We start from the raw sequence: 113,628 nt of genomic DNA, 5'->3' as shown, positions 1-113,628 counted from the left end.
CAGCTCACCGGGCGCAAAGTAGTGTTCCTGCCGATGACCGCGCCACAGACAGTTTCCGCGTAGCAGCACTTGCAAGTGATAGATGGTTTCCAGCGCCGGCGAAGTCACCCGCACGCTACCGCCATAGCTGATACGGCACAGGTCGAGGCTGGCGAATTTGCTGTGATTGAGACTGGCCTGAGGGCTGCCGCTTCTGGGTAAACGGATGCAATGGTTGCCCACGTGCTGATTGACGTAGCCCGACACCGCATAGGGGTCGGCCTGCTCAAACACTCTGCTGCGCTCACTTAATAGATGCGCTTGCATAACCGCTCACTCTCATTGTTTTTATCGGCTGCGATGGCGGTGCTTCTGAGCACTCCACCTCAGGCAAATCAGGCCCGGCCATTCTATGCGCGTCACCGCAAAGCGAAAAACCACGAGATAAACGGTCAGTTATCTCGTGGCCTGGACCAGCGTTGATCAGTTCTCCAGTGCACGCACCCGCTCGTGACGATGTTGTTCTTCTGGTTGCGCCGACGACTGCAGGGTGAAATCGAATTCGATTTCGGCAAATCGTCCGCTGATGCCGTGCTCGCGTGCACGCTGCTGATCATCACTGAAGGTGATTTTGGCGATCAGTTCGTCACGGGTGGCGTAGGCGAAATCGTCGTGCAGGTACTTGTCGCCATCCAGGTTGATCTGGGTGGTCAGGTGGCGATGGTCATCCGCCGAGATGAAGAAATGAATGTGCGCCGGACGCTGGCCATGACGACCCAGTTGATCAAGCAGTTGCTGGGTCGGACCGTCCGGTGGGCAACCGTAGCCCGACGGCACGATGCTGCGAAAACGATAGCGACCTTCGGCGTCGGTGACGATCCGCCGACGCAGGTTGAACTCTGACTGGCTGCCATCGAAGTACGAATAAGTGCCGCCCGTATTGGCGTGCCAGACATCCACCACGGCGCCGGCCAGCGGCTTGCCTTCGGTGTTCTTGACCTGTCCCTGCATGAACAGCACCACGCCCGGATCAACGCCGTCGTCCAGCCGCGCTTCGCCGTTGGACAACGGTGCGCCGGCGACATACAGCGGGCCTTCGATGGTGCGTGGGGTGCCACCGGTTTTACCGGCCTGCGCGTCTTCGGCATCCATCAGCAGGTCCAGATAGTGTTCCAGCCCCAAGCCGGCAACCAGCAGGCCCGCCTCTTGGCGCGCGCCCAGTTCGTTCAGGTAGTTGACGGCTTTCCAGAACTCTTCCGGGGTCACTTCAAGGTCTTCGATGATATTCACCGAATCACGCAGGATGCGGTAGATCAGCGCTTTGGCACGCGGGTTGCCACCGTCGTTGAGCAGACCGCTGGCCTCTTCGAGAAACTTTTGTGCGCTGGCAGTGTGGGAAATCTTGGCGTTCATGATTAATCCTCATCTTGTATTTATTAGAGTACAGAACTGGCAAACAACGGCTCAGCGATCATCCTCATGAATAGAGGAAGGATGCCTGCACATCGCGTTCACTTCGATAGCCATGTAGGGATAAAGCGGTAATTGCATCAGCAGGTCGTGCAGTTCCTGCACGCTCTCGACGTCGAACACGCTGTAGTTGGCGTAGAGCCCGGCGATGCGCCACAGATGGCGCCACTTGCCTTGCTGTTGCAGGCGCTGGGCCAGGTTTTTTTCGTCGAACTTGAGCTGAGCGGCGCGCTCTGGATCCATGTCGACCGGCAGGTTCACGGTCATCTTTACGTGGAACAACATGCTGTTCTCCTCAGACGGAATGAATGGCGGTGGAGGTTTTGTCGCGGCGGAAAAAAGCCAGGCGCTCTTCGTCCAGGCTCAGGCCGAGGCCGGGTGCCTGCGAAACGTGCAAATGGAAGTCGCGGTAAACCGGCGGCTCGCTGAGGATGTCTTCGGTCAGCAACAGCGGGCCGAACAGCTCGGTGTCCCAACTCAGCTCGTTCAACGTGAGGAACGCATGGGCCGAGGCCAGCGTGCCGATCCCGCCTTCAAGCATGGTGCCGCCGTACAGGCCGATGCCTGCCGCTTCGGCAATCGCCGCGGTCCGTAACACAGCGCGGGGGCCGCCATTTTTGGCGATCTTCAGCGCAAACACCGAAGCCGCGCCTTCACGCGCCAGGTTGAATGCATCTTCCACGCACTCGATCGACTCGTCCGCCATGATCGGTGCCGGGCTCATCGCATTGAGACGCACCATGCCGGCACGGTTGTTGCGCGAGATCGGCTGTTCGATCAGGTCGATACCATTGCCACCGAGAATCCTGCAGGCCCGCAATGCCACCGCTTCGTCCCAGGCCTGATTGACGTCGACGCGCACGCTGGCGCGGTCGCCCAAGGCTTTTTTGATCGCAATGACGTGAGCCAGGTCGCGGTCGACTTCGCCGGCACCGATCTTCAACTTGAAGATCCGGTGACGGCGCAGGTCGAGCATCTGCTCGGCTTCGGCGATGTCCTTGGCGGTATCGCCGCTGGCCAGCGTCCAGGCCACTGGCAACGAGTCACGTACGCGGCCACCGAGCAATTCGCTGACCGGCAGCCCGAGGCGCTTGCCGTGGGCGTCGAGCAAGGCCGTTTCGATACCGGATTTGGCGAAGGTGTTGCCGCGAATGCTGCGCTCCAGGCGCAACATCACCGCGTTGATGTTGCAAGCATCCTGCCCCAGCAACACTGGTGCGAAGTGCTTGTCGATGTTGGTCTTGATGCTGTCCGGGCTTTCATTGCCGTAGGCCAGGCCACCGATGGTGGTCGATTCACCGATGCCTTCGATGCCGTCTTTGCTGCGCACCCGGATGATGACCAGCGTCTGATTCTGCATGGTGTGCATTGCCAGCTTGTGCGGGCGGATGGTCGGTAGATCGACGATGATCGTCTCGATCGATTCAATGGCAGAAGAAAGCATGTCGATACCCGTCAGGTTCTTGAAGTTCTGTGACGGATTCTCGTACGGCTTTTTTCAGGGTTCCAATATAGAATTGGTCTGGATCAATACCTTAAAGGTATTCACCATCCTCGACTGTGGAGGGCTCATGGAGCTGCGTCATCTGCGTTACTTTCAGGTGCTGGGTCAAACCCTGAATTTCACCCGCGCCGCCGAACGCCTGCACATCGCTCAGCCACCGTTGAGCCGGCAGATTCAGCAACTGGAAGATGAACTCGGGGTGGTGTTGCTGGAGCGCGGCAGGCCCTTGCGCCTGACCGAAGCCGGGCGGTTTTTCCTTGAGCACTCCAGTGCCCTGCTCGAACAGTTGAACAAAGTCTGCGACAACACCCGACGCATCGGCCTGGGCGAAAAGACCTGGCTGGGTATCGGTTTCGCCCCTTCGACCCTGTATGGCGTGTTGCCGGAACTGATTCGCCGCCTGCGCAGCAATGAGCCGCTGGAACTGGAATTGGGTCTCTCGGAAATGACCACGCTGCAACAGGTGCAAGCGCTCAAGGCCGGACGTATCGACGTCGGCTTCGGGCGAATCCGCATCGACGACCCGGCGATCATCCAGACCGTATTGAACGAGGACAGACTGGTCGCGGCCCTGCCCGCTGGCCATCCACTGTTGGCCGGCCCCATCAGCCTCACCGAGTTGGCCGATGAACCGTTTGTGCTCTACCCCGGCAATCCCCGCCCCAGCTACGCCGACCATGTGATCGCGCTGTTCGAGTCCTACGGTGTGAGCATCAAAGTCGCGCAATGGACCAACGAGCTGCAAACCGCCATCGGCCTGGTGGGCGCCGGTATCGGCGTCACGCTGGTGCCGGCCTCGGTGCAGTTGCTGCACCGCGATGACATCGGTTTTACCCCGGTACTGGAAACCAATGCGACTTCGCCGATCATCCTGAGTCGACGTGTCGGCGATGTGTCACCGGGGTTGAGTCATTGCTTGAAGATGATCGAGGAGTTGCGATTGCGCGATCCGAAATGACCGCCTTTGAATCAAAAGATCGCAGCCTTCGGCAGCTCCTACGTTGGAATGCGTCCCCTGTAGGAGCTGCCGCAGGCTGCGATCTTTTAAGGCGCGTCAGTCCTGCTTGTAACCGCGGACGTCGTCGACGCCACGGTTGGCCAACTGGTCGGCGCGTTCGTTGCCGGGATGCCCGATGTGGCCGCGCACCCACTTCCAGGTGACATTGTGGCGATTGACCTGTTCGTCGAGCAGTTTCCACAGATCAGCGTTTTTCACCGGCTCTTTCGCCGCTGTTTTCCAGCCGCGTTTCTTCCAGTTGTCCATCCACTCATTGATGCCTTTCATCACGTATTGCGAGTCGGTGACCAGCAATACATCGCAGGAACGCTTGAGTTCTTCGAGGCCGCGAATCGCGCCCATCAGTTCCATGCGGTTGTTGGTGGTATTGGCTTCGCCGCCCCAGAGTTCCTTTTCAACGCCCTTGCACACCAGCAGTGCGCCCCAGCCGCCTGGGCCGGGGTTGCCCTTGCAGGCGCCATCGGTGAAGAGTTCTACGCTATCGCTCATGCCAACCTATCCAGAAAATGTCTGTGGCCTGCCGATCAATGACCGACAACGCCCGAGGCCGGGCTAGCCCGGCCGGGAAAATAAATAGTTTATTACGGCTTGCTGTCGCGTCGATTGACCTTGGCCATCGGCAACGGAATCAACTTGCCCATCGGCTCGCGGCGCACCTGGCGGACCGGCCGCAAGCCAACGACGATCTTGCGCGCCACCAATAAATAGAAGCCGCCACCGGACAACTGCCAGTCACCGGCCTTGCGCTCCCAACCCGCCAGGCGGGCTTGCCATGCCGGGGATGCAAGCGGCGGACGATAGCACCCGAAGCGGCGTTTCTCCAGCGCAAACCCCAGCAGGTTGAGCCAGTCGGCGACCCGCGACGGCGAAATGCAGCGCGCCTTGCGCATGGCGTCATTGGCAAACACATGGCGCAGCCCCCAACTGCTCCAGGGGTTGATACCGACGATCAACAGGTGCCCGCCGGGACGCACCGCGCTGGCGGCTTCACGCAGCAGGCCATGAGGCGACAGGCAGAAATCCAGCCCGTGCTGCATCACCACCACGTCGGCAGCGTGCTCACTGATCGGCCAGGCCTGTTCTTCGCAAACAATCTCGACGCCCGGCAACGGTGCCCCGAGGCGTACGTTACGTTGTACTTGCGGTGCCGAGGGTGGCGTTTCGGCCGAAGGACCGTAATGCACCAGGTAACCGCCAAAGAAGCGCCCCAACTCGTCTTCGAGCATCCGGCGCTCTTCATCCAGCAAAAATTGCCCGACAGGACCTGACAGCCACTCGCGGGCGGCGCCGATCAATGCCAGCCAGTCAGGATCAGCCTGAGCGAACGCTTTATCGGTCATTGCATTCTCCAACTCGCCTAGAAGCTCTAAGATGCACCAATGTTTTCCGCTTGGCGAATCCCGCGATGATACAGATCAGTGCCCTTCCCGCCTTCACCGACAACTACATCTGGTTGTTACAGGACCACCGCAGCCAGCGTTGCGCCGTGGTCGATCCGGGTGACGCCGCGCCCGTGCAGGCCTGGCTGTCCATGCATCCGGAATGGCAGCTCAGCGATATTCTGGTGACTCATCACCACCATGATCACGTCGGTGGCGTCGAGCAGCTAAAAAAAGCGACAGGCGCCACGGTCTACGGCCCGGCAAACGAAAACATCCCCGGGCGGGACGTCGCCCTGAACGATAACGACCGCGTTACCGTGCTCGGTTGGGAGTTCGACGTGTTTGCGGTGCCAGGCCACACCCTGGGTCATATCGCTTACTACCATCATGGCCTGCTGTTCTGTGGCGACACCCTGTTCGCCGCCGGTTGCGGTCGCTTGTTCGAAGGCACGCCCGCGCAAATGCACCACTCCCTCAGCCGCCTGGCCGCACTGCCCGAAGACACGCTGGTGTACTGCACCCACGAGTACACCCTGAGCAATCTGCGCTTTGCCGCCGCGGTCGAGCCGAATAATCCGGACATTGCCGAACGTCTCGAGAAAGTCTCCCAATTACGCGAGGCCGGACGCACGTCGCTGCCGTCGACCCTGGCGCTGGAGAAGCTCACCAACCCTTTTCTGCGTACTGGCGAAACATCTGTTAAAGAAAAAATAGACGAACGGAATGGCCCTAATAACCGGGACCAAAGTGAGGTTTTTGCGGCTCTTCGGGCTTGGAAAGATAAGTTCTAAGCGGGGCCACTATTGGTCCAAAAATTCTGAATGGTTGACCGCACCCCGTGCGCTTTCTAGAATCGCCCGACATTTTTGCCCGGAACTAACTTCCAGCCAATGTCGTCATCTATACGTAAATCCATCAATTCAGACGCATTGACCCGCCTGGCTCAAGCCATCGCGGTGGCTGTGTCCGCCACTCTGGCGGGCTGCCAAAGCACCAGTCATGTGCCGCAAACCGACGCGACACATACGCTTTCCGCCCGGACCAAGCAAAAACCCATCTGGCTCAGCGAAAAGCCATCGCCGCTAGCCGCGCAGGACGTCTGGGAGCGTATGCGCCAAGGCTTCCAGTTGCAGGACGGGCTGGGCGTCAACCCGCGTATCGAGCAACAACGCCTGTGGTTTGCCAGCAACCCATCGTTTCTTCAAGGCGCCAGCGAACGCGGCAGCCTGTACATTCATTACATCGTCGAACGCCTTGAAGAACGCAACATGCCGCTGGAGCTGGCACTGCTGCCAGTGATCGAAAGCGCCTACAACCCGATGGCCTACTCGCGCTCCGATGCGGTCGGCCTGTGGCAGTTCATCCCGTCCACCGGGCGTTACTTCAACCTGCGTCAAACCCGCTTCTACGACGGTCGTCGCGACATTACCGCGTCGACCATCGCGGCGATGGACTACCTGACCCGCCTGCACGACATGTTCAACGGTGACTGGCTGCTGGCCCTGGCGGCCTACAACGCCGGTGAAGGCACGGTCAGCCGGGCCATCGAGCGTAACGAAAAGCTCGGTCTGCCCACCGACTACTGGAACCTGCCGCTGCCGGCGGAAACCCAGGCGTATGTGCCCAAGCTGCTGGCCTTGTCGCAAGTGGTGCTGTCGCCGGAAGCCTATGGCGTAAACCTCAATCCAATCGCCAACCGCCCCTACTTCGAAGTCGTCGAAATCAACCAGCGCATGGACCTGTCCAAGGTTGCCGAAGTGGCCAACATCGACGAAGACGAGCTGTTCCAGCTCAACCCGGCCTTCAAGCAACGCACCACCATCGACGGTCCCCAGCATTTGCTGGTGCCAACCTCCAAGGCACAATTGCTGACCGCCAGCCTGTCGACCATGAAGCCCGAAGACCTGATCAGCAAGCGTGAGCTCAAGCCGGTTTTCGAAGGTGCCGACGACACAGAGCTGGCAAAGCTCAAGCGCAGCTATCGGGTCAAGCGCGGCGATAACCTGACGCAGATCGCCAAGGCCAACAAAGTCGACGTCAAGGACCTGCAACACTGGAACAAGCTGACCGGCAAGGACCTCAAGGTCGGCCAGACCCTGGTGATGCGAGATACCAGCAAGCGCAGCACACGCACCAGTACGGTGGTTGCGGCCAACAACAAGAAACAGACCCAGTACAAGGTCAAGCAAGGCGACTCGCTGTACATGGTCGCCAAGCGCTTCAACGTTGAGATGCAACACCTCAAGCGCTGGAATCCACGTGTTGGCCAGGCCCTCAAACCAGGGCAGATGCTGACGGTTTCTTCCCCGCATTAAGTCGCGCCCTAGGCATTAGGGCTTTTGTGGCGAGGGAGCTTGCTCCCGCTCGCCTGCGCAGCAGGCGTGAACCCCGTGTATGCGATGTGCCTGAAAGAACCGGATGACATGTTTTGGGGCTGCTTCGCAGCCCAGCGGGAGCAAGCTCCCTCGCCACACCCCCCCCTACCTTTTTCCTGTCGATACAAGCTGTTACTGTACGGTCCACAAAGCCCAAGCCGCCTGGATCGGATCTCTGCCTCGATGCGTCCCCTCCTCCTGCTCCTAATCAGTCTGGCCTTGAGCTTCCCCGTAAGCGCAACGATCAGCGAAAGCCATGGTTATGCGCAGTTCGGCACACTCAAGTACCCCACCAGATTCACCCACTTCGACTGGGTAAACCCGCAAGCGCCCAAGGGCGGCACCTTGCGGGTCATGGCGTTTGGCACCTTCGATACGCTCAACCCCTACACGTTCAAGGGCACTAGCCCGGTCGCGACCCCGAACTTCCTGCAGTACGGCATCAACGAGCTGAATGAACCGCTGATGGTCGGCACCGGCCAATATGCGCCGTCCGGCGATGAGCCCGCGTCCAGTTACGGGTTGATTGCCCAATCTGTCGAATACAGCGAAGACCGTAGCTGGGTGGTGTTCAACCTGCGCCCGGAAGCGCGCTTCCACGACGGCACGCCGATCACTGCCGATGACGTCGCGTTCTCCTATCGACTGCTGCTCAAGGAAGGTCATCCGCAATACCGTACCAACCTTCAGGAAGTGCAGCGGGTCGACATCCTCAACCCGCAGCGCATCCGTTTCGTGCTCAAGCGGGCCGGCAACCCGTTGCTGATCCTCCGTCTGGGCGAGTTGCCGGTATTGCCGCAACACTACTGGGAAGGTCGCGATTTCAAGGCCACCACCTTCGAACCACCGCTGGGCAGCGGCCCTTATCGCATCACCCAGGTTCAGCCGGGGCGACAGCTGGTGTTCGAGCGGGTCAAGGACTACTGGGGCAAGGACCTGCCGGTCAATCGCGGCAAGTACAACTATGATCGCGTCGAGGTCGAGTTCTATCGTGACAGCGACGTGGCTTTCGAGGCGTTCAAGGCCGGCGAATTCGACATCTACATCGAGCACCAGGCAAAAAACTGGGCCAATGGCTACAACTTCCCCGCCGTGCGGCGTGGCGAGGTGATCAAGGCGCAGATCGACCACCAGATTCCGACCCAGACCCAAGGCCTGTTCATGAACACCCGGCGCGGCACGTTTGCCGACGACAAGGTGCGAGAGGCCCTGGGTTTGATGTTCGACTTTGAGTGGACCAACCGCACGCTGTTCAGCGGCGCCTACAAACGGGCCACGAGCTATTACCCCAACAGCGCATTTTCCGCCGCTGGGCTGCCGGTCGGCCATGAATGGCTGATGCTCTCGCCTTACCGCGATCAGCTCCCTGCCAAACTGTTTACCGAACCCTTCAGCCTGCCGCAGACCGACGGCCGCGGCATCCCCCGGGAAACCCTGCGCCGGGCGCTGGGTTTGCTCGCCGAGGCCGGCTGGAAGCTCAATGGCCAGCGCCTGCAAAACGCCGCCGGACAACCGCTGCGTTTCGAAATCCTGCTGGTCAATCCGAACCTGGAGCGCATCCTCCAGCCTTACGCCGAGAATCTCGCCAGCATTGGTATTGACGCTCATCTGCGCACGGTCGACCGTGCCCAGTACAAGCAACGTCTCGACCAGTTCGATTTCGATATGATCCTGATGACCCTCGATCAAACCCTCAGCCCCGGTCTTGAGCAGTGGCAGTACTTCCACTCGAGCCAGGCCTCGGTCAAGGGCAGCAAGAATTACGCGGGCGTTGCCAGCCCGGTGATCGATCATCTGCTGGAACAGCTGCTCGCGGCAAAATCCCGTGACGAGCAACTGGCGGCAGGCTTTGCGCTGGACCGGGTGCTCTTGTGGCAGCACTACAGCATTCCCAACTGGTATATCAATTATCATCGCCTGGCGTACCGCAACCGGTTCGCCTTCGTCACCACGCCGCCCTACACCCTGGGGCTGAATGCGTGGTGGCTGAAGACTTCGGAGAAAACCCAATGATGCGTTTGCGTACCCTGCTGGGTCTGGTCTTTGCGGGGCTTGCCTGCACAGCCCACGCCGCCCCGCAGCACGCCTTGACCCTGTACAACGAACCGCCGAAGTACCCGGCCGATTTCAAACACTTCGACTACGTGAACCCGGACGCGCCCAAAGGCGGAATCTTCCGTCAGGCCGGCTTCGGTGGCTTCGACAGCCTCAACCCGTTCATCAGCAAGGGTGTGGCTGCCGAGGATATCGGCCTGATCTACGACACCCTGGCCAAACACGGGCTGGATGAGCCGTTTACCGAATACGGCTTGATCGCCGGTAAAATCGAAAAGGCTCCAGACAATAGCTGGGTGCGCTTCTACCTGCGTCCCGAAGCGCGTTTCCATGACGGCCATCCGGTGCGTGCCGAAGACGTGGTGTTCAGCTTCCAGACCCTGATGAAAAGCGGTGCGCCGCTGTATCGCGGTTACTACAGTGACGTCGACGAAGTGATCGCCGAGGACCCGTTGCGAGTGCTGTTCAAGTTCAAGCACACCAGCAACCGCGAGCTGCCGCTGATCCTCGGACAGCTTGCGGTATTGCCCAAGCACTGGTGGGAAAACCGCGACTTCAGCAAAGGCAATCTGGAAATCCCGCTGGGCAGTGGCCCCTACAAGGTCAGTGAGGTCAAGGCCGGGCGCTCGATTCGCTATGAGCGGGTCAAGGATTACTGGGGCAAGGACCTGCCGGTCAATCGAGGCTTCTACAACTTCGACACCATGACCACCGATTACTACCGCGACAACACCGTCGCGCTGGAAGCACTGAAGGCCGGGCAGTTCGATTACTGGCAGGAGATGAGCGCGAAAAACTGGGCCAACGCCTACAACACTCCGGCCGTTACCGAGGGTCGCCTGATCAAGGAGCAGATCCCGAACGGCAACTCCACCGGCATGCAGGGCTTCGTCTTCAACCTGCGGCGCCCGGTGTTTCAGGACGTGCGCGTGCGCCAGGCCCTGAGCCTGTTGCTGGACTTCGAATGGACCAACAAGCAGTTGTTCAACGGTGCCTACGCGCGCACCCGAAGTTACTTCGAAAACTCGGAAATGGCCGCCACCGGCCTGCCGGATCAGGATCAACTGGCGATCCTCGATCCGTTCCGAGGCAAAATTCCCGAGCAGGTTTTCAGCGAAGCATTCCAGAACTCCGTCTGTGACGGCAGCGGGATGATCCGCGCCCAACAGCGCAAGGCCTATCAGCTGTTGCAGGAAGCCGGCTGGCGGATCGTCGACGACAAGATGGTCGACGCCACTGGCAAACCGGTGAGCATCGAGTTCCTGCTGGCGCAGACCGAGTTCGAGCGGGTGTTGCTGCCGTTCAAGCGCAACATGAGCGACCTGGGGATTGATCTGGTGATTCGCCGGGTCGACGTGTCGCAGTACATCAACCGGGTACGCTCGCGCGACTTCGACATGGTGGTTGGCAGCTTCCCGCAGTCCAGTTCACCGGGTAACGAGCAGCGCGAATTCTGGAAGTCCGAAAGCGCCGACAAACCCGGCAGCCGCAATTACATGGGCCTGAAAGACCCGGTAGTCGATCAACTGGTCGAAGAGCTGATCAACGCCGATTCGCGCAAAAGCCTGGTAGCCCACGCCCGGGCGCTCGACCGGGTGTTGCAATGGGGTTATTACGTGATCCCCAACTGGCACATCAAGACCTGGCGCGTGGCTTACTGGAATCACATTGGCCACCCGAAAGTCTCACCGACCAATGACGTGGGCATTTCCACCTGGTGGATCAAACCCGACGCAAAACCTGCGATCGAAGTGCTGACCAAAGAGCAAACCGATCCTGCGGGCGTGGAGCAATAAGATGCTGGCGTATATTTTTCGGCGACTGTTGCTGATCATTCCAACCCTGTTCGGCATTCTGCTGATCAACTTCGTGATCATCCAGGCCGCGCCCGGCGGCCCGGTGGAACAGATGATCGCCAAACTCGAAGGCTTCGAAGGCGCTACCAGCCGCATTGCCGGCGGCGGTGCCGAAGTCTCGGTAGCCGGTTCCAGCTATCGCGGCGCGCAGGGGCTGGACCCGGCGCTGGTCAAGGAAATCGAGCACATGTACGGCTTCGACAAATCGGCGCCGGAACGCTTGTGGATCATGATCAAGAACTACGCCACCCTGGATTTCGGCGATAGCTTCTTCCGCGACGCCAAGGTCATCGACCTGATCAAGGAAAAGATGCCGGTGTCGATCTCCCTCGGGCTCTGGAGCACGCTGATCATGTACCTGGTGTCGATCCCGCTGGGGATCGCCAAGGCCACCCGACACGGCAGCCATTTCGACGTGTGGACCAGTTCGGCGATCATCGTCGGTTATGCAATCCCGGCCTTCCTGTTCGCGATTCTGCTGATCGTGGTGTTTGCCGGCGGCAGCTACCTGGACTGGTTTCCCCTGCGCGGCCTGACCTCGAACAACTTCGGCGAACTGAGCTGGGCCGGCAAGATCCGCGATTACTTCTGGCACATAGCGCTACCGGTGACAGCGTTGGTGATCGGTAACTTTGCGACCATGACCCTGTTGACCAAAAACAGCTTCCTCGACGAGATCAACAAACAGTATGTCGTCACCGCGAAAGCCAAGGGCCTGACCCGGCATCGCGTGCTCTACGGCCATGTGTTTCGCAACGCCATGCTGCTGGTGATCGCGGGTTTCCCTTCGGCCTTCATCGGGATCTTCTTCACCGGTTCATTGCTGGTGGAGGTGATCTTCTCGCTCGACGGCATGGGCCTGATGAGTTTCGAAGCGGCGATCAACCGCGACTACCCGGTGGTGTTCGGCACCCTGTTCATCTTCACCCTGCTGGGGCTGGTGGTGAAACTGATTGGCGACCTCACCTACACCCTGGTCGATCCACGCATCGACTTCGAACACCGGGAGCATTGAGATGAACCTGTCCCCTCTCAATCGCCGACGTTTCGAACGGTTCAAGGCCAACAAGCGCGGCTGGTGGTCGCTGTGGCTGTTTTTGATCCTGTTTGGCGCCAGCCTCGGCGCCGAGCTGATCGCCAACGACAAGCCGCTGGCGGTGCATTACGACGGCCAATGGTATTTCCCGGCGCTCAAGCGTTACCCGGAAACCACCTTCGGCGGCGAATTCCCGCTGGAAGCCAACTACAAGAGCCCGTACATCCGCGAACTGCTCAAGGCCAAGGACGCCTGGACCTTGTGGGCACCGATCCCATTCAGCTACCAAAGCATCAACTACGACCTGAAAGTCCCGGCCCCGGCGCCGCCCTCGGCAGACAACCTGCTGGGTACCGACGATCAGGGCCGTGACGTGTTGGCGCGGGTGATTTACGGCTTCCGGGTGTCGGTACTGTTTGCGCTGACACTGACCATTCTCAGTTCAATCGTCGGCGTGATCGCCGGGGCCTTGCAGGGTTTCTATGGTGGCTGGGTTGATTTGGCCGGGCAACGCTTCCTCGAGATCTGGTCGGGTTTGCCGGTGTTGTACCTGCTGATCATCCTCGCCAGTTTCGTGCAGCCGAACTTCTGGTGGTTGCTGGGGATCATGCTGCTGTTTTCCTGGATGAGCCTGGTCGACGTGGTCCGCGCCGAGTTCCTCCGTGGGCGCAACCTGGAATACGTACGCGCCGCCCGGGCGCTGGGCATGCAGAACGGCGCAATCATGTTTCGCCATATCCTGCCCAACGCCATGGTCTCGACCATGACCTTCATGCCATTCATCCTGACCGGCGCCATCGGCACCCTGACCGCGCTGGACTTCCTCGGCTTCGGCCTGCCGGCAGGCAGCGCATCGCTGGGTGAACTGGTGGCTCAGGGCAAATCCAACCTGCAAGCGCCGTGGCTGGGCATGAGCGCCTTTGCGGTGCTGGCGGTGATGTTGAGTTTGCTGGTGTTTATCGGCGAGTCCGCTCGCGATGCCTTCGACCCGAGGAAGTGAAATGAATCAGGATAATCTGATCGAAGTGCGCAACCTCTCTGTCGAGTTTGTGGTCGGCGAGCACGTGCAACGGGTGGTTGAAGGCGTCAGTTTCGACATCAAGCGTGGTGAAACCCTGGCGCTGGTCGGTGAAAGCGGTTCGGGCAAATCGGTGACGGCGCACTCGATCCTGCGCCTGCTGCCCTACCCTTTGGCGCGGCACCCCACCGGCACCATCAACTATTCAGGGCATGACCTGCTGTCACTGAAAGAGAAAACCATCCGGCACATTCGTGGCAACCGGATCGCGATGATCTTTCAGGAGCCGATGACCTCGCTCAACCCGCTGCACTCGATCGAGAAACAGATCAACGAAGTGCTGGGCATCCACAAAGGCCTGACCGGCAAGGTCGCGACCAAACGCACCCTGGAGCTGCTGGAGCTGGTGGGCATTCCCGAACCGCACAAACGGCTCAAGGCCCTGCCTCATGAATTGTCCGGCGGCCAGCGCCAGCGTGTGATGATCGCCATGGCCCTGGCCAACGAGCCGGAATTGCTGATCGCCGACGAGCCGACCACCGCACTGGACGTGACCGTTCAGTTGAAAATCCTTGAACTGCTCAAGGAGCTACAGGCCCGCCTGGGCATGGCCTTGCTGCTGATCAGCCACGACTTGAACCTGGTCCAGAGAATCGCGCATCGTGTATGTGTCATGCAACGCGGATGCATCGTCGAACAGGCGTCGTGCGAAGAACTGTTCCGCGCGCCGCAGCATCCCTACACCCGGGAGCTGCTGGCAGCGGAGCCTCGCGGTAACCCGGCGACCAATGTAATCGGCCCGCCGTTGCTGCAAGTCGAGGACCTGAAAGTCTGGTTCCCGATCAAAAAAGGCTTTTTGCGCAACACCGTCGATTACGTCAAAGCCGTAGACGGAATCAACTTCAGCCTGCCTCAGGGTCAGACCTTGGGCATCGTCGGCGAGAGTGGTTCGGGCAAGTCCACACTGGGCCTGGCGATTTTGCGGTTGATTGCCAGCAAAGGCGCGATTCGTTTTGAAGGCCAGCAGCTAGACCGCCTGTCGCAGCAACAGGTAAGGCCGCTACGGCGGGAAATGCAGGTGGTTTTCCAGGATCCTTACGGCAGCTTGAGCCCGCGAATGTGCGTGAGCGAGATCGTCGGCGAAGGCCTGCGGATACACAAGATCGGCACGGCGGCTGAACAGGAGCTGGCGATTATCGCGGCACTCAAGGAAGTCGGTCTGGACCCGGGAACCCGGCACCGCTACCCCCATGAGTTTTCCGGCGGACAACGGCAGAGAATCGCCATTGCCCGAGCCCTGGTGCTGAAGCCGGCGTTGATTTTGCTGGACGAGCCGACCTCGGCCCTCGACCGCACCGTGCAACGCCAAGTGGTTGAACTGCTGCGCTCACTGCAAAGCAAGTACAACCTGACGTATCTGTTTATCAGCCATGACCTGGCTGTGGTTAAAGCGCTGAGCCACCAGTTGATGGTGATCAAGCATGGACAAGTGGTCGAACAAGGTGATGCGCAAGGTATCTTTGCCGCACCGCAACATCCCTATACACAGCAGTTGCTGGAGGCCGCTTTCCTGGCCCCGGCAACAGCCGAATAACCTGAAAGAGGAGCAACACATGGGTTTTCTCGCCGGTAAGCGCGTACTGATCGTCGGTGTCGCCAGCAAGCTGTCCATCGCATCCGGTATCGCTGCCGCCATGCATCGCGAGGGCGCTGAGCTTGCCTTCACTTATCAGAACGACAAACTCAAGGGGCGTGTCGAAGAGTTCGCACAAGGCTGGGGTTCGAGCCCTGAGCTGTGCTTCCCGTGCGACGTGGCCAGCGATGAAGAAATCGCCAAGGTATTCGAAGAGCTGAGCAAGAAGTGGGACGGCCTGGATTGCATCGTGCATTCCGTTGGCTTCGCACCGGGCGACCAACTGGACGGCGACTTCACCGAAGCCACCACCCGTGAAGGCTTCCGCATCGCTCACGACATCAGCGCCTACAGCTTCGTGGCCCTGGCCAAAGCCGGCCGCGACATGATGAAAGGCCGCAATGGCAGCCTGCTGACCCTGTCGTACCTGGGCGCCGAGCGCACCATGCCGAACTACAACGTGATGGGCATGGCCAAGGCTTCCCTGGAAGCAGGCGTGCGTTACCTGGCTGGCTCCCTGGGCCCGGAAGGTACCCGCGTCAACGCGGTATCGGCTGGCCCGATCCGCACGTTGGCCGCATCCGGCATCAAGAACTTCCGTAAAATGCTGGCCGCCAACGAAGCGCAAACTCCGCTGCGTCGCAACGTCACCATTGACGAAGTCGGCAACGCCGGCGCCTTCCTGTGCTCGGACCTGGCGTCCGGCATCAGCGGCGAAATCATGTACGTGGACGGCGGCTTCAACACCACCGCCATGGGCAACATCGAAGAGTGATCTTCACGCCTTGACAAGAAACCCGCCGATTGGCGGGTTTTTTGTGGGCGCAGTTTCAGACCCGCCACGAACCATTGTGGGAGCGAGCTTGCTCGCGATAGCGTACGGACAGGCGACATTAATGTTGAATGTTACGGCCTCATCGCGAGCAGGCTCGCTCCCACAGGGTTATAGGGTCAGCCGTCGAGCTGCGTCAGACATCGGGCAAACAACTGCTGGATCGGTTGTGTGCGCTGGCTGTAACGCTGTAGCAGCACGATCTCCCGATAGAACGTCAGTTCGCCTAGCGGGATGATCCTGACGTTCGCCCCATGCTCAAGCCAGAGCCCGGCCTTGGGAAGTAGAGAGACACCCAGCCCGCACTCGACCATTTTCACAATCGCCTCCAGCTCATCGAGCTCCAGCGCGACCCGCACCTCAAGCTGCTGCTCGCGCAGAAATCGTGTCACCAGACGCCCACCGAACGAATTGCGGTCATAACGCACATGCGGGTGGGTGCCGAGCACCTGCAATGGATCCTCGCCTTCAAGGTCCGGCAGCACGATCAACACAAAGGGCTCCTGCCGAAGCACTTGGGCCGACAGCTCCTTGGGCAACTCAAAGGGTGGTTTGATCAGGATCGCCAGGTCGAGCTCTCCGGCGTCGACCTGGCTTAACAGGTTGAGTGACACGCCGGGTACCAGTTTGGGCTCGAGCAACGGCGCCTGCTGGCGCAAACGCAGCAATGCCTGAGGCAGCAGACCGGTCTGGGCGGTGGCTACAGCGCCGATTCTCAATTCACCGCGAAACTCACTGACATCGTCGCTGACCGCCATGCGCTGGAAGGTTTCAAGGATTTCCCGGGCCATCGGCAACGCCCGCTGGCCTGCGGCATTGAGGATCGCCTGACGTCCGGTGCGGTCGAACAGGCGAATACCCAGCGCCTGCTCCAGATTGCGCATTTGCGCGCTGACGGCCGACTGCGTCAGGCCAATGTGCATGCCGGCTGCGGCGAACGTGCCATAGCGAGTCACTGCGATGAAGGTTTTCAGTTCACGCAGCATGAGCGCCTCGATTGATCGATTTTATTTGAGCTGGAGGCAAAAATTATCGTCTTTTAATCAAAAATCACAAGACTAGAATCAGCTCAACGTCCCTGTCATCGAGGCTTGATCATCATGCGTCTTTCCCCGTTTCATCTGGCCATTCCGGTTTATGACCTCGCCGCCGCGCGGCTTTTCTATGGCCAGGTGTTCGGCCTGGAGGAAGGACGCTCAAGCGAACATTGGGTGGATTTCAACTTTTTCGGCCACCAATTGGTCATCCACGAACACCCGAAAACCGCCACTCAGGAGTCCGCCCACACCAATGCCGTGGACGGCCATGACGTGCCGGTTCCACATTTCGGCGTGGTCCTGTCGATGGATGAATGGGAATCCCTGGCTGACCGACTCACATCGCTGGGCACACGCTTCGTGATCGAGCCAGGTATTCGTTTCAAGGGGCTGGTGGGCGAGCAGGCGACGATGTTTCTGTTCGACCCGTGCGGCAACGCCCTGGAATTCAAGGCGTTCAAGGACATCGAACAGTTGTTCGCCAAGTAACCCTCAGCCTCATACCAGCCTGCGAGCGGATCCCGTCTAGCTCCCCGCCACCGGGCACGGGCCGCCCGCTGCTGCCCACAGCTTGAACTGGGTGACAAAAATATCGTGAGGCACGGGTACCGGCGTCCTGTTACCACCGGGATTCCAGCCCCAGAGCACCAGTTTGTCGTCACTGACATGGGTGATCAGCGCGGCAAAATCACGGTCGCCGTTGCTCGAACGGTCCTTGATCATCTGGCACAGCCGATCGGCCGGCAGACCGATCCAGGCCATTTTATGTGCAGTTGAAGGCAAGCCCCAGTGCGGTGCACCCGGTGGCGCGTGGGGGCCGTAGCTGGCGGGCGGGTTAGTGTCGGCGTGGCAGGTTGCACACGGCAGCCCCGCCGAACCCTTACCGTCCGTACCGCGAACCACGTTCATGGCATGCGGTTTCCCGGCGTCGAACTGCAAGGGCGAATCACCGGGAATATGGCAGTTCTGGCAGCGCGGGCTCTGGAACACCTTCTGCACCGTGGCAAACGCCGCCAGTGCGGCTTGATCGTCGGCGAACAGGTCGGATGTGTAACCGCCACCCCCGAGCAACAGCAGCGCGCCCAAAAACAGGCGTCGTCTCATCTCACACCCCCGCCAATTGCAAAGGCAGTTCGCGCAACCGTTGCCCGGTCAGGGCAAACACCGCATTGGCCACCGCCGGCGCCGTCGGTGGCACCCCGGTCTCGCCGATGCCGCCCGGTTTATCGGTACTGGGGACGATGTGCACCTCGACCACCGGCATTTCATTCAGACGCAACACCTGAAAGTCATGGTAGTTGGACTGCACCACCTGCCCGTCCTTGAAGGTCAGCTTGCTGTGCAAGGTGAACCCCAGGCCAAAGGTGATGCCCGATTCCATCTGCGCGGCAATGCTCGCCGGGTTCACCGCAATCCCGCAATCGACCGCACAGACCACCCGGTGCACGCGGATCTTCAAGTTGTCCTGGGACACCTCGGCGACCTGCGCAACGTAACTGCCAAACGACTCATGCACCGCCACGCCCAACGCGTGCCCCGCCGGCAACGGCGCTTTCCAGTTGGCCTTCTCCACTGCCAGGTTCAGCACGCCCAGATGTCGCGGATGCTCCTTGAGCAAGGTCCGTCGGTATTCCACCGGGTCCTTGCCGGCCGCCGTGGCCAGCTCATCGATCAATGACTCAATGACAAATGCCGTGTGGGTGTGCCCCACAGAACGCATCCAGAGCACGCTGATGCCGGTTTTCGGCGAATGCAGATCGACCAGATGATTGGCCAGCCCCTTGATATACGGGCTATCGGCCACACCTTCGACCGAGGTGGCATCGACGCCGTTCTTGACCATCGTCGCTTCGAATGAGGTGCCGTCCATGATCGACTGCCCGACCAGTACGTGCTGCCAGGCCTGAGGCATGCCCTTGGCGTCCAGGCCAATGCGCGCGTGATGGAGGAACGCCGAGCGATAGTAACCACCGCGTATGTCGTCCTCCCGCGACCAGACAGTTTTCACTGGCGCACCGGCCGCTTTGGCAACTTGCACCGCTTCGCTGACAAAGTCCGAGGTCGGATTGGCTCGACGACCAAAACCACCCCCAAGAAACTCGGTATGAATCTCGACCTGCTCGGGTTTGAGCCCGGTGATTTTCGCCGCGACCATTTGATCCAGCGTCTGGAACTGGGTGCCGGTCCAGATTTCGCATTTGTCCGGGGTGATTTTTACCGTGCAGTTGAGCGGCTCCATCGGTGCATGGGCCAGGTAGGGAACGTTGTATTCAACATCAATCGTCTTCACCGCCTTGCTCAACGCGGCACTGATATCGCCCGCCTGGCTGGCCGGAGCCCCGGGGACTGCGGCAAGTTTTCGGAAATTTTGCAGCAAGGCGTCACTGTCGAGCCCGGCGTTGGGGCCCAGGTCCCAGTCGATTTTCAGCGCATCGCGACCGAGTTTCGCCGCCCAATAATGATCGGCCACCACCGCGACGCCCGTCGGCACCTGCACGACTTTATGCACGCCCGGCAGTGCCAGCGCCGCCGCACCGTCGAATGATTTGACGCTGCCACCGAACACCGGTGAGCGTGCGACCATCGCCGTCAGCAACCCATCGAACTGCACGTCCATGCCAAATTTCGCCTGGCCGGTGATTTTTTCCGGGGTATCCAGCCGTTTGGTCGGTTTGCCGATAATCTTCCAGTCCTTGGCCTCCTTGAGTTTGATCGACACCGGATCCGGCGCCGGCAGCTTGCCGGCTTCATTAGCCAACTCACCGTAAGTGGCGCGCTGATCACCGGCGATCACCACGCCCGGCTCGGTTCGTATTTTCGAGGGCGCGATGTTGAACCGCTTGGCGGCGGCCTCGATCAGCATCAAGCGCGCGGCCGCGCCGGCCTGACGATAGCGGTCGAACTCCATCCAGGTCGAGGTCGAGCCGCCGGTAATCTGCATGTTACCGAAGGCTGGCAGACCATAATCGGCCGCCGATGCCGGTGCATGCTCGACGCGAATCTTCGTCCAGTCGGCATCCAGCTCTTCGGCAATCAACATGGTCAGGCCGGTCCAGATCCCCTGCCCCATCTCGGAGTGGCCCAAGAGAATGGTCACGCTGCCATCGGGTGCGATGCGCAAAAAAGCGTTGGGGGCGAACACCGCGTCCGGCGTCGACGCGGCCTGCGCGAAGCGATTGCCTACCGGAATCACAAACGCCACCACCAGGCCTGCGCCGAGCACGGCGCTGCTTTTCAGAAAGTCACGGCGAGAAGTATCGATCTCCGCGCTCATTGTCATGCCTCCCCGATTTGCGCAGCACGTTTGACCGCTGCGCGAATGCGCGGATAGGTCCCGCACCGACAGATGTTGCCCGACAGTGCCTGATCGATATCGCTGTCGCTCGGCGACGGGATTTTCGCCAACAAAGCCGCTGCCGACATGATCTGCCCCGACTGACAGTAACCGCATTGCACCACGTCGATCTCGGCCCAGGCGCGCTGCACCGGGTGCGAACCGTCGTTCGACAGGCCTTCGATGGTGAGGATTTTTTGCCCGTTGGCGACAGCCGCCGCCGGGGTGATGCAGGAACGCAACGGTGCACCGTCGACGTGCACAGTGCAGGCGCCACACTGGGCCATTCCGCAGCCAAATTTGGTGCCGGTCAAATGCGCGACATCACGCAATACCCACAACAGCGGCATGTCGCCGGGCACTTCAAGGGGTTGGTCTTTGCCATTGATATTGAACGTCAGCACGGCGATTTCCTCAGTCACTCACGGTGTCCTTTCACGGCGTCACTGTGGCAACGAGTGCCTACGCGCGCCTCGGTTTATCCATTGAGCTAAGCGCAATTTTCCCGAGACCTTGATTTGCGCGACCACCGGTCACAAAAAAGGGCTTCGCCGACCAGGAAGTACGCTCGAAAACGCAGACTCCACATACAAATACTCTTGCCTTGTCGATTGACGGCGACTCCGGACGACCATCGGCTGACTACGCTAATAGTCCAGCCTGATCATTCATAGGGAGAACCTTCATGTCGCGCATTCAGAAACTCACGCCCTGCCTGTGGTTCGACGATCAGGCCGAAGCCGCCGCACAGTTCTACTGTTCGGTGTTCGAACATTCGACCATTACCGCCATCACCCACTATGGCAAGGCCGGTTTCGAGCTCCACGGCCGGCCCGAAGGTTCAGTCATGACCGTCAGTTTCGTACTGGATGGCCAGACCTTTACCGCGCTGAATGGCGGCCCGGTGTTTCGCTTCAACGAGGCCATCTCGTTTCAGGTCAACTGCCACACCCAGTATGAAGTCGACCACTTCTGGAACGCGCTGTCGGCTGACGGCGACAAACAGGCCCAGCAATGTGGCTGGCTCAAGGACAAATTCGGCTTGTCCTGGCAAATCGTGCCCGTCGCGCTGATGGAAATGATGACCGACAGGGACACCACGAAATCCCAGCGCGCCATGCAGGCGATGTTGCAGATGAAGAAAATCGACATCGCCACACTCCAGCGAGCCTTTAATGGCGAGAGCTAATGCACGCCCGGCCATGGAGTTGGCTGTCCGAAAAGATCGCAGGCTGCGATCCTGGCATTACCCCGTGCAGCCCTCGACATTTCAGATCGAACGCGGCGGTCACACCGGTGTCATTAATAGTAATGGGATCGCGGCCTCTGACCATCCTCACACCGTTGAACGGGGAGCGAGTCCAGACAGTGCAGAGTCACCGATATGGAGGTGTCAAGTGACCCTTGCGCTATGCCGAAATCATTGCGAAGGAGATCCACCGATGGTCACTCACTATAAGACTGCCGGGCACCTGGCCTGCGGCCGCCATGGCAGCAACCTCACGTCCACGACCGAATTTGCCCGCGTCAAATGCCGTAGCTGCCGTAATACCGACGCGTTCAAGGACGCCCGAAAAGACGCTCGCAACGCAGCACGCCGAGCGGCCCGTAGAGCCAAAGTCCCACATGCCGCGATTGACTGGCGCGCGTCCTGGATCAAAAGACTCAGCGAGATGCCGGGCAAGCAACGGCTCCCACGGGGATTCAGTGGCCAGCCCTACGTTTAGGGTTGTGAAGGCAACTGGATCAGTACGCCGATGATTGCCATCGGCGTATCTGGTTTGCAAATTGCCTAATCAGTCGTGCTGCAGCAGCCCCGAACTGTATTGATTAAAGTTGTTGCCGATCGCACTACCGCCAAAGCTCATCTTGTTGGCGCTATGGCCGTCGAATTGATGGCAGTCCTCTGAAAAACAGCTGCTGGTTGTCACGCCAGAGCACGCGCTCAACAACAACGTGCCGGTGATCAAAAAGGCTTTGACGAGGTTCAACTTCATTTTTCAGTTCCCCTTGGCTGGAAACGAGGCGATGCACGATCCGAGATAACCATCCTACGCCGCCAGACCACCCGAAACATAATGAAACATTACGCTCGGACAGCATGGGTTCAGTTTCTGAAGAAGCGCCGTCATTTGAGAACTCACCTCCAGCTGGGTATATCGGTTCACTCTCCCGACTTCAAGAGCTCGCCATGGATATAGCAGCCATCCCGTTCGGCACAACCGACTGGTCGACCATCGAACCCAGCGTCCACGCCGGCGAACGCGGCAGCGCCTATTGGCGCACCCGCCAGTTCGGCGCAATTCGCACCCGAATGGTCGAATACACCGCCGGTTACCTGGCAGACCTCGCTGCGCTGAAAACAAAAGGGGCGGACTTATTTGAAAAATAAATCCGCCCCCTTCTTTCCTACTCTTGAGACTTAAGCCTGAACCAGATTGGAGATCTTGACGTCCGGATCGACATCAGCCTCGTAGTCCACCCCTTCGATCCCGAAGCCGAACAGGCGCAGGAACTCCGCCTTGTAACCGGCAAAGTCGGTGAGTTCGTAAAGGTTGTCATTGCTGACCTGATCCCAGAGTTGCTTGACGCGGTCCTGAACTTCAGGCGCCAACTCCTTATAATCCGCGCGCAGACGCCCTTCTTCATCCATGACAGGAGGATGGCCGAACAAGCTGTCTTTGTAGAGCGCGTAGACCTGCTCGATGCACCCTTCGTGTGTGCCCTGCTCTTTCATGACCTTGAACAACAAGGACAGATACAGCGGCATGATCGGGATCGCCGAACTGGCCTGGGTCACTACCGCTTTCAATACCGAGACCCGCGCATCGCCGCCCAGATCTGCCAATCGCTCACGAATACTCAGGACTTTCTGATCCAGGTCCTTCTTGGCCGCGCCAATGGAGCCATTCCAGTAAATGTCGTGCGTCAGCTTTTCGCCCAGATAAGTGAACGCAGTGGTTTTCGCCCCCTCGGCCAGAACGCCCGCTTCGTGCAGGGCGTCGATCCACATCTGCCAGTCTTCGCCACCCATGACCTTGACGGTACCGTCGATTTCTTCCTGGGTCGCTTCGGCCAAGGTGGTCACGTTGACCTCTTCCTTGTCGGTGTTCAGGCCACGCTGGGTAACCGACTTGCCGATCGGCTTGAGCGTCGAGCTGTAGACTTCACCGGTTTTCGGATCGGTACGACGCGGTGCGGCGAGGCTGTAGACCACCAGGTCGATCTTACCCATGTCGCGCTTGATGGTCTCGATGGTCAGGCGCTTGACTTCATCGGAGAACGCATCACCGTTGATGCTCTTGGCGTAGAGGCCTTCCGATTCGGCAAACGTATGGAAGGCCGCGGTGTTGTACCAGCCGGCGGTACCGAGTTTGCCCTCAACACTTTCACGCTCGAAGAACACACCCAGTGTCTTGGCACCGCAACCAAAAGCCGCCGTGATGCGTGCAGCAAGTCCGTAGCCGGTCGATGCACCAAGCACCAGGACATTCTTTGGCCCATCGGTGATCTGTCCTTGTGCACGGACGTAGTCGATCTGATTCTTGACGTTGGCTTTGCAGCCAGTGGGGTGGGTAGTCACACAAACAAAACCACGAACGCGCGGTTTAACGATCATAAATATCTCCCTCTTCCAAGATGCCGAGAGCCAATACTGGCTATAAAAGTCATAGACGCTGGGAAAACCAAAGCGTCACGGTGGCGGGCCTATTCATCGACCTCACTGTCCGGGCCTATCGCGGATCGAGAGCATACCCTCGATGATTTGAGCCGCTGTTTCCAGTCGGAAATTGGCGTTATTCAAAAACAACCTAACATGGGGCGGTGACATTCTGGACGAACCTGTTTCCATTGCTAGCGTTATCCGTAGAAATACATCAGGTCGTCAGGAGAAGTCCGGTGAGTAAGCCCATGGAAGAGCCTTACGGTGGTAGGCAAAGGACTTATCTGTTCAAAGAGTCGCACCTGAGACCACGGCAACGGGCCCTGCTCCTTGCGCTGATTCTGTTGTTCATCAATGGTGTCGGTCGGTTGTTCATGGTGGAAGTGGTCGGACTTGATGGCGCAATCCTGCATCTGGTGGTGGTACTCACTGCCTTCGCCACGGTGATCTGTGGCGCCCCACTCATCATGTTTCTGAGCCTGGGCTGGTTTACCCGCTACAGCGAATTCCAGAACAGCTTGAAGGGCGGTGCCCTGGCGGCCTATCTGCAACGTTTCTGGTCGACCAGTCTCATTCATTCACTCCAGGACGAAGGCAAGCTGAGTCAGAACGGCTCGGTGGACGATTGGAGAGCCTGCTCCGACAACAACCCGGAACTGTGCGAGCGTTTGTTTGCGCGGATCTACCATGAGCAATATGGATTGGTGCCGTTTATTGTGCCTTTCATCATTCTCTTGTTGGTGGCTTATGCCGCGGCAGCCTTGGTCGCCTCCAACTATGTCATCCCGAACTGCGACCACACGCTTCAAGTGGCGTGCGTGTATAAGCTCGGGATTCCACTGCTGGTTAGCTCGCTGGCGGGGGCTTTCATGTTTGTCGTGAGCGACTCGGTCCTCAGTATCCGACGCAAATCACTGAACATTTCCGATGTGTATTGGTACTCCCTGCGCCTGTTTCTGGCCATTCCTCTTGCTTTGGTGATCATGAATGCCGGCGCTGGAGATGGCCTGCACATCGTCACCGCCTTTGCTTTGGGTACCTTGCCGATAGATCCGCTGATGAAGGTCGTGCGAAGACTGGGCTTTCCCCAACTCACCGACCAGGACAAGAGGGACGGCAGTTCAGACAAGTTGCTTGTCCTTGAAGGCGTGACACTGCCTGTGGTTGCGACGCTGGAGTCAGAGGGCATCAACTCGATCGAGCAGGTTGCCGCGGCTGATCCGGTATTGCTTTCAATCCGCAGCGGATTCCCCTTCAGGTTCACCTTGCGCTTGGGCTCCCAGGCTATCGTGCGGCGCCATCTGGGGGAAAACGCGGCCAGGCTACTTCCGGTGGGGCTTGCAGATGTCGTCCCGGTTTTCCTGCTGGTGCGGGCACTCGATATCCCAGCGCTGCCAACCGAGTACTCCCCCGAAAAGTACGACGGACCGTTTCCGCGGATCGAGGCACCCGATGCGATCGTCCAGAACGCGGCCATCCGCCTTTTCCCCGATGACAATGACCTACAACGTCAGGCCATCACCCGAATGAAATTTCGTCAAATTGCAGCGGAAGAATATACGGTGATGCTGGCACGGATAACGCCACCCGATACCGGGTTGTAATGGCAAGGGGGAGCCTTTCAGCCGTGGCAGCTGTCACCAGGACTTACGGTCCACGAGGGGGCACGAAACCCTATGGATAGAGGGTTCATTCCTGCATTCGATCAAGTGCTGAGCGGCACGGCGGCCCATTTCGTAATACGGGAGTTGCACGGTGCTCAGCGGTGGATAGAACAACTCGGCAACGCCGATCATGTTGTCGTAACCAAGTACCGCCACCTCGGCGGGAATGCGCAGACCGCGACTGAGCAGATATTGATAAGCGACCAACGCAATGCGGTCGTTGCCACAAATAAGCAGGTCGAAGGCCGGCTTTCCATCCGCCCCCCGCAATTGCTGCTCCAGCGCTACAACCGTTTCCTCATAGGCGTCATCGGTCGACAGGTTGTATTGGGGAACACTGTTCAGGGACACACCGGACTCTGCGAGGGCGCGAACCAATCCCTGCTGACGCAACTCCCAGGCGAGACTGCTTTGCGGCAGATTGATGCACAACGGATGCCGGTAGCCACGCTTCAGCGCCTGCCGTACGGCCTGGTACTGACCGTCTTCGTCATCGGGTACGTAACAGGCCACGCCTGGCTCTGAACTCATGCAGTTGCTGAGTACCAGCGGCAGGCTGCGGAGCACCTGGGGAATCTCGACGGTACGAAGCTGCATGGCACTGAAGATGATCCCGTCGGGCTGATGCGAGAGCATCAGGTCGATGGTTTGCTGACTCGGCGGAGCCTCGAACACGTTGAGAATAAAGACGTTCCAGCCGTTTTCTCGTGCCGTGCGCTCCATTGAAAGCAGCATTTCTACGGCGAACGGGGTTGTCGCGGTATCAAGCGCGAAGACTCCAATGGTCTTGCCACTGGAGTGACCGCCACGGATCTTGCGCGCAGAAAGGCTGGGGACGTATCCCAGGGCCTCGACCGCTTGACGAACTTTCGTCAGGGTTTCCTGGTTGAGTTTTTCCGGGGTGTTGAGTGCCCTGGAAACGGTCATGAAGGAAACCCCCGCCAGCCGTGCGACATCTTTAACTGAAGCCATTCGCGGGTGCCGTTGTTTGTCTGGCCGGGCATCATGTCATGCTTGGCAAAAGCATGACAACACGATGCCCGGCAGCAAGCTGCACGAATGGTATGCCTGGGGTGCTCAGAGCTTTAGATCGGCCAGGCTCCAGACAGAAATCTCCCCGAACACCCCCACCCCATTGACCGCGAAAACGCTGACAACAAGGCTGTCGGGCCGAGGGTAAATCCGGCTGCTCAGACTATGGGCGCCGTCGTCGACGAAAACCTCGATGGACGAGCGATCGAGGAAAATCCGCAGAGCGATCCGCGTTTGCTCCGACGTCACAGGTACGCTACGAACACCGCTCACGCCAGCTCCCGAGTGTTGCCTGTCGAGTACCAGGCGGCGGGCCATGGCATCGAAATACAGCAATGTCCGTTCCTGCTGGTCTTCGCTACAGCGCAGCGCCAAACCAAAGCGCTCGGCTGTGCTGCCGGCCAGGTCCAGTTCGAGCTCAAACTCCAGCAGAGCACCACGAACGTCAAGAGTACGGTGCTGCGACTCGAGCTTCCCTATGTCCAGCGTTTGTCGTGACTGGCGTAGCGCTGTCAGCTCACGTGCCGGACGCATGCGTAGCCGGTCGCCGTCGCGGCTGACTTCACGCGGCAACGACAGCGCCCCACACCAGTGCTGTTCCTGACTCGGCATAGGACTGTCCCACATGTCCATCCATGCCCAGAGCAAGCGGCGTCCGTCCGGAGCCAGCAGGGTTTGTGCGGCATAAAAATCGTGACCGTGGTCGAGCTCGCGCAGCCGGCTGCTCTCGATGAAGCAGCCGGAGTTGTCCAGTCGGCCCAATCGATAGCTGTTCTGGAATTTGTTCCAGTTGTCGTACCCACTAGGCTTCAGACCTTGCGGCGAGTACAGAAAAACGTCGCATCCATCCAGTTCGAATACGTCCGGACACTCCCACATGTAACCGTCAGACTCGCGTTGGCCGTCCAGGGCACAGCCGAGGTAATCCCAATGATGCAGGTCCTCGGAGCGATAGAGCAAAAGCTGCGGGTCGTCCCCTTGACGAGCGCCAAGCGCCATCCACCATTGGTCTGCGCGCTTCCAGACCTTCGGGTCGCGGAAATGCATGATATCCGGATGCGGTGGCGTTTCGATCACAGGCCCATGCTTGGTGAACGTGAGGCCATTCGTGCTGCTGGCCAGACATTGGACCTGGTGAATTTTTTGGTCATCACCCGGCTCCCCTAACCAGGTGTGCCCGGTGTAGATCAGATAAAGCGTATCGCCGGCAACGACAGCCGATCCGGAAAAACAACCGTCTCGATCGTAAGTGTCGCTGGGGGCCAGCGCTATCGGCAGATGCTCCCAATGCACCAGATCGTGGCTTTTGGCGTGGCCCCAGTACATCGGCCCCCACTGCGCCGAGTAAGGATGATGCTGGTAGAACACGTGGTATTCGCCTTGAAAATAGACCAGCCCATTTGGGTCATTCATCCATCCGGCCGGGGGCGACAGGTGATAGCCGAGGCGATAGTCGTTGCCGCGTTCGGGGAGTGTTTTTTCGATGGCGCGATGCGCTTCGTCCAGCAATGCAGCGTGCATGGCTTGATCCTTACTAGGGTTCGTAACGGTTGGCTGATTGAGCCATGGCAGGAAGTTCTATCGAATCAAGAGCTCTTGCCTGGGATGATTGGCGGGCAGGGTCCGCGCGTAACAACGACCACGACAGCAGCAGGCAACTGCCTACCAGGCCAGCCATCGCTACGTAAACGCTTGAGAAACCAACATGGTCGTAGCCGTATCCCACAAGTGGCGACAGCAGCATCGCGGTCAATTGCTGGGCGAACTGGAATCCCACCAGATAGATCGAGGCCGACAGCCGCGAATCAAAGTTGAACGAAATGTATTTGAATACCGAGACCAGCAGGATGGGGACTTCAAGGGCGTGCAACATCTTGCAGGCGGCGATGGTCCAGGCATCCGTTGCCAATCCGGAGCCAAGAATACGGACGAACATAATGCTGCCAGCCAGGATCAATCCATACTTGGCGCCTGTACGGCCGACCACCCATGGCGCGAACAACATCAAGACGGCTTCGAGCAAAACCTGGGATGAATTCAGGTAGCCATAGGCCCGGGTGCCCTCCTCCGGGGTTGGAAAAAACGAGGAGAAATACACGGGAAACTGCTGTTCGTAGATCATGTAGATTCCACAAACCCCGGTCAGGTACAAGCTGAACGCCCAGAAGCGCGGCAGTGTCAGCAACTTCCAGAGATCGTTAAGCCGCACGGGTTTGCTGGCTTCGCCACCCGCTTGCGCTTCTGGTTTGTTGAAGCGCTTCAGATCCAGGCGGAACAGGATCAGCAAGAACACGACCCCGGCGGCACTGCTCATGTAAAACGCAATGTTCGGGTCAATGTTGAAGACCACACCAACGACGCCTGTCGCACTCGCCCAACCCAGCGAACCCCACATTCTGGTGGTGCCAAACTCGAAACCCGCGTGACGCGACAGTCGCTCCGTATAGGACTCGATGACACCCACGCCCGCGAGCATGGCAAACGCCAGGAAAGCCGCGCCGACCATGGCCCCCAACACCACGTTCTGGGCCAAAAGGTTGGCGTATACGTAGATCGCAAAGGGGGCCGCGGCGCAGAGCAGTACACCAATCCATACCAGCAGTTTTTTCGACAGACCAAGCCGATCCTGAAGAGCGCCATAGAACGGCTGAATCAGCAGTGCCGCAATAGCGTTGGCGGCAAAAATAAACCCGGTTTCCGTTCCATTCAGACCGATGACTCGATGAAGCCATATCGAGAACAGCGAGTAGCTGGATGACCACGAAAAAAAGAAGAAAAACAGTAAACCACTGATGAGCCAGTACTCACGTTTGACTGATAGCTGCATGTGACGACCCTCTTGTTTTTATTTAAGTTAACGTTAACATCGCGATGCATTACGCGTCCTCTCCCTGCTCGTTGTCAAGTGGATCCGAGTACCAGGGGTGGGGATAAGGATCTGTTCAACAGGTCTTTGCAGTACCCGAATACAAAAACAAGAGGGTTACCTATGAGTGCTGTGGTCTGTCGGCCTTTGGCTGGCATTTCTTTGCTTTTTCTCTCCACTCAACTGCTCGCCGCACCGGTGCAAAGCATTGAGGAACGTCTTGCCAGGCTTGAAGCCAGAACCTCCGTCGCCGAGGCCCGAGCCTTGCTGGCAGAAGCTGACGCAGCTCGATTGCGCAAGGAAGTCGAGCAACTCAATCAGCAAATCGCGATTCCCCCGCCGGCGACCGCTCAAGCTTCCCTCAATGAGCGCGTTGCCCGGATAGAGGCGAACCAGCAGGTCCTTGAAACCCCTCCCCCAACGGCCGCGTCTTCAGCCAGTTCGACCAAGCCTCTGAGCGATGGCTTCACCTTCGGTGGATATGCCCGCTCCGGGATAATGACCAACGGATCAGGTGCCGGTCATGGCGGCCCCTACGTGACCCCCGCCGGCTCCGTAGGTGGGGCCGTTGGCAGGCTTGGCAATGAAGTCGATACCTACGTGGAGGCGAAGTTTTCAAAGACTGACCAGGACAGCAACGGTACGCGTTCCAAATACACGCTGATGCTCGCTGATGGGGTGGAAACGCCTAACGACTGGACGGCGGCTGAAAGCTCGCTCAATGTGCGGCAGGTCTACGCCGAACTGGACCATCTGGCTTCCTTTCGAGATAGCCCGCTGTTGCGCGATGCAACGCTGTGGGCTGGCAAGCGCTTTGATCGGGATAATTACGACATTCATTGGCTCGACAGGGGGATCGTGTTCCTTGCCGGGACCGGCGGTGGTATCTACGACGTGCGCCTGACCGATGACTGGCGCATCAATGCATCGCTGATGAGCCGCTCCTACGGCGACTTCGGTACCGAGGAAAACAAGGACATCAGGAGCTATGTCGCCACCCTCAATCAATTTTTTGATGAGGGGCGCTGGCAAATCATGCTCAATGGCATTTCCTCGGGCCAGAACGACGCCAGCCTGAACGAAAAGAGCAAACAGGCATTCGCCACAGATTCCCGGGTGAACAAGGCAGGGTTCAGCCCCGCCGCAAGCGGTGCGCATGGCATGCTCGCCTACCATCGGCCAGATTTTTTCGGCCGTGAGGGCTACTTCAAAGCTGCGCTGCTGTATGGCAAGGGGTTGGGGGCGGAGGTCAACAACATCGGTGCCGACGGTGACCTGCTGGACGAGGCTCAGACAGTGCGACTGGCGCTCTATGGCCATACTCGCCTGAATCAGGATTGGCGCATCGCACCGACGATGATTGCCGAGCACAGCAAGGATCGCTATGTCCCCGGCGACGACTATCGCTATGTGACGCTCAACATGCGCTTGGCCAACGAACTGACCAGCAACTTCGAAATGCAATATGAGCTGAGCTGGCAGACGATGGACCTGAATGCGCTTGGCTACAAGGGTCGACAAACAGCCAATGGCGACTACTGGAAACTCACGTTCGCGCCCACGTTCAAGATGCAAACCGGAGACTTCTTCGCTCGTCCTGAATTGCGCCTGTTCGCCACTTACATGAACTGGTCCAGGGACCTCGATAACTTCAGCGCAACAGACGATTTTGGTCAGAAGGGTTTCAAGTCTGGCGGGAACTGGCAATTTGGAGCGCAGATGGAGACCTGGTTTTAGGAGCCTATTGGCGATAGCATTTTTCCATCCTGCCGCTCTCCCCCATGAATAAAAACGGTCTAAAAAGTCCGGCTTGCGCTTCGAACTTTTTGCTATTCTGAACATGTAGGTGAAGACGCAGACTGATGCGCAAGAGGATAGCGAGGAAACGTGGGGCGCGTTCCGAAGGGTACACGGTTAGAAAGATCTCCGCGCTGAGATCCAGCCCTTATGCCGTGTGAAGCAGAGCAGCACAAAACTGTTCTGTCAGAGTCCTGATAAACCTTGTAAGCCGGAGACCAGCACCGGTCACCTACTCAATTTCCCAAGCCCGCCCTGTGCGGGCTTTTTCGTGTCGACAGGCGTCAGGTAAAACCTGGATCAACCGCCCGGTACGCAAACGCTCGCGCAAGATCGCAACTTCATTGAGATCCGGCACCGTATTACTTCCAAAAATGGACGAGTTCAAGCCAATTATACCCGCTTATCAACGTATAACCGGCGGGATACGCTTGCCCTAATTTCGTAACGCTATCCAGCAAGGGTGCGACATGACACTTTCAACAGCGACATTGAATCCCCTTACCACTCTTCAAAACGATACCTCGCGCGACATCAGCCTGCGCACCCGTGGTCATGGGCACGGCCCCATTGTTCGGCTCATGAGTCCCTCGGACCTGGGTCAGTTGCTCAAGCCGTTTGTGTTTCTCGATCTGTTCGCAGCGGATACCTCGTTTATTGGCAACATGCCGCTGCATCCCCATTCAGGGATCGCGACCATTACCGTGATCACTGAAGGCAATCTGCGTTTTGACGATCCGGACGCAGGTACCGGACTGATTGGCTACGGCGGAGTCGAATGGATGCGTGCAGGCGCGGGTGTCTGGCATGGTAAAGAAATGTCTGCCGGCACCTCGAAGCGGATTCAGGGGTTTCAGCTTTGGATCGCGCTGCCCGCCGACCTGGAAAACGCACCTGTCGACAGCCAGTATCTGGAAGCATCTGCCATCCCACAAGTTGGGCCGGCGCGCGTCATCGTCGGTGACTATCAGGGCATTCGCAGTCCTGTACGTGCGCCCTCAGGTGTGAATTATCTACTGGTCACACTGGCTGCTGGCCAACGCTGGGAGTACCAGCCACCGTCTGGACACGAAGTGCTTTGGCTCAGTGTCAGTCGGGGTACGGTTCATTCGCCGGAGCTTATCCAGGCCGGAGAACTCGTCGTCTTCGAGCCAGGTAATGGTGCGTTGAAACTTGAGGCCGGGGATCAGCAAGACGCGGTGTTTGTGCTGGGCTCGGCCATTCCTCACCCGCACGACCTGAAGATGGGTAATTACTCCGTGCACACCAGCCTGGAAGCGTTGAAAGCCGGGGAAGCAAAAATTGCAGAGTTGGGCAAACGTCTGCAAGCAGAGGCCCGACAGCGGTCCGGGTCGGGTTCAGTACCGATCTACAAATGACGCCACCTGGAGCGTGAGACACCCGCTATGCAGGCTGTCGCGAAAACAGGTCAGTCGTATTCCGCTTCCTGATGCTCTCCCAACAGGCGCCGTTGACGTGGCGTCGCGGCAGCCAGCACGCTGGGGTTGAAGTGCCAGTGCAGGTAGGGCGAAAACTTCTGCGCCACCATGCGCCGGCCGTAGTGCACCTGCAACAGGTAGCGCGTGCGGTCGAGGGTTCGGTTGTCGCTACCGGCGTGCCACAACTCACTGCGTAACATCAGAACGTCGCCGGCCCGACACAGCACCGGCTTCGCCGTACAGCCATGCCACTGGTTTTCGCCACGAGCAGGCGGCCGCCCGGCTCGGTGGCTACCGGGAATCACCCGAGTGGGACTGAGATCGGCGTCGATATCGTCGAGGTAGAAATGCGCGGTGCAGATCTGCATCGGTACTTCGAAGGCAGGGTCGGCCAGCAGGCTTTGCGGCAACTCCATCACCAGGTAATCCAGATGCAGTTCGGCCCCGACGAAACCGGGATGGCAGCGCCAGGCGGTCTGGCCAATGATGTGACAATCGTCTCCCAGCGCAGCCTCGGCCAGTTCGATGATCCCGCTCAGGTCGAGGAACGGTAGCCAAAACGGGTCGCGGTTGAACACACACTTGTAATGATCGAGCAGGCCACTGTAGTCCCAGTGCTCGGGTTTCAGGCCATCGATAGCATTGCGCAGCGTGGTAATTTGGGCGCTATCCAGCACACCAGGCAACACCACGAAACCTTCTCGGTGCAAGGCCCGAAGACGGTTGGCGGTCAGTGATGACAAGCGCTCGGAGGTGTCCATGTTGCGCACCCGAAAAATGCCGATAACTGCCACGCATACTGGCACTGCGCGAGGTGCTTCGCCACGTTTGCATCCTGACGAAGTCTGCACAAACGCGCCTATCGTGCGGTACCGTCATGCGGCTTATAGAACAGAAATTTTTTGGTCTCGGCGGTCTTGATGTATTTCCTGGCCCAGGCGGGCTTCATGTGCCTGGCATGGAAATACATGGCGCCATGGGTTCGGTCCGTGAGTTGGTGATTAAGCGCTTTACGCGCTATTTCCGTGGCTGCCGCGTAGGGAGCGTCCTCGTCCGCATGATCCGAACGCCGATCACACCACCACGAAAACTGGCAGGCATGCTTTTCCGAGCCTTGCTTGACCACCTCGCAAACGGTACCTGGAAATCCCTCATGGCCGATTCGGTTCAACACGACGTTGGCGACGGCTTCCATGTCGGCCGACTCTCCGCCTTTCGCCTCCCAGAAAATAGTGCGTGAAAGGCAGGTGATTGCATCCTTCAAAGGTGCTTTGCCTGCCGGATCGACCGCCTGCGCTTCAGAAGGCGTGATCGTCTCGGCCTTGGACACAGGTGCCACACTGCCCTGCTCTGCAGTTTTCTGTTCCAGGACCTGCGCCTTGTCCACCGCCGCTTCCTTTTCTTGCGCCTGATCGGCCGCTCTCACCTGTCCCCCGAGAAGAGCTATTGCGAGGCAGGTGGCTATCCATATCAGGCGCATGGTCGAACCTTCTGACCGAGTCATGTTTGCGACTCCGCTATTGGGTCGACACCGTAATAGGCCAATCATTCCAACAGACTGACCGCAGGCAGCAATTACCGCAGCGCATCAACGCGACCATGCGCGCAATCCCCTGCGCTTTGTGCGCGGATATGCCGACGACAGGGAACTCCTGGCTGACGCCACACATCCAAAAATATGTAACACATTGGTTGCTTCACCCTTTCGGAGGACGCCGTCATGCGTCGCACACTGCTCATCTCTTCGCTAATACTTTGTCTGCCCTTTGGTTCGGCCCTGGCCCGTGTGGATGCGCGCGATGTCGCCACCTCGGCAGGGGTTTCCGCATCGCTGTACTCAACGTTCAAGGACCACAAATTGGTCGTTTCCGCCCGCGATGACGCCTCCAGCTTCGTGGCGAGTGGAGGCACAATTCGCGGCGCCTATCTGGAGTCGGAATTGAAACGGATTCGACTCGAACATCCAGACCTCAAGGCCAGCGACGCAGATCTGGCCCAAGCAATCCTCATTCAAGCTGAGGCACCTGCTGATCACTAACGGTGTACGACGCACATCAGTGATCGGCCCCCGCTGGGTGTAACGAGCGTTGCTTGTACTCGGCAACGGTGGATGGTCGAGCCTATGACTCGCCATCCACGGGAGCCTGCATCCCCGATTTCAGCCACGCGCAGGCCTGCCAGCCCGCCGCGCAATGCCACCTATACTCAATTTCACCTCCCCCCTTGGGGCCTGCACTGCCAACAATAAGAAGCAGAGGTGGAACATGGTCTGGCAGCAAGTCTACGATCCTTTCGGTAACCCGGTGGTCTCGACGCTCATGGCGGCGTTACCGGTGGTAGTGATGCTCACGTCCCTGGCGTTTTTCCATGTGAAGGCGCATCTGGCAGCATTGCTGGCGCTGAGCACGGCCTTGCTGATTGCGATCTTTGCCTTCGGCATGCCGGCGAACATGGCCGGTTCCGCCGCACTGTTAGGCGCCGCCACGGGTCTGCTACCGATTGGCTGGATCGTGCTTAACATCATCTTCCTGCATCGGCTGACCACTGAAAACGGCTCGTTCAAAGTCCTGCAAGATTCCCTCGCACGCATCACCGACGATCGCCGTCTGCAATTGCTGCTGATCGCCTTTTGCTTCGGTGCGTTCTTCGAAGGGGCGGCCGGGTTCGGCACGCCGGTGGCGGTGACCGGGGCCATTCTGATCGGGTTGGGCTTCTCGCCTCTGGCCGCGTCTGGCCTGGCGTTGATCGCCAACACTGCGCCGGTGGCATTCGGCGCCCTGGGCACGCCCATCATCACCCTGGCCAAGGTCACCGGGCTGGATGAAATGGAACTGTCGATGATGGTCGGCCGGCAGCTGCCGTTCTTCTCGGTGCTGGTGCCGTTCTGGTTGATCTGGGCCTTCGCCGGTTGGCGCAAGATGCTGGAAATCTGGCCGGCGATTCTGGTGGCCGGGGTCAGCTTCGCGGTGCCGCAGTTCTTCGTGTCCAACTACCACGGACCGATGCTGGTGGACGTGATCGCCGCGCTGATTTCCATGGCCTGCCTGACCGGTTTCCTCAAGGTCTGGAAACCCGCCCGCGTGCACACCTCCGCCGCCTTGTCGGGGCGAGTCGACGACTCAAAAATAGATGAATCCCAGGACGAAAAACCGCTGGCCAGTGCGACCTTCGCCAGCGATACCCGGCCCGCCGTCATGCGCGCGTGGATGCCCTGGATCATCCTCACAGTCTTCGTCTTCGCCTGGGGCACCCAGGGCTTCAAAAACATGTTCGATACCCGCCCGGCCATGGACGCGCAAACCCATTCGGCCAAACTCGACCCTCAGGGCCAGCCAATGCGCGAGGCAAACCCGATCTTCGCGCCGGCCCTGACCTTCACCACCCTGCACTTGCAGGTCGAGAAGGTTCCGCCCGTGGTGCCGCAGCCTAAGCCTGAGGAAGCGATCTACAAATTCACCTGGTTCACCAGCACCGGCAGCGGCATCTTGCTGGCGGCGATCTTCGGCGGACTGCTGATGGGCTACTCCATCCCGCAACTGGTGAGCCAATACCTGCGAACGCTGTGGGTGGTGCGCTATTCGCTGATCACCATCGCGGCCATGCTCGCCCTCGGTTTCATCACCCGTTATGCCGGACTGGACGCGACCATGGGCCTGGCCTTCGCCGCCACCGGAATCTTCTACCCGATGTTCGGCACCCTGCTCGGCTGGCTCGGCGTGGCCTTGACCGGCTCGGACACGGCGTCCAACGTGCTGTTCGGCGGCTTGCAACGGGTGACCTCAGAACAACTGGGCATCAGCCCGATATTGATGGCCGCCGCCAACAGTTCCGGCGGGGTCATGGGCAAGATGGTCGACGCCCAATCCATCGTGGTCGCCTCCACTGCCACCCGCTGGTATGGGCATGAAGGGGAAATCCTGCGTTACGTGTTTTTCCACTCCATCGTGCTGGCGATTCTGGTCGGTGGGCTAGTCACATTGCAGGCGTATGTGGCGCCGTTCAGCCATCTGGTGGTGGGCGGGCATTGATCGACGCGAGGCTGGATTTCGTCCTGTAGGCCCATGCCCGGGTTCTTCGTTCGGGCATGGAGCCTGGCTCCGTCTTACACCAACCGCTCGATCTTCTGATGCTGCCAGACGATTTTGTAATACGCCGTCTGCAGCATCAGCATTCCCAGATACGCCACCGGAAACGCCATCCACACCCCTTGCAACCCGAACCGCGCATCCAGTAAATACGCCACCGGCAACTGCACCCCAACCACGCACACGATCGCAATCGCCACCGGCACCATCACCGTGCCGCTGGCGCGCATGATGCCGCCGATGATCGCCTGGAAGCCGAACACCAACAGACTCCAGAGCATGATGTGCAGCAGGTGTTCAGCCATGGCCCGGGTGGATGGATCGGTGAGGAACAACCCCAGCAACCAGTGCGACAGCAGGTAACCCAGCACCACCAGGCCACCGGTCAGCCACACGTTGATCAACAACCCCGTGCGCAAGATCGGCCCGATGCGCTCGATGCGCCCTGCCCCGATGGCCTGGGCGCCGAGGATCGACGCCGTGATCGCAATCGACAGCGCCGGGAATTGCACGTAATTGACGATCTGCGTCACCGCCCCGTACGCCGCAGTCGCCTGGGAACCGTGCTGGTTCACCAATGCCAGAATCACCAACTCCGACAGCGACAGCACCACCATCTGCAACCCCGTGGGCAGGCCGATGCGCAGCACCTTGCCGAGGATCTCCATGTCCAGCCGCATCGCCGCAAAAAACGCCCGATCCGGCGCCAACGGATGCCCCTTGCGAAGCAACCGCCACGCCAACAACCCCATCGCCGACAGGTTACCCGCCAACCCGGCAAACGCCGCACTCTGAATCCCCATCGGCGGCAACCCAAACCAGCCGAGAATCAACGCCGGCGTCAGGGCCAGCCCGACACACGTCGACACCACCAGCGCCAATAGCGGCGACAGCGTATCGCTGACCCCACGCAACAATTGCGTGAACAACACAAACACCAACAGCGACGGCAAGATCCACATCATCACCTGCGCATACGCCACCGCATCATCCAGCACATCCACCGGCGTGCCCAACCCCTGCAACGCCGGCCGCGCAAACACACTCCCCACTACCGCCGCCGCCAATCCGATCATCGCCCCCAACAGCAACGTCGTCCCGGCAATCGCCTTGACCATCTGCGGCTCCCGCGCGCCCCAGGCCTGACCGATCAACACGCCCGCACCCGCGCCGAGACCGATGACCAGGGCGATGAAGAAAAACACGATCGGGAGCATGCCGGACACGGCCGCCAGGGCCTCGGTGCCGAGCATTTGGCCGATGTAGATGCTGTTGATTGTGCCTGACATGGATTGGAGGAAATTGGACAGGACCATAGGGGCGAGGAACAGGAGGTAGGTTTGCCAGAGGGGGCGTTGGGTGGTTGGGGTTTGCATGGAGGTTCCGTCTCGGGTGGGGATGCCGTGACGGGATTCTACGGGAGGGTGGAATGAGTAATGAACACAAATAATCGGGACCGACCGTTTACACCTCGCCCGGATAAACCAATCAGAAATACGCAGATACATCACTGATATTTCGGTTACGGAAAAGAGATCTACGCTCAATCCAACCCCTCCGGGTTCACATCCACCAAAGGAAGGTACGCATGCTTTACATACCGTGTATGAAGGTAGGCCAAAACGATGTAAAAGCACTGATCAATCTGGAAGATGCTCGTAAAGCGTTAGTATCCCCTCTTCTCAACATGAGAGGCATGGCACGCCACCTTAATGATTTTCTCGCTGAATGGGGTGACCACTCTTACTTGATGGACATATCTAGATCTCCGTTAGATATTGCCAGTGACGTGATAGGTGAAAGAAACCTGCACAGCCCTAACAATCACTTCGAAAATAAACGCAATTGGTTTGCAGAGATAAAAGTTCAAAACAACTCATTAATACCCGTCGTATCTTGGTTAGACACTGACAACGCCCGAGACATCATCCAGCAGTCAAGACTACTACTAGCAGATTTTGATACCATCGCAATCAGGGTTATTTGCTCCTCTGAAATCGTAGGCCCAAGTTGGGACAGAGCCCTGAATATTCTGGATGCCATACCCAATCCAGAAAATGTACTTGTGATTCTAGACTTTGGAGAGAGATCTCCAATATCCACCATAAATGGCGGCACACTCGACCACAGTTTATCCGCCCTGGATAACTACGAGGTGCGTGGTGTAGCGCTTGTCAGTTCATCCTTTCCAAGTCAAAAGCCTCAGTCTGGAAGCTCCAGCACCGCCCTATGTCACGACATTGTCTGGCAAGCTGAAGCCAAACAACTGAACGACTCAATAAATTTAATTTATGGTGATTATGCAGGCACCAACCCTGGCGCCGCAGTCGAGTACATTCAAGGCATGGCCGTCATACCCTTCGCTAGTTATTACGTACCTAACGAATGGTGGCTGAAACGATTGGGAAGAGACAAGGAGTTCGAAAATTACGTCCAGCTAGCCAGAGATATCCGCCAACTACCCGACTACCATGGCGACGATTTTTGCTGGGCAACCAGAGAATATGGACGGATAAGCCAAACCAATGAGCGATATGGAAACAACGGAGTATGGAATGGCCTTAGAGCCAACCAGCACATTTGCGCAACGCTCCAATTTCTTCAACACGAAGATGATGGCAACGCTCTTTCCATTGACGACATACTCTGACCTGCCGAGTAACGAGCTTTAAGCCTGCTTAAAACCTTATCTCGAATCAACTCCCACTCTAGCGCCTCTGCGACTTCGAGGCGCACTTCCTTTATTTTCATAGCGCTTTTCGTTTCTACTTTGAATTCTTTACAAATCTCATCTAACTCGGATCGCCACAAAAGACCTGTAAGCGTGAATTTATCGCGCAATTTATTGTGCGTTGCCTTCCTGACCACAGCGATAGATCCAAGGTCGTCAACCACAAGAATCCCAACGCTTCTATGAGTGGCACCAAACGCTTTTTCTATGTGCTTGGAATGACAGCAAAGCCAAACCTGATCAAAGCACGTGAGATAAGCTTCCTGCTGCCCTTCCCACCTGGACAGGCTATCTGATGCGGATTTTATTTCGAATGCCGTTAGCTGGCCATTGGCATGTACAAGGTCCGCGCGCCTTGCTTTGTTGATGAAGCAAAGCTCTCCGATGAAAACATCGTCTTCAGCATGAGGCATGGTCTTGGCGACCCATGTTTTGAGCAATTCGCGGATATGATCTGGAGTGTGCATGGCGCAGGAGTATAGCTTCTCTGCCCTGCGAAACCTATGCGCGATGTGGCTCTATCTGTCGACATGAAAGGTCCGGGGCCGCATCAATACAGATCCTACAGCATCCTCAGAATCCCTCACCTTGCCCCCCTATTGGATGAAGCTTATAGTCCGCTCAGTCGCCCATATGGCGACTAGGTTTGGCGACCTATCGATCGGATCAGTCCTTTAAATCTGATTCGGAGTTCCACCCATGGATAGATACATGCCCCTCACCGGAATCGACCTGATCCCGGCCTCCCTGCTCATCGACACCCAAGCCCCACTCGACGTGCTGCAAGCTACCGCCGACTACCGCATCCGCACGGTCACTCAAGTCCTCGAAAATATCGCTTTTCGTGCCGACATCGAGGGCGACACGGTGGTGCTGGCCGACTTCGCCAAGCTGCTGGCCATTCCATTGCGTGATGGGTGTGATTTGATGGATGTGATCGGTAGACGCTTGCGGGCGCAGGCGTCGAAGTGAATGAAAACGGGTGCCTTGGGGGACTCGTTTTGTTTGTCGGTGGACCATAGTCGGTGCTTGGATAAGCCCTGCTTCAAGTCGAGGCAGTAAATGTGGTAACCGGTATCACACGCGTAGCCCAATGACCTTTAGAAAAGCCGTCGGGCCTTCACGGCAAGGCAAGCCAGACCAAAAAACGCCCAAGACTACAGGCAGCAACAGCCTGCTGAATGTGCAACTGGGGCGCCCTAGCTCTCTCTGGATAGGGGGGCGCCAGCCAGATTTATTAAATTTATTTTTAATTTACTTTATTTTTTCACTGAAATTTGATTTCCTAACGATCAGATAAAGTTTACTAAACACCCACCTAAAAGGAGTATCAAGGAATGGATAGCGAAGCTTTTGTACAACTGGCGCTGGACTCCTTGTCTTGCAGCCAGAAAGAATTAGCCATTCGCGTCGGGGTATCACCGACCCAAATCAGCAAATGGAAGAAGGGCGAGCACATGTCCCGAGAAATGGAGGAAAAATTTAGGTCAATCGTGAATATCGGCGACAAAGATCCCTCGTTCGTCCTTTGGGCAGGATCTTTGGGGGAAGCTATAAAATGGGAACGGCTTATCCATTATCTTGCTGGGGTAGCACAAGAAGAGGCAGAGACTGGGTACAACACCTATCCACTAGAGGACGAAGTGGGAAGTTTGTGTTGGAACACTTTCGATGTGCTCAGAGAAATGGGAGTCACTCTTCCAAAAGAGCTCCCCAAGGAGCTAGACATTGATTATGAGGAAACCGATAGCGATGATCTCTGGAATTTAATTTACGAAAATCCATATTCAGCACTCATTTATAAAATCTATAAATCGCTTAATAACGTGTACGGATTTTACGCTGCGTATCTATCCGAATTGATGCACGATGACGAGCTGAATTTATTCGACACACCCGCTTGCAATATTGAATCATGCCTAATATCGCTTGCTGCTTGCAAGATTGAAGAGAGTCAAGATTTCGCACCGAAGATCAGAGAGTTCAGGTACCAAGTCATAAAGGATTATGAGGAATGGCTCACAATCGTCAAGGATAGAGCCTTCCGCTCCGGCGTTCCCTTAAGAGCGGAACTTCTTGATCTGGTTTATGACTCCGACGATAAACTCGGACATGAAGCTGAAGCCGAGAGCCTCGGCTTCAACTTGTCAAGGGCACACCCAGATGTATATATGAACGAACTCTTAGTCGGAATGAGGATAATTCATCAAGTCTTGCCCGCAATAATGAAGAAACTCGGCCTCGACGAGGAGTTCCAGTTAGATACGTCGGAGCTTCGGATCAAGTAAACTCTAGCTGCTGGCTGTGGGGATGACGGCCAATGCGCTGCCATCCCTTAGACCACTGGGTCGTTTTGGGACGAAAGTAGATTACACCCTACTCTCGAACCCCAAGCCCACTCGACGTGCTGCAAGCCACCGCCGACTACCGAATCCGTACGGTCACTCAGGTGCTGGAAAATATCGCTTTTCGTGCCGACATCGAGAGCGACACCGTGGTGCTGGCCGACTTCGCCAAGCTGCTGGCGATTCCATTGCGCGATGGGTGTGATTTGATGGATGTAATCGGTAGACGTTTGCGGGCGCAGGCAGCGGAGTGAATGAGAGTGGGCGCCTTGAAGGCGCCCATTTTGTTTGTCGGGAGGGATGCAAGTGACTCTAAGGCCAGACGAGCTTCGAGTCGAGGTAGCCGAATTGCTACTGACTCGAGACAGCGTTAGCCTCTGCAAAGTAGACAAATAACCCCAGGTAACCCAATGAAGCTGGATTACGGCCACCGGCTCTGCGATCGATGCGGCGAGAGGATCACTGCCTATTGCCCATCTGTCGAAACACTCTCCGTTGTGGGACCTTTATTGAAGGCAGACGAGCATGCAGCCCTAGCGAAAATAGTCGAAATGGAAAACGTCGATCCAGACGTGCTGTCGCAATACTACAAACACCGAATGAGGTCCGAGTGCTTGGTCAAGGTCGCACATTGCCCATTGTGTGGTGGCCATCTGAGAACCTGGAAAGCCAAACAGTGCATGCATTGTCTTGGCGATTGGCATTCATCCTCGACGTGAATGAGTGAGCCAGCATCCTCTCTTCTCTATCTTCCGCTCAACACGCCCAGGCTTTACCAGTGAATTATCGCTATACAGCAAATCTCGACAGGAATGCCCAGGATCTCGGCAACGCACGAATCTTAGTAGGCAAGCGGTTAGCAGCGCTCTCAAATGCTCAGTACTACTTTAACGGTGCAAAAGACACTGACGACACAGGTGACATTGAATGGCAGTGCGACGAACAGTTAAAGGTCTCGATGTACTTGCTGAGCGACGGTGAAAGCGTTGGCGCAGATCTACTTCCTCTAACGATTCCGACCTCCTTTGAAATTGAAGCAGGATCAATATGCACATGGAAAAAAGAAAACCTGCTGGCCAACCTCTCAGCTAAACACCTTGCAGGAAATCTCATTACCGATGTCAAAGGGCTCGTTGATACATGGCCTGATTCGTCATGCTGCCTAGTCGGCTTCAAAGTGACATTTGAAACTGGCGATTTTGTTGCTTTCTATAACCGAGGCGATGAGGCGGCAGTGCTCATTAATGAGCTACCCCATAATCCAAGTGACATTCGAAGTGCGTGGGTAGACTCGATTGGATGATCGAGCGCTGTGGGTACAAAGCAGATAACCCCCCTGCTCATCGACACCCAAGCTCCACTCGACGTGCTGCAAGCCACCGCCGACTACCGCATTCGCACCGTCACTCAGGTGCTGGAAAATATCGCTTTTCGTGCCGACATCGAGAGCGACACGGTGGTGCTGGCCGACTTCGCCAAGCTGCTGGCCATTCCGTTGCGCGATGGGTGCGATTTGATGGATGTGATCGGCAGACGCTTGCGGGCGCAGGCGGCGGAGTGAATGAAGGCGGGCGCCTTGAAGGCGTTATGCCGATCAGTTAAGTCAGTACGCAATCCGTAGCAGCTGGCGAAGCCTGCGTTCGGCTGTGCAACAGTCGTGAATCCTGCCTCCCCGGTCGATCTGGAGGACCGCATGGCATGATTTTACGACTGCTTCGCAGCCGAACGCAGGCTTCGCCAGCTGCTACGGGTCATACGTTGCCCCGAGATCTCTTAACTGACTGGCATTAGCCTTCAAGGCGCCCGTTTTGTGTGTCGGGGGATGCGAGCGACGCTTGGATCAGACCTGCTTCAAGTCGAGTCTCCATGTTCCACAACCGGGAACTCACCGCCCTTCTCTGCACAAAAAGTGCTGGCACAAAAACGGCAACAACCGACCCAGGCCATGATCGGACGGTCGCGCCTGCGTGCTCTACTACCATCCAGGCCCTCCTCAACTATGCTTATGCCATGTTGCGGAGGCCTGCTGCTTTTCATCCCAATTTAGCGGGGTGAAAATTGGCATGCGATTCATGCAAAAACAAACCGGGAGCCGTTCTCCGTGATTTTTTCTACGGGCTGCTATACAGCAGAATCGCTGTCGAAATAGATAGTTAGGCGTCAATCGATAAGGAAGGCATGAAAATGACACGCGTCCGAGTTGAGGGTTTTACTATCTCGCTTGACGGATACGGAGCGGGTCCGAATCAGGACATGAGTCATCCGCTCGGCGTGGGCGGGACAGATTTGCACCAGTGGTTAGTCCCAACACGCACGTTCCAACGGACGCTATTTGGCGCCGATGGTGGCACAACGGGGATCGATGACGACTTCGCTGCGCGGGGCTTCAAGAATGTTGGCACCTGGATTCTCGGAAGAAACATGTTCGGACCGATTCGCGGTTCCTGGCCCGACATGAACTGGAAAGGCTGGTGGGGGGACAACCCGCCCTATCACGTTCCAACGTTCATCTTGACTCATCACGCGCGCCCGCCCATCCAGATGGAAGGCGGAACGACATTCTACTTCGTCACGGGCGGTATTCACGAGGCGCTTGACCGGGCGCGCGACGCAGCCAACGGAATGGATGTGCGCATTGGCGGCGGACCTGACACTATCCAGCAATATCTTCGTGCGGGCCTCATCGATGAGCTGCACGTCGCTATCTCGCCGGTCCTGCTGGGCGGTGGCGAGCGACTGTTCGAGGGTATTGACATGCGCGCTCTAGGATACGAATGCGTTCAGTTCGTTGCGTCGCAGAAAGCCACCCATGTTGTACTCCGGCGCCAAGGGCACAATGACGCCTAGAATGAATATGGCACCGTCCCCGTAACCAACCCCGTGGACCATCGCGCAATTGATGCACCGCGTGTTGCCTCAACTATCCAGGTCAATCACGTATGAGCCATTGAAATCGGGATTTTCATTGATGCCATCTTTTGCATAGCCCCGGGCGTTGCAAATGACGCGGGTATTGCCCACCCGGTAGTCAACGCTCCCATGGCTATGGCCATGCAGCCAAAGTGCCGGCTGCCAGTCTTTGATCCGGTCTTCGAGGTCTGAAACAAAGCTCGCGTTAATCGGTGAACGCCGAAAAAGCGGGCTTATGCTCAACCGTGTGGGGGCGAAATGGGAAATCACCACCGTGGGAATGCTGCTGTTGCTGGCGAAGCAGTCTTCCAGCCAGGCGACTGTCTGTAAAAAAATCAGTTGGGCAATTGCCGGGCTGAACAGGTCAGGAAAATCGGGCGAAATTCTTATATGGGTGAAGTCGCGTATAACCTTCGTCGCCAGATCAATACCGAATGCCCGATCCTCTGCCGAATCGAAAAGACGATAGTCAGACCACAGGGTGCAACCCAAAAACCGCACACCGTTGTGGACATACTCCGAGCGTTCCAATACGTGGATCTGCGTGCCTTGCGACAACCTGTTCAAGTGCTCGTAGGTAGAGATCAGGTCACTGCCATAAAACTCGTGATTCCCGGCCACGTACACGATCGGAACAGGACATGATTTGGCCCACTCAATAGCCGAAGCCGGTCTGGAGATGTCTCCCGCAAGGACGACAATATCGGCCTCCACATCGGGAAAAGATAACGCGTTGACGGACAAGTGGATATCGGACAGCAAGGCGATGCGCATAGATCAACTCCTGCCTGGTTTGAATGTCAGCCCATTCGCAGGCTCCACAGCTACAACGATGATTGATCGTCAGTAGCCATGGAGAAGCTGGCTGCGTAAAACCTTAACGAGTGTCCAGAATACTTGACCCGTTCAACGTCGTCTCCTAAGCGAACGCGCTTTGCATGACCAGGCGTTGTTGCTCAACGTGCATCGCCATATTGCCCGGCGCCGTCGATGCACCGGGTGGTGGCCCTGCGTAACGAAGCGAAGCCGACTCTGGGATCATTTCACGCAGATAATCATCGACGAATTTCCAGGCACCTTGATTACGGGCTTCCTCCTGGCACCAGACCACCGATTTCAAATTTTTGTAACGACCGAGTTCATTAGCCATCGCCTCGGAAGGAAAAGGAAACAGCTGCTCCAAACGGACAAGGGCAATATGTTCAGCATTGACCGCACGGCGCTGAGCCAACAGTTCATAGTAAATCTTCCCGGAGCAGGCGATCACACGCGTCACCTTTTGATCTTGCGCAGGCGTGGTGAACCGCTCTCCCATCACCTCCTGAAAAGATCCCTCAGAGAACTCCTTCAGCTCGCTCACCGCACCCGGATGCCTCAACAAGGATTTCGGAGTCATCACAATCAATGGCCGGGGTACCGAATGCAAAGCCTGGCGTCGCAGCAAGTGGAAGAACTGAACCGGCGTCGTAGGCTGACAGACACGCATGTTGTCTTGCGCGCATAGCTGCAGATAACGCTCCAGTCTGGCTGAAGCATGCTCCGGCCCCTGACCCTCTTGGCCATGCGGCAACAACAGGGTCAATGCGCTGTGCTGTCCCCATTTGACCGCGCCGGCGGCAATGAACTGGTCGATGACGACCTGCGCGCCGTTGGCAAAATCTCCGAATTGAGCTTCCCACAGTACAAGTGCGTCAGGACGAGCAATGGTGTAACCGTACTCAAAGGCCAAGACCGCAGCTTCGGACAAGACCGAGTTGATGACCGCGAAATTACCTTGCTGCCCTGGGGCCACATGATCCAGAGGCCGATATTTACCGTGTCCACGAACTTCACGATTCTGCGGATTCAAAACGGCGTGCCGATGGCTGAAAGTACCGCGCTCACAATCCTCTCCACTGAGCCTCACATCGAGACCGGCAGACAACACCGATGCGAAAGCCAGGTGCTCGCCCATCCCCCAATCAAGCGGCTTTTCACCTATCGCCATCTCGTGCCGGCCTTTGATGACTTTGGAGACGAGGGGGTGCAGTTTCAAATCTGCAGGCAAGTCAGAGATACGGGCAGCCAGCGCTTTAATGTGCTCCAGTGTCGGCGCCGCGTATGGGTCAGGTCCCGAGTGCTGAGAGGAATGTTGAGCCGTCTCTACGGCCATGGTGTCGTTTTGCGCAGCTGCCTTTATAACGTCAGACTGAGAACTCTCCAGGCCGTCACGGTAAGCCTGCGCAATGGACAGCACCTGCTCGTTAGTTACCACTCCCGAAGCGACGAGTTTATTGGCATAGAGTTGACGTATGCCGGGATGGGCAGCAACCGAGCGGTACATCAACGGCTGGGTAATAGCCGGGGTGTCTTGTTCCTGATGGCCATGCCGTCTGAAGCAGACCAGGTCAATGACTACGCTTTTGCCAAATGCCTTGCGGTAATCCAGCGCGAGCTGTACCGCGTTGACAACGGCCTCAGGGTCATCCCCGTTCACGTGCAAGACCGGCGCTTCAATCATCTTTGCAATATCGGTGCAGAAAAATGACGACCGGGTTTCTTGCGGGTCAGACGTGGTAAAGCCAATCTGATTGTTCACCACAATGTGTACGGTGCCGCCGGTGCCATAGCCTTTGGTGTAACTCAAGCTCAGCGTTTCCATGACGATACCCTGCCCGGAAATGGCCGCATCGCCGTGAATTTCCACTGGCAGCACGTTGCCACGCTGGGAGGCTTCATACTGCTCGCTTTGCGCTCGAGCCATCCCTTGAACAACCGGGTTAACGATTTCCAGGTGAGAAGGATTGAATGCCAAGGCGACTTTCACCGGACCGTTTTCCGTCTCTATGTTCCCGGTGAATCCCTTGTGGTACTTCACGTCACCCGCCGGCAGAACATTCGCCGCCTTGTTTTCAAACTCATCGAAGAGATAAGCCGGTGGCTTGCCAACCGTGTTCACCAGAACATTTAAACGACCGCGGTGAGCCATGCCCATGACAACATTACGCACACCATTTTTTGCACCATGGCTGATGAGCTCATCGAGAAGGACGATCAGGGATTCACCGCCCTCCAACGAAAATCGTTTTTGACCGGTGTAGCGGATATGCAGGTATTTCTCGAACCCTTCGGCTGCAGAAAGACGCTCAAGAATGCGAAGTTTTTTCTCGGAACTGAGCACCGGCTTTGATCGAGTCGACTCAAGACGGTTCTGCCACCAATCGCGTTGCAGTGGGTCGCTCAGGTACATGAACTCTGTGCCTAGCGTTCCGCAGTACGTTGCCTCCAAGGCGGATACCAGATCAGCCACAGACGCTTCGCCTTTCCAGAATCGATTACCTGGCAGTTCGATTTTTTGTGATAAGTCGCTGCTTTCCAATCCATGAAACACCGGCGACAGTTCCGGCATGCCCGGTAATGGAGCCCATCGCAGAGGATCAAGATCGGCCCGACGTGCGCCGACCATTCGAAAGGTCGCGATTAATGATTGAGCGGCCAATTGCCGACGAGCCGCTTCCAGGTCTGGAGCAGCAACCGACAACGCTTTGCGCCCGACACGTCGTGCAAGCTGCACAAATTGCTCGACTATCGGCGCATGCGCGATGTCGTCTATGTGACGTTCGCCATTTCCGAGGGGCAGCCGAAGTGACTCGAAATAGGTACGCCATTGATCTGAAACGGCTGAGGAGTCACCGAGAAACTGCTCATACAGCTCTTCAACATAGGAGGCGTTCCCACCATGTAAGACTGAAGTTTTTGGGCTCTGCATCGTGACTCCTCGTTTCTCTGCCATCGCTAAACTGGCAATAAGGGGGCTGCTGTTGTGACTGTCTACCGGTCCTTCAGATGTCCATACTCCATCCATCGAAAGTGCGTCGAAATATAAGGGGAGGTGTTTTGTCTGCCCTCGAATTGTTAGGGCAATGCTAACGGGAATATAACTTTGGAAGGACGATAGGTGATGCGATTCAAGGCCAATAAAGGGCGATTTTTGGCCAAGCGTCCGCCCTTGCAAGGCCCGCCTGCACTTGACCAAAAAGTGATTGAATTTGGCTAAAAAACGATGCTTTATAAACTTGATGTGAACGAGCGCCGGTGCCATCGTTGTGTATCAAGCACCGCAGAGGGATGATGACCGGCCAGCAATTGCTACTGCCTTAACCGCCCATTGAATTGACTAGGCTGTCTCGATTTTTTTCGTAGTGTGCTTGATCGCCGACGAGACTTTCCTGTTTATTGTCTTTGCGCTTTTCTCGGTACGTCTGAAATTGCTCCGGTATTCTTTTGGCGTGGTATTCAAACGTCGTGAAAAAATCATGCGCATCTGTGTCGAGTTATGAAAACCACAGTTGAATGCAATCGTTTTCAATGGGACGTCTGTGTCTTCAAGCATTTTTCGAGCGTGGTCAACCCGTACCTGCTCAACGAAAACTGCAGGCGTGACAGCTGCGTATTTGGCAAAAATTCTCGAAAAAGTCCGACGGCTCACCGACACGGCATCCGCCAGTTGCTCCATCGAGAACGCTTCATCGATGTGAGCTGTCACATAGCGCATCACCGTAGTGACGATGGAGTCTTCTTCGGGGCGCAAGGCCAGGAATGGACTCGACTGTGACTGCCCTCCCTCTCTGTGGATGTACACAACCAGGCGTTTTGCGACAGTTACCGCCAGTTCATTACCCCAGTCTTCAGCGACCAGAGACAGGCACAAATCAATGCCGGCCGATACGCCAGCAGAGGTGAAAAGGTCTCCATCACGTACAAAGATTTTGTCAGGCCGGATGAGGGTCAGAGGGAATTGATCTTCAAGCCGCTGAACATCATTCCAGTGTGCGGTGACTTCGCGTCCATCAAGCAAACCGGCATGACCTAACAGAAAGGCGCCATTGCACACCGATCCAAATCGTCGGGATCCGTCCGCCTGACTCCGAAGCCAATCCAGAAAACCTTCCTCTGGCCGTGCATCCGGCATTCGGGGACCGCCGGCCACGAGAAGAAGGTCGCAATGGCCCGGATAGGTTTGATAGTGATAGGGAACAGCAATTTCCATTCCGTTCGAGCACCGTACATTGCCTGGCCGAACCCCGACCATTGAGACGTCATAACGCTGACCTTCCGGCAGGAATGAATTCGCCTCCGCGAAGACATCGAGTGGACCTGCTACATCCAGCGCCTGGACACCATCAAAAACAACCAGTGCAAGTTTCATCTGAACCTTCCTTTTCGGCCTCCTTGGGGTGGGTGACAGTAGTGCTCCAGGATCTACGGCGCCTTCACGGCGGGTCGCAAACAGTTTCTCGCCGTTGGCGCTTGTTGTCTCTTTCAATCTGTTACTGTTTTGAATGCGATCAGTGCAGACTGTAAATCACCAAATAACAAAGACAGCGTGGTGGCGGTCAGGACGGCAGCACGAGGCCGTCGCCGGGTTCACCACCAGCGATGTCGGGCTTTGGCCAGATGACGTCCAAGCGTGTGCGGCTGATCAGCCATTGACCATCGACCCGGCGGTACTCGTCGGCATAGATGCCCATGAGTATCAGTGGGTTTACCTCGACGGCTCGTTCGGTCGCCAAGAACTGCATGTGGCAGCGTCCCTCGGCGCGGTTTTCGTCCAGTAGTTCAACCCACTGGTTGGAAACCAGGTGAACGAACGGGTACGCGCCGCGCTGTTCGACGTCGTACTCGGCGAAGGCTATAGACAGGCCGGCCTGGATCTCTTCACGACCTCTCCAGCAGCCTCGATCCACTTGGAGAATGCCATCTTCGGTGAACAGCCTGGTGAGCGAGTCGATCCGGCCACTGTCCAAATGGTGGCAGTAGAGGACTCGTAGATTTCTGATGGCTTCCAGCGAAATCAGTTGGTTCAATTCAGTGTTCATGGGCGCCTCTGGGAGATAACTCAAGGTGTAGCGCCAGCCTCATGATTGAGTAGGAGCTGCCGCGTCGTTTGTACATCGTTACTGGCGGGTGATCCGTGATCGGCTAAACGCGCATCACCACAGCACCGGTCGTGCGTCGTTCTTCAAGATCCTGGTGCGCTTGCACGACCTGCTCGAACGCATAGACGTGGCTCGGATCGACTTTGAGGATGCCCGATTGAATGGCCCCCAGCAGGTCGGCGGCAGCCGTTTTGAAATCCTCCACTGACGAGGTGTAGTGCGGCAAGATCGCCCACGTCAGGTACAGTGCTTTTGGCATCAGCAAGAAAGGGTCGAACGGTTCCGGGAAACCAGACGCCTTGCCAAACTGCACCAGCGTACCGCGTGGTTTGAGTACGGCCAGTGAGCCGAGAAAGGTGTCCTTGCCCACGGAATCGAATACCGCGTTCACACCTACGCCGCCAGTCAACTCGAGAACACGGGCAACGAAGTCTTCCGTGGTGTAGTTGATGACCTCATCGCAACCCGCATCGCGCGCGACTTGAGCCTTGCTGTCAGTGGACACCGTGCCAAACACGCGCAGCCCCAATGACTTGGCCCACTGCACGAAGATCTGCCCAACGCCGCCAGCGGCCGCGTGGTAAAGAATGGTGTCGCCCGGCTTGAGTGCCACGACCTCTTTCACCAGATAACGCGCGGTCAGGCCCTTGAGAAAACTGGCTGCAGCCTGCTCGTCGGTGACGCCTTCAGGGATGACCATCACCCGATCGGCCAGGTGCAGCTTTTTGCTGGCATAGGCGCCGAAGTTGACATGGCTATCGCCATAGATCACTCGGTCTCCGACCTTGACCGAGGTGACATTGCGGCCAACGGCTTCGACGATCCCAGCGGCCTCGTCACCGACAATCATGGGGAACTGCGGTACAGGCAGCGTGCCACGACGGAAGTAGACATCAACGAAATTCACGCCGATTACGGTGTTGCGCACCAGTACTTGATCGTCGTCCGGTTCGGCAATTTCGATCTCTTCAAACTTCAGGGCTTCTGGGGCACCGTATCCGTGGATAACGGCGGCTTTGGCGGTAACTGGCATGATCCTGTTCCTCAGTAGGGTTACGAGCTAACCCGATTTAAAGAGGTACAGTCTCAGGTGTTTTTGGAGGGACGATAAGCCGGTGAAAATCGATATCACCTTTCGCGATTTGCGAGAAATAAAACCAGTTTTGAAGGTGAGAAAAGGTACCGAGTAAATGGATTTGTGTTCCCAAATGAATGGAATCCACGGATTGGAATAAGCCGGGCTACGCAAACCCTGCCAATTCCCGCGCGAGAAAGTCGAGGAACGCGGTAACCCGACGACTCGCCACACCTTCAGCGGTAACGGCATACAGGTTAGCCTCATCGGGAAGAAACTCCTCCAGCGCAGTCGACAGCACACCGGCTTGCAGTTCTTTGCGGATATTCCATAACGGACTTATGACAACACCGTAGCCTTTGATGGCCCACTGTCGGAGCACTCCGCCATTGTTGGCCATCCGGTTCCCCGACACCTTCACCCTGAGCCGTTTCCCGCCCTCGGTAAATGACCAGGTTGAAAATGAGCGGTCTGGCCGCGAGATCACTAAGCAGTTGTGACGCGCCAAATCCTGAGGGCAAGTCGGCTTGCCATGAGCGGCCCAATAGGCCGGAGCCGCGAAAATCACTCGACGTCCTGAAACCAGTAGTCGAGCCCTGAGCGAAGAATCGGACAAGGGGCCGTGACGTAGTGCGAAGTCCAGATGGTTCTGAACCAGATCAAGCACGCCTTCGGCCAATAGCAGGTCGAAACGAATGCCGGGATGCAACTCCAAAAACCTGTCGATCAAGGGAGCAACCACTTCGCTGCCAAAATCCTGAGTGGTCGTGAAGCGAATGGGTCCTGTCAACGGCCCCTCTTTAATGCCCTCAAGTGAGGCGTCCCACACGGCCAAGATCTTTCTTGCCTCAGACAGGAATTGTCGGCCCTCGTGAGTGAAACTCAGTCGCCGAGTGGACCTCGTGATCAGCCGCACCCCTGCGCTCTGCTCCAACTGCTGCAAGGCAACACTGACTGTCGAGGTTGCCAGCGAATGCTGGCGTGCTGCACCACTCAGACTGCCGGCTTCATCGATACTGACAAAGACTCTCAGCGCCTCGATCGTGTCCATATTTCTCGAATCCAGAATAATGGTTTGAAATGCGCTACCTCGATACGAATAGTATCGAGAGGGACCGCGCCGTCGGCCTTGACGATGGCCTGCTTTACGGAATGAAAGCAGTTCGCAAAAAGTCTATAAGACGGTGTCGACCTGCCTCGGTGGACACTATCGTTTCAAGCGTTGGGATCAGGAAGCTGTGTTGCCGGACAGTTACCGGAAATGGCCAGAAATCGCTATTAATTGGCTCTAAAGTGGGTGAGCAAAACATCAGTGCTTCTCGGTTTTCCTCTACGCTGGTGACTCTCCGAACAGGTCCGCGTATTAGAAATAGTCCAAGCCAAATTAACTTTCCCGATGCTGAATACGTCGGTAACCGGAGTTGATATCGATGTGGTACAACACGCCCGCAACACGACTGTTGGGTATAAGGTTTCCCATTATTCAAGGTCCCTTTGGTGGTGGTCCCTCGTCCGTTGAACTGGTCAGTACGGTATCCAATGCCGGAGGCTTGGGGTCGTTTGGTATGCAGACACTGGAACCTGCGCAAATGATCGATGTGGCACGGCAGATTCGTAGTGCGACGAGTCAACCGTTTGCCATCAACCTTTGGATGTCTAACGGCGAAGAGACGGGATCAAGCCCCGAAGGCGTTCATCAAGTACGCGAGCATTTGCGTCCGTACTATGCCGAACTTGGAAAGGAAGTCCCGGCCACGCCTGAGCGTTTTATCCCGGACGTGGGCGCCCAGTTAGAGGCCATGCTGGAGATTAAACCACCCGTATTCAGTTTTGTTTTCGGCATTCCTCCTGCCGCCGTTATTGCTGCCTGCAAGTCACTTGGCATTTTGACGATGGGGACTGCGACCACTGTGCAGGAAGCCAAAGCACTGAAAAATGCAGGCGTCGATTGCATTGTTGCGTCAGGATTCGAAGCTGGTGGTCATAAAGGGTCGTTCCTCAGGTCCGCTGAAGAATCGCTTACGGGCATATTTACCTTGATTCCCCAGGTCGTGGACCACGTGGCGATCCCCGTTATTGCTGCCGGTGGCATAGCGGATGCACGCGGCGTGGCAGCAGCCCTGGCCTTGGGCGCTCACGGCGTTCAGATCGGGACCGCGTTTCTTGCCTGCAAAGAGTCAGCGGCGAGCGCCCCTCATCGCAAAGCCCTTTGCGAGAGTCATTCAGGATCTACGACGCTGACGAAAGCCTTCACCGGGCGCTTGGCGAGGAGCATTTCGAACAGAATGACTGTCGAGATGAATCACGGCCGCTCAACCATTGCGCCTTATCCTGTCCAGGCCTGGTTCATGGGGAATCTCGGAAGAGAAGCACTCATACAAGGTCACGATGACTTCGTTTCTTTGTCAGCGGGGCAATCCGTTTCTCTGATCAAGCACGACAGCGCACAAGCGTTGATGGACGAAATCGTTAGAGAAACGCCAAAAATAATTCAACGCTTGCAGTAACCGAAGAATCCCTCACCTTCCCCCCTTACTGGATGAAGCTGATAGTCCGCCCCGTCGCCCAAGTCCTCGAAAACTCGGGGGGAGCGCCTATCTGCTTGCCTTCCGGGTTTTCAAGCTAATTGACGAACGGCCCGACGATGAGGGTTGTGCTTAGCCTCGATCAATAGCAAGTAGCTGTTTTCAAAACAATTTGTGTTGTTTGGCTCTTCCCAAGCGAAGCGAAAGTTGATAAATTTCCGCGCACTCTTGCAGGGGCCCTTACAGGGCTTGTAGCAAAAGAAAGCAACAGCTCGATGTTGCTAGCAAGCTGCAAAATCAGAAAGAGAGTGCCCGGCACTCATCGCAACAGATACAGGGGCGTCGCCAAGCGGTAAGGCAGCAGGTTTTGATCCTGCCATGCGTTGGTTCGAATCCAGCCGCCCCTGCCATTTTCCTTATACTCATCCAGATATGACGGGGATTGCCCTCTGTCAGCTTCTGCGCCCAGATCAAACGATCTTATATCCCCCGTGTTACGCAAGGCCTGAGTCCGCGGTCTTATCCAGCGTCCTGCCCCACCCAAACTTCTTACCTGTGACTCTGTGGGCTGATGCCGTCGCATGAGGCATGCCGTCGCGTCAGCATGTCTTGATACGTCTCCTATACTGACTCGCGTTGACACGCTCAACGCAGGCACCGAATGCCGTTGGACCCGCCGTCAGGGTTCTGACAACTTCCCTACCCGTCACTGTAAGGAGATCGAACATGGCAATCCGCATTGGTGATGAAGCACCGGATTTCACCGCCGAAAGTACCGAAGGCCCGCTCCACTTCCACGAGTGGATTGGCGACAAGTGGGCCATTCTGTTCTCGCATCCGAAGGACTTCACCCCGGTATGTACCACTGAACTCGGTTACATGGCCGGACTCAAGCCTGAGTTCGACAAGCGCAACACCAAGATCGTCGGGCTCAGCGTCGACCCGGTCAGTGACCACCGGGCCTGGCTCGGTGACATCGAAGAAACCCAGGGCCATGCGGTCAACTATCCGATGATCGGCGACGAGAACCTGGTCGTGGCGAAGCTCTACGACATGATTCACCCGAATGCCTCTGGCGGCACACGCACCGCCGTGGACAACGCCACGGTGCGTTCTGTGTTCATCGTCGGCCCGGACAAGAAAGTCAAGGCGATGCTTATCTACCCAATGAGTGCCGGGCGCAACTTCGATGAAGTGTTGCGCCTGCTCGATTCCCTGCAATTAAACGCCAAGCACACCGTCGCCACCCCGGTGAACTGGCGTCCGGGTGACGACGTCATCATTCCCACTTCGGTGTCCGACGAAGAGGCCAGGAAGAAGTACCCACAAGGCTTCAAGACGGTGAAACCCTATTTGCGCACCGTGGCGCAACCGAAGTAACAATAACCGGCAAGGGCTCAGTCACGACTGAAACAAGGATCATGTGTCCGGGAGCAACTCTACACCGGACGATATCGATTGGAGTGTTGACTGGGCTCCCTCACCTGACTACCGGCGCCGCGACCGCGGTCACATTGAAGTTTTCCGCCGGCGGATTTATCCCTAGCGACGGTAGTAGCGGTGATCGCCGTCGTAGCGGTGCTCATGATGGCGCTCCCAATCACGACGGCGTTCGGCTTCCCGGCGCTCTTGCTCTCTGCGCCAGTTGTCTCGGCGCCAATCTTCTCTACGATCGTGCCAACGGCCGTCATGCCAGTATCGGTCGTCATGGGCAAGCAACGGCCCAGGCTGCTTGCCAGCCATACCGGCCAAGCTCGGCCAAGGGTTTCCGGCAGCCTGGACCGGAGCCTGAACGGCTGCGACTTCAGTTGCAAAAACAGGGTTTGAAGTCTTCATCTGTGTTGCTGATGCCGAGCCCACTGCCGCAAACGCGAACAGGCCGAGGAGCACCATCCGTGGGACATAAAATTTCATGGGCGAAGACAACCTCTGATTGACAATTGGACGTGTCGCCATTTGGCTGCGGGAAACCTTCGGGTCGCGCTTACCGAGCTTTATGTGCTTATCCACATAGACCGATAAATAGGGAAAAGTTCTAGGAAGCCGCCACATAAATAGCCAACGGCCTCAACGCCTGGCACACCGCGCAGTCAATCCCAAGCCCCCGCTCGACGTATGGCTGTGACTTGCTCTTCACGATCTGCTGAACCAGTGACGGCGGTACGTAAACTCCCTGATAACGGAAGCCCGTCTCGGAACCAGCGCAACCGTCGTAAGGACTGCGTCAGGCGTCTTGTAATCGCTCACGCAGAAACTCGATAAACCGTTGGGTTTTCGCTGGCAACAGCCGCGTCTCGGTGAGGGCGTAAACCGAGATGGGCGAGGCCTGCCACTGCGGCAAGACTCTGCGCAACGTGCCATTGGCAACGTCCTGCGCAGCGATACCTTCCGCCAGTAACGCGATCCCCAGATCCAGCGTCGCCAGACGTCGAATCATTCCCACGCTGTTGAGTTCGAATCGACCGCCAATCTCGACCTCCACCTCCCCTTCACGGCTGGAGAGTGTCCAGCGGTCAGCAGGCGTTCCGCGCAGCCGCAGGCATTGGTGATTTGTCAGATCCGAAGGATGAACAGGCTCACCCGACAGCTCCAGATAGCGGGGTGAGGCGTAAAGATAGCGGCGAAAACTGGCGAGCTTACGGGCGATCAGGTTCGAACTTGCAGGCTCGCCCATGCGAATGACCACATCAACCGGCTCACTCACCAAATCGACCTGACGCGGGGTCAGATCGAACTCGAAACTGATACCGGGATAAAGCCGGGCAAACTCCGCAATCAGCGGCGCCAGGTAGATATTGGCGAAGTCCACCGGGAACGAGGCCCGCAGTACACCGCTAGGGCGAGCAAGCATTTCGCCTAGCTGCTCGTGCGCAAGCCTGGCCTCCTCGACAATGCGTTTGCAGCGATCGAAGTACAACTGCCCCGCCTCGGTCAGCTCGATCTTGCGCGTGGTGCGATGCAAAAGCCTTAGCCCGATTTCCTTCTCAAGGCCGCTTATCCGGCGCGACAGCGTCGAGTTCGGCATCCCCATCGCCTCCGCCGCCCGGCGAAAACTCCGCGCCTTCACGACCTCGACGAACAGCGCCATGTCGTTGAGAAATTCCAATGTCATTGCTCCATCAGTGGATCAGTCATTTCAATTTTACCCGGTTTATCCCGGATTCGGATTGATCAATGATAGCCACGTCGTTTACTGAGGAGCACCGCAATGAATTCGCTTTTTTCTCAAGTCCAGCTCGGTCGCCATCAACTGTCCAACCGAATGGTCATGGCCCCGATGACTCGTTCGCGCTCCGATGACTTTGGGGTGCCTACCGAGCTGGTGCCGACTTACTACGCGCAGCGCGCCAGTGCCGGGTTGATCATCACTGAAGGTGTGTTCCCTGTTGCGCTGGGTAAGGGCTACGTCCGCACCCCCGGTATCGAAACCGCCGAGCAGGTTGCCGTCTGGAAGCAGGTTTCCGAAGCCGTACATGCTCGCGGCGGACGGATCTTCATGCAGTTGATGCACTGCGGACGCATTTCGCACCCTTCGCTGTTGCCTGAGGGCGCGCGGCCACAAGCCCCCTCCGCGATCAAACCCGCCGGCCAGACCTGGACAGCGACGGGCCTTCAGGACTTCGTCACCCCACATGCGCTGAGCGTGGTTGAGATTGCCGCTGTTATCGAGAGCTACCGGCAGGCCGCGCGCCTGGCCATAGAGGCCGGTTTCGACGGTGTCGAACTGCACGCAGCCTCCGGGTATCTGCCAGAGCAGTTCCTGTCGACGGGCAGCAATCAGCGCACTGACGAATATGGCGGTTCCGTTGAGAACCGTGCCCGGTTCGTGTTGGAAGTGCTCAACGCCATGGCGAGCGAAGTCGGCAGCGATCGTGTGGGCATCAAGATTTCCCCTGAAATGAACTTCAACGACATCGTCGATGCCAACCCGCAACAAACCTACACCTATCTGGTCGAGCAACTGCGTGGCTTGAACCTCGCCTATCTGCACGTTGCTATATTCGGCGCCAGCATCGATTACCACGCCTTGTTGCGCCCACTGTTCGACGGCAGTTATCTGATCGGTGGCGGGCTCGATCAACGCTCTGCCGAAACCTTGATCGCTGATGGCCGGGCAGACGCGGCAGTGTTTGGCAGCGCCTTCCTCGCCAACCCCGATCTGCCCGAGCGTTTTCGCGCAGGCGCTGAGCTTAATGTTCCGAACAAGGACACGTTCTACGCACCGGGCGCGCAGGGGTATATCGATTACCCGGCCATGAGCCCGGCATGAGTGATCGAAACAGTCCAAAACCTGGGGCTCTAGCACCCCAACCTTAGCGCCAGGAGAATCATCATGCCGTACGAAAAATTCAGTGCAGACAATGCCGCCCTGTTGTTGATTGATCACCAGGTGGGGACTATGGGGTGGGTGAAATCCATTCCTTTCGAAGAGCTGAAACGCAACGCTCTGATGCTCGCAAAAGCGGCAAGCATTCTGAAGCTTCCAGTGGTACTGACCTCCAGCATGGAGGAGCACGCTCAGGGGCCACTGCTGAGTGAACTGGAGCAGATCCTCCCTGCCGAATTCGCTTCCCGCATCAAACGCCTGGGCATCGTCAACGCCATGGACGATGAAAACTTCGCCGCCGCCGTCAAAGCCACGGGCCGTAAAAAGCTGATCATTGCCGGTGTCACCAATGACGTCTGCACGGTCTATCCGGCGCTGACGCTGGTGCGCGATGGGTATGAAGTTCAGGTGGTTGCCGATGGCGGCGGTTCACCCAGCGCAATGGCCGATGACATCGCCCTGCGGCGGATGGATAAAGGTGGCGTGACGCTGACCACCACCAACCAGCTGATTGCAGAACTCGCCGGTAGCTGGGCTACGCCGCAAGGGGGTCAGTTGGTGCAAGTGCTGATGACGGCACTTCAAGGCTGAAGACTTACTTGAGCGATTGGCAGAACCGCTCTGTGCTGCTCTGCCCAGTGACGAAAAAGCCCGGATAACCGGGCTTTTTCACGTCAGAACGCGCTCGCCCGCAGGCGAAGCACTGCGTTTACTGAACGTTTTTCAGCTTGACCACATCACCGGAAATCTTGGTGGTGTAACCGGTCAGGACCCAAGCCCAGAACCAGTTTTCCTGGACCTGGGTGTTGATCATCGCGTCGCCGCCCTTGGCTTTGACAAAGGTTTGCCCACCGTCTGACCGAAGTAGAAAGTAATTGCGACTATCACTGGCGTTTCAGTCCATCGCGCCAGGTAATGGCTTCGAGTTCGACCCGGACCGCGTCCTCGACGGCAATCACTGGCCGCGCCTGGAACTCAAACGCAGGAAACGTCGAGCAAACCTTGTGAACCGCCAGCGGATCGTCGCAGTCCACCAACATGTGTCCACCCCACTCCCCCACGCGCACGACAAACACTTCGATCTTGAAATTGTCCGGTGCTTTCCATTGACTGAACACTTCAAGGATCCGTTTCTGCGCACTCTCGTACTCCGCAGGCGAACCTTGTGGGCGTTCGAACCAGCTGATCATGTACTTCATTGCAGTCCTCCTCTATTGCATTGATGCTCTCGCAACGACAACTGCTTGAGCTTGCACACCCTGAACGGGCTTGGTGGATAGCATTCGGCAGCACGCTCTACCGATCTGACATGCGGCGTTTGGGAAGAGAGTGAGGGGATACAACGCAGTTATGCGCTATGACACCCCTCCTTTGCGTGCGGATTTCACCACTGGAGAGTAGTTCTCGATGCAACGCAAAGCCAACCGGGACCACGGCCACACACCTGTGATAAAAATATCGTCCCGACTCCCGGAGCCCGCCATGGATCTCGCCACGCTTACGCTGTTCCTTCCCGCCTGTTTCGCCCTGAACATGGCGCCAGGTCCGAACAATCTGCTCTCGGTCAGCAACTCGACCCGATACGGCTACCGCACGTCTTGTGTAGCCGGAATCGGCCGTTTGCTGGCGTTTGCCGGGATGATCGCGTTGGCCTCGGCCGGACTGGCGGTGGTGCTGCAAACGTCAGAGCTGCTGTTTTACGGGATCAAGATTCTCGGTGCGGCGTATCTGTTCTACCTCGCGGTTCAGCTCTGGCGTGCCAACCCGCAGGCTGAAAGCGCAGTCGCCAGCGCGCCGATTGGCATCATGGCGTTGGCCCGGCAGGAGTTTCTGGTGGCGGCCGGCAACCCGAAAGCAATTTTGATTTTCACCGCGTTCCTCCCACAGTTCATCGACCCGACGCAGGCCGTGACGCCACAGTTTGCGGTGCTCGGTGCATTGTTTTTGTGTCTGGAATGGATCGCCATCAGCGCCTATGCCTACATGGGCTTGCACATGCGTCGCTGGTTCGCCGAGCCGCGAGGCAAACGGATTTTCAACCGTTGCTGCGCCGGGTTGTTGTCCGTCGCCGCGTCCGTATTGCTGATGGCTCGCCGTGCCTGATGGGCTTGCTTGATACTCGTGATGGGCGGCTTTCGACCTGAAACAGCCATTCGAAGCAGGGTTAACTCTGGACGTTTCGGCGTAGTAGCCTTAGGCTATCAACAATTAAGAGTCGTAGAATTTAATGGGCCTCAGGATTGATTTATGCGCAATTTATTAGCTTGGACCATCCCTTTGATCATGGCCACAGGCTTTCTCGCAGGCTGCTCTTCGCATAAGGAAGCGACTCCCCCACAGCCGCTTGAAAAACCTGTTGTACTAACCCCGAACGAACATAATTCAAAGATTATTTTCAAAGCGGTCAGCACCGGATCACCGGTGATTTTCAGGATTGGGAAACCCGGAAATCTGAACAATGTAGGCGCTGTATATAACGATGCTCAAGAACAGCAAATGCCGGCGTTTGCCAGGGGGCTGTATAAGGGGCTCACTAGGGGGATCTATGGCGCCAAGCCGAGCCGCGCAATTCTGGTGCCAGCAGATCAACTAACTGAAGTTGAAGGCGAAGCAAACTGGCGTAATGACTTCGGCACGACTTACCGGATAGAGAAATGTGGCCCGCTGTCTCGTACCTTCCTCGCACAACCCAATAAGACATATTTGGTGGAGTTCGATTTGCAAAATTTCGCTGTATGCAGCCAAAAGATTTTCGATATCACTCAAGAAGGACAGAAAGACCAGATTTCACCCGCCGTTCTTTAGTCGTTGAAATCGTTCCACAACGTATCAAGGTGAAAGATCTATTTTCTGGAGAATATTTGGTTTTGGCCGTTTAAACTGGGCACTCCACTGCATTGCAATATCCTATAAAGGCCTCCAGCGGCCCCAGTTTTGCCCTAAATCTGCCCTGAAATTTTCATGAGGGATGGAGGCGCCCAGGCGTGAAGTGCCGGTACGAAAAAAAACCAACGCTAACGGCACCAAATAGAATTGCGACAGCGATACCCCACCTCACTAGCTTGGGTAGCCTCCACGCTTTCTTGGTATGGGCATCCAAGTTTTTTACCAGCGCGTCAATCCTTTTTTCACCGCCGTCGACAAACTGGATGCCCCCCCGAACAAGTGATTCGCGCCCCTCATTTTGCATATCATTGTGATGCTTTGAAAGGTGATGGAATAACGCCCGGAATGCTCTAACCCGCTCATAAACAAAAGCCACCTCTCTTGCCAGAACGGGATCAAGTAAGCCAACTCGCTGAGCATTCGCTTCAAAAATTGGGCTGGACTGTTGCGGAAACTCGTGCAGGTCTAGACGCTCACAAGCCCGGACTTGCGCCTTCATATTGTTGAGAGCACTAAGCAGATCAGGGAGGGCTACTTGGATCGAAGCAAGTTCTCCAGCCAACGCCCCGGCTAAAGCCTGACTATCTCTAAATCGACGAAAGTCTTCAGCCGCGAAATTGTTGACGTAAGCACCTGCCAGCACGCCACTCAATGCAATGAGGGCTGTATTAATCTCATTCATCGCTTCCCTGTCCTTAGCACGTGCGGGGGGAGAAACCGCGTGTCTATGGCACATCGGCTAGTGATTCGCTGCACGTAGGATTGCACACGAGTACTCTCGAATACAGGATTGCCTTAGGGAACCCGAAAGCAATCTTGATTTTCACCGCGTTCCTCCCATAGTTCGTCGACCCGACGCAGGCCGTGACGCCACAGTTCACAGTGCTCGGTGAATTGTTTTTGTGTCTGGAGTGGATCGACATCAGCGCCTACGCCTACATGGTTTGCACATTCCTCGCTGGTTCGCCGAGCCGCGAGGCAAACGGATTTTCAACCGTTGCTGCGCCGGGTTGTTGTCCGCCGCTGCGTCCGTATTGTTGATGGCTCGCCGTGCCTGATGGCCTTGCTTGATACTCCAGATGGACGGCTTTCGGGCAGAAGAGGTCATTCGGAGGCTTTCAGGGTCTGTACGAAAACTCGCCGAGCAGCGATCAGGCAAGGCAAAAACAGGCGAGGAACGGCTGGGGCCGCACGCGACTCTAGGCCCCTAAATGAGCATTATCCGCTGCGCAGCCCCTTCGGGCCGTCCTTCGGACGTTCTCACTCCGTTCGTCCGAGCCTGTTTTTAACGCCGTCTGGTCGACGCGCAGGCAGTTTTCGTACAAAGCCCAGGAAACCAGGGGCGATTCACCGCCTATCTCCAACGTTATGCAGTAAGTGCGCACCACAGGGATCTGGACCAATATTTTAAGCTGGTATCATTCAAGAACTTACAAACCGAGTAGAACACTATGAATCGTCGTAAAAAAATAAAGCAGTTATTAAAGGCTCACGCCAAAAAGGCTAGTGCCAAATTGGCACCGCCAAGCAAGTCTAAATACATTAGTAAAGCTGACCGATTGAAGCTGGCTGCTGAATCCAGTCACGACTCAATCATTTCTTCTGAGAGCTGACCTATGTAGCTTGAGCATCACCGGAATTTACAAATCTGCTGAACCCTACACTCGCTGGGTTAGCTCTCTTCAGGCAATGTCGACATCCATGGTACTGAGCCAAGGCCAGCGAGCCTGATAGATTTTCGCCAGTCAGGTTGGTGATTTACAATTGCCGGTTTGCAGCAAGGACTTGCTCATGCAGCGCATTGTGATTTTGGGAAACTCAGGGAGTGGTAAATCAACCCTTGCGCGGGAAATAGGCAAACGCCTGGACCTGTCAGTGACACACTTGGACACGCTGTTCTGGGAAGCCGGCTGGGTAGAACCAGATGCCGAGGCGTTCCGCGCACGAGTTCGGGAAGCGGTTGCTCCAGACGCATGGATTTGTGAAGGCAATTATTGCCGGCGAACCTTCGACTTACGGCTGCCCCGTGCAGACCTCATCATCTGGCTCGATACACCCCGTGTTATCTGCTTCACGCGGGTCATTCTGCGCAGCGTGTTGAACCGACCGCGCGCAGATCTTCCGTCAGGCTGCACAGAGAAGCTGGATAGGGAATTCTTGTCCTTTCTGAACTACGTGTGGAACTTTGATCGGGTACAACGTCCCGGTATCGAGGCGGCGCGTTTGGCCTTCGGGCCGCTGATTCCTGTCGTCCGGTTTCGGGGCGCTCGGCAGATTTCCAGGTTTCTGGATAGCTTGCCCGCTAGTGCCTGCGCGACTGCCAACCCGAGACATTGAAAAACGAAGTGAAATCAAGCTGGGCTTCAGCAAACCTAACGATTGCCTGTGTAATCTTTCTTGATATAGCGCTTTCGGCCAAAAGTGGCCGGTGGTCGTTGCATTTCGCTTGTCGCCGGCGTTTGGCTAAGCTGAATGAATCAGGGTGAACTGAAACCTGAGTGATAGCGGCCATCAGCGGATCTGGATGGGCATCAAGACGGTAACTCCTAAAGGAGACGACCATGTATGCAGTTATAAGAACCTACTTGGGTACTGGAGCAAAGCAGCTTTTCAAGCTTTTAGAAGAGCGCAGGGCCGACGTCGAGGCTGCCCTGCGGACAGTGCCTGGCCTCGTAAGCTACACACTGCTCAATACGGGTGATGGCGGTACGGCGGTGACTGTTTGCACGGACAAGGCCGGCAGCGATGCGAGCTTGAAAGTCGCGCGCGACTGGATTCAGAAAAATGCCTCGAATATCCACGCGAACCCGCCGATCGTAACGGAAGGTCCAGTCATCGTGCAGATCAAATAGCGCGCCCTTCCGATTGATCTCACCACGCTATGGCTGTCGCAAGCTTTATATGTTTGCGTCGTAGAGATGTGATCGTCTGCAAACCTGAAGTATTGATTGCTTGCGCAGTCACGGGTTTAGCCGTGAATCTATTGCGTTAATCCCCCCCGGTGGAACTGAAGCCCTATGAATCTGAGCATTTTCTACGCCTTGAGCGCGGCTGCACTGTTTGGCGCCAGCACACCACTGGCCAAGCTGTTGGGCGTGGACGTCTCACCGGTTTTACTGGCCGGATTGCTGTACCTGGGCAGTGGTGTCGGTTTGACCATCGTCAGGTTTTTCCGCGACCGCGGCTGGCAGGCAACCGGCCTGACGGCCGGAGAATGGCCGTGGTTGATCGGGGCAATTGCTTTCGGCGGCGTGCTCGGTCCGGTGGCCTTGATGTTCGGTTTGACCCTGACTTCAAGTGCAACGGCCTCGCTGATGCTCAATCTGGAATCGGTGCTGACGGCGCTGCTGGCCTGGCTGGTGTTCAAGGAGAACGCCGATCGGCGAATCGTTGCGGGGATGTTGGCCATCACCGTTGGCGGAGTGATCCTCGCCTGGCCACAAGGTCCGGCACAGGCGCAGGGCTGGATCGGCCCGCTGGCGGTGGCGCTGGCCTGTGCCTGCTGGGCCATCGATAACAACCTGACCCGCAAGATCTCGGCGTCCGACGCGCTGTTTATTGCCGGCATCAAGGGACTGGTCGCAGGGGCGGTCAACTGTACGCTTGCGCTTTTGCTGGGAGCCAAACTACCAAACATTGCCACGCTCGCGCCGACACTCTTGGTCGGCTTTCTGGGCTACGGCATTAGCCTGGTGCTGTTCGTGCTCGCCCTTCGCGGCCTGGGCACTGCACGCACGGGCGCATACTTTTCGACCGCGCCGTTTCTGGGTGCGGCGATTGCCATTGTGCTGCTGGGCGAGCCGGTGTCAGTTACGTTCTGGATCGCCGCCGTGCTGATGGGGATCGGCGTATGGATTCACCTTCGTGAAAACCATGCCCACGAACATCAGCACGACCCACTCAGCCATGACCATCGACATGTTCACGATGAGCACCATCAGCATGAACACGACTTTGAATGGGACGGCAGCGAACCTCACAGCCACTATCACCAGCATGCGCAGATCCGCCACAGCCATCCGCACTTCCCGGATATTCATCACCGGCACAAACATTAAAGTTTGAGCGCAAGAGACCGGGTGCGATCCTGCAGGCAGAGCTTTAATCTGCCTGCTGTGCCTAAACTTCTGCCGGAACACCCATGCCCTATCACCGTGCCAGCCAGTTCCTGTCCGCCATTGACCCAGACTGGGCGCGGCACATCGCAGCCATCGGCCCATGCCTACATCAGCCGAAACCGGCCCGCGATCCCTATGAGGCGCTGGTTCGGGCCATTGCTTATCAGCAACTGCATGCCCGTGCCGGCGATGCGATTCTTGGGCGTTTGCTGGCGCTGTTTCCTGAGTCCCCCTTCCCGACACCCGAACAGCTGCTGGCCTGCGAATTCGAGGTGCTGCGCGGTTGTGGTTTCTCCGGCAGCAAGATCGCCACGCTTCAAGGCATCGCCCAAGGCGCGCTGGAAGGTCTGGTGCCGGATCGCTCAAGCGCGCTGTCGATGAGCGACGACGTACTGATCGAACGTCTGACTCAGTTGCGCGGCGTCGGCCGCTGGACCGTCGAGATGCTGCTGATCTACACCCTGGAACGCATGGACATCCTGCCCGCCGACGACTTTGGCGTGCGCGACGGCTACCGTCGCCTCAAAGGTCTGGAGCAACAGCCGAGCCGCAAGCAGATGATCGATATCGGCGAGGCATGGAGCCCTCACCGCACCGTGGCGGCCTGGTATTTGTGGCGGGTGCCGAACGCATGAAACGCTTTGTATTGCTCAACGCTCAGGGCAAGCACGTCGACAGCGCCGAGCCCGGGCAATTGGGCGGTCATCGGCGCTCACGAATCTTCGGCCGACTGGACTGCCCTGCTGCGCTACGCGCCATTGCTCGTGGCGGCTATGTCGCGCATCGGGTGTTCTTTGCCGATGAAGCCACCGCCCGGGCTGCCGGTTATCGACCGTGTGCGGTGTGCTTGCCGCAGGCTTATGCGCAATGGAGGGTAGTTTTCGGCCAGACGCCGTCAGTGGACGGAGCACTGGCAAATCAGTAGCTATGCTAAGCACTACCGTGAAAGGAGACGTTTGAGATGCAACTCATCACGTTGAAAATCGATAAGCCGGAAGCGACGAACTTCATTTTTGGTCAGACGCACTTCATCAAGTCCGTCGAGGACATTCATGAAGCGTTGGTCAATACCGTGCCGGGTATCGCGTTTGGCGTGGCCTTTTGCGAAGCCTCTGGCAAATGCCTGGTGCGCTGGTCTGGCACCGATTCCGCGATGATCGAACTGGCCCAAAAAAATGCCCAAGCCATCGCTGCGGGCCATAGCTTCATCATTTTCCTCGGCGACGGTTTCTATCCGCTAAACGTGTTGAACACCGTCAAAATGGTTCCAGAGGTGTGCCATATTTTTTGTGCGACCGCCAATCCAACCGAGGTGATTCTCGCCGAGACGGAACAAGGGCGCGCGATCCTGGGCGTAGTGGATGGCTTCTGCGCCAAGGGCATTGAAGACGACGAAGACATCCTGTGGCGCAAGAACCTGTTGCGACAGATCGGTTACAAGCAGTAAGTCAAAGAGCAGGTATGACGACCCGGCTTTCTTCGAATAGTCCCAACTGCTGACACAGCACGACCCACTGCCGGCAAATTTGCCATTCATAACCCAATCCAGCGTACTGCACGTCAAGGGCTTTTCAATCGCTCGGCAGAGGAATACTGTAGAGAGACAAACTTTTTTTGAATGTATCTCTACATGAAAAACTGGCTCGCTTTAATCCTTGGCCTTCCCACCGCAAATGCCACCGAGCGCATGCGAGCCTGGCGCGCCCTAAAAGCCTCTGGAGCTGCGGTGTTACGCGATGGCGCCTATCTGTTGCCGGATACCAGCACCTGTCGTGAAGCGCTGGCCTCTGTCGAGCGCGATATTCTGGCCATCAATGGCACCGCCTTTGTCCTGCCTGTTGTCGACCCCAATGGCGAACGCTTCATAGCGTTGTTCGACCGCAGTGATGAGTACAGCAAGTTAGGCACTGAGATCGATGCCTGCCGTGCACAGCTCAACACCGAGAATGCACTGGCGACCACCAGGCAGATTCGAAAACTGCGCAAAGCCTACGAACAGTTGACCACTATTGATTACTTTCCTGGCAAGCCGAAGCAGCAGATCGATTCGGCTTTGCAGGAACTTGAGACCGCTGTCAGTAGAGCGTTGTCTGCGGACGAACCCCATAGCCGCGACCAGCCAATAGTGCCGCTGAGTCTCAGTGACTTTCAGGGTCGCGTATGGGCAACACGTCAGCGGCCGTGGGTTGACCGACTCGCCTGCGCCTGGCTGATTCGACGCTTCATCGACCCACACGCTCAGATCCTCTGGCTGAACAGTCCACAGGACTGTCCGGCCGATGCTCTGGGCTTCGACTTCGATGAGGCAACCTTCAGTCATGTCGGTAACCGTGTGACCTTCGAAACCCTGCAAGCCAGTTTTGAAATCCAGGAGCCCGGTCTGCGCCGCATTGCGGCCCTGGTGCACTACCTCGATGTCGGCGGCATTCAGCCTGTAGAGGCTGCCGGCATCGAACGGGTGCTGGCCGGGCTACGTGAAACCATTACTCATGACGACCACTTGCTGGCGGCTGCAAGCGCCATATTCGACGGTTTGCTCGCAGCGTTTGTGAAAGAGGAACAACCCAATGAGTAAGGTTTCTCCATCACTCGTTGACGAGGATCTGCCGAGACCTGAGGCGATCAGTTTGCGTGAAGCATTCTGGTTCTGGCTCAAGCTCGGTTTTATCAGCTTCGGCGGGCCAGCGGGACAGATCTCGATCATGCACCAGGAGTTGGTCGAGCGGCGGCGCTGGATTTCCGAACGGCGTTTTCTGCACGCCCTCAACTACTGCATGTTGCTGCCAGGGCCTGAGGCTCAGCAGCTGGCAACCTACATCGGCTGGCTGATGCATCGCACCTGGGGTGGCGTCATCGCCGGAGGGCTGTTTGTGCTGCCCTCGCTGTTTATCCTGATTGCCTTGTCCTGGATGTACATCGCTTTCGGCGAAGTGCCGGTGGTGGCCGGTCTGTTCTATGGGATCAAGCCCGCCGTGACAGCGATCGTGGTGCAGGCGGCACATCGGATTGGTTCGCGCGCGCTGAAGAATAATTGGCTGTGGGCCATGGCGGCGGCGTCGTTCACGGCGATCTTCGCGTTCAATGTGCCGTTCCCGCTGATCGTGCTGGGTGCTGGGTTGATCGGCTATGTCGGCGGACGCCTGGCACCCGAGAAGTTCAGAGTCGGGGGCCACAGCGCTGCCAAAAAGTCCTACGGCCCAGCCTTGATCGATGACGACACGCCCTCCCCTGACCATGCCAGATTCAGCGGGTTGAAACTGGCGCTGCTGGCACTCGTCGGTGCTGCGTTATGGGCTTTGCCAATGGGCGTCTTGACCACACTCTTTGGCTGGGAAGGTACCTTGACCCAAATGGGCTGGTTCTTTACCAAGGCCGCATTACTGACGTTTGGCGGGGCCTATGCGGTGCTCCCGTATGTCTATCAGGGCGCAGTCGGTCACTATGGCTGGCTGACCCCGACACAGATGATCGACGGATTGGCGCTGGGGGAAACCACGCCGGGGCCGCTGATCATGGTGGTGGCTTTTGTCGGCTTTGTCGGGGCCTACGTTTCGCAGGTGTTCGGCGCTGATCAGGTGTTTCTGGCCGGCGCCGTCGCGGCGACGCTGGTGACCTGGTTCACCTTTCTGCCTTCGTTCCTGTTCATCCTCGCCGGTGGTCCGCTGGTGGAGGCGACTCATAACGAACTCAAGTTCACCGCGCCGCTTACCGGGATTACCGCCGCTGTGGTTGGGGTGATTCTTAATCTGGCGATGTTCTTCGGCTATCACGTGCTGTGGCCCAAAGGGTTCAGCGGCACCCTCGACTGGCCCTCCGCGCTGATCGCAATCGCAGCCGCTATCGCCTTGTTTCGCTTCAAGCGTGGTGTCATTCAAGTGCTGATGGCCTGCGCGCTCATTGGTTTGGCGGTGCATCTGCTGCGCTAGCAGCGTGAGCTGATCAATAGTTCTCTGGCCGGCATCGGGCCCGCCAGATCACCCAGCCTACCGAGTTAGGCAGGAGGTGTTCCATGAGGTGGATTACCCGTGAACGACCCAAGATCGACCGGATTGCCTGTCCTTGGCTGATCACTCGTTTTATCGATCCCAAGGCCGAGTTTTTGTACGTGCCCAGCAGAGAGGTTCTGCGGATTGCCGCTGAAAAAGATGCAACGCCTTACGACATTCCGGGCGTTGAGCTTTCCCACGTAGGTGAGCTGTGCAGCTTTGATGCGTTCCTGAAGAAGTATCAGCTCAGTGATCCTGCCTTGCAGCATTTGGCCAAAATAGTGCGCGGGGCAGATACTTCCCGCCTCGACCTGACGCCACAATCGGCTGGGCTCTACGCGATTTCACTGGGACTGTCGCAGCGCTTTGCCGACGACCATGAAATGCTTTCACACGGCTTGATCATGTATGACGCGCTGTACGCCTGGTGCAAGGAGTGTCAGGCCGAAACGCATAACTGGCCTCCACAGATGTGAAAAGGCTTGTTCACAGTGAAGCCCAGGGCTGGGCTGGGCTCATGATCAGCGGAACACTGGACGTTCTAATCCTGCATGACTGGGACAAAGGCAGGGCGATTAAACCCGCCCTGCCCGAGCAGAAGAGGGCCTCATGAACTCGTTACGAAAATCGGCACAGCGTACCCCACCCTCCTACCCCAACACTTCAATCAAGTACCTGGGCGTCATCTTCGTCACCATAATCATCACAATCACAAACATCCCCAAAAAACCCAGAACCCCCATCCAGAACCATTTCCTGTAAACGGACTTGTACTCATCATCAAGCCCCACCCCCGCCTCAACCGCACTCAAGGCCATCACGTGCAACCGCTTCTGAAGCACCAGCACCGGAAGCCAAAGCGAACCCACACACAGGAAGATGATCAGCGACGTCAGAACCCATTCCGTGGTCAGTGGAAGTCCGGCAAGCCTCACCAGCAGGTAGCCCGTCAAGATCTGAATGAAGCCTGCCGGTGTGGTAATCCAGGTGTCGAACCGCACCACCATTCTGGCCACGTGCGCGATCACTTGAGGGTTGCCCGTGCGGCTCGCGGCGATCAAGTAGAGGTAAGACCCCATGCCGAATCCGAACAGGAAAATGGCGGCGATGACGTGGATGTACTTCAGGCACAGATAGAGCATGGTCAGCTCTGCTCGTCAGAAAAGTGTACGGACAAATGCAGATTCGCCGGATCGTTAATCGCTGCCATGTATTCATCGACGGTGATCTCGCCCACGCAGGCGCGCGCACCGGGCTCGGGCAAGTACCCCTGGACGATTTTTGCGGCTAGGGCGACAGCTGCGCAGCTAGGGATTTCTGGGCCCTTGTCATTGATAGCCGTCAGTTGCACCGTCATGGACAGCGGCTTTGCGTCAACATCGATGCCCTGGACGTCGATGTACATTGCGCTTTTGCCATCGCCGAATCGTTCGAACCGCTGCCCCCAGCGATGCAACCTGGCAGCCCATGGCGCATGGTCTCGAACCAGCCCTACTCTCAGAGCCTGAGCGAGCAGGTAGTTAGCCACACCACCGAGCTTCAGGCCCGAGCCTGCTTTGAAGCTCAGGGTCTGGGCGCCATAACGGTGGGCGAAGATATCCATGTCCGGCACGTCGACATTGGCCAGGACCCGAGTGCCCAGCTGTTGCAGCTTGCGAAGCGTCAGGTCCTGCCAGCCCAATACTTCGTGCACCTGTCCATTCTTGAGTTGCTTGATCGGTTTACCTGCGTAGGCGAGTACGCCTTCGACGGTCGACAGTCCCGGCATCTTGGCTGAAGATGAAATACCGTGTTCGATCAAGTCAATACGGTTAAAGCGATACCGGTGTTCATCGATTATTGCTGCCGATAGCGTCGGCACCGAACTGCAACCGCTGAGGATAGCCACTCCCGCATGCTTGGCTCGTGCGTCGAGCGCTCCAATACCGGTGACGAAGGTACGGCAGTCAGACAGGTCGCAGTAGTTCACGCCCGCATCGATGCAGCCCTGCGCCACTGCATAGGACTGCCCCTGAAACGGACCACCGGTATGGATGACCAACTGAATACCCATCGCGCCCAAGGCGGATTTGAACGCAGTGCCCATGGCATCGCCGCACCAGCTTTCACAGGCTGTGCCCGATTGAGCTTTCAACTCATCGACTTTGCGCAACAACTTGTGTGGATCGCGCCCCGTAACCACCAGAGATACGCCTGGCATCACAACTAAATGTCGGCAAACGATGCTGCCGAAATTTCCGTAGCCACCGATCACCATCACCCTGAGTGTCATTCAACTCTTCCCTAAACCATTCGATCATACGGCTAACTCACCCCGAGATAGAGGCTGGGGCGGAGCTTCTCTGATATCGAATGGCCAGGCAAGCGGCATTCACAGTAGTTGTTGCCGCGTCGTGTAGCGGTCCTTTTTTGCGCGCACGAGCACCTGTCGGCCCTCTGCAATACCACTCGGGAGGATCAATCTTCCAAGGTGCCAAAGACTGCTTTAATGATTCAACTCCAGCCCTTGCCGTTCAATGCCGGCAGGGCAACCCGGATGATTCAAAAGGAGCGCACGGATGAACCGTCTCACGGCGAAAGATTTTGCCCCTGAACTGCTGGAGCTCTATGACTACTACGCCCATGGCACGATCAACCGGCGAGAGTTTCTGGATCGTGCGGCGTTGTTCACGTTAGGCGGTTTGACGGCCAGCGCACTCCTCGCCGCCCTGAGTCCGAATTATACGCTCGCCGAGCAAGTGGAATTTACCGACCCGGACATCATCGCCGAGTACATCACCTATCCCTCACCCAAGGGACACGGGCAAGTCCGTGGCTATCGGGTACGCCCGGCGAAAGCTGCCGGCAAGGTGCCGGCGGTGGTGGTCGTACATGAAAATCGTGGGCTCAACCCTTACATCGAGGATGTCGCCCGGCGGCTGGCCAAGGCGGGATTCATCGCCCTGGCTCCCGATGGCCTGACGTCGGTCGGAGGTTATCCCGGCAACGATGAGAAGGGTCAGGAGCTACAGCAGACCGTCGATCCTGAAAAGCTCATGAATGACTTTTTCGCCGCCATCGAGTGGCTGATGAAGCATGACTCGACCACTGGAAAAGTCGGCATCATCGGGTTCTGTTATGGCGGTGGCGTCGCCAATGCCGCGGCCGTGGCCTACCCAGAGCTGGGTGCCGCAGTGTCGTTTTATGGCCGTCAGCCAAAGGCTGAAGAGGTCACCCGGATTCAGGCGCCTCTGCTGCTCCACTACGCCGAACTGGATACGCGCATTAATGAAGGATGGCCCGCCTATGAGAAGGCATTGAAAGCTGCCGGAAAGACTTACGAAGCCTACATCTACCCCGGTGTTAACCATGGTTTCCACAACGACTCCACGCCTCGATACGATGAAGCCGCCGCCAGGCTTGCATGGAGCAGGACGCTGGATTGGTTCCGGCGGTACCTGGCTTAGTGTTGAAAACGTCACGCAAAACGAGAACATGCGGACGCTCAGTGAGGCGCGGCACCCAGCAGGAACATCTCTACTGCTGGGTCGAGGGCCTCATTCATGAGCCCGATCCTGGCTGTAGCCATTTCCCGAACAGCCGGGTCACCCGTGGCATGAACACATAGACCACCAGCAGCACAATGCTGGCCGTGATCAGCACATTGCCTTGCACGTAGCCACCCAGCCAGGGCATCCAGCCAAACAGCGGTTTGAACAGCATCGGCACCAAAAAGCTCAGGGGCAGGATGACCAGAAAGGTCACGCAGGCCTGTTTCCAGCGCGGTGGCGGCGGCGCAGTTGCATCGATCGGAGTAAACCAGAACTCATGGTCGGCATTGACCTCGGTCTGGTCGCCATCGGCAAGCAATGGCTGCACCTCTTCCACCAGCGTGCGGCGGTCCTCGGAGTCAAGCCAATACTGCAATTGTTCGGTCGTGGCGAAGCGCAGCACACTGGTGAATTGAGCCAGCCCCTGGCTTTGCCCGCGCACCACATCAATGCCCAGATGCCCCGGATAGGTACGCGCCTTGGCGATGGTGCGACGCAACCAGTTTTCGTACGCCTCATCCCCGCCCTTTTTGACCCGATGGCGCACCAGCAGCGTGACCACGCCTTCCGACAATTCGATGTTCATGATTGACTCTCCGACCATAGCCCCTGGCAGTGACGGCGCAGCGAACTGCGCCGTTGAGCATCTGAATTTTCCCGCGACTCACTTGACCTGACGTTGCGGCGCCTTGTGCACCATGGTGTAGGCGTAATCCACGCCCATGCCGTAGGCACCACTGTGTTCCAGCACCAGACCCATGACTGCGTCGTAAGTCTCTTTGTGTGCCCAGTCACGCTGGTACTCGAGCAACACTTGTTGCCAGGTCACCGGCACCGCGCCGGCCTGGATCATCCGCTGCACCGACATGTCGTGAGCTTCCTTGCTCGTGCCGCCCGATGCGTCGGTGACGATGTACACCTCGTAACCTTCGGCCAGTGCTTCCAGCGCCGGGAAGTTCAAGCACACTTCAGTCCACAGTGCAGCCATGATCAGTTTCTTGCGACCGGTGGCCTTCACCGCCTCCACCAGTTTTTTGTCTTCCCAGGAGTTCATCGAGGTGCGCTCGATGGGCTTCTGGTCCGGAAACACACTGAGCAATTCCGGCCAGATGTAGCCGCTGAAGCTTTCGGTTTCGACCGACGTCAAAATGGTCGGCACGTTGAAAATCTTCGCGGCTTTGGCCAATGCAACGGTGTTGTTCTTCAAGGTCTGACGGTCGATCGATTGCACGCCGAACGACATTTGCGGCTGGTGGTCGATCAGGATCAGAGCGGAGTTGCTTGGGTTGAGCAATTCACGAATGGACATGGCGTGTTCCTTTTGATGTCGGTGTTCTGGATGGATGAGTTCTTTGGACTGCAAAGCTCGGTGCGTACTCCGGTTGGAGACTGTGTGCTACCGGCTTGGAACCTAATGTAGTTTCTGGATAAAACCGAAACAATTACCTAAAATGCATAATCATTATTTCCAAAATAGGGACAGTCTTGGATCGGATTGAATGCATGCGGGCTTTTGTCGCCACCGTCGGAGCAAACGGCTTCGCCGCCGCAGCCCGAGCGATGGATGTGCCACGCTCAAAAGTCAGCAAACAAATTCAGGCACTGGAAGAGGCCATCGGTGTGCAACTGCTGCAGCGCACGACACGCAGCCTGCACCTGACCGAGGCTGGCGCGGAGTACTACGAAGCAGCCCGTGAAGTGATCGCGTCCGTGGACGAAGCCGAGCAACGTGCCCGTAACGGAATTGGCGAACTACGCGGCGTGCTGCGGGTCAACGCGCCGATGTCGTTCGGTCTGCGTCGGCTGGGGCCGCTGATCCCGTTGTTTCATGAACAGCACCCGAACATTGAGCTGCAACTGGTCCTGAGTGACCAGCAGGTCGACCCGGTACGCGGCGGCTTCGATGTGACCATCCGCATCGCGAGCATGCCGGACTCCTCCCTGGTGGCCCGCCTGTTGGCCCCCGCTCCGCGGATCATGGTCGCCTCCCCTGCCTATCTTGAGCGCGCGGGTACACCGCAATCGCCAAAGGACCTGAGCGCACACCAATGCTTGAATTACGGCTATCTGCAGAGCGGCGTCAGCCTGCAACTGAGCAACGGCCAGGAGACGCAGCGCGTACACGTCACCGGCCCCCTGCACGCCAACAATGGCGACCTGCTGGCCCAGGCCGCCGAGGCCGGCATGGGCATCGCCCTGCTGCCGAATTTCATTGTCGAAGACGCTCTCGCAGCAGGCCGGCTGGTGGCGGTGTTGTGCGAATGGCAGGCCCCGCCGATCACCATCAACGCGGTCTACTCGTCGGCACGTCGGGTCCCGCAGAAGACTCGGGCGTTTATTGATTTTCTGGTGGCGAAACTTACGCGCATTGGGCTATAGGCGGAAGCGCAGCACCAGGGCTTGCTGGTTGTTGGCTACCTGCTGCAGGTGCTCACCGCTGCTGCGGGTATGCGCCGCATTCCGCCGGTTGTCGCGAGTCATGTCGTGCAAGCGGTGCATATGCTGATTCACTTCCTGCGTGGTCCCCGCCTGTTCGTTCGCAGCGACGGCGATCTGCACGGCAAGGGCGTGCACGCCTTGCAGGGAATTGTCCAACTGGCTGAACGAGGTCAGCACGACCTGGGTTTCACGTTCCAGCGTCTGTGCTTGTTCGGCCGAGGCCTGCATCGCCTGCAGGGCTTCGGTGGAAGAGCTTTGCAAGGTGTTGGTGATGGCAACGATTTCTTCGGTGGCGCTGCTGGTGCGTTGGGCAAGGTTGCGCACCTCGTCGGCGACCACAGCAAAGCCACGACCTTGTTCCCCGGCGCGCGCAGCTTCGATAGCGGCGTTGAGTGCCAGCAGATTGGTTTGTTCGGCAATTCCGCGGATCACCGCGAGCACGGTGCCGATTTTCAGGGCGTCGCTGGTCAGGGTGTCGACCACGCTGCCGGCCCGGCCGATGTCGTTCAGCAAGCGTCCCTGCTGGCCGATCATCTGTTGCAAGGTGCCTTGCATCTCGCCAAAGGCACCCCGTGCGGCGGTGCTGCCGTGTGCACTGTCGGCGGCGTTGCGGGCAATTTCCTGCACGGTACAGGACATTTGCTCGACGGCGCTGACAACCATTTCCAGCGACTCTTGCTGCAGGTCGAGGCGTTCGCTGGTTTGCCCGGCAGCGCTTAGAATTTCGCTGCTGGCCTGACCAACGTCCTCGCTGGATTGGCGCAGACGCTCAATCACATCGCGCCAGGCCTGCGCCATTTCATGCAGGGCCAGCATCAAGCCGGCCTGTTGTCGTTGCTCGGTCGGCAAGTTCAGCTCGCCTGCGGCCAAGCGACGGGCCAGTACCGTCATATTACTCGGTTCGCCACCCAGCGGACGCATCACACTGCGGCTGACCAACCAGGTGGCGATGACAACGGCGGCGACGGTCAGCAAGCCCAGCAGCAAGACTTGCCACATCAGCTGGCGCACCGGGGCGAACGCCTGGGCCTGATCCATTTCGGCGATCAAGGCCCAGTGGTTGTCATCGAAGGCGACGGGGACAAATACTTTCAGTGCACTATTGCCGTCCAGCCCCGGTTCGGCGATGCGTCCTTGTTGGCCCGCGAGGGCATTGCCGACGGCACTGCCAGTGAGGCCGACTTGCGCATTGAGGCTGCGGTTGACCTGGCGTTCCGGGAAGCGTGCCGAGTCCGAACGCAGGCCGGCATCGTTGCCGACCAGGTAGGTTTCGCCTTTTTCACCCAGGCCCTGGCGGGTTTGCATCACGTTATTGAGCGGAGCAATGGGTAACTCCAGAACCAGAGTCATTTGCAGCTCACCGTTCGACATGACGGGGGTCGCCAGATACTGGGTCGGCTCCTTGCTCAACGGGTTGTACTGCAGGTCGCTGATCAATGGTTTGCCGCTATCGCGGCTTTGCTTGACCAGACGCGCCAGCGAGGTATCGCGCAGGCTGTCTTCGCTGAGGTTGTGCTTTTCGTCACTGTCGCTCTGCAGACTGAGCATGACGGTGCCATTGGGCATGATCAGTTTCAGCTCGCGGTAACCAAAGGTGCTGATGAAGTGTTGAAACATCGGGCGGTCGTAATGGGCGGTACTGATCAACGCAGAGTCGTCCAGTCCCTGATAGTTGTTGCTCAGGTTACTGGCCAGGGTGCTGATCTGGTTGCGCCGCTCCTGCCAGTTATCCAGCAATTGCTGCTGTTTGATATGGGCAACCGCCTCGAGGGCGTTCAGCGTCTGCTCGCGCAGGGCCGTACTGGCTTGTTGATAGACCGTAAAGGCCATGCCCAGAACCGGGATCAAACCGATCAACAGGTAGCTTAGGGCTAACTTCAAGCGTAACGGCATGTTCAACGACTCCGCGGGTAGAAGGGTTACAGATCAAGGTGTTTGTAAATTATTCTGCAAGATCCGTGCAAATTATCGAACACGACAGGAAGGTTTGAGCAGCGCTTGCGGTAGTCCGCTGGCGTGAGCTAATAGATGCGGCGGAACCAGCGCCCCCAACAAGGTGTCGATGGCGCTCTGGCGCACGATGCGCAAGTCACCCTCATGGAGCGCGTGGAAGGCTTGATAAATGGCGGTGATGGGGAGGAGCAATAAAAGCGTCTCTGTCTGGCAGCAGACAGCAAACAGAGCTGCTAGGGTTAAATCCGCATGACGTCGAAGTCTCTACAGTGTGGTGGGGCTGAGCTGCGTTTTTGTTCGTGACCAAGCCCTACACCTGCCACTGCTGTTCGTTGACGGTGGTGTAGTCCGAGATCTTCCTAATCCATCGAGTGGCTCTTAACCCAGGACAAAAATCATGGCGAAGGTACTTGTTCTCTATTACTCAATGTACGGTCACCTTGAAACGATGGCTAGCGCAGTGGCCGAAGGCGCACAATCCGTACCCGGCACCGATGTGACGATCAAGCGTGTCGCTGAAACCATCCCGGCCGAACAGGCAGCAGCCATCGGCGTCAAGCTTGACCAGAAGGCACCGGTGGCTGCACCTGACGAGCTTGCCAATTACGACGCCATCATCTTTGGTACACCGACGCGCTTTGGCAATATGGCCGGACAGATGCGCACGTTTCTCGACCAGACCGGCGGACTGTGGATGAGTGGTGCCCTCGTCGGGAAGATCGGCAGTGTTTTTGCGTCGACGGGTACTCAGCATGGTGGCCAGGAAACCACTATTACGTCGTTCCACAGCACACTCTTGCATCAGGGGATGGTCATCGTGGGTGTGCCTTACACATGCTCAGGGCTGACCAACATGAGCGAGATCACCGGCGGTACACCCTATGGCGCGACGACGCTGGCAGGCGCCGACGGGAAACGGCAACCGTCACAAAATGAACTGGATATTGCGCGCTTCCAGGGTAAACATGTCGCTGAGCTTGCAAAAAAAATCGCGGGTTAACGCTAACACGTAAACGAGCATATGTTGCAGGACAGCAGTCGCTGAGTCGTTTCGGCGGCGACGCTACCGGTTGGCTGCGTAAAGTTGCGGGCAGCACAATCCCGGCCTATGTTTCATGCGAGACATTGCCTGCGACTCGCGCGCTTGACTGGCCGCAGGTTGCGGTCCATCCAGTGCTAATTCCCGCAGCGAGATGACGACATGCCGAACGACTCCCGCCCCGCCGTGCTCGAACTGATCGGCAATACGCCGCTGGTGCGCGTCAGCCGCTTCGATACCGGCCCGTGCACGCTGTTCCTCAAGCTCGAATCGCAGAACCCCGGCGGTTCGATCAAGGATCGCATCGGCCTGGCGATGATCGACGCCGCCGAGCGCGACGGCCGCCTGCGACCCGGCGGCACTATCGTCGAGGCCACCGCCGGCAACACTGGCCTCGGCCTGGCCCTGGTCGGCCGCGCCAAGGGTTACCGGGTGGTGTTGGTGGTGCCGGACAAGATGTCCACCGAGAAGGTCCTGCACCTCAAGGCGATGGGCGCCGAAGTGCACATCACGCGCTCCGACGTCGGCAAGGGCCATCCCGAGTATTACCAGGACGTTGCCGCGCGGCTGGCGCAGGAAATTCCCGAGGCCTTCTTCGCCGATCAGTTCAACAACCCGGCCAACCCGCTGGCCCACGAATGCAGCACCGCTCCGGAGATCTGGGCGCAGACTCAGCATGATCTGGATGCCATCGTCGTCGGCGTCGGTTCGGCCGGCACGCTGACCGGGCTGACCCGCTTCTTCCGCCGCGTGCAGCCGGACCTGGAAATGGTGCTGGCCGACCCGGTCGGCTCGGTGATGGCCGAATACAGCCGCAGCGGCACCCTCGGCACACCCGGTTCGTGGGCGGTGGAAGGTATCGGCGAAGACTTCATTCCATCGATTGCCGACCTTTCCAGCGTGCGCCACGCCTACTCGATCAGCGACGAGGAAAGCTTCGATCACGCCCGCCAACTGCTGCGCGCCGAAGGCATTCTCGGCGGCTCTTCGACCGGCACCTTGCTGGCGGCGGCACTGCGCTACTGTCGCGAGCAAACCGAACCGAAACGGGTGGTCAGCTTCGTCTGCGATACCGGCACCCGTTACCTGTCGAAGATCTACAACGACCAGTGGATGACTGATCAGGGCCTGCTTGCGCGCAAGCGCTACGGCGATCTGCGCGACCTGATCGCGCGGCGCTTCGAGGATGGCCGGGTAATCAGCGTCGGCCCGGACGATACGCTGCTCACCGCCTTCCAGCGCATGCGCCTGGCTGATGTGTCGCAACTGCCGGTGCTGGTGGGCGGACAGCGACTGATCGGCGTGATCGACGAGTCCGATATTCTGCTTGACGTGCATGAAGACGCTTCGCACTTCCGTGCGACCGTGGCCAGCGCGATGACCGACAAACTGGAAACCCTGCCTCCCGGCGCCAGCCTGGCTAAACTGCAGGCGGAACTCGACCGTGGGCTGGTGGCGATCATTGCCGACGCCTCGGGCTTTTACGGCCTGATTACCCGCGTCGACATGCTCAATCACTTGCGGAGATCCCTCGCATGAGTCAGCACGATGAAACTGCCCCGCCACGCGCCTTCGCCACCCGTGTGATCCATGCCGGACAGGTGCCGGACCCTTCCACCGGGGCATTGATGCCGCCGATTTACGCCAACTCCACCTACTTGCAGCAGAGCCCCGGTGTCCACAAGGGCCTCGACTATGGGCGCTCGCACAACCCGACACGCTGGGCGCTGGAGCGTTGCGTGGCGGACCTCGAGGGCGGTACCCAGGCATTCGCCTTCGCTTCCGGGCTGGCGACGATCTCCACTGTGCTCGAACTGCTCGACGCCGGCGCGCACATCGTCTCCGGCAATGACCTGTATGGCGGCACTTTCCGCCTGTTCGACAAAGTGCGCCAACGCAGCGCCGGGCATCGCTTCAGCTTCGTCGATCTGACTGACCTGGCGGCATTCGAAGCGGCCCTGCAGGACGACACGCGAATGGTCATGGTCGAGACGCCGAGCAATCCCTTGCTGCGCCTCACTGACCTCGCCACCATCGCGCGCATCTGTCGCGAGCGGGGCATCATCTGTGTGGCCGACAACACCTTTGCCAGCCCGTGGATACAGCGCCCGCTGGAGCTGGGCTTCGATATCGTGCTGCACTCGACGACCAAGTACCTGAACGGTCACTCCGACGTAATCGGCGGCATCGCGGTGGTCGGGCAGAATGCAGAACTGCGCGAGCGCCTGGGCTTCCTGCAGAACGCGGTGGGTGCTATCGCCGGGCCGTTCGACGCGTTTCTCACCCTGCGCGGAGTGAAAACCCTGGCGCTGCGCATGGAACGCCACTGCAGCAACGCGCTGAAGCTGGCGCAATGGCTGGAGCTTCAGCCGCAGGTGGCGCGCGTCTATTATCCGGGCCTGTCGTCACACCCGCAGCACGAACTGGCGCGGCGGCAGATGCGCGGTTTCGGCGGGATGATTTCCCTCGACCTGAACAGCGACCTGGCCGGCACCAAGCGTTTCCTCGAGAGTGTGCAGATCTTTGCCTTGGCCGAGAGCCTGGGCGGAGTGGAAAGTCTGATCGAGCACCCGGCAATCATGACCCACGCCAGCATCCCCGCAGAAACCCGCGCGCAGCTCGGCATCGGCGATGCGCTGGTGCGTTTGTCAGTGGGTGTCGAGGATGTCGAAGACCTGCGCGCCGACCTGGCCCAGGCTCTAGCGCGGATGTGAGCGACCTGCGAAAGACTGCGACACACTATTCATTTCTTGCGATCACTGCATCAGCCAGGAGATTGACATGGGTAAAAGGAAAGCCAGTGATCGCGCGGAATATGCTCCGCTTGAAAGTGGCACGCTTGATGACGCGCTACGGCGGCATTCAGCGGAGCGAATCCGCCACTTTTTCCTGTTTTGCTTTTACGTCGAAGTGACGTGCGACTACATGTCGACGATCCATGGGGAAACTTTCGAGCCCACGTCAGTCATTACCGACCACGCAACACATCAGGTAGATACCGGTGTACGAGACTCTAAACGCGGAAAACTGGAACTGGACTCCCAAACACCCGCTGACTTGCAAGTCACGGGATGGGGAAGCATGGACGCCGCACACTTCAACAATCTGGGACTGAAAGATAACTTTCTTCAAAAGGGTAAACAACTGGGTGAGTACGACCCTATGGTCAGTGATCTTTTGAGCCGATGCGTCGATACGTGCCGCAACACCAGATGGTTACCACAAGCCATCAATCTCGGACCCGACAAAGTCATTGATATCGTTCACAGGGTCGTCCACATACAAACACTTTCCCCAACCAGCGCCGCCCCCTGCGCGTCACTCACCAACATTCGCCTATACATTGACATGGCGATATCCATGTTAAAAAACATGGCCGACAAAAAAGCTGACAAGAACACCCTGAAGAAAACCGAGGAATATTATCGCCTGGGGCTTACTGACATTGAATACAGATTGCTATTAACCATCGAGGATGAAGTGATCGCCATCGTGCGAAGCATCAATACTCACCTGTTAAAGCTGGCCATGGACAGCAACAGCCCGGCAAACGCTCAACAGATCAATTGGTCAGCCATACCGAAAGCAAAGAGCTGGTTCGCCGAAACCACCAAACCGAAAGCGCCACGTAAAATTGTACGTGCCAAACGGATGGGGCAAGCGGTGGCAGCGAGTCAGAATATTGAGATATTTGATAAAAGTTTCTACATCGAAAGCCCTATGCTTTGATTGCATTGCAATGCGGTAGTCACTTCCTGCTGGCGACCTGCCTGAAGCCCTCGGCAATGCCTTCTATCCGACTGACTGGATGTGCTCAGTGTCCGTCCGCCCACCCCGGGTGCCGTCCAAACGCCTCGAACAGTTCGAAAATGGTCGCCTTGACCTTTTGCACCGCGTTGCTTTGCACGGCGGTGTCAGGCCAACACAGGGAGAGCTCACGCGTGAACAGCCGATGATCGATCCTGGCCAGCTTGAGCTTATGCTGATCCAGTTCAACATGGGCAGCCGCCCAAGGCAGGATCGTGACACCCAGCTTTGCCAGAACGGCTGAGAACAACAAGTCCGTGGAGTTGGCTTCGAACTCGACCTCGCAGTGCAGGCCGGCCTCCTGCAATGCCGACTCGACTCGGCTGCGAATCGTGTTCGGTGCACAGGGCAGCACCAGCGGCATCTTCGCCAGGGCGTCGATCGTCACCGGCCCATCGGGTAAGGAAAATTCCGGCCACGCAATCAGGTACAGCGTTTCGGTGAGCAGTCGCTGCGAGATCATCCCACGGGTTTCGACCACATCGACATTCACCGCGAGCGCCACCCGCCCCACCGTGATCAGGCGGCCGAGATCGGCACTCGGCGCATCGATCAACTCCAGCTTGATCCCCGGATAGCGACTGCGAATGGTCCGAGCGAGCGGAATCGCCAACATGCGAGCCGTACTCGACGGCATGCCGACCGAGACCTTGCCCTGCGGGAATTCGGCGTCCTGACGCAGTAGCTCCTGGGTGCCATCGGCCTGGCGCAGCAGTTCGATGGCATGCCGGTAAAGCGTCTGCCCGGCCGCCGTGGGAACCACGCCATGCACGCTGCGCTCGAGCAGTTGCATGTCCATATCCAGTTCCAGGTTGCGCATCTGCTGGCTGATGGCGGGCTGCGCAATATGCAGCGCTTCACTGGCGCGGGTGATGTTGCCGCACTCAACCACTTTGATGAAATACCGCAACTGGCGCAGGTCCATGAGGGGGTTCCCAAAGAATTTGACTCTATACAATATTCCGATAGGACCAAAGGAATTTCATATTTGTTGCTTATGGCATGCGCTGCCTAGACTGATTTCACAATAAACGAAGCGCTGACGGCTGCCACAGCCTCGCAGCGCCTCAATAGGCCTGATCAAGGTCAATGGGAGATCTTAATGTCTAGAGCATTAACCGCATCAGCAACGAGCGTGAAGCCGATCAAAACGCCCCTGACCCGCGAGCAGATTCGCGGCTTCTGGACCGTCTACCTGGGATGGGTGCTGGACGGCGTGGACTCGGTGATTTTCGCCCTGGTGTTGATTCCTGCCATGTCCGAGTTGCTGCCCAACTCGGGCATTACCCCAACCCCCGCCAACATCGCCATGTACGGTTCTGTCTTGTTCGGGCTGTTTCTGATCGGTTGGGGCCTGTCGTTTATCTGGGGGCCGCTCGCCGACCGCTTTGGCCGGGTGAAGATGCTGGCAGCCAGCATTCTGGTCTACTCGCTGTTTACCGGGGCGGCGGCGTTCTCGGAGAACATTTGGCAGTTAGCGGCGTTTCGGCTGATTGCCGGGATCGGTGTCGGTGGCGAGTGGGCACTGGCCGGCACCTACGTGGCCGAGAGCTGGCCGGAAGACCGGCGCAAGATGGGCGCGGGCTACCTGCAAACGGGCTACTACTTCGGCTTTTTCATTGCCGCGTTGCTGAACTACACCGTAGGCGCAACCTACGGTTGGCGCGTGATGTTTCTGTGCGGCCTCGCACCGGCAGCGGTGGCGATCTACACCGCATTGAAAGTCAAAGAGCCTGCCCAGACGCACAAGGCGGCGCACCACATCGAACGTTCCCACTCGCCAACCACTTCTGCACGCACCTCGTGGTGGGAAATCTTCGCCCCGGCCTTTCGCCGCCGCACGCTGACCAGCTCTGCCCTGGTCGGGGTTGCCATCGTCGGCTTGTGGGCAGGCTCGGTTTACGAAGCGACGGCCGTCGTGACACTGGCGACCCGCGCCGGCATCGACCACGTCGGGGCGGTTCATCTGGCGTCCATTGGCGCGGCGGTGCTGTCGCTCAGCACCATCCTCGGCTGCCTCGTCGCGCCCTGGCTGGCCGAACGGCTTGGGCGACGGGTTGCGCTGGGCATCTACTTCGCCGGCATGGCCACGTCGATTGTGTTCGCGTTCGGCTGGGTGTTCTACATGGACGACGGCCTGCATCTGTTCATGGTGTCGCTGGTGTTCCTTGGCTTCTTCGGCGGCAATTTTGCGATTTTCTCACTCTGGCTGCCCGAGCAGTATCCAACCCGGATTCGCGCCACGGCTTTTGCTTTCAACGCATCGGTCGGCCGCTTCATCGGCGCGGGCGTCAACTTCCTGCTGGCCGCGGCGATCCACTGGCATGGCTCGCTGGGCGCACCGATTGCCTGGACCGCCGCAGCCTTCGTGGCCGGCATTCTGATCCTGCCGTTTGCCGTCGAAACCCGTAATCAGCCGTTGCCGCAATAAAACAGCAGCGCTCAAACATTCACTGGAGAACCGTATGCAAGCTTTGCAAGGCGTGAAGATCGTCGACCTGAGCCGTGCGCTGTCGGGGCCGTTCTGCACCATGGTGCTGGCGGACCTCGGCGCCGATGTGATCAAGATCGAACCCGGCCCGACCGGCGACATGAGCCGGACCTGGGGCCCGTTCGACCGGGGCGTGAGCACCTACTATCTATCGTGCAATCGCAATAAACGCGGCATGTGCATCGACTTCCGCAATCCCCAGGGGTTGGCCACGATCCGGCGGCTGATCGATGATGCCGACGTGCTGATCGAAAACTTCAAACCCGGGACCCTCGATAGCATGGGCCTGAGCTATGACGTGCTCAGCGCACGCAATCCGCGGCTGATCATGGGCAGCATCAACGCCTTTGGCAGCGACGGGCCGATGAGCAGTTGGCCGGGTTTCGACCAGATCGCCCAAGGCTACTCGGGGCTGATGAGCCTGACGGGGTTCGTCGATGGCGATCCGACCCGCACCGGCACGGCCATCGGCGACCTGACCTCGGGCATGTGGCTGGTGACGGCGGTATTGGCCGCCCTGCTGGAGCGCGAACGCACCGGGCACGGCCAGCACGTCAGCACCTCGTTGCTGGCCAGCCTGGTCGGGCTGTTAAGCGTGCACGGTCAACGCTACCTCAGCCTCGGCGATGTCCCCCGCCGCACCGGCAACGCCCATTCCGTCATTGCGCCATACGGGGTGTTCCAGACGCTGGATGGCCCGCTCAATCTGGCGCCGATCACCTCGGCCATGTGGGGACGCTTATGCACGCTGCTCGATTTACCGACACTGCCGGACGACCCGCGCTTCGCGACCAATGAAGCCCGGGTCGAGCGACGTGACGAGTTGAAAACCATCCTGGAAAGCCGTTTGAAAACCCGCAGCAAACACGCGTGGACCGAACTGTTCATCGAGGCAGGCTTGCCCGCCGGCCCGATCAATACACTCGACGAAGTGTTCGACGACCCGCAGGTGCTGCATAGCCAACTGACCAGGACACTCATGCACCCGACACTCGGCGCACTGCGTCAGGTAGTGACCCCGGTGTTCAGCGCAACCGACGCAGCAGAACCTGCGCCTGGCGTCAGCCAGCGACCACCGCCGCTCCTCGGTGAACACACCCTCGAGGTCCTGCGCGAGGCCGGTTTCGACGCCGCGTCGATCAACGCACTGCTGGCCGCGAAGGCCGTGTACCAGGACACCAACGATTCGCCAGCAATGGCTACCGAGCAATCAACAGGAACCGCCCAATGACCCCGACACAAACCTCTTCCGCCACCGTGACCGTCAACATTGTCGATGAACAAATCGGTCGGCTGGTCTTCAGCAACCCCACCCACCGCAACGCCCTCAGTGCACAACTGCTGACGGCCCTCGACGAAAGCCTCGCCGCACTGGCGTCACAGCGCATACCGGTGGTGATACTCGGTAGCGAAGTCGGCCAGCCCGTCTGGAGCGCCGGCCACGACATCCGCGAACTGCAACACGACCACGATCCGATTGCCTACGGCAAGCCACTCGAAAAAGTGTTGCGCCGTATCCGCGCCTACCCCGGCGTGGTGATTGCCATGGTCTCCGGCTCGGTGTGGGGCGGTGCGGTCGACCTGGTGATGAGTTGCGACCTGGTCGTCGCCGATCGCAACGCAAGCTTTTCGATGACTCCGGCAAACATCGGTTTACCCTACACAACCAGTGGGCTGCTGCGCTTCTTCAACAACCTGCCAATTCACGTGCTGAAGGAAATGTTTTTCGGCGCGCAGAAGCTCGATGCAGAGCGCGCTGAACGCTTCGGTGTGGTGAATCGGCTGGTCGACAGCGATGCGCTGGAGGCGACTGCGCTTGAACTGGCACGCACGATTGCCGGCAAAGCGCCGCTGGCCATTGCGGCGGTCAAGGAACAGTTGCGCATCCTCGAAGACCTGCAACCGATGCCCGTCCAGGCGATGGAACAGATCGCGGAACTGCGTCGACAAGCGTGTGAGAGCAGCGACTTCGATGAGGGGCTCGCGGCATTTGCTGAACGTAGACCAGCGGTGTTTTGCGGTCGCTAGGGCACTCTGAAGTAGACGGTTGAGTCTGATAAAAGACGACCGTCTCATTGTTGAATCCATATCCGAGCCCGACCATAAGTATTGACATTGTAAATACGGCAGTTGAAATTCACTCGGCGATTGAGGGAGTTCAGGAGGTCGTCTGGCGAGCGACATCGAGGCGCCATGGACGGATGCGAAGAAGTCAGGCGTCCCGGTTGGCCGGGGCGGCTTACTGGAAGCGAACAAAAACAAAAATATCCGAAGACCTCAGGAGAAAACCTATGGTGCAGCGAAAATTGTTGGGTTCCGCGGCTGTGATATTGGCTTTGAGTCTCGCCACTTCAGTCAACGCCGCTGAACTGAAACAGATCGGCACATTGGAGGTTCCGGGTGAACCTCTCAACGGCTTCGACATCAGCTACGTCGATCAGGCGAGCAACCGTTACTATTTGGCCGATAGAAGCAACAAGGCTGTCGACGTGTTCGATGGCACTAGCGGCAAGATGGTCGACCGCTTGCCCGGCGGATTCGCTGGGCAATTAAAGAGCAACGACGTGTCCGGCCCGAACGGCATCGTTGTCGTTGGCGGGGAGTTGTGGGCCGGCGACGGCGACAGCACGCTGAAGATCATCGACCTCAAGACGAAAAAAGTCATCGATACAATTTCAACCGGCGGAAAAGCCCGGGTTGACGAGATGGCCTACGATCCGAAGGCGCACGTTGTGATTGCCGCCAACAATGCCGACGAGCCGCCGTTCCTGACGCTGATCTCGACCAAGCCGGGCCACAAAGTCGTGGCCAAGATTCCCTTGGAGGACGCTACGGACGGGATCGAGCAGGCCGTCTACGACGTAGCGACGAAAAGGTTCTATGTTTCGATTCCGGAATTGAAGAAGGATAAGGCCAAGGGTGCCGTCGCCGTCATCAACCCGGACAGCGGCAAGGTCGAGAAACTATTGCCAGTCAATGACTGCCATCCCAACGGACTGGTGCAAGGGCCTGGCGCAAACCTGCTGTTAGGTTGCAACGCCGGCGTTAAGGATAGCGGCCTGCCGCCGGTATTCGTCGTCATGAAAACTGACGGCTCGGTGGTCAAGGTCATTCCTGGCCTCGGTGCCGCCGACATGGTCGCCTACAATCCGAAGCTCAAGCAATATTACACCGCTTCGCGCGGTATGCCGGACGGCCCGGAACTCGGTGTCATCGACGCGAAATCCAACTCGCTCGTCCAACGTATAAAGCTGCCCGGCGGCAACCCGCATTCGGTTGCAGTCAGCGAGAAAAACAATCACGTCTTCCTGCCGCTCAACGCCAAGGACGGTGGCTGTAATGGTTGCGTTGCCGTCTTCGCACCGGGCAGCTAACTCGATCGTAATCGTCGAGCCTTGTGTGTCGCCAATAAAAGCGGCACGCAAAGAAACCGCTGACCGTTACCGGTTCAGCGGTTTTTTTTGAATGACAGATTACTGCGGCTGAAATGTCTGAAGGTAGGCCAACAGGTTTTCGATCTTTTCCGGATCGCTGATACCCCAGAAAATCATCCGGGTTCCGGGTACCACTTCTTTTGGATCCTTGATGTACGCGGTCAGTGTTTCGCGGGTCCAGACGACGCCCGATGATTTCATCGAGGACGAGTACTGGTAGTCCGTAGTGCTCCCGGCACGACGCCCGAAAATGGCATTGAGCTGCGGCCCAAAAGACCCCCGTGCTGAAACACCTGTTTGATGGCATCCGCCGCAAATTCGGCTAAACAGTTTCTGACCTGCTTCAGCATCGCCGGCCGCTTCTGCTTGCGTGCTCAACAACCCTGCGTTAAGCACTAAGGCAAAGGTCAGTACTGCGGATTTTTTCATGTTCTGCTCCAGATCAGGCGTTGCTTATAGCAAAAGCTGGCAGCTATTTCATCATGACAAGCTTCTACACCGAAGCCTTAGTGAGGCTATTCAGGTTCATTCCGAGGGGAAGAAGAACTATCTGCTCGGCACCCACAGACAGCCGAGTAAGTGAAAACGAGTGCCTTGTACTTTTGCATGAGCGCAGAGCCTTTCGATCTAACGCTCCGCGCCCCGCTCCCGTTTCCCAACCAGGAGCGCGGCGCTCACACGGTTGTCAGCATCATTTGTCATCCATCTTTTTTTCCGACGATGGCGGCCGATACTCGGTGTTCTCTTCAGCGTTGGGTGCTTCAGGGAGATGCCCTGGAGTGAACACATGAGTCAGCAGGTCTTTGGCATCGATTTCGTTGACGCCATTCACCGAACGGGCGAGCTCTACCACCCGTTCGCACTCTTTATGGGTGTTAACGCGGCCGCTCAACGCCACTGTACCGGCATGGGTTTTGACATTGACATGCAGGCTGAGAGTCGGTTCTGAAAATGCCAGGGCCGACCTCACCCGCGTCGTAATCCACGCGTCGTGAACAGCGACTCCCAGATCATGAGAGTAATGCTGGAAGGAGTGAGTTTTCATAGCTAGACCCTCTCTCGTGTCATCAACAGGTTAATTATAGTGCGGCCGTTGCGTGAGGTCAGAGCGCTGTCCCCCAGCACGTCTGCGTCAGTCGCTTTGTGCCGGGCGCAGAGTGCGCTACCGAACAGACCCGCGCGGGCAGCGGAGTTAACCTGGCGTGAGGTAGATCACTGCCAAATCAGGACGGTGCGATCCTCCTGCTCATCCAGTGGACGGTGGGGTTCAGTGATTCCCTCATTCAAGGAGGCACGACTCATGACTCAGCATTCGCAAATACCTTTATATCGACGACTGGCAGTGATGCTCGTCGCTGTTATGGCGACAGCTGCCGCGCTACCGGTACTGGCGCAGCACGACAATCAACGCGAGGGCTACGGCCGGCAGGTTTACCATCGCGACTATCGTGGTGGCCATGATAATCGTGATAGCCATCGTGACTATCGCGGCGGCCGTGGCGGTGACTATCGCGGTGGAGGCAGCGACGATTTAGGGGCGATACTTGTTGGCGCAGTCTTGGGAGCAGTGGCCGCGGGTGCGGTACGGGCGCCGCCCGCCGTGATTTACCGGGAACCCCCTCCGCCGCCACCACCGGGGGTCAGGTACTACTATCCCAACACGTACAACTCCAATGGATATCCTCCACCCGGCTATTAAGCTCCCTAGCCGCATGAAACCCGAGCGACCGCCGCTCGCACTGATATATCCCCTGCAACGGTCGTCAATTCGACAACTCAATCCGGATATAAAGACATGAACAACTTCGTACTTAAAGCGGCTATGCCGGCAGCGTTGATGCTGGCATTCCTCACCACTTCTGTCTCGGCACAGACAACGGCAGCGAGCAGTACTGCCGCACCGTCACAGACGACTGCCACTCATGCCAAAAAGCACGTAGACGTTGTCGAGAAGAAAATCCACGAACTGCACGCCAAGCTGAAAATCACCGACAAGCAGTCAGCTCAATGGGATGCCTATGCGCAAACCATACGCGACAACGCTCACAACGCCGATACTGCCTTTCTGGAGCGTGCGGAAAAGCTGCCAGCGTTGAGTGCCGATGACGCGATGGTGACTTATGCCAAATTAGCCCAATTGCACGCGGACAATATGCAGAAGCTTGCAACGGCGTTTAGCGCTCTGTATGGCACGTTTTCCGACGTTCAGAAAAAAAACGCCGACAAGCTGTTCCGCAATGAACAGGAAAAACGCGAGGACCGGCTCGAGGCAGCGAAAAAAACCCATTAAGAGGCCAGAATCCTCAACCAGGCGAACCGGCCGCTGCAGGCTCGGTTCGCATTGGAGCGCAGCGACCCGCAGCGGCTGATACCAAGGACTGAAATATGGCTGAACAGCTACGCTGTTCCGGAAGATCCGCAGACCTGTTGGAGGTCTCCCATGCAGCTCGAAGGTTCCTGCCATTGCGGCGCGGTGTCGTTCAGTCTGAGCAGTGCCCACCCCTACCCTTATCAACGCTGTTACTGCTCGATCTGCCGCAAGACCCAGGGCGCGGGCGGCTATGCGATCAACCTCGGCGGCGAGGCGAACAGCCTGAAAGTCCGTGGCCGCAAACACATCGCGATCTATCACGCCCGCCTCAAGGATGACGGTGCCCGACGTGCCCACAGCAGCAGCGCCGAACGGCACTTCTGCTCGCTCTGCGGCACTGGCTTGTGGCTGTTCAGCCCTGAATGGCCCGAGTTGATTCACCCCTTCGCTTCGGCCATCGACACCCCGCTGCCGGTGCCGCCGGAACACACGCACCTGATGCTCGGTTCAAAAGCCCCGTGGGTCGAAGTCGAGGCACATCCCAAGGATCAGCTGTTCGAGGTCTACCCGGAAGAATCCATCGCCGAGTGGCACGAACGGCTGGGGCTGGCCCGTTAACAGTCTTTGACAAAGGCTGGCATAGGTCAGCAATGCAGAGACCATTTCCTCCAGTTCACCGACGTTAACGAGGTGCGCTATTGCTCCGAACGCTGCCGGAGCGGGCCATTCACTCCGCCCGTCATTTTCACCGTCTGCGCCGGTTTGATGGCTTCTGTTCCAGGACCGTCTCGGCTCTCCATTGCGCCGTGGCGAGTCTGGAGGTAAAGAACTCTGCCAAGGCGCTAACCTTCGCTGGCCGTGCACGAGCCGTGGGTGTGACGAAATAAAGACCCCCTTCAGGCAAACGCCAATCGGTCAACAGCGGCTCAAGCTGCTTGTCTCGGAAATACTGCGTCGCGATGAACTCGGGGATCTCGGTGATGGCCTGTCCGGCAAGGACGGTAGGTAACAATGCCTCCACGCTCGTTGCCCGGAGCCCGCCGACGGGCACAACAGTGCATTCCTCAGCGCTCTTTGTGTGCATAAAGCGCCAGACGTCACGTCTATTCCTGTTGATGTAACTCAGGCACTGGTGAGCATCCAGCTCGTTCGGGTGCTGGGGGCGACCGTAGCGAGACAGATAGTCAGGGGACGCCACCACGAACCGGCGCACCGGTGCAATGAGGCGGGCGACGAGTGACGAATCTTCCATCACCGCGATGCGCAGGGCGGCGTCAAAGCCCTCGCCAATCAAGTCAGCTTGCGCGTCCGCAGAATGAAGATCGATGGAAATGTCCGGATAGGTCCGAAAGAACTCGGGCAGCAACGGGGCGACCCAGCGCGCGCCAAAGGAGAGCGGCACTGCGAGCTTTACGAGACCACGTGGTCGACTCGATGTCTCACGTGCGAAATCTTCAGCCTCCTCGGCCTCCGCGTAGATTTTTGCCGCTCGATCGGCGAGCGAGCGGCCATAGTCCGTGAGTGCAAGTCGTCGGGAGGTACGGTTGAACAATCGACCTCCCAACCGCTCTTCAAGGCGGGTAACGGCCCGCGAGACCGTCGCGACCGAGACACCCATGGCTGCCGCCGCCGCGGCAAATGAACCTTCTTCGGCGACCTTCCCGAACATCGCGAGCCCTTCGAAATCTGGCAGCTTCGACATGACATTCCTGCAACGATGGTTTTCATTCATTTCTATTTCGGAAAATAGCGCATGGCCATAGATTTGTCTCACCCAACTTCCTCCGACGCAGCTTGCATCGCGGGTACGGAGCTCTTCGTCGATGGAGGGCAGGCCCAAGTCTGACGACTGGCCTGGGCGGCTGGTTCGTCAATTGAATGAAAGAGGACATGACCATGTTTGAAGTATTTGCCTTTGCCACGCCCAACAGCCTCAAGGTCTCCATCGCGCTGGAAGAGCTGGGGCTGGACTACCGGCTCGTCCCCGTCAATTTGCGTCAGGGGGAACAGAAGAGCGAAGCCTTCCGAGCCTTGAATCCCAACGCCAAAGTGCCCGTGCTTATTGACCGTTCCTCCGAGCCAGGCGTCAACGATGTGGTGCTCGGCGAGTCCGCCGCCATCCTGGTCTACCTCGCAGAGAAAACCGGGCAACTGCTTGCGAAGGATGGCATTCATCGCGGCAAGGTATTCGAACAACTCTTCTTCCACGCGTCCGGCCTGAGCCCCGCGTTCCTGCAGGCGTTCCTGGTCAACCTGCAGTCGTCACCGCAAGCTGAGGCCCAAGCGCGTGCTTTATCGGAAGTCGATCGAGTGCTGGGGGTGCTCAACCACAACCTTGAGCAGCGTCCTTATGTGGCTGGTGAGACGTACAGCATTGCCGACATCGCACATTTCGGCTGGGTGTGGCGTCACCAGGCAATCGGCGCATCTCTCGCCCAGTTCCCGTTCGTGACTCGCTGGTACGAAGAAGTCTCGGCGCGGCCCGCAGTCGTTACGGCCATCAACAAGACTTTGGCGCTTGCTCAATAGCAATCGGCTCAACAGTCAATGACTAAGGAGAAGAATCATGAATGCTCGCATCAATGAACTGCTGCTTCGCAATCTTCAGGAGGTCTTTGGTGAAGGCGATGCCTCCCGTCGTCGTGAAGCCATCATGGAGCTCTACACCGAGGATTGCATGATCTACGTGCCTCCAGGTGTGTTTGTCGGGCACGACGCGCTGGACAAACTTGCCGGAGATCTTCGCGCGATGCACCCGCACTTCGTGTACACACCACACAGCAAGCCGCAGGCGCTCCACAATGCCGGTCGCCTGGCATGGGGCTCTGGTCCGCGCGGCGAGTCACCCGACTACACGGGTTGGGATGTGATCATCGTTCGCGATGGGAAAATAGCGGCGCTCTATGTCTTTCTCGATAGCGATCCCACTTGAAACAACCGAGTGCTCTCGCTTGGCTGCACTGGGTCGGCGAGCGAGAGTACTCCCTCGGGGACGGATTTATTGTCCACCATTCTATGTTCTCAAGAGTTTTTAACAATTTGCCTGTTTTCTTTCACAGACAAACCTCGGCTCAAAGCGTCGGCACACCACTGTGGAAACGGAACTCGACATCCGGGGACTCGATCAGCTCTTGCTCGGCGGCACGCACCTTGTCGATCACCTGCGCGATGTCCTTGGCGTCGCCATACTGGTAAGCCAGCTTCAGGTACCCCTGGAAGTGCCGCGCCTCGCTTTTCAGCAGGCCGAAGTAGAACTTGCCCAGCTCTTCATCCAGGTGCGGCACCAGGGCTTCGAAACGCTCGCAACTGCGCGCCTCGATAAATGCCCCGACCACCAGCGTGTCCACCAGTTTTACCGGCTCGTGGCTGCGCACCACTTTGCGCAAACCCGAAGCGTAACGACCGGCAGACAGCTGGCGCAGTTCGATCTTGCGCTTTTTCATCAGGCGCATGACTTGTTCGTGATGCACCAGTTCTTCCCGGGCCAGACGCGACATCAAATTGATCAGGTCGACGTGCGAGTGGTACTTGGCGATCAGGCTGAGCGCGGTGCTGGCGGCCTTGAACTCGCAGTTCTTGTGGTCGATCAGCAGGGTTTCCTGGTCGGCCAATGCGGCCCGAACCCAGCCGTCAGGCGTGCGGCAGCCAAGGAACTGATGAATCTCAGGAAGGATCATTGGCTCACTTCCGACAGTTCAACAGGACCATTGGGCAGGACGGCGAGGATTTCAGGGTTCAGTAACATGAGGCTCACGGGCAATAGGTTCACAGCGAAGGGCGCCGATTATACTTGCCTGCCGGCAGACCACCAGTCGCTGCACTTGATATGCATCAAGACCCGGATTCGCGACCAGCAACTATAGTTGTGCAACGACGTGTTTTCTCATTCATCGGAGATTCCGACCATGCAAGCCATCCGCAGCATCCTGGTGGTCCTTGAGCCCTCGCCCAACGAAAGCCTGGCCCTCAAACGCGCCAAGCTGATCGCCGGGGTGACTCAGGCGCATCTGCACTTGTTGATCTGCGATAAAGAGCACGATCACTCGGCGCTGTTGAGCGTGCTCAAGGCCAGCCTGCTGGAAGACGGTCATAGCGTCACCACCGAGCAAGCCTGGAACAAAAGCCTGCATGAAACCATCATCGATGTGCAGCAGGCCGAAGGTTGCGGGCTGGTGGTCAAGCAACACTTTCACGACAACCCGTTGAAAAAAGCCCTGCTGACCCCGGAAGACTGGAAGCTGATGCGTCAGTGCCCTAGTCCGGTGTTACTGGTGAAAACCTCGAAATCCTGGGCCGGCGGGACGATTCTGGCGGCCATCGACGTGGGCAACAGCGATCCTGAACACCGCGTGCTGCATGCCAGCATTGTCGATCATGGCTTCGACATCGCCCACCTGGCCAAAGCCCAGCTGCATGTCATCAGCGCCCATCCGTCGCCGATGCTCTCGGCGGCCGACCCGGTTTTCCAGCTCAAGGAAACCATCGAAGCCCGCTACCGCGAGCAATGCAAGGCGTTCCAGGCCGAGTTCGACATCGACGACGACCACCTGCATATCGAAGAAGGCCCGGCCGATGTGCTGATTCCCCACGTTGCACATAAATTGCAGGCGTCGGTGACTGTCATCGGCACCGTGGCGCGTACCGGGTTCTCAGGCGCGTTGATCGGTAATACAGCGGAAGTGGTGCTCGATTCGCTGGAAAGCGATGTGCTGGTGCTCAAGCCACAGGAAATCATGGATCACCTGGAGGAATTGGTGACCAGCGGAAAATAAGGCGCCTGATGGATCGCTATCGCGAGCAAGCTCGCTCCCACAGTTGATCTGTGTCGTTCACAAATCCAGTGTGGGAGCGAGCTTGCTCGCGATGCTTTTAAGCGCCGGGCGCCAAGGCATCCTTAAGGAAACCCGGCGCAATGTAGCGCTGGTAATGCGCCTCCGACAGCAGGAAAAATTCCCGATCGATGGCGTCGCGCAACTCCGGCAAATTCCAGTCACGAAACTCCGGCAGCAACACCATCCCATAGGCTTCCAGATTGTTGATCACCCGCGCGCCCCTGGCGATCAACTGATACGCCCAGCAATATTCCGACTGATGGGGCACAAAGCGGATTTTCCGCTGCACCAGCTGCTCACGCAGGCGCGCGGGATCGAAAATTTCGAGTTTCCCGGCCATCACTTGCACCAACAGCTGCTCAAGACGCAGCCAGACGGCGCGCTTTTCTTCCTCGTTGTAACCGTTCCAGTGAATCACTTCATGGTGGAAACGCTTGCAGCCGCGGCACACCAGATCACCGTAAACAGTGGAACAGAGGCCGACGCAGGGAGTCTTGATGGTTTGATTGGGCATAGGTAGGCAAAACGCGAGAAAGCAAAACAGGTTGGCATGTTAGCCCTTTGTCTAACATTCATCACCCCTCAAAGTTCAGGGCCTAACTTACCTTTAATTTTTTTTTGCCGTAGAATCAGCCAGCCTTTTAAGGCGCCAATGTCCGTTAGAAGCTGTTTTCAAAGCGTCACGAGCACAGTCGTTCCTTCAGAGCGGTGTTGGCGAAGGGTTTTTCCAGCGGGGAAAAGCCTAACGCCAACCCTCATCAGCTCCCCGTTCTGCAGGCGTAAAACTTTGAAAGCAGCTTCTGTAAGGAATTGCCGGTAATTCTGGCTAAGCGGCCCACAACGCCACGCAGCGCATGAGTACGGCAATTTCGGGATGAGCGTCCCGGACACCCATTTGGGACCACTGATGAGGGTAATAACTGTGCTTGAAGCCTACCGCAAACATATCGAAGAGCGTGCAGCACTGGGTATCGTTCCCCAGCCGCTTAACGCCGAACAAACTGCAGGCCTGGTCGAGCTGCTGAAGAATCCCCCGGCTGGCGAAGAAGCTTTCCTCGTTGACCTGATCACCAATCGCGTTCCGCCTGGCGTGGACGAAGCAGCCTATGTAAAGGCCGGCTTCCTGTCTGCGTTGGCCAAAGGCGAAGCCACTTCCCCTCTGATCGACAAAAAGCGCGCTGTTGAACTGCTTGGCACCATGCAAGGCGGCTACAACATCGTGACGCTGGTTGACCTGCTCGACTCCGCCGAACTGGCTCCAGTCGCTGCCGCGCAACTCAAGCACACCCTGCTGATGTTCGATGCTTTCCACGACGTCGCGGAAAAAGCCAAGAACGGCAACGTTCACGCTCAAGGCGTACTGCAATCCTGGGCTGACGGCGAGTGGTTCAAGAACCGCCCGGTTCTGGCCGACAAGATCAGCCTGCGCGTGTTCAAGGTCACCGGCGAAACCAACACCGACGACCTGTCCCCTGCTCCTGATGCCTGGTCGCGTCCAGACATCCCGCTGCACGCCCTGGCCATGCTGAAAATGGCCCGTGACGGCATCGTGCCGGATGAGCAAGGCGTCACCGGTCCGATGAAGCAGATCGAAACCATGCGCGGTGAAGGCTTCCCTATCGCCTACGTCGGCGACGTAGTGGGTACCGGTTCTTCGCGTAAATCGGCGACCAACTCGGTGCTGTGGTTCTTCGGCGACGACGTTCCTTACGTGCCGAACAAGCGTGCTGGCGGTTTCTGCTTCGGCAGCAAAATCGCTCCGATCTTCTACAACACCATGGAAGATGCCGGCGCACTGCCAATCGAATTCGACGTCACCAACATGAACATGGGCGACGTAATCGACCTGTACCCTCATGCTGGCAAAGTCACCAAGCACAACAGCGACGAAATCCTGACCACCTTCGAAATGAAGACCCCGGTCCTGCTCGACGAAGTCCGTGCTGGCGGTCGTATTCCGCTGATCATCGGCCGTGGCCTGACCGAGAAGGCGCGTGCCGAGCTGGGTCTGCCACCGTCCGACCTGTTCAAGAAGCCGGAAGCTCCGGCTGAAAGCACCAAGGGTTTCACCCTGGCGCAGAAAATGGTCGGCAAGGCGTGCGGCGTAGTTGGCGTTCGTCCAGGTACTTACTGCGAACCGAAAATGACCACCGTCGGTTCCCAGGACACCACTGGCCCGATGACCCGTGACGAACTGAAAGACCTGGCATGCCTGGGCTTCTCGACCGATCTGGTCATGCAGTCCTTCTGCCACACCGCGGCCTATCCAAAACCGATCGACGTCACCACTCACCACACCCTGCCAGACTTCATCATGACCCGCGGCGGCGTTTCCCTGCGTCCGGGCGACGGCATCATCCACAGCTGGCTGAACCGCATGCTGCTGCCGGACACCGTCGGTACCGGTGGTGACTCGCACACCCGTTTCCCGATGGGCATCTCGTTCCCGGCCGGTTCCGGCCTGGTCGCGTTCGCCGCAGCCACTGGTGTGATGCCACTGGACATGCCGGAATCGATCCTGGTGCGCTTCAAAGGCAAAATGCAACCGGGCGTCACCCTGCGTGACCTGGTTCACGCCATTCCTTACTACGCGATCCAGGCTGGCCTGCTGACCGTAGAGAAGAAAGGCAAAAAGAACGCCTTCTCTGGCCGCATCCTGGAAATCGAAGGCCTGGACAACCTGAGCATCGAACAAGCCTTCGAGCTGTCCGACGCCTCGGCCGAACGTTCGGCTGCCGGTTGCACCATCAAGCTGTCGAAAGAGTCGATCACCGAGTACCTGAGCTCCAACATCACCCTGCTGCGCTGGATGATCGGCGAAGGCTACGGCGATGCGCGTACTCTGGAACGTCGTGCTCAAGCGATGGAAGCCTGGATCGCCAACCCTGAGCTGATGGTTGCCGATGCTGACGCCGAATACGCTGAAACCATCGAAATCGACCTGGCCGACATCAAAGAGCCTGTGCTCTGCGCGCCGAACGATCCGGACGACGCCCGTCTGCTGTCCAGCGTTGCTGGCGAGAAGATCGACGAAGTGTTCATCGGTTCGTGCATGACCAACATCGGTCACTTCCGCGCTGCCGGTAAACTGCTGGATCAGGTCAAGGGTCAGCTGCCAACCCGTCTGTGGCTGTCGCCGCCGACCAAGATGGACGCTCACCAACTGACCGAAGAAGGCTACTACGGCATCTACGGCAAGGCTGGCGCGCGCATGGAAATGCCGGGCTGCTCGCTGTGCATGGGTAACCAGGCTCGCGTTGAGCCGAACTCCACCGTGGTTTCGACCTCGACCCGTAACTTCCCGAACCGTCTGGGCGATGGTGCCAACGTCTACCTGGCTTCGGCCGAGCTGGCGTCGGTGGCCTCGATCCTGGGTCGCCTGCCGACCGTCGAGGAGTACATGGCCTACGCGAAAGAAATCGACACCATGGCCAGCGATGTCTATCGCTACCTGAGTTTCGACCAGATCGCCGAGTTCCGTGAAGCTGCAGCGAACGCCAACATCCCGGTCGTTCAAGCCTAACGCCTGTGGCGAGGGAGCTTGCTCCCGCTCGGCTGCGGAGCAGTCGTAAAATCAGCCACCGTATTCTATCTGAATACTCGCGGTGGCTGATTTTTGGGCCGCTTCGCGACCCAGCGGGAGCAAGCTCCCTCGCCACAAAAAAACGCCGTGCATCGTAAGGTGCGCGGCGTTTTTTTATGCCGGAAGGTTTTGCCCTGAATCATTGAGCGCCAGCTGTACCGCGCCATCCACACTCAAGCCACAGAGAACGACTTGCGAACGCTCGGCCTCAGGCAACGCCGACAACACCGTTTGAGCCTCGTCCTTGAGCCGTGCCAGCAGCAACCGTTTGCCTTCAATGCGGACTCGCAGAAAGAACTCCTCCAACGCCTCGATACTGGTGCCATCCAGGTCTGGCGACTCTTCCAGGCTGAGAATCACCGTGTGAATCGGCGTTTCAGAGTGTCGAATCAAGTGTAATGCGCCACCGAGAATTCGCTCCACGTTAGCAAAGAACAACGCCTCGCTCGGTCGCACAATCAACATCCCCGGCACTGCCTTGGCCAATGGATGACGTTGTACGTCGACAAAGTCGTGTCCGGTGCCGATGTGCCCGAGAATCTGGATATCCGCCGCCGACATCTGCTTGAGCATCAGCAGCACACTGATCGCCACCGCCACCAGCAAACCGTCCAGCACCCCCAACACCAACACCGCCGCCACGGCGCAGATCACCAGCAGGCGATCGCGTCGCCAGATGAAATAGCGCCCCAACGGTTGCAGGCTCAAGCCGCGAGCCAGTGCATGGGTGACGATCGCGGCCAGGATCGGCTCAGGGGTCAAGGCAATATAAGGCAGCACCGTCAGGACGATGATCAGCACCACCAACGCTGCCACGCCACCGGCCAAACGTGAAGTCGCGCCGGCGGCCTCATTCGCGGAAGTCGCGGAATACCCCGCCCCTGCGGGCATCCCGTGAAACAGTCCGGACAGCAGGTTCGACGCCCCGAGCGCCAGCAGATCCCGGTTCGAGGACACCCGATCACCATGTTTAAGTGCGAAGGAGCTGATCGAGCCGTAGGACTCTGCATACAGGATCATCACCATGGCAAAGCCCAGCTCCCCCAGGCGCAACCAATCGGCAAAGGGCAACACCGGCAGCTTCGGAACCTCCAGGCCGAGGTCGATCACCCCGATCAGCCTGACCCCATAGGCCGGCAAGTTCAGCCATTGTCCCGCCACGATGCCGATCACCACCACCAGCAACCCACCCGGCAAGCGCCGGAACCGCCCAAACAACCACAACAATGCCAACGCCACCGCGGCCACACCGGCGGCGGCCCAGTTCCACTGCGGCAGTTGCTCCAGCAGCTGCGGCAAAAAGCGAATCACGTTGCCGTCGCTCAGGTGCACCCCGACCACGCTGGCGAGTTGTTTAAGGATGATCGTCAGCGCCAGGCCAAAGGCAAAGCCGCGCAATACCGGCTTGGCGATAAACGACGTCACGCTGCCGAGTTTGAACAACCCGGCCAGCAAAAAGAACGCGCCTGTGACCAGAACCAGCCCGATGGCCAGGCTCGCGCGCAGTTGCGGATCGCCACTGGCCAGCGTCGCGGTAGCTGCCGCCAACACCGCAGCTGACGAAGAAGTCGCGGAAACAATGGCAAACCGGCTGGTGCCAAACAGTCCATAGCAGAGTAACCCGGCGAACAGGGCGATCACCCCCGCCTGCGGCGCCAGGGCAGCGATACTCGAATAGGCGACAGCCTCGGGCAGCAGCAATCCAGCAATCGATAACCCGGCCAACAGGTCCTGCCAGCGATTGGGTTGCTCGACAGGATTTGGGGGTGAGACGTTCGGCAATCCAATGTCTCCGATCAACGGGCGAAAAAAAAGCTGCTGCACGTATCACGCGCAGCAGCCACTGTAGCTGTCAATCCGGCACTGCGCGAGCAGTCCGGAATCTTTTGACCTTCGCCTATCAAGCGGTCAGCGAATAAATCAACGCCGAAATCGCCACCAGGCCCACCAGTGTCACGAAGACGTTGGAGGCTTGGCCGCGATAACGCGCCATCGCAGGCACCTTGCGGATCGCGTACATCGGCATCAGGAACAGAATCGACGCGATGACCGGGCCACCGAGGGTCTCGATCATCCCCAGGATGCTCGGGTTCAGCGTGGCGACGATCCAGCAGACCACCAGCATGAACGCCGCAGTCATACGGTCCAGGGTCTTCGGTGTCGGGCGACGACCGCTCTTGACGATCAGCCCCTTGAGGCCTTCGCTGGCGCCGATGTAGTGACCCAGGAACGACTTGGAAATGGCCACGAAGGCAATCAACGGTGCGGCGAACGCGATCGTCGGGTTGCTGAAGTGGTTGGCCAGGTACGACAGGATCGACAGGTTCTGCGCCTTGGCCTCGGCCAGTTGCTCTGGCGACAGGGTCAGCACACAACTGAAGACGAAGAACAGCACCATCACCACCATCAAGGCGTGAGCGCGGGACAGGATTTGCGAGCTGCGCTCTTCTGCGTGCACGCCATAACGACGCTTCTGGTCCACCGCAAATGCCGAGATGATCGGCGAGTGGTTGAACGAGAACACCATCACCGGAATCGCCAGCCACAACGTGTGCAGCAGCGCCGACGGTTCAGGCAAAGTGCTGGCGGTGGCGAGAATACCGCCGTTCCAGTGCGGAATCAGGAACACCGCCAGAAACAGCAGCGCCACGATGAACGGGTAAACCATCAGGCTCATGGCCTTGACGATCATCTGCTCGCCGCAACGCACCACGGCCAGCAGCCCAAGAATCAGCACTAACGACAGAATCGCCCGTGGCGGCGGCATGATGTGCAACTGATGCTCGAGGAAACTGCCCACGGTGTTGGTCAGGGCGACGCTATAGATCAGCAGGATCGGGAAGATCGCGAAGAAGTACAGCAAGGTGATCAGGGCGCCGGCCTTGATCCCGAAATGCTCTTCGACGACCTCGGTGATGTCTGCCCCCGCACGACCCGATAACACGAAGCGGGTCAGGCCACGGTGTGCGTAAAAGGTCATCGGGAATGCCAGCAACGCCAGAATCAACAGCGGCCAGAAACCGCCAAGACCTGCGTTGATTGGCAAAAACAGGGTACCCGCACCAATCGCCGTGCCAAACAGGCCCAGCATCCAGGTGGTGTCATGGCGATTCCAGCTGCTGAGGCTCGCTGGTGCCGCCGCTTCATAGCGTTCATCAACGCTATTGGCCTGATCATTCATCCGGTCAGATCTCCGCATTCCGGTCACTTGCCACTCGGTCAGGACGAGTCAGAAAAAGCTGACAGGCAGCGCCCTGGCCGAAACAGGGGCGCGATTGTCCGGGATTAATGAGCAGAAGCAAAGACTTAGCTGAGGAGTGGTTATGCGGATCAGATGCTCGGCAATGGCTTTGAGCGCCACAGCCCACAAAAACCAGCGCCTGGGCGCGAAAAATCCGAAAAAGCTGCTTGAATCAATGTTTTAACGAAGCCACTCAATCTGCCTGGCTACAATCTGACGGAGTGATGCCATGCCACTCGTTCGTGTCGACATCAAAAAACACCAGAACCCGACCTTCGCCAAACGCGTTGGCGAGCTCATCTATGCCGCCATGCGCAGCGCTATCGGCGTCCCTGAGCATGATAATTTCCAGATCCTTGCCGAACACGATGAACTGCACTTCATCTTTGATCCGGTCTACCTGGGCATCAACCGCAGCGACAATCTGGTCATCATCCAGATCAGCCTGAACGAAGGCCGTACCCTGGAGCAGAAAAAGCTGCTCTACAAGACCATTGCCGAAAGCCTCAACACGGAGTTGGCGGTTCGTCTGGAAGATGTCTTCATCAATCTGGTGGAGGTCAAGAAAGAGAACTGGTCGTTTGGCAACGGGGTCGCTCAATACGCGAGCTGAGCACACTCAAGAATCGCCCTGCAGCTCCATTGACATGTTTACTGAACCCACAGCATGATCGGCCTCATGAACTTCTCTGTGCTGAACCTCACCCGCACCACCACGACCGCTTCCGGCGGGTCGTGTGGTGGCTGGCTGAAATGAATACAGCGCAGTGAACCCCAGGCCCCGCCAGCAATGGACGGGGCCTTGTTGTTTCTCCCGTCCGTTCGGCACTTCATGGAGAAACACCTATGTCATCGGCACTTTTGATCATCGATATGCAAGTCGGTCTGTTCAACGGCCCGGACAAGCCCCACGACGGCGAACGAGTGCTTGCCAACATCCGGCAACTCATTCACCGGGCCCGAGAGCGCGAAGTACCGATTTATGCGGTACGACACACCGGCCCTGAGGGTTCGCCCATTGAGGCTGGCAGTGCCTTTTGGCACTTGCTGCCCAACCTTGAACTGGACGCCAGCAGCGACATCCTGTTCGACAAAACCAGACCCAATGCCTTTTACGCAACGTCCCTGGCGCAGCAACTACAGGCGAGCGAGATCAATGACCTGTTCATTGTCGGCATGAAAACCCAGTACTGCATCGACAGTACCTGCCGAGCCGCGGCCGACCTGGGATTCAATCCCGTGCTGGTGGCCGACGCCCATACCTGCATGGACACACCTATACTGCCGGCGCAGGTAATCATCGAACACCATAACGCGACCTTGAACGGCGCATTCGCCAAAATAGTGAACACAGCAGACGCCAGGTTCTGATGCGTTGAAAAGATCGCAGCCTTCGGCAGCTCCTACATTGACCACGTTCGCCGCAACGATTGTGATCCTGTAGGAGCTGCCGAAGGCTGCGATCCTTTGATCTTGCTTCTATTATTGGAGATTGCCAAACCGCTCTGTAGTCAGCAATCTGAACCGACATTCGAGCCCCGACATTCCGATGCCTTCAGGAGCCCAGCATGCCTACAACCGTCCTGGTACTGGTTGAAACGATCAACGACTACCTGCCGATCCTCGAGCATCAAGGCTTCCACCTGATTCTCGCCCCTACTCCCGTCGAACGCGCCCAAGCCATCGCCACTCATGGCGGACAAATCGATGCGGTGCTGACGCGTGGGCCACTGGGGTTGTACGCCGAAGAAATCGCCGCGCTGCCGAACCTGAAGATCATCTGCGTGATCGGCGCCGGTTACGAGCAGGTCGATTTGCAAGCCGCCAGCGACCGGGGCATTACCGTCACCAATGGCGCCGGCGTAAACGCCTCGTCGGTGGCCGATCATGCGATGGCTTTGTTGCTGTCGTTGGTGCGTGACATCCCTCGGTGCGACGCGGCGGTGCGACGCGGTGAATGGCCGAAGATCATGCGCCCGTCACTGGCCGGCAAACGCATAGGCATTCTGGGCCTCGGTGCCGTCGGCATGGCCGTCGCCAAACGCGCCGCCAATGGCTTCGACATGACGGTGAGTTACCACAGCCGCCAGTTGCTCAGCGACGTACCCTACGACTTTTGCTCGACGCCCACCGAGCTGGCTCGGGCCTCCGACTTTCTGATCGTTTGCACACCGGGCGGGATCGGCACACAGCATCTGGTCAACAAGCAGGTACTGGATGCATTGGGGCCCCACGGATTTATCGTCAACATTGCCCGCGCCAGCGTGGTTGCCACCAGCGATCTGATTTCCGCGCTTGAGCAACGGCGGATCGCCGGTGCCGCACTCGATGTATTCGATGCAGAGCCTCAGGTGCCGGATGCGCTCAAGGCATTGAGCAACGTGATCCTCACACCTCACGTGGCCGGCCTGTCACCGGAAGCAACCCGGGGAACCGTTGAACTGGTCGGGCAGAACCTGATGGCGTTTTTCTCCGATCGTCCGGTGTTGACGCCGGTCAAGTTACCCGAGCCGCTCTGAGAGGACACGGCGGGGGTTAGAGAACCCCCAATAACGTCCAGAGTCGACGCGACTCCGCGTCAGCCGATATCAACTCGCCCAGCAGTTCGCTAAGCGGTTTATTGCCCCACTCCACACCGCGCTTGATCAAGTAAGGCACCGGGCTGTGGGGCTCGGTTCGCGCCAGGTATTCGGCAATCAGCAACAGTTGCCGATAAGCCTCTTCACGATTCACCGGCTCGCGCATTGCCTGCTGGGCTGGCGCAATCTCCGGCTCCAGAGAATCTTGTGGCGCCGGGACCTGCGGTGGCTCGACCGGGGCTTCGGCGGGTTGACGTGGATGCATGGCGATGAACTCCTGAACGAGCGTCAACAGCGCCTCGATGATGTCCTGCAACGATTTGTAGCCTGGCGCCTGATTGCCCAGGTAGGCATCACTCCAGTCCTGGAGCCGTTGCAGATGCTGCAAGCTCAATAACAGGCTGCCCTGGCTGCGCAACCAGAATGACAGCGGCGTCGCACGAATCTGTTCGGTGAGTTTTTTCTGCTCGTTGCGAGCGGTTTCAGCCGACGTTTTCGCCGCCTTGGTGTCATTGACCATCACCTGCTGCACCTGCAAGCGTCGCCAGTCATCCAGACAATAGCTCGCAAATTCGCTGGTGCGAGTGTCGAACAGCGGCACCCGGGTGAGCAGGATTTCACTGTAGCGGCGCGCCAGCCATTCGAGAGGAATTACCCGCCACGACTGGTCGCCCTCCTCGGCCTGCGGGTGAAGTTGCTCGGGGTAGCGTTCACATAAACCCGCCACCAGCGCCAGACTGCCCGGCAACCCTTCCAGACCGTCCAGATGCAACCAGGCCTCGCCGAGCCAGGCACTGAGCATCAAGTCCTTGCTGCGTTCCAGCAACAAACGGGTGGCGAGTCTTGCCTGTTCCGGCCATTGAGCACGCTTGATCGACGACTGCCAGACCCCGGTCGGCAAGCTGGTATCGTCCTCGCGACGCAGTTCGCGCAACTGGTCGAATTCAGGCTCATAGCGCAGGTCCTGACCACAGGGCATTTCGTCGCTGATCGGTTCGATCAACTGCGTGATCAGCTCCGGCAGCGGCGATGACAATGATGGTGACGGTAGACTCACAAGCCCTCCTCGTTCGTTACGATGGCTGCCGTCGAACCCGTCGACATAAAGGGTGAACGCGGAGCACGCGTCGGCAACGGTTGAATCGACAACGGCAGTTTCGATCCCTGAGTCATCCATGACAGGCGCATGAACATCTGCGTTGGTCCCTCAATGCTGCTACTCGCGGTGACCGGCAAGCGCAAGGTCAGCGGAAAGTCCGTGTAGTCCATGCTTGGCTGGCGCTGATTCGACTGGTGCGAGCGCATCAGGCGCAGCAACGACCAAGGGCCGCCGTATTCCCAGCCGGCCTCCAGATCCCGGATCACCAGGTTCGGTTGCAACGGGTCGCTGACCGGACGCTGGGGGCCATTCCTGGCCCAGCGCAAGGTCAACCTGACGGGTTGGCCGACCATCCAGCGCAGGTTCTGTTGCGCCTCGCCGGGATAGCTGATCTGTTGATTGCCGGCATTCAGGCCCCAGGCAATGACCTGATCGGCGCCGCGTTCTTCCTCGCGATCAGTGCGCCAGCGCACGTCCATCTCCACCCCCAGAATGCCGCTCTTGTCTCGCACAAACAGCGGCCCGAGCCAGGTGCTGGCCTGTTTCAAGCGGTTGAGAAAGTCCTCCGCGGCCAAACGCTCCGGCGTCTGGCTGAGCAACAAACCGGCTTGCGCCACCGGCAGGCGCTTGTCGATCAACTCCAGCAAATGCTGGACCCGCGCCGGGTCGGCATCGGTGACCTGTGTGCCATTGGAGAACGGAAAACGCTCGGCCAGGTACTGATTGAAGTAATTGGCCAGGTCGTTCCACGCCGCCGAAGCCTGTTGCTGTTGCAGCGACTGGCAACGCTGCATCGCGGTTTGCTGCAGCTCCTGAGCCCTCAGGGCCAGCGTCCCACGGCCACCGGAAAGGTTGGCGGTTTGCAGGATCTGCGCGCAGGACCCGGTATCCATGTCGATAAAGTCCCGGCTCACCAACTGTTCGATCTGTGCCGGAGAACTGGCGGGATTCTGCTCCTTGTACTTGAGCAGTTCATCGTTCAAGGCACTGAACTGCACAACCCGTTCGTAATCCAGGCCCGACAGATTTTGCTGCTGGACCTTCAGCCACTCCAGCGCCGGGGTACGTTGTTCGGTAATACCCAACATGGTGTTGAACTGCTGCTTGAGGCTCAGTTTCAGGTCCTGCACATCGCTGGCGCCGTACAGCTGCAAGCCGAGGTTTTTCGAACCATCCCACCGAGCAATACTGGTCCTTTCGCTGAACAGCGGCTGAGCGATTATTTCGTTCAGACCACTGGCAACCTCGGCCAACGCCCGGCGGTTGAGCGCGTTCTGCAAGCGCGTGGCCAGGTCACTGCGCCGCAACTCGATAAAGGCTTTCTGCAACGCCACGGCCTGCGAGACCTGCACATTGAACCCTATGCCTTGCTGCGCCTGGCCACCCTGCTCCTCCAGGCTGAGCCACATCGCCTTGGCCGCTGCCCCTTCCGCCGCCTGGAGCAGCGCGCCTCGGTAAGCCGGCGGGATACGTGGCAACTCTTCGCTGGCGTAGCTTTTGTAACTGGCGAAGTAATTCAACGCACTGTTGAGACCATCATTGTCGGCGCTCTGATTCTGTGAAGCACTGAGGTCGGAATCATCCTGACGCAGTGCGATGGCCACGAAATCGCGCTTGAACAACGCCTGCACGGCGTTGTTCAGCTGGCTGACATGCTCTTGCAACACCAGTTGTCCGCTGCCTTGCTGAATCAGCAAATTGCCACGCGAGCCGGCCTGGGCAATCCATTGATCGCGAAAGCTCTGCTGCAACTTCGAGGCCTGCATGTCCAGCTGTTGCTCCAGTTGCGGCCCGAGCAAGGCGCTTTGGCGGACTTTATCCATCATCTCGCGGTAGCCCGGCACCAGGTCCTGGCCTTTGCCACGCCCCCACGCCGAGTTGGTCAAGCCAATCAACGCTTGCAGGTCGTCAATCAGCGCCCTCAAGTCCTCGAGTTCGCTGAGGGAATTGCCACTGCCCGACTCCAGCCGCTCCAGGTGCAACTTCAGGTAACCGGCCTGGCGCACAAAGTTGTCAGCCAGAAAGTACTGGTCCAGCCAGCGCTCCATGAGGCCTTCAAAATTCGTCGCGATGGACGAGCGCTCCGTGCTCAGGTCCAGCGCTTTCAACCCGCTGGTATCGGAATTGAGCAACACCCGATTATAGAAGGCCGAGCGACGCAACGTGCCGACGTTGAGGTTCAGCGACAAGGCGTTATTGCTGAGCAGCACCAGATCATCGAGTGGGGTCCGGGGATTGTTCAACGCCTGATTGAACCACTGATTCTGTTGCTCGAGACGCACCGCGCGCTCCACCAGTTCCTTGGCCTTGACGTAGTTTTGCCATTGCGCCGGGTCTTCGCTTTCCACGTTCACTCGGCGTTCGGTATTGCGGATCGCCTTGAGTTGCCCCAGGTCCGACACCAGCAACTCTTGCAGCGGCACCAGCAACTGCCGCTGGGCAGTGAGCCGCAGTTCGTCTTCCATCTGTGCATCCAGCGAGGAAAACCAGGACGTGGGAAAGACCACCGAGGTGAAACTCCAGCGCGGTGCCCTTTCCAGTACCCGCCAGAAACCCTCGACGTTGCGTCGCGTCGGTTCCAGCCGATGGGCTTCGTCGGTGACCGCGACATAGTTTTTCTGCGCGCCTTGCAGCAAGCGCGACAACTCATGGGCATCCTTGACCGAGTCGTGCCAGACCCAAACCATACCGATCGCCCAGACCAGCCCGACCACCAGCGCCACCACGCCAGTCACCCGTTGCCAGCGTTGGCGCAGCCGTAAAAGACGCGGTACGACCTGCGCCACGCCACGTTCGGCGACAATCCGTCGCTGCCACAATTGCCGGGCAAACGCGCTCTGCTGCATCACCGTGTCGTAGGCCGAGAAACTGTCCTGGGTACTCTCTGGCGCTTGATTGGCGGTGAAATAAATCCCGCGAAAACGCGGAGCCTCGCCTTGTGCATTGCCCTGAAAGACCGGTTCAAGCAGGGTTTGCAGCGTGCGCCGGACCGCTTCGAAGCGGTCCGGCACGGCAAACAACTCGCTGCTCAAATGCCCGGACAAGGCACCGATCTCGATGATCGATTCGGACAATGCCCGGTGCACCTGATCCAGTGCCTGATCACTCCATTGCGATTGCCAGACCGCCTCAGGCGAATACGGCGACGACCAACCCAATGCCCGTTCCCGCGCCTCGGCCGGTAACGCGCCAATCAATTCCTGAAAGCCCGGCAGTTCCTCCATCCCGGTGACGACCACGTACACCGGCAGGCTCAGCCCGAAACGCTGTAGCAGATCGATGAAGCGCCGCCGTGCCGCCAGACCGAGGCTGGCCGCCTGCTGCGGATCGCCCAGTTGACTGAAAGGCACGGTCCAGATCACCGCGTCCAGCGGCCGCTTGCTGCGCAGGCGCACGATCAACCCCAACAGACGCCACCAGCCGCCCCGTTGCAGATTCAAGCCTTCATCAGGCAGGAACAGCGCCTGTGGCACCACCAGCACCGCGCCCTCGGGGTCCGACCACCAGCGCCCGAACCAGGCGGGTTTGTCGGTGGGCTGCAAACGCCATTGGGCACACAGTTGAGTGCCCTGGGTTTCGTTGCCGAGCATCAGCAGCCAGGGAATCTGATAGCGATCCTGGGTGCCTTGCTCCTGCTCCATGTGCCGGACCGACAGATAGAAACTGCGAATCGCGGCGCCACTCTGGGTCCGTAACCACCAGACCGCCACCAGTAGCAGCGTCAGCAGCAAAAGCACCACGACGACGGTCAAGACAATGCCCAGGGTGCTCATGAGTCTTGCTCCTGGGCCGCTGCCGTTTCGGAAAGGTGCATGACCGGCTCAAGCTCCTGACGAATGTCGCGCCAGAACATCTGCCCCAACCCTGTCATCAACAACACCACGCCGAGAATCGCCAGGCCCAGACGAAAACCGTCGGGTAGCGACAGACGCATGGGCAATTGCACGGGAACGACCGCCGAAGGCTGCTCCAGCCTGGCGCTGACATCGGCGTAATCGGGCTCGTGTTGCCAGGCGAAGGCAAACAACGCCAGCCGCCACTTCTCATGCTGGAGCTGATTCTGCTCGCCGCGCAGACGCCCTTCGAAACCCAGTACCAGGCACTGCAAATAGACATTGGCCAGATCCCGGGTAGTCGGCACCTGATCGTCGAGCAATGCCTTGATCGCCAGCGGTAGCCGTTCGCCCGCCTGACGGCTGGCGTACATCCGCGACTCCAGCGGTTTGTCCTGCCAGGCGAGCTGACCCGGCCAGGGAGCGAACAACAGGGTTTCGTCGATCAGCGCGACAAACGCATACACCACGGCGGTCACCTGCTCGGTGGCGGCATCACCGACTTTGGCGAATGCCGTTCGCCACAAGCGCTGGGTAATCTGTGTCGAGAATTCGACGACGGACTCGACCAACGCCTCATCGTCACTGTCTTTGGACTGTTCGTTCCAGGCCTGCGACCACTCTTGCCAGGCCTGACGAAAAGCACTGCTCAGCGGCGCTTCGTGGAGGCCTCGCGCACCGCTGCCGACGTTCCCTTCAGGCATTTGACTCCCCTTCCCTGATCAAGCGTTTTCATTGGCTTGAGCGACAAACAACACCACTTGCCAAGGGCTGCTCGCCAGCTGCGATGCCGGCGCGACAATCTGCAACGGCAGTTGCCCGTCGAACCATTGCCCCTGTGCGGAGACCACAAACAACCGGGTGTCGTCGCCCACGCTGTAGGCCACCTGCTCGTTGCGATTCATGGCTTCATGCGTCAGCCCCCTCATGCGCTGTCGACCGAGCAAGGCAATGTGCGGCGCAGAGGCGATGATCGCCCGGCTCAACCATTCACTCGCAGACTGCTCACTCGCGCCGTTGGGCATACGCAAGCCAATCACCAGACGCTGGCTCGGTTGATCGTCGGGCAACTGGATCGAAAAGAGATGTTCGTGGCGTTCGAACGGCAGGCTGCGATAGCCAGCGCGAATCAGTTCCAGGGTATTTTCCAACCAGTCGAGTACGCTGTCGTAGCCACGCTGCAACTCGAGAAAGTCCAGCGCCGCAAAGGCCGGCACACCCGCCAGTGGATCGAGCGCCGACCAGACGCCGGCCAGCCCGAGCAACAGGCCATACAGCGCTTGCGGTGTCGCCAGCCGGCTGTTCAACAAACCCTCGACCTCCGGTAGACGCGCCCAGAGTGCCGTCAGCTGGCGACGAATTTCTGCTGCGTCATCCTGGTTACCGGCCTGCTGCGCCTGGCGCAAGCGACCGGCCAGAAACATGCATTTCTCCCGCGTCCGGGCACACAGACCGGCGACCCGCCGCCCCAACGCCGACTCCGGCAACAGACACGGTGTCGGCGCCGTGTAGGGCAGTTGCAAAAAGCCGCCGCCTTCCTTGCGAACACGCAGCAGCGGCAAGCAGATCGAGTCCGCCTTGTTCAGCTGCGTGCACAAACGCGGATTGGGTCGCCATACCGTGATCGATTCGGGGTATTGACCGCTGGTGAGGTCTGGCAGCGCATCGCCGACCACCGATTGCAATCGTCCCGTGAGCGGCAGTAATTGCCCGGCACGCCACAACGGGCTGACCGCCAGGTACACCGTCACGGTGGCGTTGTCCGTTGCATCGACCGCTTCGCTGACATCGAGCTCCAACATCGGCCCCGCACCGGCCTGCACATTCACTGGCAAACCATCCGGCAACGTCGCCTGCAAAGCGAGCAACCTGACGTGCCCGGCACTGAGTGCCGAGGGGTCGATCTCCAAATGGGTGACACCCCAGAACCAGGGGTTGCAGGCCTTGGCGAAATACGCGGCCAACGCTTCGGCGCGTAGTCCTTGCAACTGAAAATGCTGGGGCAGCAATTGCATGCCCTCGTGCCAGCAAACCGCGTCAGGTAGCAAACTCATACGATTCCCTTCGACGTCGAATGTCGCCGCTTGCCAGCGGCCTGGCGATCTGTTCAGTGCGGATCAGTGCGCAGTGTCGCTGACCAGTGTCATCTCGCGACTGTCGAACTTCAGCCAGGCCTTGCTCTGATCGTCCAGCCGAAGTCGGTGCGCTCCGGGTGTGTTATAGCTCGCGAAGATCAAAAGTCCAGCCGCGCGCTTGCCGCCCAGGGGAAAGGGTTGTTGATCGATGAACTGCCCGGGAACCAGCTCCAGCCCCCAGACGGTCATCATCTGCCGGTAGTCGCGCTGAAACTGCTCGCGCTCGCTGAACCATTGCCGAGCGGTCATGGCCGACAGCTGCTTGAGCAGGTCTGGATCATTCACCGCCACGAAATCCACGGCAATCGGGGTGTCGTCATTGGCATGGGCGGCGACGTCCAGGGTCAGGCTATCGAGATCGACTCGCGGCCCGAACAACGAACAGCCTGCGAGCAACAGAAACGGGAGAGGACTAAAAAAACCTGCGCGCACAGTGAATTTTCCTTTTCTGATGACGGTCAAAAATTGTTTTTGTTTGCTTTTTTATAGACCTGTTCTAGCGTCTTGGGTAGTTCGGTCAGCACGACGAATGTGGAAGGTTCGTCAAGGGAATGACAGGTCCCACTGCCTCCCTTTCTAACCTACGGTTCAGCAAGGGAATGCGATGAGCGGGCCTCCCGAAGCATTGCTCCCACCCAATGCATCGGAGTCCGCCACCATGGCAGAAAGTACTCAGCACAAGCTCGACAGGGTCCGTCCGCCCCGCGTGCAAATCACCTATGACGTTGAAATAGGTAACGCCATCGAGAAGAAAGAATTGCCTCTGGTGGTCGGCATTCTTGCCGACCTCTCCGGCAAACCTCTGGAACCACTCCCCAAGTTGAATGAACGGCGTTTCACCGAGATCGATCGCGACAACTTCAACGAAGTGCTCGCCTCGATCGCCCCCCGCGTCACGTTGCAAGTCAACAACACTCTCGGCGGCGACGACAGCAAGCTCAACATCGAGCTCAAGTTCGGTCATATCGATCATTTCGACCCGGTCAAAGTGGTCCAGCAAGTGACGCCGTTGCGGCGCCTGTTCGAAGCGCGCCAGCGTCTGCGTGACCTGCTGACCAAACTCGATGGCAACGATGACCTGGACAAACTGCTGCGCGATGTCATCGCCAACACCGAAGGCCTGCAAGAGATCAAGTCGGCTCGGCCTGAAGCTGCCGCACCTGCCAGTGATGCCGAAGCAACGCCGCAAGCAGCCGCACCGGCTAGCGATGCCGACGCAGCGCCGGACGCACAAGCCTGATCGTTTATTCATTTAGGGAGAAATTGCCATGCCCGCCTCATCCAGCGCTCAGGCCCAAGCCAGCGAAAGTGTGAACGAGACCTTGTCTCTGCTCGACCGAATCATCGCCGAAGGGCGAATGGCCCACGACGACAGCCAGAAGGATTACGCCCGCGACATGCTCGCGGAGTTCGCCACCCAGGTTC

Annotated in this window: 108 protein-coding genes, 1 tRNA gene and 3 pseudogenes (2 of these 112 cut by a window edge); 64 read left to right on the top strand and 48 right to left on the bottom strand. The window is 58.1% G+C overall.

The features are described from left to right. From AC1RKH_RS02475 to AC1RKH_RS02460, 4 genes are all read right to left on the bottom strand, one after another. Positions 1-306, bottom strand: the start of a protein-coding gene (locus AC1RKH_RS02475; RefSeq protein WP_493060959.1) for an AraC family transcriptional regulator. The gene continues 651 nt to the left of window position 1, outside the view; only the first 306 of its 957 coding nucleotides appear in the window; it begins with the start codon at positions 304-306; its stop codon lies beyond the left edge, outside the window. Between the two features lie 156 nt (positions 307-462). Continuing rightward, entirely contained in the window at positions 463-1,392 is a 930-nt protein-coding gene (catA, locus tag AC1RKH_RS02470) for a catechol 1,2-dioxygenase (RefSeq protein WP_493060958.1), read from the bottom strand. A 51-nt stretch (positions 1,393-1,443) separates the two neighbouring features. Then, positions 1,444-1,734 carry a muconolactone Delta-isomerase gene (catC, locus tag AC1RKH_RS02465; RefSeq protein WP_493060957.1) on the bottom strand — a complete coding sequence of 97 codons (291 nt, stop codon included), beginning with the start codon at positions 1,732-1,734 and terminating at the stop codon, positions 1,444-1,446. A 10-nt stretch (positions 1,735-1,744) separates the two neighbouring features. Beyond that, complete coding sequence (locus AC1RKH_RS02460) at positions 1,745-2,893, bottom strand: muconate cycloisomerase family protein (protein WP_493060956.1); 1,149 nt, start codon at positions 2,891-2,893, stop codon at positions 1,745-1,747. A 127-nt stretch (positions 2,894-3,020) separates the two neighbouring features. On the opposite strand from AC1RKH_RS02460, the gene AC1RKH_RS02455 reads away from it, so the two are divergent. After that, positions 3,021-3,911, top strand: a complete 891-nt coding sequence (locus AC1RKH_RS02455) for a LysR family transcriptional regulator (protein ID WP_123424386.1) — start codon at positions 3,021-3,023, stop codon at positions 3,909-3,911. 96 nt (positions 3,912-4,007) lie between these two features. Here AC1RKH_RS02455 and rnhA read toward each other — a convergent pair whose 3' ends face one another. Then, positions 4,008-4,460 carry a ribonuclease HI gene (gene rnhA, locus AC1RKH_RS02450; RefSeq protein WP_123424385.1) on the bottom strand — a complete coding sequence of 151 codons (453 nt, stop codon included), beginning with the start codon at positions 4,458-4,460 and terminating at the stop codon, positions 4,008-4,010. A gap of 92 nt (positions 4,461-4,552) precedes the next feature. Beyond that, positions 4,553-5,311, bottom strand: coding sequence for a class I SAM-dependent methyltransferase (locus tag AC1RKH_RS02445; RefSeq protein WP_493060955.1), 759 nt, complete (start codon positions 5,309-5,311; stop codon positions 4,553-4,555). Positions 5,312-5,376: 65 nt separating this feature from the next. On the opposite strand from AC1RKH_RS02445, the gene gloB reads away from it, so the two are divergent. The 8 genes from gloB (at position 5,377) to fabI (ending at position 16,101) form a co-directional block, all read left to right on the top strand. Then, positions 5,377-6,144: a hydroxyacylglutathione hydrolase gene (gloB, locus tag AC1RKH_RS02440; RefSeq protein WP_493060954.1), complete on the top strand. Its 768-nt coding sequence runs from the start codon at positions 5,377-5,379 to the stop codon at positions 6,142-6,144. A gap of 99 nt (positions 6,145-6,243) precedes the next feature. Further along, entirely contained in the window at positions 6,244-7,668 is a 1,425-nt protein-coding gene (locus tag AC1RKH_RS02435; RefSeq protein WP_123424382.1) for a transglycosylase SLT domain-containing protein, read from the top strand. 243 nt (positions 7,669-7,911) lie between these two features. Then, on the top strand, positions 7,912-9,741 hold the full coding sequence (locus AC1RKH_RS02430; RefSeq protein WP_493060953.1) for an extracellular solute-binding protein: 1,830 nt from the start codon (positions 7,912-7,914) through the stop codon (positions 9,739-9,741). Further along, positions 9,738-11,579 carry an extracellular solute-binding protein gene (locus tag AC1RKH_RS02425; RefSeq protein ID WP_493060952.1) on the top strand — a complete coding sequence of 614 codons (1,842 nt, stop codon included), beginning with the start codon at positions 9,738-9,740 and terminating at the stop codon, positions 11,577-11,579. The genes AC1RKH_RS02430 and AC1RKH_RS02425 overlap by 4 nt, the downstream gene beginning before the upstream one ends. A gap of 1 nt (position 11,580) precedes the next feature. Further along, positions 11,581-12,654 (top strand): microcin C ABC transporter permease YejB, encoded by a 1,074-nt coding sequence (locus tag AC1RKH_RS02420; protein ID WP_123424379.1) that lies wholly within the window; start codon positions 11,581-11,583, stop codon positions 12,652-12,654. 1 nt (position 12,655) lies between these two features. After that, positions 12,656-13,675, top strand: a complete 1,020-nt coding sequence (locus AC1RKH_RS02415) for an ABC transporter permease (protein WP_493060951.1) — start codon at positions 12,656-12,658, stop codon at positions 13,673-13,675. A gap of 1 nt (position 13,676) precedes the next feature. Continuing rightward, complete coding sequence (locus AC1RKH_RS02410; protein WP_493060950.1) at positions 13,677-15,287, top strand: ABC transporter ATP-binding protein; 1,611 nt, start codon at positions 13,677-13,679, stop codon at positions 15,285-15,287. A gap of 19 nt (positions 15,288-15,306) precedes the next feature. Continuing rightward, entirely contained in the window at positions 15,307-16,101 is a 795-nt protein-coding gene (fabI, locus tag AC1RKH_RS02405; protein WP_123424376.1) for an enoyl-ACP reductase FabI, read from the top strand. Positions 16,102-16,277: 176 nt separating this feature from the next. Here the strand turns inward: fabI and AC1RKH_RS02400 are convergent, their stop codons facing one another. Further along, on the bottom strand, positions 16,278-17,144 hold the full coding sequence (locus AC1RKH_RS02400) for a LysR family transcriptional regulator (protein ID WP_493060949.1): 867 nt from the start codon (positions 17,142-17,144) through the stop codon (positions 16,278-16,280). A 114-nt stretch (positions 17,145-17,258) separates the two neighbouring features. Between AC1RKH_RS02400 and AC1RKH_RS02395 the strand changes: the two genes are divergently transcribed. Next, positions 17,259-17,684, top strand: a complete 426-nt coding sequence (locus AC1RKH_RS02395) for a VOC family protein (RefSeq protein ID WP_493060948.1) — start codon at positions 17,259-17,261, stop codon at positions 17,682-17,684. 36 nt (positions 17,685-17,720) lie between these two features. Here AC1RKH_RS02395 and AC1RKH_RS02390 read toward each other — a convergent pair whose 3' ends face one another. From AC1RKH_RS02390 to AC1RKH_RS02380, 3 genes are read right to left on the bottom strand one after another with little or no spacing between them, the layout of a single operon-like run. Beyond that, the gene (locus tag AC1RKH_RS02390; protein ID WP_493060947.1) at positions 17,721-18,299 is read right to left on the bottom strand and encodes a hypothetical protein; all 579 of its coding nucleotides are present in this window, start codon (positions 18,297-18,299) and stop codon (positions 17,721-17,723) included. 1 nt (position 18,300) lies between these two features. Beyond that, positions 18,301-20,469, bottom strand: coding sequence for a xanthine dehydrogenase family protein molybdopterin-binding subunit (locus AC1RKH_RS02385; protein ID WP_493060946.1), 2,169 nt, complete (start codon positions 20,467-20,469; stop codon positions 18,301-18,303). 2 nt (positions 20,470-20,471) lie between these two features. Then, positions 20,472-20,933, bottom strand: coding sequence for a (2Fe-2S)-binding protein (locus AC1RKH_RS02380; protein ID WP_493061374.1), 462 nt, complete (start codon positions 20,931-20,933; stop codon positions 20,472-20,474). Positions 20,934-21,214: 281 nt separating this feature from the next. On the opposite strand from AC1RKH_RS02380, the gene AC1RKH_RS02375 reads away from it, so the two are divergent. Continuing rightward, positions 21,215-21,718: a VOC family protein gene (locus AC1RKH_RS02375; protein WP_493060945.1), complete on the top strand. Its 504-nt coding sequence runs from the start codon at positions 21,215-21,217 to the stop codon at positions 21,716-21,718. Positions 21,719-21,971: 253 nt separating this feature from the next. Continuing rightward, entirely contained in the window at positions 21,972-22,256 is a 285-nt protein-coding gene (locus AC1RKH_RS02370; RefSeq protein ID WP_493060944.1) for a hypothetical protein, read from the top strand. A 69-nt stretch (positions 22,257-22,325) separates the two neighbouring features. Here the strand turns inward: AC1RKH_RS02370 and AC1RKH_RS02365 are convergent, their stop codons facing one another. Next, positions 22,326-22,526, bottom strand: coding sequence for a hypothetical protein (locus AC1RKH_RS02365; protein WP_123424369.1), 201 nt, complete (start codon positions 22,524-22,526; stop codon positions 22,326-22,328). Between the two features lie 194 nt (positions 22,527-22,720). On the opposite strand from AC1RKH_RS02365, the pseudogene AC1RKH_RS02360 reads away from it, so the two are divergent. After that, positions 22,721-22,876 (top strand): annotated as a pseudogene (locus AC1RKH_RS02360) (DHCW motif cupin fold protein); the annotation flags it as partial. A 75-nt stretch (positions 22,877-22,951) separates the two neighbouring features. On the opposite strand, the gene fabV reads toward AC1RKH_RS02360, so the two are convergent. After that, positions 22,952-24,148, bottom strand: coding sequence for an enoyl-ACP reductase FabV (gene fabV / locus AC1RKH_RS02355; protein WP_493060943.1), 1,197 nt, complete (start codon positions 24,146-24,148; stop codon positions 22,952-22,954). A gap of 281 nt (positions 24,149-24,429) precedes the next feature. On the opposite strand from fabV, the gene AC1RKH_RS02350 reads away from it, so the two are divergent. Beyond that, on the top strand, positions 24,430-25,797 hold the full coding sequence (locus AC1RKH_RS02350) for a hypothetical protein (RefSeq protein ID WP_493184039.1): 1,368 nt from the start codon (positions 24,430-24,432) through the stop codon (positions 25,795-25,797). A 33-nt stretch (positions 25,798-25,830) separates the two neighbouring features. Here the strand turns inward: AC1RKH_RS02350 and AC1RKH_RS02345 are convergent, their stop codons facing one another. From AC1RKH_RS02345 to AC1RKH_RS02335, 3 genes are all read right to left on the bottom strand, one after another. Further along, positions 25,831-26,829: a LacI family DNA-binding transcriptional regulator gene (locus AC1RKH_RS02345; RefSeq protein ID WP_493060941.1), complete on the bottom strand. Its 999-nt coding sequence runs from the start codon at positions 26,827-26,829 to the stop codon at positions 25,831-25,833. Positions 26,830-26,934: 105 nt separating this feature from the next. Further along, on the bottom strand, positions 26,935-28,410 hold the full coding sequence (locus tag AC1RKH_RS02340; RefSeq protein WP_493060940.1) for a glycoside hydrolase family 32 protein: 1,476 nt from the start codon (positions 28,408-28,410) through the stop codon (positions 26,935-26,937). A 13-nt stretch (positions 28,411-28,423) separates the two neighbouring features. Beyond that, positions 28,424-29,716: an MFS transporter gene (locus AC1RKH_RS02335; protein ID WP_493060939.1), complete on the bottom strand. Its 1,293-nt coding sequence runs from the start codon at positions 29,714-29,716 to the stop codon at positions 28,424-28,426. Between the two features lie 162 nt (positions 29,717-29,878). Here AC1RKH_RS02335 and AC1RKH_RS02330 point away from each other — a divergent pair, with 162 nt between their 5' ends. Together AC1RKH_RS02330 and AC1RKH_RS02325 are read left to right on the top strand one after the other, a co-directional pair. Continuing rightward, positions 29,879-31,492, top strand: coding sequence for a carbohydrate porin (locus AC1RKH_RS02330; RefSeq protein WP_493061373.1), 1,614 nt, complete (start codon positions 29,879-29,881; stop codon positions 31,490-31,492). Positions 31,493-32,022: 530 nt separating this feature from the next. Then, positions 32,023-32,931, top strand: a complete 909-nt coding sequence (locus AC1RKH_RS02325) for a pirin family protein (protein ID WP_493060938.1) — start codon at positions 32,023-32,025, stop codon at positions 32,929-32,931. Positions 32,932-32,981: 50 nt separating this feature from the next. On the opposite strand, the gene AC1RKH_RS02320 is transcribed toward AC1RKH_RS02325, so the two are convergent. Both AC1RKH_RS02320 and AC1RKH_RS02315 read right to left on the bottom strand, forming a co-directional pair. Next, positions 32,982-33,752 (bottom strand): phytanoyl-CoA dioxygenase family protein, encoded by a 771-nt coding sequence (locus AC1RKH_RS02320; RefSeq protein WP_493060937.1) that lies wholly within the window; start codon positions 33,750-33,752, stop codon positions 32,982-32,984. A 98-nt stretch (positions 33,753-33,850) separates the two neighbouring features. Further along, on the bottom strand, positions 33,851-34,471 hold the full coding sequence (locus AC1RKH_RS02315; protein ID WP_493061372.1) for a cell wall hydrolase: 621 nt from the start codon (positions 34,469-34,471) through the stop codon (positions 33,851-33,853). A 240-nt stretch (positions 34,472-34,711) separates the two neighbouring features. Here AC1RKH_RS02315 and AC1RKH_RS02310 point away from each other — a divergent pair, with 240 nt between their 5' ends. Both AC1RKH_RS02310 and AC1RKH_RS02305 read left to right on the top strand, forming a co-directional pair. Then, positions 34,712-35,029: a DUF2388 domain-containing protein gene (locus AC1RKH_RS02310; protein WP_493060936.1), complete on the top strand. Its 318-nt coding sequence runs from the start codon at positions 34,712-34,714 to the stop codon at positions 35,027-35,029. A gap of 226 nt (positions 35,030-35,255) precedes the next feature. Beyond that, on the top strand, positions 35,256-37,019 hold the full coding sequence (locus AC1RKH_RS02305; RefSeq protein WP_493060935.1) for an L-lactate permease: 1,764 nt from the start codon (positions 35,256-35,258) through the stop codon (positions 37,017-37,019). Positions 37,020-37,093: 74 nt separating this feature from the next. On the opposite strand, the gene AC1RKH_RS02300 is transcribed toward AC1RKH_RS02305, so the two are convergent. Continuing rightward, entirely contained in the window at positions 37,094-38,452 is a 1,359-nt protein-coding gene (locus AC1RKH_RS02300; RefSeq protein WP_493060934.1) for an MATE family efflux transporter, read from the bottom strand. 212 nt (positions 38,453-38,664) lie between these two features. Between AC1RKH_RS02300 and AC1RKH_RS02295 the strand changes: the two genes are divergently transcribed. Next, a complete protein-coding gene (locus AC1RKH_RS02295) occupies positions 38,665-39,726 on the top strand; it encodes a beta family protein (RefSeq protein ID WP_493060933.1) in 1,062 nt (353 codons plus the stop codon). Here the strand turns inward: AC1RKH_RS02295 and AC1RKH_RS02290 are convergent. After that, positions 39,678-40,274: a sce7726 family protein gene (locus AC1RKH_RS02290; RefSeq protein WP_493060932.1), complete on the bottom strand. Its 597-nt coding sequence runs from the start codon at positions 40,272-40,274 to the stop codon at positions 39,678-39,680. The genes AC1RKH_RS02295 and AC1RKH_RS02290 overlap by 49 nt on opposite strands. Positions 40,275-40,506: 232 nt before the next feature. On the opposite strand from AC1RKH_RS02290, the gene AC1RKH_RS02285 reads away from it, so the two are divergent. From AC1RKH_RS02285 to AC1RKH_RS02260, 6 genes are all read left to right on the top strand, one after another. After that, positions 40,507-40,779 carry a hypothetical protein gene (locus AC1RKH_RS02285; protein ID WP_493060931.1) on the top strand — a complete coding sequence of 91 codons (273 nt, stop codon included), beginning with the start codon at positions 40,507-40,509 and terminating at the stop codon, positions 40,777-40,779. A 365-nt stretch (positions 40,780-41,144) separates the two neighbouring features. After that, a complete protein-coding gene (locus tag AC1RKH_RS02280) occupies positions 41,145-42,095 on the top strand; it encodes a helix-turn-helix domain-containing protein (RefSeq protein ID WP_493060930.1) in 951 nt (316 codons plus the stop codon). 80 nt (positions 42,096-42,175) lie between these two features. Next, the gene (locus AC1RKH_RS02275) at positions 42,176-42,406 is read left to right on the top strand and encodes a hypothetical protein (RefSeq protein ID WP_493061371.1); all 231 of its coding nucleotides are present in this window, start codon (positions 42,176-42,178) and stop codon (positions 42,404-42,406) included. 524 nt (positions 42,407-42,930) lie between these two features. Further along, entirely contained in the window at positions 42,931-43,455 is a 525-nt protein-coding gene (locus AC1RKH_RS02270) for a hypothetical protein (protein ID WP_493060929.1), read from the top strand. Between the two features lie 9 nt (positions 43,456-43,464). Further along, positions 43,465-43,713 (top strand): hypothetical protein, encoded by a 249-nt coding sequence (locus AC1RKH_RS02265; RefSeq protein ID WP_493060928.1) that lies wholly within the window; start codon positions 43,465-43,467, stop codon positions 43,711-43,713. A gap of 617 nt (positions 43,714-44,330) precedes the next feature. Then, positions 44,331-44,999, top strand: coding sequence for a dihydrofolate reductase family protein (locus AC1RKH_RS02260; RefSeq protein ID WP_493060927.1), 669 nt, complete (start codon positions 44,331-44,333; stop codon positions 44,997-44,999). A gap of 69 nt (positions 45,000-45,068) precedes the next feature. Here AC1RKH_RS02260 and AC1RKH_RS02255 read toward each other — a convergent pair whose 3' ends face one another. From AC1RKH_RS02255 to AC1RKH_RS02230, 6 genes are all read right to left on the bottom strand, one after another. Then, on the bottom strand, positions 45,069-45,836 hold the full coding sequence (locus AC1RKH_RS02255; protein ID WP_493060926.1) for a metallophosphoesterase: 768 nt from the start codon (positions 45,834-45,836) through the stop codon (positions 45,069-45,071). Between the two features lie 145 nt (positions 45,837-45,981). Continuing rightward, complete coding sequence (locus AC1RKH_RS02250; RefSeq protein ID WP_493061370.1) at positions 45,982-48,810, bottom strand: 2-oxoglutarate dehydrogenase E1 component; 2,829 nt, start codon at positions 48,808-48,810, stop codon at positions 45,982-45,984. Between the two features lie 408 nt (positions 48,811-49,218). Continuing rightward, the gene (locus AC1RKH_RS02245) at positions 49,219-50,250 is read right to left on the bottom strand and encodes a GlxA family transcriptional regulator (protein ID WP_493060925.1); all 1,032 of its coding nucleotides are present in this window, start codon (positions 50,248-50,250) and stop codon (positions 49,219-49,221) included. A 187-nt stretch (positions 50,251-50,437) separates the two neighbouring features. Continuing rightward, complete coding sequence (locus AC1RKH_RS02240) at positions 50,438-50,920, bottom strand: nuclear transport factor 2 family protein (protein ID WP_493060924.1); 483 nt, start codon at positions 50,918-50,920, stop codon at positions 50,438-50,440. 103 nt (positions 50,921-51,023) lie between these two features. After that, positions 51,024-52,013: a quinone oxidoreductase family protein gene (locus AC1RKH_RS02235; RefSeq protein WP_493060923.1), complete on the bottom strand. Its 990-nt coding sequence runs from the start codon at positions 52,011-52,013 to the stop codon at positions 51,024-51,026. A gap of 208 nt (positions 52,014-52,221) precedes the next feature. Beyond that, positions 52,222-53,106 (bottom strand): LysR family transcriptional regulator, encoded by an 885-nt coding sequence (locus AC1RKH_RS02230; protein WP_493060922.1) that lies wholly within the window; start codon positions 53,104-53,106, stop codon positions 52,222-52,224. A 379-nt stretch (positions 53,107-53,485) separates the two neighbouring features. Between AC1RKH_RS02230 and AC1RKH_RS02225 the strand changes: the two genes are divergently transcribed. The 3 genes from AC1RKH_RS02225 to AC1RKH_RS02215 all read left to right on the top strand — a co-directional run bounded on the left by AC1RKH_RS02225 (position 53,486) and on the right by AC1RKH_RS02215 (position 55,960). Next, positions 53,486-54,562, top strand: a complete 1,077-nt coding sequence (locus tag AC1RKH_RS02225) for an NAD(P)H-dependent flavin oxidoreductase (protein WP_493060921.1) — start codon at positions 53,486-53,488, stop codon at positions 54,560-54,562. Positions 54,563-54,915: 353 nt separating this feature from the next. Next, positions 54,916-54,990, top strand: a tRNA-Gln gene (locus AC1RKH_RS02220). 316 nt (positions 54,991-55,306) lie between these two features. Further along, positions 55,307-55,960 carry a peroxiredoxin gene (locus AC1RKH_RS02215; RefSeq protein WP_123424354.1) on the top strand — a complete coding sequence of 218 codons (654 nt, stop codon included), beginning with the start codon at positions 55,307-55,309 and terminating at the stop codon, positions 55,958-55,960. Positions 55,961-56,122: 162 nt separating this feature from the next. On the opposite strand, the gene AC1RKH_RS02210 is transcribed toward AC1RKH_RS02215, so the two are convergent. Further along, positions 56,123-56,494, bottom strand: a complete 372-nt coding sequence (locus tag AC1RKH_RS02210) for a hypothetical protein (RefSeq protein WP_493060920.1) — start codon at positions 56,492-56,494, stop codon at positions 56,123-56,125. 310 nt (positions 56,495-56,804) lie between these two features. Next, on the bottom strand, positions 56,805-57,686 hold the full coding sequence (locus AC1RKH_RS02205; RefSeq protein ID WP_493061369.1) for a LysR family transcriptional regulator: 882 nt from the start codon (positions 57,684-57,686) through the stop codon (positions 56,805-56,807). A 102-nt stretch (positions 57,687-57,788) separates the two neighbouring features. Between AC1RKH_RS02205 and AC1RKH_RS02200 the strand changes: the two genes are divergently transcribed. Then, positions 57,789-58,850, top strand: coding sequence for an alkene reductase (locus AC1RKH_RS02200; protein ID WP_493060919.1), 1,062 nt, complete (start codon positions 57,789-57,791; stop codon positions 58,848-58,850). 63 nt (positions 58,851-58,913) lie between these two features. Then, positions 58,914-59,498 carry an isochorismatase family protein gene (locus AC1RKH_RS02195; RefSeq protein WP_493060918.1) on the top strand — a complete coding sequence of 195 codons (585 nt, stop codon included), beginning with the start codon at positions 58,914-58,916 and terminating at the stop codon, positions 59,496-59,498. A gap of 293 nt (positions 59,499-59,791) precedes the next feature. Here the strand turns inward: AC1RKH_RS02195 and AC1RKH_RS02190 are convergent, their stop codons facing one another. Further along, on the bottom strand, positions 59,792-60,106 hold the full coding sequence (locus AC1RKH_RS02190) for a DUF3303 domain-containing protein (RefSeq protein ID WP_493060917.1): 315 nt from the start codon (positions 60,104-60,106) through the stop codon (positions 59,792-59,794). Positions 60,107-60,389: 283 nt separating this feature from the next. Here AC1RKH_RS02190 and AC1RKH_RS02185 point away from each other — a divergent pair, with 283 nt between their 5' ends. Then, positions 60,390-61,010, top strand: a complete 621-nt coding sequence (locus AC1RKH_RS02185) for a LysE family translocator (RefSeq protein WP_493060916.1) — start codon at positions 60,390-60,392, stop codon at positions 61,008-61,010. A gap of 144 nt (positions 61,011-61,154) precedes the next feature. Continuing rightward, positions 61,155-61,712 (top strand): putative periplasmic lipoprotein, encoded by a 558-nt coding sequence (locus AC1RKH_RS02180; RefSeq protein ID WP_493060915.1) that lies wholly within the window; start codon positions 61,155-61,157, stop codon positions 61,710-61,712. A 154-nt stretch (positions 61,713-61,866) separates the two neighbouring features. Here AC1RKH_RS02180 and AC1RKH_RS02175 read toward each other — a convergent pair whose 3' ends face one another. Next, positions 61,867-62,475 (bottom strand): hypothetical protein, encoded by a 609-nt coding sequence (locus AC1RKH_RS02175; RefSeq protein ID WP_493060914.1) that lies wholly within the window; start codon positions 62,473-62,475, stop codon positions 61,867-61,869. A gap of 98 nt (positions 62,476-62,573) precedes the next feature. Here AC1RKH_RS02175 and AC1RKH_RS02170 point away from each other — a divergent pair. From AC1RKH_RS02170 to AC1RKH_RS02120, 11 genes and pseudogenes are all read left to right on the top strand, one after another. Then, positions 62,574-62,851 (top strand): annotated as a pseudogene (locus AC1RKH_RS02170) (LysE family translocator); the annotation flags it as partial. Between the two features lie 393 nt (positions 62,852-63,244). Then, entirely contained in the window at positions 63,245-63,406 is a 162-nt protein-coding gene (locus AC1RKH_RS02165; protein WP_081729292.1) for a DUF2986 domain-containing protein, read from the top strand. Between the two features lie 178 nt (positions 63,407-63,584). Beyond that, positions 63,585-64,130, top strand: a complete 546-nt coding sequence (locus AC1RKH_RS02160; protein ID WP_493060913.1) for a P-loop NTPase family protein — start codon at positions 63,585-63,587, stop codon at positions 64,128-64,130. Positions 64,131-64,354: 224 nt separating this feature from the next. Continuing rightward, the gene (locus tag AC1RKH_RS02155; RefSeq protein WP_123425310.1) at positions 64,355-64,645 is read left to right on the top strand and encodes a hypothetical protein; all 291 of its coding nucleotides are present in this window, start codon (positions 64,355-64,357) and stop codon (positions 64,643-64,645) included. Between the two features lie 165 nt (positions 64,646-64,810). Beyond that, on the top strand, positions 64,811-65,851 hold the full coding sequence (locus AC1RKH_RS02150) for a DMT family transporter (protein WP_493060912.1): 1,041 nt from the start codon (positions 64,811-64,813) through the stop codon (positions 65,849-65,851). Positions 65,852-65,934: 83 nt separating this feature from the next. After that, positions 65,935-66,546, top strand: a complete 612-nt coding sequence (locus tag AC1RKH_RS02145; RefSeq protein WP_493060911.1) for a DNA-3-methyladenine glycosylase family protein — start codon at positions 65,935-65,937, stop codon at positions 66,544-66,546. Next, positions 66,543-66,836, top strand: coding sequence for an Ada metal-binding domain-containing protein (locus AC1RKH_RS02140; protein ID WP_493060910.1), 294 nt, complete (start codon positions 66,543-66,545; stop codon positions 66,834-66,836). Before AC1RKH_RS02145 ends, AC1RKH_RS02140 begins: the two co-directional genes overlap by 4 nt. 36 nt (positions 66,837-66,872) lie before the next feature. After that, positions 66,873-67,358 carry an adenosine-specific kinase gene (locus AC1RKH_RS02135; protein WP_493060909.1) on the top strand — a complete coding sequence of 162 codons (486 nt, stop codon included), beginning with the start codon at positions 66,873-66,875 and terminating at the stop codon, positions 67,356-67,358. Between the two features lie 183 nt (positions 67,359-67,541). Continuing rightward, on the top strand, positions 67,542-68,486 hold the full coding sequence (locus tag AC1RKH_RS02130) for a chromate resistance protein ChrB domain-containing protein (RefSeq protein ID WP_493060908.1): 945 nt from the start codon (positions 67,542-67,544) through the stop codon (positions 68,484-68,486). Beyond that, positions 68,479-69,837: a chromate efflux transporter gene (gene chrA / locus AC1RKH_RS02125; protein WP_493060907.1), complete on the top strand. Its 1,359-nt coding sequence runs from the start codon at positions 68,479-68,481 to the stop codon at positions 69,835-69,837. The genes AC1RKH_RS02130 and chrA overlap by 8 nt, the downstream gene beginning before the upstream one ends. 83 nt (positions 69,838-69,920) lie before the next feature. Next, entirely contained in the window at positions 69,921-70,373 is a 453-nt protein-coding gene (locus AC1RKH_RS02120) for a chromate resistance protein ChrB domain-containing protein (protein WP_493060906.1), read from the top strand. Positions 70,374-70,547: 174 nt separating this feature from the next. Here the strand turns inward: AC1RKH_RS02120 and AC1RKH_RS02115 are convergent, their stop codons facing one another. Together AC1RKH_RS02115 and AC1RKH_RS02110 are read right to left on the bottom strand one after the other, a co-directional pair. Continuing rightward, positions 70,548-71,039: a DUF2269 family protein gene (locus AC1RKH_RS02115; protein ID WP_493060905.1), complete on the bottom strand. Its 492-nt coding sequence runs from the start codon at positions 71,037-71,039 to the stop codon at positions 70,548-70,550. A 2-nt stretch (positions 71,040-71,041) separates the two neighbouring features. Next, entirely contained in the window at positions 71,042-72,169 is a 1,128-nt protein-coding gene (locus tag AC1RKH_RS02110; protein ID WP_493060904.1) for a saccharopine dehydrogenase family protein, read from the bottom strand. A gap of 286 nt (positions 72,170-72,455) precedes the next feature. Between AC1RKH_RS02110 and yghX the strand changes: the two genes are divergently transcribed. Next, positions 72,456-73,343 (top strand): YghX family hydrolase, encoded by an 888-nt coding sequence (gene yghX / locus AC1RKH_RS02105; protein ID WP_493060903.1) that lies wholly within the window; start codon positions 72,456-72,458, stop codon positions 73,341-73,343. A 94-nt stretch (positions 73,344-73,437) separates the two neighbouring features. Here yghX and AC1RKH_RS02100 read toward each other — a convergent pair whose 3' ends face one another. Beyond that, positions 73,438-74,013, bottom strand: a complete 576-nt coding sequence (locus AC1RKH_RS02100; RefSeq protein WP_493060902.1) for an antibiotic biosynthesis monooxygenase — start codon at positions 74,011-74,013, stop codon at positions 73,438-73,440. 78 nt (positions 74,014-74,091) lie between these two features. After that, the gene (locus AC1RKH_RS02095; protein WP_493060901.1) at positions 74,092-74,736 is read right to left on the bottom strand and encodes a hydrolase; all 645 of its coding nucleotides are present in this window, start codon (positions 74,734-74,736) and stop codon (positions 74,092-74,094) included. Positions 74,737-74,912: 176 nt separating this feature from the next. Here AC1RKH_RS02095 and AC1RKH_RS02090 point away from each other — a divergent pair, with 176 nt between their 5' ends. After that, complete coding sequence (locus AC1RKH_RS02090) at positions 74,913-75,806, top strand: LysR family transcriptional regulator (protein WP_493060900.1); 894 nt, start codon at positions 74,913-74,915, stop codon at positions 75,804-75,806. On the opposite strand, the gene AC1RKH_RS02085 is transcribed toward AC1RKH_RS02090, so the two are convergent. Next, positions 75,801-77,759, bottom strand: a complete 1,959-nt coding sequence (locus AC1RKH_RS02085; RefSeq protein ID WP_493060899.1) for a methyl-accepting chemotaxis protein — start codon at positions 77,757-77,759, stop codon at positions 75,801-75,803. The two genes, AC1RKH_RS02090 and AC1RKH_RS02085, sit on opposite strands and share 6 nt — an antisense overlap. A 147-nt stretch (positions 77,760-77,906) precedes the next feature. Beyond that, positions 77,907-77,996, bottom strand: a pseudogene (locus AC1RKH_RS02080) (AraC family transcriptional regulator); the annotation flags it as partial. Between the two features lie 220 nt (positions 77,997-78,216). On the opposite strand from AC1RKH_RS02080, the gene wrbA reads away from it, so the two are divergent. The 4 genes from wrbA (at position 78,217) to AC1RKH_RS02060 (ending at position 82,587) form a co-directional block, all read left to right on the top strand. Then, entirely contained in the window at positions 78,217-78,819 is a 603-nt protein-coding gene (gene wrbA / locus AC1RKH_RS02075) for an NAD(P)H:quinone oxidoreductase (protein WP_123425325.1), read from the top strand. A 201-nt stretch (positions 78,820-79,020) separates the two neighbouring features. Further along, positions 79,021-80,397 (top strand): pyridoxal-phosphate dependent enzyme, encoded by a 1,377-nt coding sequence (locus AC1RKH_RS02070; RefSeq protein WP_493060898.1) that lies wholly within the window; start codon positions 79,021-79,023, stop codon positions 80,395-80,397. Continuing rightward, positions 80,394-81,572 (top strand): trans-sulfuration enzyme family protein, encoded by a 1,179-nt coding sequence (locus AC1RKH_RS02065; protein WP_493060897.1) that lies wholly within the window; start codon positions 80,394-80,396, stop codon positions 81,570-81,572. The genes AC1RKH_RS02070 and AC1RKH_RS02065 overlap by 4 nt, the downstream gene beginning before the upstream one ends. Positions 81,573-81,639: 67 nt before the next feature. Further along, positions 81,640-82,587, top strand: coding sequence for a hypothetical protein (locus AC1RKH_RS02060; RefSeq protein ID WP_493060896.1), 948 nt, complete (start codon positions 81,640-81,642; stop codon positions 82,585-82,587). A gap of 85 nt (positions 82,588-82,672) precedes the next feature. Here the strand turns inward: AC1RKH_RS02060 and AC1RKH_RS02055 are convergent, their stop codons facing one another. Beyond that, the gene (locus AC1RKH_RS02055; protein ID WP_493060895.1) at positions 82,673-83,590 is read right to left on the bottom strand and encodes a LysR substrate-binding domain-containing protein; all 918 of its coding nucleotides are present in this window, start codon (positions 83,588-83,590) and stop codon (positions 82,673-82,675) included. Positions 83,591-83,800: 210 nt separating this feature from the next. Between AC1RKH_RS02055 and AC1RKH_RS02050 the strand changes: the two genes are divergently transcribed. The 4 genes from AC1RKH_RS02050 (at position 83,801) to AC1RKH_RS02035 (ending at position 88,530) form a co-directional block, all read left to right on the top strand. Beyond that, positions 83,801-85,096 (top strand): MFS transporter, encoded by a 1,296-nt coding sequence (locus tag AC1RKH_RS02050; protein WP_493060894.1) that lies wholly within the window; start codon positions 83,801-83,803, stop codon positions 85,094-85,096. Between the two features lie 34 nt (positions 85,097-85,130). Then, the gene (locus tag AC1RKH_RS02045; protein WP_493060893.1) at positions 85,131-86,387 is read left to right on the top strand and encodes a CaiB/BaiF CoA transferase family protein; all 1,257 of its coding nucleotides are present in this window, start codon (positions 85,131-85,133) and stop codon (positions 86,385-86,387) included. Continuing rightward, a complete protein-coding gene (scpB, locus tag AC1RKH_RS02040; RefSeq protein ID WP_493060892.1) occupies positions 86,384-87,184 on the top strand; it encodes a methylmalonyl-CoA decarboxylase in 801 nt (266 codons plus the stop codon). The genes AC1RKH_RS02045 and scpB overlap by 4 nt, the downstream gene beginning before the upstream one ends. Before the next feature lie 263 nt (positions 87,185-87,447). After that, entirely contained in the window at positions 87,448-88,530 is a 1,083-nt protein-coding gene (locus tag AC1RKH_RS02035; protein WP_493060891.1) for a YncE family protein, read from the top strand. 99 nt (positions 88,531-88,629) lie between these two features. On the opposite strand, the gene AC1RKH_RS02030 is transcribed toward AC1RKH_RS02035, so the two are convergent. Then, positions 88,630-89,019, bottom strand: a complete 390-nt coding sequence (locus AC1RKH_RS02030; RefSeq protein ID WP_493060890.1) for a c-type cytochrome — start codon at positions 89,017-89,019, stop codon at positions 88,630-88,632. A gap of 262 nt (positions 89,020-89,281) precedes the next feature. Beyond that, complete coding sequence (locus AC1RKH_RS02025; RefSeq protein WP_493060889.1) at positions 89,282-89,635, bottom strand: BON domain-containing protein; 354 nt, start codon at positions 89,633-89,635, stop codon at positions 89,282-89,284. Positions 89,636-90,385: 750 nt separating this feature from the next. Between AC1RKH_RS02025 and AC1RKH_RS02020 the strand changes: the two genes are divergently transcribed. Continuing rightward, on the top strand, positions 90,386-90,880 hold the full coding sequence (locus tag AC1RKH_RS02020) for a Spy/CpxP family protein refolding chaperone (protein WP_493060888.1): 495 nt from the start codon (positions 90,386-90,388) through the stop codon (positions 90,878-90,880). A 150-nt stretch (positions 90,881-91,030) separates the two neighbouring features. Further along, entirely contained in the window at positions 91,031-91,519 is a 489-nt protein-coding gene (locus AC1RKH_RS02015; RefSeq protein ID WP_493060887.1) for a GFA family protein, read from the top strand. Between the two features lie 127 nt (positions 91,520-91,646). On the opposite strand, the gene AC1RKH_RS02010 is transcribed toward AC1RKH_RS02015, so the two are convergent. Further along, entirely contained in the window at positions 91,647-92,603 is a 957-nt protein-coding gene (locus AC1RKH_RS02010; RefSeq protein WP_493061368.1) for a LysR family transcriptional regulator, read from the bottom strand. Between the two features lie 188 nt (positions 92,604-92,791). Between AC1RKH_RS02010 and AC1RKH_RS02005 the strand changes: the two genes are divergently transcribed. Both AC1RKH_RS02005 and AC1RKH_RS02000 read left to right on the top strand, forming a co-directional pair. Further along, positions 92,792-93,430 carry a glutathione S-transferase family protein gene (locus AC1RKH_RS02005; RefSeq protein ID WP_493060886.1) on the top strand — a complete coding sequence of 213 codons (639 nt, stop codon included), beginning with the start codon at positions 92,792-92,794 and terminating at the stop codon, positions 93,428-93,430. A gap of 37 nt (positions 93,431-93,467) precedes the next feature. Next, positions 93,468-93,833 (top strand): nuclear transport factor 2 family protein, encoded by a 366-nt coding sequence (locus AC1RKH_RS02000; RefSeq protein WP_493060885.1) that lies wholly within the window; start codon positions 93,468-93,470, stop codon positions 93,831-93,833. 139 nt (positions 93,834-93,972) lie between these two features. On the opposite strand, the gene AC1RKH_RS01995 is transcribed toward AC1RKH_RS02000, so the two are convergent. Beyond that, entirely contained in the window at positions 93,973-94,578 is a 606-nt protein-coding gene (locus AC1RKH_RS01995) for a MiaE family protein (protein ID WP_493060884.1), read from the bottom strand. A gap of 228 nt (positions 94,579-94,806) precedes the next feature. Here AC1RKH_RS01995 and AC1RKH_RS01990 point away from each other — a divergent pair, with 228 nt between their 5' ends. Next, entirely contained in the window at positions 94,807-95,673 is an 867-nt protein-coding gene (locus AC1RKH_RS01990; RefSeq protein WP_493060883.1) for a universal stress protein, read from the top strand. A 97-nt stretch (positions 95,674-95,770) separates the two neighbouring features. Here the strand turns inward: AC1RKH_RS01990 and AC1RKH_RS01985 are convergent, their stop codons facing one another. Continuing rightward, positions 95,771-96,247 (bottom strand): DUF1289 domain-containing protein, encoded by a 477-nt coding sequence (locus tag AC1RKH_RS01985; RefSeq protein ID WP_123425339.1) that lies wholly within the window; start codon positions 96,245-96,247, stop codon positions 95,771-95,773. A gap of 408 nt (positions 96,248-96,655) precedes the next feature. Between AC1RKH_RS01985 and acnB the strand changes: the two genes are divergently transcribed. Continuing rightward, positions 96,656-99,256: a bifunctional aconitate hydratase 2/2-methylisocitrate dehydratase gene (gene acnB / locus AC1RKH_RS01980; RefSeq protein WP_493061367.1), complete on the top strand. Its 2,601-nt coding sequence runs from the start codon at positions 96,656-96,658 to the stop codon at positions 99,254-99,256. Positions 99,257-99,430: 174 nt separating this feature from the next. Here the strand turns inward: acnB and AC1RKH_RS01975 are convergent, their stop codons facing one another. Further along, positions 99,431-101,098, bottom strand: coding sequence for a SulP family inorganic anion transporter (locus AC1RKH_RS01975; protein ID WP_493060882.1), 1,668 nt, complete (start codon positions 101,096-101,098; stop codon positions 99,431-99,433). A 118-nt stretch (positions 101,099-101,216) separates the two neighbouring features. Continuing rightward, positions 101,217-102,497: a serine/threonine transporter gene (locus AC1RKH_RS01970; RefSeq protein ID WP_493060881.1), complete on the bottom strand. Its 1,281-nt coding sequence runs from the start codon at positions 102,495-102,497 to the stop codon at positions 101,217-101,219. 289 nt (positions 102,498-102,786) lie between these two features. Here AC1RKH_RS01970 and AC1RKH_RS01965 point away from each other — a divergent pair, with 289 nt between their 5' ends. From AC1RKH_RS01965 to AC1RKH_RS01955, 3 genes are all read left to right on the top strand, one after another. Further along, a complete protein-coding gene (locus AC1RKH_RS01965; RefSeq protein WP_123425342.1) occupies positions 102,787-103,170 on the top strand; it encodes a tautomerase family protein in 384 nt (127 codons plus the stop codon). 233 nt (positions 103,171-103,403) lie between these two features. Beyond that, a complete protein-coding gene (locus AC1RKH_RS01960) occupies positions 103,404-103,928 on the top strand; it encodes a cysteine hydrolase family protein (protein WP_493060880.1) in 525 nt (174 codons plus the stop codon). 197 nt (positions 103,929-104,125) lie between these two features. Then, positions 104,126-105,076: a 2-hydroxyacid dehydrogenase gene (locus tag AC1RKH_RS01955; protein ID WP_493060879.1), complete on the top strand. Its 951-nt coding sequence runs from the start codon at positions 104,126-104,128 to the stop codon at positions 105,074-105,076. 16 nt (positions 105,077-105,092) lie between these two features. Here the strand turns inward: AC1RKH_RS01955 and tssA are convergent, their stop codons facing one another. From tssA to AC1RKH_RS01930, 5 genes are all read right to left on the bottom strand, one after another. Continuing rightward, the gene (gene tssA / locus AC1RKH_RS01950; RefSeq protein ID WP_493060878.1) at positions 105,093-106,193 is read right to left on the bottom strand and encodes a type VI secretion system protein TssA; all 1,101 of its coding nucleotides are present in this window, start codon (positions 106,191-106,193) and stop codon (positions 105,093-105,095) included. Continuing rightward, positions 106,190-110,008 (bottom strand): type VI secretion system protein, encoded by a 3,819-nt coding sequence (locus AC1RKH_RS01945; protein ID WP_493060877.1) that lies wholly within the window; start codon positions 110,006-110,008, stop codon positions 106,190-106,192. Before AC1RKH_RS01945 ends, tssA begins: the two co-directional genes overlap by 4 nt. Beyond that, a complete protein-coding gene (locus AC1RKH_RS01940) occupies positions 110,005-110,772 on the bottom strand; it encodes a DotU family type IV/VI secretion system protein (protein ID WP_493060876.1) in 768 nt (255 codons plus the stop codon). The genes AC1RKH_RS01945 and AC1RKH_RS01940 overlap by 4 nt, the downstream gene beginning before the upstream one ends. Before the next feature lie 18 nt (positions 110,773-110,790). Next, positions 110,791-112,122: a type VI secretion system baseplate subunit TssK gene (gene tssK, locus AC1RKH_RS01935; RefSeq protein ID WP_493060875.1), complete on the bottom strand. Its 1,332-nt coding sequence runs from the start codon at positions 112,120-112,122 to the stop codon at positions 110,791-110,793. Between the two features lie 63 nt (positions 112,123-112,185). Then, complete coding sequence (locus tag AC1RKH_RS01930) at positions 112,186-112,635, bottom strand: type VI secretion protein (protein ID WP_493060874.1); 450 nt, start codon at positions 112,633-112,635, stop codon at positions 112,186-112,188. A gap of 226 nt (positions 112,636-112,861) precedes the next feature. On the opposite strand from AC1RKH_RS01930, the gene tssB reads away from it, so the two are divergent. Both tssB and tssC read left to right on the top strand, forming a co-directional pair. Then, complete coding sequence (tssB, locus tag AC1RKH_RS01925; RefSeq protein ID WP_123425349.1) at positions 112,862-113,443, top strand: type VI secretion system contractile sheath small subunit; 582 nt, start codon at positions 112,862-112,864, stop codon at positions 113,441-113,443. A gap of 28 nt (positions 113,444-113,471) precedes the next feature. Next, positions 113,472-113,628, top strand: partial view of a type VI secretion system contractile sheath large subunit gene (gene tssC, locus AC1RKH_RS01920; protein ID WP_123425350.1) — the beginning only. Its footprint extends 1,331 nt past the window's final position; 157 of the gene's 1,488 nt are visible here — the first part of the coding sequence; the start codon lies at positions 113,472-113,474; its stop codon lies off the right edge, out of view.

It is taken from the genome of Pseudomonas sp. GW822-FHT06B12, assembly GCF_058799675.1.
This window is presented reverse-complemented; position numbering and strand designations above follow the sequence as displayed.

Excerpts from the sequence above, each read along its gene's own strand:
- catA (WP_493060958.1), bottom strand. The coding sequence starts at position 1,392 with ATGAACGCCAAGATTTCCCACACTGCCAGCGCACAAAAGTTTCTCGAA.
- catC (WP_493060957.1), bottom strand. The coding sequence starts at position 1,734 with ATGTTGTTCCACGTAAAGATGACCGTGAACCTGCCGGTCGACATGGAT.
- AC1RKH_RS02460 (WP_493060956.1), bottom strand. The coding sequence starts at position 2,893 with ATGCTTTCTTCTGCCATTGAATCGATCGAGACGATCATCGTCGATCTA.
- AC1RKH_RS02455 (WP_123424386.1), top strand. The coding sequence starts at position 3,021 with ATGGAGCTGCGTCATCTGCGTTACTTTCAGGTGCTGGGTCAAACCCTG.
- rnhA (WP_123424385.1), bottom strand. The coding sequence starts at position 4,460 with ATGAGCGATAGCGTAGAACTCTTCACCGATGGCGCCTGCAAGGGCAAC.
- AC1RKH_RS02445 (WP_493060955.1), bottom strand. The coding sequence starts at position 5,311 with ATGACCGATAAAGCGTTCGCTCAGGCTGATCCTGACTGGCTGGCATTG.
- gloB (WP_493060954.1), top strand. The coding sequence starts at position 5,377 with ATGATACAGATCAGTGCCCTTCCCGCCTTCACCGACAACTACATCTGG.
- AC1RKH_RS02435 (WP_123424382.1), top strand. The coding sequence starts at position 6,244 with ATGTCGTCATCTATACGTAAATCCATCAATTCAGACGCATTGACCCGC.
- AC1RKH_RS02430 (WP_493060953.1), top strand. The coding sequence starts at position 7,912 with ATGCGTCCCCTCCTCCTGCTCCTAATCAGTCTGGCCTTGAGCTTCCCC.
- AC1RKH_RS02425 (WP_493060952.1), top strand. The coding sequence starts at position 9,738 with ATGATGCGTTTGCGTACCCTGCTGGGTCTGGTCTTTGCGGGGCTTGCC.
- AC1RKH_RS02420 (WP_123424379.1), top strand. The coding sequence starts at position 11,581 with ATGCTGGCGTATATTTTTCGGCGACTGTTGCTGATCATTCCAACCCTG.
- AC1RKH_RS02415 (WP_493060951.1), top strand. The coding sequence starts at position 12,656 with ATGAACCTGTCCCCTCTCAATCGCCGACGTTTCGAACGGTTCAAGGCC.
- AC1RKH_RS02410 (WP_493060950.1), top strand. The coding sequence starts at position 13,677 with ATGAATCAGGATAATCTGATCGAAGTGCGCAACCTCTCTGTCGAGTTT.
- fabI (WP_123424376.1), top strand. The coding sequence starts at position 15,307 with ATGGGTTTTCTCGCCGGTAAGCGCGTACTGATCGTCGGTGTCGCCAGC.
- AC1RKH_RS02400 (WP_493060949.1), bottom strand. The coding sequence starts at position 17,144 with ATGCTGCGTGAACTGAAAACCTTCATCGCAGTGACTCGCTATGGCACG.
- AC1RKH_RS02395 (WP_493060948.1), top strand. The coding sequence starts at position 17,259 with ATGCGTCTTTCCCCGTTTCATCTGGCCATTCCGGTTTATGACCTCGCC.
- AC1RKH_RS02390 (WP_493060947.1), bottom strand. The coding sequence starts at position 18,299 with ATGAGACGACGCCTGTTTTTGGGCGCGCTGCTGTTGCTCGGGGGTGGC.
- AC1RKH_RS02385 (WP_493060946.1), bottom strand. The coding sequence starts at position 20,469 with ATGAGCGCGGAGATCGATACTTCTCGCCGTGACTTTCTGAAAAGCAGC.
- AC1RKH_RS02375 (WP_493060945.1), top strand. The coding sequence starts at position 21,215 with ATGTCGCGCATTCAGAAACTCACGCCCTGCCTGTGGTTCGACGATCAG.
- AC1RKH_RS02370 (WP_493060944.1), top strand. The coding sequence starts at position 21,972 with ATGGTCACTCACTATAAGACTGCCGGGCACCTGGCCTGCGGCCGCCAT.
- AC1RKH_RS02365 (WP_123424369.1), bottom strand. The coding sequence starts at position 22,526 with ATGAAGTTGAACCTCGTCAAAGCCTTTTTGATCACCGGCACGTTGTTG.
- fabV (WP_493060943.1), bottom strand. The coding sequence starts at position 24,148 with ATGATCGTTAAACCGCGCGTTCGTGGTTTTGTTTGTGTGACTACCCAC.
- AC1RKH_RS02345 (WP_493060941.1), bottom strand. The coding sequence starts at position 26,829 with ATGGCTTCAGTTAAAGATGTCGCACGGCTGGCGGGGGTTTCCTTCATG.
- AC1RKH_RS02340 (WP_493060940.1), bottom strand. The coding sequence starts at position 28,410 with ATGCACGCTGCATTGCTGGACGAAGCGCATCGCGCCATCGAAAAAACA.
- AC1RKH_RS02335 (WP_493060939.1), bottom strand. The coding sequence starts at position 29,716 with ATGCAGCTATCAGTCAAACGTGAGTACTGGCTCATCAGTGGTTTACTG.
- AC1RKH_RS02330 (WP_493061373.1), top strand. The coding sequence starts at position 29,879 with ATGAGTGCTGTGGTCTGTCGGCCTTTGGCTGGCATTTCTTTGCTTTTT.
- AC1RKH_RS02325 (WP_493060938.1), top strand. The coding sequence starts at position 32,023 with ATGACACTTTCAACAGCGACATTGAATCCCCTTACCACTCTTCAAAAC.
- AC1RKH_RS02320 (WP_493060937.1), bottom strand. The coding sequence starts at position 33,752 with ATGGACACCTCCGAGCGCTTGTCATCACTGACCGCCAACCGTCTTCGG.
- AC1RKH_RS02315 (WP_493061372.1), bottom strand. The coding sequence starts at position 34,471 with ATGCGCCTGATATGGATAGCCACCTGCCTCGCAATAGCTCTTCTCGGG.
- AC1RKH_RS02310 (WP_493060936.1), top strand. The coding sequence starts at position 34,712 with ATGCGTCGCACACTGCTCATCTCTTCGCTAATACTTTGTCTGCCCTTT.
- AC1RKH_RS02305 (WP_493060935.1), top strand. The coding sequence starts at position 35,256 with ATGGTCTGGCAGCAAGTCTACGATCCTTTCGGTAACCCGGTGGTCTCG.
- AC1RKH_RS02300 (WP_493060934.1), bottom strand. The coding sequence starts at position 38,452 with ATGCAAACCCCAACCACCCAACGCCCCCTCTGGCAAACCTACCTCCTG.
- AC1RKH_RS02295 (WP_493060933.1), top strand. The coding sequence starts at position 38,665 with ATGCTTTACATACCGTGTATGAAGGTAGGCCAAAACGATGTAAAAGCA.
- AC1RKH_RS02290 (WP_493060932.1), bottom strand. The coding sequence starts at position 40,274 with ATGCACACTCCAGATCATATCCGCGAATTGCTCAAAACATGGGTCGCC.
- AC1RKH_RS02285 (WP_493060931.1), top strand. The coding sequence starts at position 40,507 with ATGGATAGATACATGCCCCTCACCGGAATCGACCTGATCCCGGCCTCC.
- AC1RKH_RS02280 (WP_493060930.1), top strand. The coding sequence starts at position 41,145 with ATGGATAGCGAAGCTTTTGTACAACTGGCGCTGGACTCCTTGTCTTGC.
- AC1RKH_RS02260 (WP_493060927.1), top strand. The coding sequence starts at position 44,331 with ATGAAAATGACACGCGTCCGAGTTGAGGGTTTTACTATCTCGCTTGAC.
- AC1RKH_RS02255 (WP_493060926.1), bottom strand. The coding sequence starts at position 45,836 with ATGCGCATCGCCTTGCTGTCCGATATCCACTTGTCCGTCAACGCGTTA.
- AC1RKH_RS02250 (WP_493061370.1), bottom strand. The coding sequence starts at position 48,810 with ATGCAGAGCCCAAAAACTTCAGTCTTACATGGTGGGAACGCCTCCTAT.
- AC1RKH_RS02245 (WP_493060925.1), bottom strand. The coding sequence starts at position 50,250 with ATGAAACTTGCACTGGTTGTTTTTGATGGTGTCCAGGCGCTGGATGTA.
- AC1RKH_RS02240 (WP_493060924.1), bottom strand. The coding sequence starts at position 50,920 with ATGAACACTGAATTGAACCAACTGATTTCGCTGGAAGCCATCAGAAAT.
- AC1RKH_RS02235 (WP_493060923.1), bottom strand. The coding sequence starts at position 52,013 with ATGCCAGTTACCGCCAAAGCCGCCGTTATCCACGGATACGGTGCCCCA.
- AC1RKH_RS02230 (WP_493060922.1), bottom strand. The coding sequence starts at position 53,106 with ATGGACACGATCGAGGCGCTGAGAGTCTTTGTCAGTATCGATGAAGCC.
- AC1RKH_RS02225 (WP_493060921.1), top strand. The coding sequence starts at position 53,486 with ATGTGGTACAACACGCCCGCAACACGACTGTTGGGTATAAGGTTTCCC.
- AC1RKH_RS02215 (WP_123424354.1), top strand. The coding sequence starts at position 55,307 with ATGGCAATCCGCATTGGTGATGAAGCACCGGATTTCACCGCCGAAAGT.
- AC1RKH_RS02210 (WP_493060920.1), bottom strand. The coding sequence starts at position 56,494 with ATGAAATTTTATGTCCCACGGATGGTGCTCCTCGGCCTGTTCGCGTTT.
- AC1RKH_RS02200 (WP_493060919.1), top strand. The coding sequence starts at position 57,789 with ATGAATTCGCTTTTTTCTCAAGTCCAGCTCGGTCGCCATCAACTGTCC.
- AC1RKH_RS02195 (WP_493060918.1), top strand. The coding sequence starts at position 58,914 with ATGCCGTACGAAAAATTCAGTGCAGACAATGCCGCCCTGTTGTTGATT.
- AC1RKH_RS02190 (WP_493060917.1), bottom strand. The coding sequence starts at position 60,106 with ATGAAGTACATGATCAGCTGGTTCGAACGCCCACAAGGTTCGCCTGCG.
- AC1RKH_RS02185 (WP_493060916.1), top strand. The coding sequence starts at position 60,390 with ATGGATCTCGCCACGCTTACGCTGTTCCTTCCCGCCTGTTTCGCCCTG.
- AC1RKH_RS02180 (WP_493060915.1), top strand. The coding sequence starts at position 61,155 with ATGCGCAATTTATTAGCTTGGACCATCCCTTTGATCATGGCCACAGGC.
- AC1RKH_RS02175 (WP_493060914.1), bottom strand. The coding sequence starts at position 62,475 with ATGAATGAGATTAATACAGCCCTCATTGCATTGAGTGGCGTGCTGGCA.
- AC1RKH_RS02165 (WP_081729292.1), top strand. The coding sequence starts at position 63,245 with ATGAATCGTCGTAAAAAAATAAAGCAGTTATTAAAGGCTCACGCCAAA.
- AC1RKH_RS02160 (WP_493060913.1), top strand. The coding sequence starts at position 63,585 with ATGCAGCGCATTGTGATTTTGGGAAACTCAGGGAGTGGTAAATCAACC.
- AC1RKH_RS02155 (WP_123425310.1), top strand. The coding sequence starts at position 64,355 with ATGTATGCAGTTATAAGAACCTACTTGGGTACTGGAGCAAAGCAGCTT.
- AC1RKH_RS02150 (WP_493060912.1), top strand. The coding sequence starts at position 64,811 with ATGAATCTGAGCATTTTCTACGCCTTGAGCGCGGCTGCACTGTTTGGC.
- AC1RKH_RS02145 (WP_493060911.1), top strand. The coding sequence starts at position 65,935 with ATGCCCTATCACCGTGCCAGCCAGTTCCTGTCCGCCATTGACCCAGAC.
- AC1RKH_RS02140 (WP_493060910.1), top strand. The coding sequence starts at position 66,543 with ATGAAACGCTTTGTATTGCTCAACGCTCAGGGCAAGCACGTCGACAGC.
- AC1RKH_RS02135 (WP_493060909.1), top strand. The coding sequence starts at position 66,873 with ATGCAACTCATCACGTTGAAAATCGATAAGCCGGAAGCGACGAACTTC.
- AC1RKH_RS02130 (WP_493060908.1), top strand. The coding sequence starts at position 67,542 with ATGAAAAACTGGCTCGCTTTAATCCTTGGCCTTCCCACCGCAAATGCC.
- chrA (WP_493060907.1), top strand. The coding sequence starts at position 68,479 with ATGAGTAAGGTTTCTCCATCACTCGTTGACGAGGATCTGCCGAGACCT.
- AC1RKH_RS02120 (WP_493060906.1), top strand. The coding sequence starts at position 69,921 with ATGAGGTGGATTACCCGTGAACGACCCAAGATCGACCGGATTGCCTGT.
- AC1RKH_RS02115 (WP_493060905.1), bottom strand. The coding sequence starts at position 71,039 with ATGCTCTATCTGTGCCTGAAGTACATCCACGTCATCGCCGCCATTTTC.
- AC1RKH_RS02110 (WP_493060904.1), bottom strand. The coding sequence starts at position 72,169 with ATGACACTCAGGGTGATGGTGATCGGTGGCTACGGAAATTTCGGCAGC.
- yghX (WP_493060903.1), top strand. The coding sequence starts at position 72,456 with ATGAACCGTCTCACGGCGAAAGATTTTGCCCCTGAACTGCTGGAGCTC.
- AC1RKH_RS02100 (WP_493060902.1), bottom strand. The coding sequence starts at position 74,013 with ATGAACATCGAATTGTCGGAAGGCGTGGTCACGCTGCTGGTGCGCCAT.
- AC1RKH_RS02095 (WP_493060901.1), bottom strand. The coding sequence starts at position 74,736 with ATGTCCATTCGTGAATTGCTCAACCCAAGCAACTCCGCTCTGATCCTG.
- AC1RKH_RS02085 (WP_493060899.1), bottom strand. The coding sequence starts at position 77,759 with ATGCCGTTACGCTTGAAGTTAGCCCTAAGCTACCTGTTGATCGGTTTG.
- wrbA (WP_123425325.1), top strand. The coding sequence starts at position 78,217 with ATGGCGAAGGTACTTGTTCTCTATTACTCAATGTACGGTCACCTTGAA.
- AC1RKH_RS02070 (WP_493060898.1), top strand. The coding sequence starts at position 79,021 with ATGCCGAACGACTCCCGCCCCGCCGTGCTCGAACTGATCGGCAATACG.
- AC1RKH_RS02065 (WP_493060897.1), top strand. The coding sequence starts at position 80,394 with ATGAGTCAGCACGATGAAACTGCCCCGCCACGCGCCTTCGCCACCCGT.
- AC1RKH_RS02060 (WP_493060896.1), top strand. The coding sequence starts at position 81,640 with ATGGGTAAAAGGAAAGCCAGTGATCGCGCGGAATATGCTCCGCTTGAA.
- AC1RKH_RS02055 (WP_493060895.1), bottom strand. The coding sequence starts at position 83,590 with ATGGACCTGCGCCAGTTGCGGTATTTCATCAAAGTGGTTGAGTGCGGC.
- AC1RKH_RS02045 (WP_493060893.1), top strand. The coding sequence starts at position 85,131 with ATGCAAGCTTTGCAAGGCGTGAAGATCGTCGACCTGAGCCGTGCGCTG.
- scpB (WP_493060892.1), top strand. The coding sequence starts at position 86,384 with ATGACCCCGACACAAACCTCTTCCGCCACCGTGACCGTCAACATTGTC.
- AC1RKH_RS02035 (WP_493060891.1), top strand. The coding sequence starts at position 87,448 with ATGGTGCAGCGAAAATTGTTGGGTTCCGCGGCTGTGATATTGGCTTTG.
- AC1RKH_RS02030 (WP_493060890.1), bottom strand. The coding sequence starts at position 89,019 with ATGAAAAAATCCGCAGTACTGACCTTTGCCTTAGTGCTTAACGCAGGG.
- AC1RKH_RS02025 (WP_493060889.1), bottom strand. The coding sequence starts at position 89,635 with ATGAAAACTCACTCCTTCCAGCATTACTCTCATGATCTGGGAGTCGCT.
- AC1RKH_RS02020 (WP_493060888.1), top strand. The coding sequence starts at position 90,386 with ATGAACAACTTCGTACTTAAAGCGGCTATGCCGGCAGCGTTGATGCTG.
- AC1RKH_RS02015 (WP_493060887.1), top strand. The coding sequence starts at position 91,031 with ATGCAGCTCGAAGGTTCCTGCCATTGCGGCGCGGTGTCGTTCAGTCTG.
- AC1RKH_RS02010 (WP_493061368.1), bottom strand. The coding sequence starts at position 92,603 with ATGTCGAAGCTGCCAGATTTCGAAGGGCTCGCGATGTTCGGGAAGGTC.
- AC1RKH_RS02005 (WP_493060886.1), top strand. The coding sequence starts at position 92,792 with ATGACCATGTTTGAAGTATTTGCCTTTGCCACGCCCAACAGCCTCAAG.
- AC1RKH_RS02000 (WP_493060885.1), top strand. The coding sequence starts at position 93,468 with ATGAATGCTCGCATCAATGAACTGCTGCTTCGCAATCTTCAGGAGGTC.
- AC1RKH_RS01995 (WP_493060884.1), bottom strand. The coding sequence starts at position 94,578 with ATGATCCTTCCTGAGATTCATCAGTTCCTTGGCTGCCGCACGCCTGAC.
- AC1RKH_RS01990 (WP_493060883.1), top strand. The coding sequence starts at position 94,807 with ATGCAAGCCATCCGCAGCATCCTGGTGGTCCTTGAGCCCTCGCCCAAC.
- AC1RKH_RS01985 (WP_123425339.1), bottom strand. The coding sequence starts at position 96,247 with ATGCCCAATCAAACCATCAAGACTCCCTGCGTCGGCCTCTGTTCCACT.
- AC1RKH_RS01970 (WP_493060881.1), bottom strand. The coding sequence starts at position 102,497 with ATGAATGATCAGGCCAATAGCGTTGATGAACGCTATGAAGCGGCGGCA.
- AC1RKH_RS01965 (WP_123425342.1), top strand. The coding sequence starts at position 102,787 with ATGCCACTCGTTCGTGTCGACATCAAAAAACACCAGAACCCGACCTTC.
- AC1RKH_RS01960 (WP_493060880.1), top strand. The coding sequence starts at position 103,404 with ATGTCATCGGCACTTTTGATCATCGATATGCAAGTCGGTCTGTTCAAC.
- AC1RKH_RS01955 (WP_493060879.1), top strand. The coding sequence starts at position 104,126 with ATGCCTACAACCGTCCTGGTACTGGTTGAAACGATCAACGACTACCTG.
- AC1RKH_RS01945 (WP_493060877.1), bottom strand. The coding sequence starts at position 110,008 with ATGAGCACCCTGGGCATTGTCTTGACCGTCGTCGTGGTGCTTTTGCTG.
- AC1RKH_RS01940 (WP_493060876.1), bottom strand. The coding sequence starts at position 110,772 with ATGCCTGAAGGGAACGTCGGCAGCGGTGCGCGAGGCCTCCACGAAGCG.
- tssK (WP_493060875.1), bottom strand. The coding sequence starts at position 112,122 with ATGAGTTTGCTACCTGACGCGGTTTGCTGGCACGAGGGCATGCAATTG.
- tssB (WP_123425349.1), top strand. The coding sequence starts at position 112,862 with ATGGCAGAAAGTACTCAGCACAAGCTCGACAGGGTCCGTCCGCCCCGC.